Raw genomic sequence first — 115,343 nt, forward strand, 5'->3', positions numbered from 1 at the left:
CCATCGCCATCCAGATCGCCTCGATCTCCTTCATGGTGCCGCTCGGCCTCAACCAGGCGGTCACCGTGCGTGTCGGGCTGGCGCATGGCGCCGGCAATCCGGCAGGCGTTTCGCGCGCTGGCTGGACCGCCTTCGTCATCGGCGTCTCGTCCATGGCGCTGATGGCGCTGGTGATGGTGCTGTGGCCGCATCTGTTGATCGGCGCCTTCATCGACATGACCGATCCGGCCAATGCCAGGGTGATCGCGCTGGCCGTGTCGTTCCTTGCCTTTGCGGCGCTGTTCCAGATCTTCGACGGCGCGCAGGCCGTTGCCGCCGGCATGCTGCGCGGCCTGCACGACACCAAGGTGCCGATGATCTATGCCGCGATCGGCTATTGGGGCATCGGCCTGCCGCTCGGCGTGCTGCTCGCCTTCCATTTCGGCCTGCACGGCGTCGGCATTTGGATCGGCCTGGCGTCAGGTCTGGCCGTGGTGGCGGTGCTGCTGCTCGCGCGCTGGCTGCGGCGGGATCGGATCGCGCCGCCGCTCGTCTTCAGCCATTAAAAGCAAAACGGCCGCCGGGTTCGGCGGCCGTTCTCGTTTGGCGTGGCTGCGCTCAGCTCCCGTCCGACGACATCGCGCCGAGCAGTCTGCGTATATCGCCGAACCTGGCGATCGAGCCGAACACCAGTGCCGCCACCGCGACGAAGAACACCGACACCGAAGCCATGGTCGGTGTGTAGCCGTAGCGCAGCGCGTTGAAGATCTTGATGGGCAGCGTCTCGGTGGTGAAGCCGATCGTCATGTAGGCGACGATGTATTCGTTGAGCGACAAGACGAAGGCGAAGGCGTAGCCCGAGACGAGGTAGGGCAGGATCAACGGCAGCACCACGGTTTTCAGCACTGTGCGGTCATCGGCGCCCATGGTCGCCGCGGCCTCGACCAGCGAGCGGTCGATCGAGGCAAAGCCGAGCGACAGCGTCACCAGCGGCAGCGTCACGAAGAAGATGGCGTGGCTGATTATGGCGGTGAAGAACTGGCCGAACAGCCCGACCGTCGCCCAGAAGGAGAGGAAGCCGAGCGCGGTGATGACCGGCGGCAGGATGAAGGGCGCGAGGCCCAGCACCTGAAAAATGTTCGCCCATGGCGCGATGCGCCGCCACAGGAACCAGGCCAGCGGCAGCGCGACCGCCACGGCAATGGCCGCCGAGCAGACGGCCAGCGTCACCGAATGGATCAGCGCCAGCCGCCATTCCGGATCGGTGAAGATCTGGGCGTACCAGGCGAGCGAGAAACCGACCGGCGGGAAGGAGAGCTCCTGCCGCGAATTCACCGACACGCCGGCGACGACGATCAGCGGCGCCGCCAGGAACAGCGCGACGATGGTGAAATAGACACGGCGCAGCCAGGTCGCGGTCATAGGGCGTTCTCCCTTCGTCCGACGAGCAGTGTCAATCCGACCAGCGCCAGCGAGATCAGCACCAGGAACACCGCCATTGCGGCTGCGAACGGCATGTTGGACTGGTAGATCGCCTGGTCGGTGATCAGCACCGACAGCGTCCAGTGTTGCGGGCGTCCCAGAATCTGCGGTAGCAGATAGGAGCCGAGCGCAAAGACGAAGACCATGATCAGCGTCGCCACGATGGTGTTGCGCAGCGCCGGCGCGACGACGTTGAAGAAGGCCCGGATAGGCGAGGCGCCGAGCGTGCGCGCGGCCTCTAACAGAGTCGGATCGAGGCGGACCAAAGCGGGGTAAAGCACCAGGATCGTATAGGGCAGCGCCTGGTAAACCATGCCGGTCAGCACCGCGCCGAAGGTCGGCAGCAGCGCCACCGGCTTGTCCATCAGCCCGATCGCCACGAACAGATTGGTGATGCCCGCCGTGCGCGAAAACAGCGTCGACCAGGCAAAGCCGATGATGACTTCCGACAGCGACAGCACCGACAGCAGGCCGACCAGCCATAGCGTCTGCACGCGGCGCGGCCGGCGGGTCAGGAGGTAGGTGAAGGGGAAGGCGATGGCCACGCAGCAGACGGCGACCAGCACCGCCAGCATCAGTGAAAAGCCGAGCACGCCGCCGAAGAATACCGACAGGAAGCGGGCGTAATTGTCGAACACGAAATCCGGCGTGTAGAAACCGGACGGATTGCGCTTGAAGAAGCTCACGGCGATCATCGTCGAGAACGGCACGACGAAGAAGACGATCAGCATCAGCGCCGGAAAGAACAGCGGCGTGTAGTCGGCTAGCGACTTCGGAGCCTCGCGTCTCATGCGCCGAGCACCACGCAGCTGCCGGGCGGCAGCGTTACGCCGACCTTGGCGCCGACCGGCACGTCATGCCGTTCGCGCGGCGTGGTCACGGCAATGATGCTGGTGCCGCCGACATCGACGAAGGTCTCGATGGTGCCGCCGAGATCGCGCACGAAACTCACCTCGCCGGTGATGGCCGAGCCGCCGGGGCTGCCGAGATGCACATCCTCGGGGCGGACCGATACAGACGCTTTAGTCTGACCCGCCGGCATGGCAAGACCTGGAATGGCTGTGCCCAGAATGGTGGTGCGCCCGGTGCTGTCGATCTCGGCCGGCAGCAGATTGGTGATGCCGATGAAGTCGGCGACGAAGGCGTCGGCCGGCTTGCGGTAGATCTCGATCGGCGGCGCCGCCTGCAGGATCCTGCCGTGGCCCATGACGACGACCAGGTCGGCCATGGTCATGGCTTCGCGCTGGTCGTGGGTGACGACGATGGTGGTGATGCCCAACCGCTGCTGCAACTGGCGCAGTTCCACCTGCATGGCCTCGCGCAGTTTGGCGTCGAGCGCCGACAGCGGCTCGTCGAGCAGGAACAGCTTTGGTGACAGCGCAAGCGCGCGGGCAATCGCCACGCGCTGGCGCTGGCCGCCCGACAGTTTCGCCACCGGACGGTCGGCAAAGCCGGTCAGATGGATCAGGCCCAGCAACTCGTCGACGCGTTTCTTCTGCTCCTCCTTCGAGGCGCCGCGAATGCGCAGCGCATAGGCGATGTTGTCGCCGACGGAGAGATGCGGAAACAGCGCCAGCGACTGGAACACCATGCCGAGATTGCGCTTGTGCGTCGGCAGCGGGGTGATGTCCTCGCCGTCGAGCACGATGGCGCCGCTGGTCGGCTCCTCCAGCCCGGCGATCATGCGCAGCAGCGTGGTCTTGCCGCAGCCCGACGGGCCGAGCAGGCACACGAACGTGCCATGCGGCACGTTGAGCTGGACATTGTCGACGGCGGCGAAGTTGCCGAATTTTTTGGTGACGGCGTTGATGTCTAGTCCGGACATGCTCATCCCTTGGAGGGTTTGCTAAGGGGCCGCCGGACTATGCCGGCGGCCGCTGTGGTTCAGACGGATCGAACGGCTCAGCCGACGATCAGCTCGGTCCACTTCTGGTTGATCCAGTCGGCCTTCGACGTATAGAGGTCGTAGCGCGGGATGATCGGATCGATATCCGACGACACGGCTGCGAACTCTTCCGGCTTGAGGTCGAGCACCTCTTTCTTCAGCGTCGGCGTGGTTCCGACCTTGCGCGACATCAGGCCCTGCATCGACGGCTGGCTCATATAGTCGATGAAGGCATGCGCCTCGTCGACCTTGGTCGAGGCGCGCGACAGCACCCAATTGCCGGAATCCTGGATGCCGCCTTCCTTCGGGAAGGTCGAGCGGACATGGAAGCCGTCGGCGACCGCGAGGCCGGTGACGTCGTGATAATACTGGCCCATCGGGATCTCGCCCGACTTCAGCGCCTGCTCGAACTGCGCCTCGTCGCGATACCACAGCCGGACATTCGGCTTGAGCTCGGCGAGCTTTTCGAACGCCTTGTTCAGTCCGTCCTCGGTGTCGAGCGCATTGGTGCCGCCCATGAAGGTCTTGGCTGTCACTTCGAGCAGGAACGAGTTCGAGGCAAGTGCCAGAAGGCCAAGCTTGTCCTCATTGGCCTTGTCCCACAGAGTCTCCCATGAGGTCGGCGCATCCTTGTAGACGTCGGTGTTGGAGACCAGCGTGATCCACCAGGCGACGGCGCCGATGCCGGCGACCCGGCCATCCGGATATTTGTTGACGAAGCGCGGCAAGAGGTCGTTGTAGTGCTTGAACTTCGACGTATCGAGCGGCGTCCACAATTCGGTCGACTGGCCCTTCAGCGTCGAGGTCTGCGACATCATCGAAAGGTCGGCCGGGGCTTGGCCGGCCTTGGACGCCTGTTCGAGCTGCACCAGCCAGGCTTCGCCGGTCGGCTCGGCGACCGACTCGACCGCAATGCCGGTCGCCTTGGTAAAGTCGGGGAAGACGTGCTCGTCGAAGGATTTCTTGAAATAGCCGCCATAGACGCCGACCTTCAGCGACTTGTCCTGCGCGCGCAGGATCGACGGCATGGCGAGCACGCCGGCTGTAGCGAGGCCCGCACCAAGCACGCCGCGCCGTGTCAGGGATTTTCCAATCAGTCTGTTCATCTGGTTTCTCCTCAGTTGATGCCGTTCTATTCCGGCAGGTTCCCTTCACGCACTGTCGCCGCCTGGCGTCAGTGGGCCGCCGCTCGTTGTTCGAGCGTACGGGCGTATTGCGTCAGTGGAAAGCACATGACGAAGAAGATCAGCGCCACCAGCCCGTAGACCTTGAACGGTTCGAAGGTGGCGTTGTTGATGGCGTTGGAGGTTCTGACCAGCTCCTCGAAGCCGATGATCGAGGTCAGCGCCGTCGATTTGATCAACTGCACCAGGAAGCCGACGATCGGCGCCCTTGTGATCGAGAACGCCTGCGGCAGGATGATCAGCCTGAGCTCCTGCAGACGGTGCAGCCCAAGGCTGGCGCCAGCGTCCCACTGCCCGCGCGGCAGCGCATCGACGCCGCTGCGCCAGATCTCGGCCAGATAGGCGCTGGCGAAGAAGGTCAGGCCGAGCACCGCTGCCGTCCATGGCTCGATGCGCAGGCCGAGCATCGGCAGGCCGAAGAACATCAGGAACAGCTGCATCAACAGCGGCGTTCCCTGGAACAGGGCGATGTAGCCGGAAGCGATGCGCCGGCTCCATTTATTTTCGGCGATGCGGAAGAACAGCACGATCAGCCCTACCACCGCCCCGCCGACAAAGGCCGCCAGCGACAACAGCACCGTCCAGCGGGCGGCGAGCAGCAGATTGCGAACGATGTCCCAGAAGGTGAATTCGATCATGTGACACCTGCCCCCAATACGCGGCGCCCGCCTGTGACCAGCAGCCGGCGCAAGGCCATGGACAGGACGAGGTAGACCAGGGTCACGACGAAATAGGTTTCGAAGGAGCGGAAGGTGCGGGCTTGCAGCATGTCGGCCTCATAGGTCAGCTCACGCACGGCGATCTGCGACACCACGGCCGATTCCAGCATCATGATGACGATCTGGCTGGTCAGCGCCGGGTAGATCACCTTGAGCGCCTGCGGCAGCACGATCTTGATGAACACCTGGCGCGGTCTCAAGCCCAGTGCAAGCGCTGCTTCCGTTTGTCCGCCGGGCACGGCATCGAGACCGGCGCCGACGATTTCAATGGTGTAGGCTGCCATGTTGAGCGTCATTGCCAGCATGGCGGCCAGGATCGGATCGAGCCTTATGCCGAGGCTGGGCAGGCCGAAGAAGATGAAGAACAGCTGCACCAGGAACGGCGTGTTGCGCATCACCTCGACATAGACCGCGATGGCGCGCTTCACGAATACCGGGCCGTTGCGCCGGCCGGCAGCGCCCAGGATGCTGAGCAGCGTGCCCACGAGCGTGGTCACGACGATCAACAGGATCGTCGTGGCCGCGCCGCGCGCGATGTCGCCCACAGCACCTGGGAGCCAGGCAAAAGCCACGAGAACTCAATCCTTGAGGTTGTCGGGATTGAGCGGCGTCTTCAGCCAGACCTTCGAGCTCTCGTCGAGCTTGCCGTTGGCCAGCATCTTGGCAACCGCATCTTTGACCGCCGTCTTCAGCCGGTCCTCTTTTTTGTTGAGGCCGATATGCGAAGGCGAGGTCAAAAGCTGGAACTTCTGCTCCGGCTTCAGCGCGTCCTGCTTGGCCAGCACCTGGGCGCCGACATCATTGCCGACCACCATCAGCTGGGTCTGGCCGGAGATGAAGGCCTGGATGACGGAATTGTAGTTGTCGAAGCGCTTGATGTCGGCCGATGACGGCGCCGCTTCGGTCAACGACGTATCCTCGAGCGTGCCGCGATTGACGGCGATCGACTTGTCGGCGAGATCTTCCTTGCCTTTGATCGAAAGCGCTGCCGGACCGATGACGGCGATGTAGTAGGGCGCATAGGCGGCGGCGAAATCGATCACCTCCTCGCGCTCCTTGGAATAGCCGACGCTCATCAGGATATCGACGCGCTTGTCGGTGAGATACGGGATGCGGTTCTGGCCGGTGACGCTGACCAGATTGAGCTTCACCTTGAGTGAATCGGCGATCGCCTGCGCGACGTCGACGTCGTAACCCTTGATGCTCATATCGGCGCTGGCCGAGGAGAAGGGCGGAAAGTCGGAGAAGATGCCGACATTGATGGCGCCGGCCTTGGTGATGTCGTCGACGGCGTCGGCATTGGCCTGGGCGGCGAAGCCGAGGCCGGCGAGCATCAGCGCGGCGGCGATGGTTGATTTCATTTGGATTGTCATTGGTATTCCCCTTCTGGAAGCTTGTTTGTTTTGGAAACGGCCGCCGGCTCCAGCGCGGCGGCCGCCTTTGCATGTGAAATCCGTCAGGCCCCCTTGCCGGTGATCGCCGGGCTGAACACCATCAGGCTCAGGATCTCGAACAGGACCTGGGCGCCGACATGGGCGGTGTTGGTGGTCGCGTCATATTGCGGCGCCACCTCGACGACGTCGCCGCCGACGATGTTGAGGCCTTTCAAGCCGCGCAGCAGTTCGAGCACTTCGCGCGTCGTCAGGCCGCCTATTTCCGGCGTGCCGGTACCCGGCGCGAAGGCCGGATCGACACTGTCGACGTCGAAGGAAATGTAGGTCGGGCCGTCGCCGACTATTCTGCGCGCCTTCTCGATGATGGCCGGAATGCCGAGACCCGTCACCTCTTCGGCATGCACGACCGTCATGCCGGATTCATAGGTGAACTCCCACAGATACTCCGCCGAGCCGCGGATGCCGATCTGGATGGTGCGGGTGGGGTCGAGCACGCCGTCCAGCACCGCGTTGCGGAACGGTCCGCCATGATGGAACTTGGTCATGTCGAACAGCCCGCTTGTGTCGCAATGAGCGTCGATGTGGATCATGCCGACCGGCGCCTTCTTGCCGACCGCCTTCAGGATCGGATGGCTGATCGAGTGGTCGCCTCCGACCGAGAGCGGCAGCACGCCGGCATCGACGATCTGGTTGGTGCGGCGCTCGATATCCTCGTGGCTGATCTCCAGCCGGTAACGGCTGCGGAACGGCGTATCGCCGATGTCGGCGACGCGAAGCTCATGCGTCGGCGCGCATTCCAGCACATGATTGTAAGGGCCGATGCGCTCGATGGCGCGCAGCGCCCTGGGTCCAAAGCGCGAGCCGGGCCGGTTGGTGACGCCGAGATCCATCGGCACGCCGATGATCGCCACCTGCAAATCGCCGAAATCCGGATTGTCGGCAGCGATTTCACGGTAGGGCGCGGCGAGGAAGGTGGGGATGCCGGCATAGGGCGCCAGCCTTGTGCCGCTCTTGGAGAAGATCTTGTCGGCGACCTTGCGGAACTTCGGGTCGAACATCTCGCCGCCATGGCTCTCGCCATACTTGCGGCGCAAGGCTTCCAGCTTGCCTCTGTCATAACCCATGTCGGTCTCCTCCTGCGGGCTGATGCATGCGGCCGTGGCGACATCTGCGAACTGACCATCATCCGGCCGGGTCGCTGTCCCGCTGGCTGCCTGTAGATTTCACGTCATTGATGCTGTTGACCTGCCAAAGTGTCCGGCAGCCGCATTGAAAAATCAATTGATATTGTTACGGTGCTGATTGTGAGAAAATCTCACAGAGTATCCGGTTGCTCATGGCCAAGCGTCTGCCCCCCTTGAATCCCTTGCGCGCCTTCGAGGCGACGGCGCGGCATGCCTCGCTGACCAAGGCGGCGAGTGAGCTCAACGTCACCCACGGCGCAATCAGCCACCAGATCAAGGCGCTCGAGCAATCACTCGGCGTAAAACTGTTCGAACGCACCGGACAGCGGGTAAAGCTCACCCCGCACGGCGCCGAATTGCTGCCGGCGGTCTCGACCGCCTTCGACGGCATCGCCGCCGCCACCCAGCGCATGACCAGGCCAGCCAGCGCCGGTACGCTGTCGGTCTCCTGCGTGCCGGCGCTGCTGCTTCTGTGGATGACGCCGCGGCTCGGCAGCTTCATGGCGCAATATCCTGATATCAGGTTGACGCTGATCCCGTCCAACGACCCCAAGGACATCCGCGCCCCACAGGTCGATGTCTGTGTGCTCTATGGCGACGGCAGCTGGACCGATTGCTGGATGCGCAAATGGTCGGGCCTCGAACTGTTCCCGGTGGTCAGCCCGACGCTGATCAACAACCGGCCGCTCCGCATCTGCCGGGATCTTGCTGGCCATGTCATCCTGCATGGCGATGATGGCCGCGAATGGCACACCTGGCTGGCCGCCGCCGATGGGCTCGACCTCGAACGTGGCCGCCGCCACCATCTCGGCGACGCCCGCACCGCGATCGAAGCCGCGGTGCACGGACATGGCGTGGCGCTCGGCGATTCCGTCACCGCCAGCATGCTGCTCGCCAGGGGCCTGCTGGTGGCGCCGTTCAGCCTGTCGGTGCCGGCGGTCGACGATTTCTATGTCGTCTGCCGCAACGAGATGCGTTCAGCGCCGATCGTGCAATTGTTCGTCGACTGGCTGTTCGCCGAAAAGGAACAGGCCGACAGCCGCGCCGACGCGCCGGTGGCCGGCCGCATCGGCAGCCGCCGGAAGCGTCCGGCGCTGCGGGTGGTGGGCGCCAAGAGTTGAGGCTGGACCGGGAGCGACTGCTTTTTGTCGGGCCAGCCCGGAAAGCGGGAAGCGCTTTCAAAAATTCAATGCTAATAAGCTCTTGCCCGGCAATTCCAGGAAAACTGTGCGGCGGTTTCCCGTCCGGAATTGCGTAAGACAGACGTGAGCAGCGAAGGCGACGGCAGGACATGGCAAGAACCGATATAGCGCGGCGCGTCTATAACCACACCTGGAAGCTGGACCCGATCGTCCGCAGCCTGCTCGACACCGATTTCTACAAGCTTCTGATGCTGCAGATGATCTGGGGCATGTACCCCAAGGTCGACGCCACCTTTTCGCTGATCAACCGCACCACCTCGGTGCGCCTGGCCGACAACATCGACGAAGGCGAATTGCGCGACCAGCTCGACCATGCCCGCACGCTGCGCTTCTCCAAAAAGGAGATGATCTGGCTTGGCGGTAACAATTTCTATGGCCGCAAGCAGATCTTCGAGCCGGAATTCCTCGCCTGGCTGGAAGGTTTTCGGCTGCCCGACTACGAGCTCTCCAAGCGCGACGGGCAGTACGAGCTCTCCTTCAGTGGCCCCTGGATGTACACTACGCTGTGGGAAATCCCGGCGCTGGCGATCATCAATGAGCTTCGTTCCCGCGCCGCCATGCGCGCCTTCGGTCCCTTCGCGCTTGACGTGCTCTATGCACGCGCCAAGGGGAAGATGTGGGCCAAGACCGAACGCTTGAAGGCGTTGCCCGGCATCCGCATCTCCGATTTCGGCACCCGCCGCCGCCATTCCTTCCTGTGGCAGCGCTGGTGCGTCGAGGCGCTCAAGGAAGGCATTGGCGAAGCCTTCACCGGCACCTCCAACGTGCTGCTGGCCATGGACAACGACCTCGAAGCGCTCGGCACCAACGCGCATGAATTGCCGATGGTTTTTGCCGCCCTTGCCAAGTCGGAAAAGGAATTGAAGGAATCGCCCTACAAGGTGCTGCAGGACTGGCAGCGCTATTATGGCGGCAACCTGCTGATCGTGCTGCCCGACGCTTTCGGCACCGCATCCTTCCTGCGCGACGCGCCGGACTGGGTCGCCGACTGGACCGGCTTCCGCCCTGACAGTGCGCCGCCGATCGAAGGCGGTGAAAAAATCATCGACTGGTGGCGCGAGAAGGGCAAGGACCCCAGGCAGAAGCTGCTGATCTTCTCCGACGGTCTCGAGGTCGAAACCATCGAGGAGACCTACAGGCACTTCAAGGGCAAGGTGCGCATGTCCTTCGGCTGGGGCACCAACCTCACCAACGATTTCGAAGGCTGCGCGCCGACCGAAACCAACAGCCTGGATGCGATATCGCTGGTCTGCAAGGTAACGGAGGCCAATGGCCGGCCGGCGGTGAAGCTGTCGGACAATCCGGCGAAAGCGACGGGCGACAAGAAGGAGATCGAGCGCTATCTCCGGATTTTTGGGGCGAAGGACCGCGTGGAGCAGCTGGTCAAGGTTTGAGGGTCGGCGGGTGCCTTGCTGGACGAAATGGAAATCGCGATAGCGTGAGTTCCCGCCCACCCCCCTCTGTCCTGCCGGCCATCTCCCCCGCAAGGGGGGAGATTGGCAGCGTCGAGTACCGCGCCTCTTTCTTCACCCTTGAAAGTTGGCGAAAGCCCCGGCGACATCCAATCTCCCCCCTTGCGGGGGAGATGGCCGGCAGGACAGAGGGGGGTGGGAAGGATCGCGTCAGGCTGACATATGTCGCCTGCTCCCCCACCCTCACACTCCTCCCCACCCCTGCCTTCGCCCACGCCTCCGACCGCGGCCACGTCCTCCTCCTCCCGACCGGCTACTACATCGCCGGCGGCGCGCTTGCCGTCGCGGTAAGCTTCCTCGTCCTCGCCCTGATGCCACCCGCAACCCTCGACCGCTTCTGGCGCCGCCGCCTGCCGCTCTTCCCATTCGCCGACACCCCTCGCACAATCATCAGCCTCATCTCCTTTGCCGGCTTCGCAACGCTCAACGCCGCCGGCCTGTTCGGCAGCCGCGACCCGCTCTCCAATCCGCTGCCCCTGATCATCTGGACGCTGCTCTGGGTCGGCCTTGCCATCGCCCAAGGCCTGTTCGGCGATCTCTGGTCGTGGCTGAATCCATGGTATGGCCCGTGGCAGATCGTAAGCCGCCTGTTCAAGCTTCGTGGCGGTGAGGGACAGAAATCGCGTTTGCCTTCATGGCTCGGCCGCTGGCCGGCCGTTATCCTGTTCTTCGCCTTCGCCTGGTTCGAGCTGATCGACCCGGCGCCCGACGATCCGGCGCGGCTGGCCTATGCCGCCGGCCTCTACTGGTTGCTTACCTTCATCGCCATGCTCGCCTTCGGCTACCGCAATTGGAGCCGGCGCGGCGAATTCCTGACGGTGTTCTTCGCCATGGTGGCGCGCTTCGCCATCGTCGAGCGCGATGAACACGGGCGGCTCGCTCTCTGCTGGCCGGGCTCAAAACTGCTCGGCGCGGCATCCCTGCCGGCAAGCGGCGTCGTTTTCCTGCTGCTCAGCCTGTCATCGGTGTCCTTCGACGGCCTGTCGAAAACCTTCTTCTGGCTCGGCCTGTCCGGCATCAACCCGCTGGAATATCCCGGCCGCACCGCGCTCATCGGCATTAGCAGCTTCGGCCTCGTGCTGACCTTCGTCCTGCTGGCGGCGGCATTCCTGCTGGCCGTCATACTCGGCCAGCGCCTCGCCGGCAGCCGACATTCCCTCCGCGAGGCCGCCGGGCTGCTGGTGTGGTCGATCGTACCGATCGCGCTCGCCTATCATGTCGCGCACTATCTGACGGCGCTGCTGGTCGACGGCCAGTATGCGATTGCCGCTTTGTCCGACCCGTTCGCGCTGGGATGGAACCTGTTCGGCGCCGCCGACATGCAGATCGAGGCCGGCATCGTCGCCGGGGCCGACTCCGCCTGGTGGCTGTGGAACCTGCAGGCCGGCATCATCATCGCCGGGCACATGCTGGCGGTGCTCGTTGCCCATGGACTGGCCTGGCGACTGCACCAGATGCCATCGCGCGCCGCCCTCAGCCAGTTGCCGCTCACCATGCTGATGATTGCCTACACGATCTTCGGCCTGTGGTTGCTTGCCACGCCGACGGCCGGATGAGACAAGCTGATCAACATGCCTTTGCGGAAAGCCCGCTTGCAAGCTCTGTGCTTTGGTGATTTAGTTTGTACACATGCAATTTCTGCCCCTCCTGCAAGGGAGTGGCCTTGCCTCGTTACAGACAGTCAAAACTCAAAAACAGGGGAACTGCCGTGACTGACAAGAATGGGTTTTTCGATCTCTCCAAATCCACCCTTAGCCGCCGCACCGCGCTGAAAGGTCTCGCCGCCGGCGCCGGGCTGACGCTCGCGCCCGGCTTCGTCCGCTACAGCCAGGCGCAGAGTTCAGCGCCAATCAAGATCGGCTTCCAGTCGCACCGCACCGGCATCGGCGCCGCCTATGGCCGCTGGTACGAAAAGACCAGTGCCGCCGCGGTCAAGGCGATCAACGATGCCGGCGGCATCAACGGCCGGCCGGTCGAACTGGTGATCGAGGATGACGGCACCGATCCCGGCCGTGGCGCCGAGGTGGTCGGCAAGTTCGCCACCCAGCACAAGACCGACATCGTCTTCGGCACGCTGTTCTCGCATGTGGTGATCGGCTCGGCGCCGGCCGCCGGCGAAAACAAGATCCCTTATTTCGTCGTCAGCGAAGGCCACCACGTCGCTTCGACCAAGCTCAACCGCTACGTCTTCCAGCCCGGCATCACCGATGTGAAGAGCCAGATCCAGTCGATGGCGCCATGGATCGCGGCCAATGCCGGCAAGAAGGTGACGCAGATCTTCCCCGATTTCGCCTTCGGCTACGACCATCGCGACTACCTGCCGCCGGCGCTGAAGGCACAAGGCGCCGAGGTCATCGCCCAGATCGCCATCCCGCCGACAGAGTCGTCTTTCACGAAATACTTCCCGCAGATACCCGCCGAGACCGAAGTCATCTACCACGTGATGGTCGGCCCGGCCGTGCTCACCTTCGTCAAGGAACTCGGCGAGTTCTACGGCTCCAACCGGCCGCAACTGTTCGGCTTTATCGATTCGCTCGAAGCCACCGACATAAATAGCCCCGGCCTCGAATTTTTGGACGGCAGCCATTTCTGGGAAGGTTCGCCGCGCTATGCGCAGGCCAATGACTCGGCCGCGCAGAAAGCCTACCGCGCCGCCGTCGGCATCGACGAAAATGGCGCTGCCGTCGGCGACCCCAAGGACGTCTCCACCGCCGCCCACATGTTCGGCTGCTGGGAGACGCTCTATGTCGTCAAGAAGGCGATGGAAGACGCCGGCTACAAAGGCCCGGAAGACCGCGCCAAGCTGGTCGAGGCGACCGAGGCGCTGACCGAATTCGCCGAAGGGCCGGAGCATCCGCAGGGGCCGAAGACCTTCAAAGGCAAGATCCACCAGTGTTTTGGCATCCAGAACATCTCCAAGGTCGAAGGTGGCAAGCTGAATGTCGTCCACAAGACCAAGATCGAGGACGGGCTTTACGAGGCCGAAGGGGATTATACGACGCAGGCGCTGTGAGGCGCCTTACCCTCCCCCTTGTGGGGAGGGTCGGCACGCAAGCTTCGCACTTTTGCGAAGCTTGCGAGACGGGGTGGGGGTCGCGACGGCCCGTGCCCAACCCCCACCCGACCGCTGCGCGGTCACCCTCCCACAAGGGGAGGGTAAGGGCGCCCTGAATGCATTTCGGACCCCACCTCCTCCTCGCCGCCCTCGAAGGCCTTGTCACCTCCGCCGTGTTGGCGCTGACGGCGCTTGGGCTGTCGCTGGTGTTCGGCGTCATGCGCGTCGTCAACGTCGCCCATGGCGAGTTCTTCATGCTGGGCGCGGTGCTGGCCTGGGCGATCTCGACGGCGATACCCGGCCATCCCACGCTCGGCTTCCTGGCGGCGCTGGTGATTGCGCCGCTGATTGTCGGCGCCATTGCGCTGGTAGCCGAGCGGCTTGTGCTGCGCCGGGTCAATTACAATCCGGAAGCCACCATCGTCGCCACGATCGGCATGCTCTACATCATCCAGCAGCTGGCGTTGAGCTTCTATGGCCCGGAAGCGCGCCCGGTGGAGCCGCCCTTCAGCTACCGCATCCTTTTGCCCTGGTTCGGCTATTCCGGCTACAAGCTGTCGATCATTGCCGCTTCGGCCCTTCTGCTCATCGCCACCTGGCTGGTGCTGACGCGCACCAAGATCGGCCTCATCATGCGCGCCACCCAATATGACAGCGAGACGGCGCAGGCCTTCGGCATTCCGGTCGCCCGCGTCTATGCCGGCGTCTTCGCGCTCGGCGCCATGCTGGCGGCCATCGCCGCCGTGCTGATCGTGCCGATCAGTCAGGCGCACTACCTGATGGGGCAGGACCCGCTGCTGTTGTCCTTCATCGTCGTCATCATCGGCGGCCTCGGCTCGCTGCGCGGCACGGTCGTCGCCGCCGTGCTGATCGGGCTGTCCGACGGCATCATCTCGGTGTTCTTCTCGCCGACTTTGGCCAAGATCATCGCCACGCTGCTGGTGGCCATGGTGCTGGTGTTCAGGCCGCAAGGCCTGTTCGGGCAGGCGCCGCGATGAGCGAAGCTTCGCCGGCAAAAGCCTATGCTCTGCACATCGGCGCCATCGCGCTGCTGTTCGCCCTGAGCTTCGTCCTGCCGGACTATCATCACGGCCTCGTCGCCCGCATCATGGTGCTGGCGGTGTTCGCCATGGGCTACAACATGCTGTTCGGCTATGTCGGCCTGCTCAGCCTCGGCCACGCCATGTTCTTCGCCGCCGGGCTCTATGGCGCTGGTCTCGCGGTCATCCATCTCGGCTGGAGCGTGCCTTTGGCTTTCCTCGCCGGCATCGCCTGCGGCGCGCTGCTGGCACTGGTGATCGGCCTGCTGGCGCTGCGCACCACCGGCGTCGCCTTCATGATCGTCACCATGATGTTCGCGCAGGTGTTTTACCTCGTCATCCTCTATTTCGCCGCCTGGACCGGCGGCGACCAGGGTCTGGTCGTGCCGCAGCCGGCGCGGGTTCTGGCCTTCGGCGCGACATCGCTCGACCTAACCAACCCGACCGTGCGCTACATGAGCGCGCTGGCGCTGTTCTCGGTCGTGCTGCTGATCACCCTCGCCATCGTCCGCTCCCGCTATGGCCGCGTGCTGGTCGCGGTGCGCGAGAACGAGGAGCGCACGAAAATGCTGGGCTACGACACCTTCTCCAACAAGCTCATTGCGGTCGTCGTCTCCGGCACCATCTGCGCCGCCTCGGGTGCGGCCTATGCGCTGCTGTTCGGCTATGTCGGATCGAGCTTTGCCTCGGTGCAGTATTCCATCCTGCCGCTGCTCTGGGTGCTGCTCGGCGGCGCCGCCACGACGCTGGGCGCGCTGCTCGGCACGGTGTTCATGTACTATGTCATCGACACCGCCAGCGGCTACACCTCCGCCTATCTCCTGATCGTCGGTATTGCGCTCATCCTGCTGGTGCTGTTTTTCCCCAAAGGCATTCTGGGCACCATTCGCCAGCGCTGGCTCGGGTGGCTCCCATGATGCCGTTGCTGACCACCAAAGGCCTGGCGCGCAGTTTCGGCGGCCTGCGCGCCGTCGACGGTGTCGATTTTCAGCTGATGCCGGGCGAGATCCGCGCCGTCATCGGCCCCAATGGCGCCGGCAAAACCACCTTCGTCAGCCTGGTCAGCGGCCGCATTCAGCCATCGTCCGGCATGATCGTCTTCGACGGCGCCGACATCACCAGCCACCCGGCCTATCTCAGGGTGCGCCGGGGCATCGCCTACACCTTCCAGATCACCAGCGTCTTCGCCAACCTCTCTGCCTACGATAATGTCGCGTTGCCGGTGCAGCGCACGCTGACCGATGGCCGCTCGAAAGGTGCGGTGCGCACCGGCGTCATGGCCGCGCTGGAACGCACCGGACTTGCCGGCCGCGCCCATATGCCGGCCGGCCAGCTTTCCTACGGCCACCAGCGCCTGCTGGAAGTCGCGATGGGCCTGGCGCTTAAGCCGCGGCTTTTGATCCTCGACGAGCCGACGCAGGGGCTGGCCGACAGCGAGATCGACAATTTCATCGGACTGGTGCGCGAGATTGCCAAGAGCGCCACCGTGCTCCTGATCGAGCACAACATGCCGGTCGTCATGCAGCTGGCCGACCGCATCACGGTCTTCAACGCCGGCAGGATCCTGGCCGAAGGCACGCCCGAACAGGTTCGCGCCAACACACAGGTGCAGGAAGCCTATCTGGGGACGGCGCCATGAGCGAAGCCCCCAAGACTGAGGCCCCCAAGACTGAAGCCCACAAGACTGAAGCGCTGACCATCTCCAGGCTCGATTGCTTCTATGGCGAGGTTCAGGTGCTCTACGAGCTTGATCTCGTGCTCAACAAGGGCGAGGTGCTGTGCCTGTTCGGTCGCAACGGCGCCGGCAAGACGACGGCGCTGAAAGCAATCATGGGGCTGGTTCCGTCGAGCGCCGGCTCGATCCGGCTCGCCGGCAAGGAGTTGACCGGCCTGCCGGCGCATGAGGTGCCCAAGGCCGGCGTCGCCTATGTACCGCAAGATCGGAAGAGCGTCGTGTAGGGAAANGCTCGCCGGCAAGGAGTTGACCGGCCTGCCGGCGCATGAGGTGCCCAAGGCCGGCGTCGCCTATGTACCGCAAGGCAGGCGGCTGTTCGCCGAGATGACGGTGGCGGAAAACATCGAGATCGGTCTGATGGCGCGCGGCAAGGGCAGAGCGACGCGCGAGAGCGTGCTCGATCTCTTCCCGCTGCTGCGCCAGCGGCTGCGCCAGCGCTCCGGCACTTTGTCCGGCGGCGAGCAGCAGATGCTGGCCATGGCCCGTGCGCTTTGCCTTGAGCCGCAGGTGCTGTTGCTAGACGAGCCGACGGAGGGGCTGATGCCGTCGATGATCGCCAAGATCCGCGAGACGGTGGTGAAGCTGCGTGAGCTAGGTGTCTCCACCATTCTGGTCGAACAGCGCGTCGACGCCGTGCTGTCCGTCGCCGACCGCGTCTGCTTCATCGAGAACGGCCGCAACCGCGAGACCGTCGATGTCGAGCAATTGCGCGCCGACCCATCGGCAGTCAGGCGCTATGTCGGCGTCGGCTGATCAGCCGAAAAACAGGAACCCGGCAATCACAAAGATCGGCATCAGCACCAGGCCCGACCACGCCATGTAGCCGAAGAAACCCGGCATTTTCACGCCGCGATGCCGGGCTATGGCGTAGACCATAAAGTTGGGTGCATTGCCGATATAGGTGTTGGCGCCCATGAACACCGCGCCGGCCGAGATCGCGGCCAGCGTCGAGGCCGCCTCCGTCATCAGGTGCCGCGCGTCGCCGCCTGCGAGTTCGAAAAACACCAGATAGGTCGGCGCATTGTCGAGGAAGGACGACAGCCCGCCGGTCAGCCAGAAATAGGCGAGATCATTGGGCTGCCCGGTGGGTGACGTCACCAGCGCGACCAGCGGCGCCAGCGCGCCGTCATGGCCGGCGCGAAGGATGGCAATGACCGGCACGATGCAGATGAAGATGCCAGCAAACAGTTTCGCCACCTCCGCGATCGGGCCCCAGGTGAAGCCGTTGGCCTCGCGATGGCTCTTGAGTGACACGACAAGCGACAGTCCGGCGAGCCCCAGGATGATGGCATCGCGCACCAGGTTCTGCAGTTCGAGGCTGACGCCGAGGATGGAGAAAGTCACGCCCGGCTTCCACGCTGCCGACAGCAGGATGGCGGCGATGACGCCAGCCAGCAGCGGCAGATTGGCCAAGCCGCGAAGGCGCACCTTTGTATCCGGCGTCGGATCCTTGATCTTCGGCGCGCCGCCTTCACGGCGATGCAGCATGATGTCGATGGCCAGGAAGACAAGCAGCACCAGGCCGCCGGTAAACAGCGTCTCGCGCCAGAGGTTCGCCGTCGTCCAGAAGAAGTCGACGCCGCGCAGGAAGCCGACGAACAATGGCGGGTCGCCCAAGGGCGTCAGCGAGCCGCCGATGTTGGACACCAGGAAGATGAAGAAGATGACGACATGGGCGTTGAACTGCCGGTTGTCGTTGGCGCGCAGCATCGGCCGGATCAGGATCATCGAGGCGCCGGTGGTGCCGATCACCGAGGCCAGCATTGCCCCGACGAGCAGCAGCCCGGCATTGACCAGCGGCGTGCCATGGATGTTGCCGGCCACAAGGATGCCGCCCGAAATGGTGTAGAGCGCGAACAGCAGGATAATGAACGACATGTATTCGGTGAGCAGCGTGTGCAGCACGGCTTCGCCGGCTACCGGAACGCCGAATGCAACCATCAGGGGGATGATCGCCAGCGCTGCCCAGCCGGCGGCGATCTTGCCGTAATGATGCTCCCAGACATGGTGGAACAGCAGCGGTCCGGTGGCGATCGAGAGCAGCAGGCCGGCGAAAGGCAGCGCCCACCACAGCGACATGGCAGCATCGGGCAGGCCGCGGGCCTCGGCCGCGAAGGCCATTTGCGGAGACACAGCGGAAGCGAGTACACCTGCCGCGAAAGCCTTCCCCAACTGTGTGCAGCCCCCTCGATGCGTCACGATCCAGTCACTCCGAGATCGGGTCTTCGAGCTTCACCCCGGCATCGCGCATCCTCTTCAGCATCGCCTCGACCGAACCGTTTAGATCGATGCCGCGGCACGCGTCGAGCCGCACCGTCGTCTTGAAGCCTTGCTTGACCGCGTCGAGGGCCGAGAAGGCAACGCAGAAGTCGGTCGCCAGGCCAACCAGGGTCACGGTGCCGATGCCGCGCTCCTTGAGGTAGCCGGCGAGCCCCGTCGGCGTCTTGTGGTCGTTCTCGAAGAAGGCGGAGTAGCTGTCGATATCAGGGCGAAATCCCTTGCGGATCACCAGCTCGGCCTTGGTCCAGGCGAGCCCCGAGTGAAAATCCGAGCCGAGGCTGCCCTGGATGCAATGGTCCGGCCACAGCGTCTGCGGCCCATAGGGCATCTCGATCGCGCTAAAGGGCTGCGCCCTCGGATGGCTGGAGGCAAAGCTCGAATGTCCGGCCGGGTGCCAGTCCTGCGTCAGCACGACATGCTCGGCATGCCGAATCAGATCGTTGACCAGCGGCACGATTTCGTCGCCGCCGGCAACCGCCAGTGCGCCGCCGGGGCAGAAGTCGTTTTGCAGGTCGATGACAACAAGCGCTTCGTCGGCCATGGCGCCTCTCCTCTTCTACGTCTCGAACGGGGGATCGAGTGAAATACGCCGCTGATGCGACCGGATGCTGAAACTTGACCGGATGGGCGCCTGCGTCAACCTCTGCAAGCGTAAGAAATGCTTGGCGGCCGGGTTCCCTTAAACTCCGGCTTTGACAATTTCCGCCAGCTTGATATCATTTGCATACGAATGAATTTGGCCTGATCAAACACTGGCGGGTTCGGGAAGTCCCCACCTTTGAAGGCCCCAATGGGAAGGCCGATTTTTTTGGAAGGCAAAGCGTGATCCGTTACGCGAAACCCACCACGCTCGACGAGGCGCTCGCTCTGCTGGGCGAGGGCGCCTGGCGCGTGCTTGCCGGCGGCACCGATTTCTATCCAGCGCAGGGCGCCAAACCGTTCCGCGAGAATGTTCTCGATATTAACGGCCTGCACTCGCTGCGCGGCATTGCCGAGACCGAAACCCATTGGGTTTTGGGCGCCCGCACCACCTGGACCGACCTTGTCCGCCATCCATTGCCGGCGGCTTTCGATGCGCTGAAGCAGGCCGCGCGCGAAGTGGGCTCCCTGCAGATCCAGAATGTCGCCTCGATCGCCGGCAATCTCTGCAATGCTTCGCCTGCCGCCGATGGCGTTCCGGGACTGCTGGTGCTGGACGCCGAGGTCGAGCTGCGCTCTGCAGCCGCGACGCGTAATCTGCCGCTGCAGGAGTTCATTCTCGGCAACCGCCGCACCGCGCTGCTACCGGGCGAGCTGGTCACCGCCATCCGGGTGCCGAAGCCCAGGGCCGCCGGCACGTCGGCCTTCGTCAAGCTCGGTGCGCGGCGCTACCTCGTCATCTCCATCGCCATGGTGGCGGCGCGCCTCGTTGCCGAGGCTGGCATCGTCATGGAAGCCGCTGTCGCGGTCGGGTCCTGCTCGGCCGTGGCCAAGCGGCTCGCCGCTGTCGAAGCCGTGCTGGTGGGCAAGCCTGTCCGCCCGGCACTCGCCGGTGCGATCTTGGCCGCGCCGATGACCGAGCTCTCGCCGATCGCCGACGTGCGCGGCAGCGCCGAATACCGGCTCGACGCAGCGCGCGAGCTTGTCGCCCGCGCCGTGCTGGGGGCTTGCGGGCTGACGAACGACAACAGCATGGTGGCGGCATGAGCCACTCCGAGATGATTGAAGCCCTGCCCGACCTCGTGCCGGGCCTCGGCATCGAGCGCGCCGAGATCGCCTTCGCCGTCAATGGCGCCGCCGTCTCGGTCAATGTGCCGCCGCTGCGCCGGCTGTCGCAGGTTTTGCGCGACGAATTGCAGCTGATGGGCACCAAGGTTGGCTGCGATGCCGGCGATTGCGGCGCCTGCACGGTGCTGGTCGACGGCGACGCCGTCTGCGCCTGCCTGATGCCGGCGGCCTCCGCAGCCGGGACGTCCGTAACGACCGTCGAAGGCCTCGCCGATCGCCGGCTGTCGGCGCTGCAGGCGTCTTTCCTGGCACATGGCGCCGCGCAATGCGGCATCTGCACGCCGGCGCTGCTGGTCGCGGCAACGGCGCTGCTGGATGGCACGCCGAATCCGACCGAGACGGAGGTGCAGGATGCGCTGGGTGGCATCCTGTGCCGTTGCACCGGCTACAGAAAGATCATCGCGGCAGTGATGGATGCGGGACGGTTCGAGACGTCGACCGACGGCGCTGCCCCTCATCCGCCTGCCGGCACCTTCACCCCGTACAGTGACGGGGAGAAGGGAAGTGCTCCAGCGCCGACGCTCCCCTCTCCCCGTTCTTCACGGGGAGAGGGTAAGGGTGAGGGGCAGCGCCAACGTCATTCGTTGGAATTCAACTTTGAACGTAGAATGCCAACCACAGGGAATGCTGTAGGCGCCTCCCCGGTCCGGCTCGACGGCGTGCCAAAAGTCACCGGCGCTGAAAAATTCGGCGCCGATGCCTTTCCCGCCGATGCGCTGGCCGTGCTGGTGGTCCGCTCGCCGCATTATCATGCCGGCTTCGCCTTCGGCGACCTGGAGGGCTGGGTGAAGTCGCATCCCGGCATCGTCGGCGTCTTCACCGCCGCCGACATTCCGGGAAAAAACTGTTTCGGCGTCATCGGTCCGTTTGCCGACCAGCCGGCGCTGGCCGAAGGCTTTGCGCGGCTGCGCGGCGAGGCAGTGGCGCTGGTCGCCGGCGAGCGCGAGGCCATGCTCGATCTCGACCTCCAGGATTTCCCGGTCCGCTGGACCGAGCTGCCGCATTTTCTGCAGCCCGGCGACGCGCAGGCAGAAGGGGCGGCGCTCATCCACGCGAACCGCCCGGCCAATTTGTTGACCAAGGGCTTTGTAGAGCGCGGCGACCCCGAGGCGGCGCTTGGCGAGGCTGCCTTCACAGTGTCCGGTGCCATCGACACCTCCTATGTCGAGCACGCCTACATCGAGCCGGAAGCCGGCCATGCCTACATGGACGGCGACACGCTGGTCGTCGTCGCCTGCACCCAGGCCCCCTACATGGACCGCGACGAAACGGCGAAGGTGCTCGGTCTTGCCGTCGACAAGGTGCGCATCGTGCCGACCGCGACCGGCGGCGGCTTCGGCTCGAAACTGGACGTTTCACTGCAGCCGCTCATCGGCCTTGTGGCGCTAAAGACCGGCCGGCCGGCAGCACTGGCCTACACCCGCAACGAATCCATGATGTCGACCACCAAGCGACATCCGTCGGAGATGAAGGCGACCATCGGCGTAGATGCCGAGGGCCATGTCACCGGCATGGTCTTCACAGGCGATTTCAACACCGGCGCCTATGCCAGCTGGGGCCCGACCGTCGCCAACCGCGTGCCGGTGCATGCCTCCGGTCCCTATGCGACGCCGAACTACCGCGCCGAAGGCCGCGCCATCCACACCCACGGGCCGATCTCCGGCGCCTTCCGTGGCTTCGGCGTGCCGCAGGCGACGATCATGCAGGAGACGCTTTACGATGAGCTTGCGGGCAAGCTTGGCATGGACCGGCTCGATTTTCGGCTGAAGAACTGCCTTCGGAACGGATCCGAAACGGTTACCGGACAGCGACTGGAGTCGGGCGTCGGCATTTTCGAGTGCCTCGACTCCTTGCGACCGCATTGGGCTCGCGCGAAGGCCGACGCAGATACATTCAACAATGCCAATACGAGCAAAAAGCGCGGCGTCGGCATCGCGTCCTGCTGGTATGGCTGCGGCAACACCTCGCTGCCCAATCCGTCGACCATAAGGGTCGGTATCTCGCCGGAGGGCGAGGTCATCCTGCACCAGGGCGCCGTCGATATCGGCCAGGGCTCCAACACCGTCATCGCCCAGATCTGCGCCGACGCACTCGGCCTGCCGCTGGAAAAATTCAAGCTGAAGAGCGCCGACACTGCGATCAGCCCCGACGCCGGCAAAACATCGGCCTCGCGCCAGACTTTTGTCACCGGCAAGGCGGCCGAAAAAGCCAGCCGCGCCTTGCGCGAAAAAATCCTGCGCTTTGCCAATGTCTCGGAGAATGCGGCCCTGCAATTGGACGGCCCGGCGATCGTCATTCGTGAGGGCGAAGCCACTCGGCGTATCGATCTCGCCGCGCTCGATGTCGATGCGGACGGCTACGTCTTCCGCGCCGAGGAAACCTACGACCCGCCGACGCTGCCGCTCGACGCCAAGGGCCAGGGCAAGCCTTACGCCGTCTATGGCTATGGCGCGCAGATCGCCGAACTGGAGGTCGACCTCAAGCTCGGCACGGTGAAGCTCTTGAAAATCACCGCCGCGCACGATGTAGGCAAGGCGATCAACCCGCTTCTGGTCGAAGGCCAGATCGAGGGCGGCATCGCGCAAGGCATCGGCATGGCGCTGATGGAGGAATACATCCCCGGCCGCACCGAGAATCTGCACGACTATCTCATTCCGACCATCGGCGACGTGCCTGAGATCGAGCACATTCTGATCGAGGTTCCCGATCCCGAGGGGCCGTTCGGCGCCAAGGGCCTGGGCGAGCATGTGCTGATCCCGACCGCACCCGCCATCCTCAACGCCATCCGCCACGCCACCGGCGTTCTCATCACCAAGGTTCCGGCGACGCCGACGCGCATCCGCGCCGCCATCCGCGAAAAAGATGGCATCGACGACAAGGAGGCACGCCGATGAGCGAGCTTGCCGAACGCTTCGAAACCCACGATCCCGGCGAAAAGCTGGTGGCGGAAAAGATCCGCTGCGATGCCTGTCCGGTCATGTGCTACATCGCCGATGGCCGCACCGGCGCCTGCGACCGCTACGGCAATGTCGGTGGCCGCATCGTGCGTATGGACCCGCTGACCATCCTCGACCATGCGGCAGAGAGCGGCGCCGCGGTCGTGCCTTTCACTGCCGAGGGCGAGCAATGGGACGGCGAACTGGTCAACACCGGCCGCCGCTTCGTCACTGCAATCGGCGCCGGCACCACCTATCCCGACTACAAGCCGGCTCCCTTCATCGTCAGCCAGGAGGTCGAGGGGGTCGATCTGGTGACCGTGGTCACCGAAGGCATTTTTTCATACTGCGGCGTCAAGGTGAAGATCGACACCGACCGCCATCTCGGTCCCGAAACGGCAATCGTGCGCGCGCAAGGCGAGCCGATCGGCCACGTCACGACAGGCGAGTATGGCTCGCAGATGCTGTCGCTGGGCGGCGTGCATCATCTGACCGGCGGCTCCAAGGCCGAAGGCCGGGCAACCTGTGACGCGATGCTCAGTCTGTGCAATCGCAAGCCGGTCGAACTGACCATCGATGGCGGCGCCACCATCATCGTCGAAGCCGGCAAACCACCTGTCATCGACGGCAAGCAGGAACACCGTATGCGGGTCGGCTGCGGCTCGGCCACGATCGGCATGTTCGCCACGCAATGGCGCGGCCTAGTCGACGAGGTGGTGGTGGTCGACGACCATATCACCGGCGTTGTCTCCGAGCATCAGGCCGGCAAGGTGCTGGGCTGGCAGGACACCGGCATCAAGATCATCGGCCGCCGCTCGACGCCGGGCCGCTATTTCAAGGTCTCCGAGCCCGGCCTTGGCTGGGGCGGCACCTCGATTTCCGACCCGCTGTCGATCCTCGGCGGATGGAACGCCAAGAAGGGCGCCCGCCCCGGCCTGTCGCTGCTGATGGTGTCGACCACCGGCGAGCAGTTCGCCTATTACGAACTCGACGACGAGTTGAAGCCGGTTGAAAAACCGTTCCCCGAGCGGCTGCAGAAATCGGTCGGCCTGATCGAGGACAATTGCGAGCCGGCGCTCTGCACCGTGCTGTTCATCGGCGGCGCCGGCGGGTCGCTGCGCGCCGGCGTCACCGAAAACCCGGTCAATCTCACCCGCTCGGTGCAGGGCTTGAAGACCTATGTTACCGTTGGCGGCGCGCCGGTCTATGTCTGGCCGGGCGGCGGCATCACGCTGATGGTCGACGTCATGCGCGTGCCGGAAGGCGCGTTCGGTTATGTCCCGACCCCGGCACTGGTGGCGCCGATCGAATTCACGCTGCGTCGCGACGACTATGTCCGGCTGGGCGGCTACGAGGCCGAGATACGAAGCGTCGAGGATATCGTTGCCAAAGGCGGCGAGTATCTCAACCCGCGTCGCGGCTCAGCCGCCGAGGCTCAAAACCCATGGCCGCCGCTCGCGCAATTGCGCCGCGTCGGCTCGAACGGGGCCACCTGATGCAAGGCCCGCAAGTCCACTGGCTGCAGGACGGTAAGCGGCTGCACCTCAACCACGGGCCGATCGACCTGATCGTCGAAGCCTTTGGTGAGGCGGCTGAGTGTCGTGCCGCCTACGATCAGGCGATCGAGCGCTTCCAGACGATCCTGATCGAGTTGGTCGAGGAGCTTCCCGAATTGCGGCTGCCGGCATTTTTCCTGGCGCCGCGCACCTTCGCCGGCCCGACGGCGCGGCGCATGGAAGCAGCCGTCATGCCCTTGGCGGAATGCTTCATCACGCCGATGGCCGCCGTCGCCGGATCGGTAGCCGACGAAATGCTCTCGGCATTGCTTGCCGGTCGCAGACTCGACCGGGCCTATGTCAACAATGGCGGCGACAGCGCCCTCCATATCGGCAAGGGCCAGTCGATGAACCTAGCGATCGCCGGCACCGGCAACGGCATGGCCGACCGCCTCACCATTCGCTCGGCGGACGGCGTGCGCGGCGTCGCCACCAGCGGCTGGCGCGGCCGTTCGTTCTCGCTTGGCATTGCCGACGCCGTCACCGTGCTGGCGCACACCGGCGCCGAGGCCGATGCGGCCGCGACACTCATTGCCAACGCCGTCGACCTGCCCGGCAATCCCGCCATCAAGCGCATTCCCGCGCAGGACTTGGCGCCCGACAGCGATCTCGGCGCGCGGCTGGTGACACAAGCCGTCGGCATGCTCGCGCGTGGCGATGTGGAGCGGGCGCTGGACAATGGCCTTGCCGTCGCCGAAGATTTTCGCCGGCGCGGCCTGATTGCCGCATCGGCGCTGTTTCTAGGTGGGGAAGCGCGCATCAGTGGTTCCATGGCGCTTGCCGCGCCCAACAAAAATCCAGGGAAGGAAGTTGCCCATGCCTGAGTTTCCGATCCGCAAAATCGCGGTTCTGACCGAAGAGATCTTTCACGATGGCGGGCCGGTCGCAGCTGCGCCACGCCGCCGCGCTGCAGCCGTGGCCCTGGTGAAGAACCCGTTCGCCGGCCGCTACGTCGAAGAACTGCAGAGCGCCATGGACGATCTGAAGCCGCTCGGCCTGCTGCTCACCGACAAGCTCATTGCCGCATTGGGCGGCGACATCAAGCAGATCGACGCCTACGGCAAGGGCACCATCGTCGGTTCGTCAGGGGAGCTGGAGCACGGCGCGCTGTGGCATGTGCCGGGCGGTTACGCCATGCGCGAGCGGCTGGGCGACGCCAAGGCGATCGTGCCGTCGGCAACCAAGGTCGGCGCCTTCGGCTCGCGGCTCGACGTGCCGCTCGGCCACACCAACGCCGCCTATGTGCGTAGCCATTTCGACGCCATGGAGGTCGGTCTCAGCGACGGGCCGCGCGCCGACGAAATCCTGTTCTGCCTCGCCATGAGCTGCGGCCCCCGCGTGCACGACCGCATGGGCGGCCTGGCGGTCGGCGACATCAAGGCCTGGGACGGCTTGCGATGAGCGGCGGGGACAATCTTCTCAAGCTCGTCGAGGCCGAAGAGCCCGACGAACATGACTACCGCCTGCAGGAGCAGGTCGGCTTCATCCTGCGCAAGGCGCATCAGCGCCATGTCTCGATCTTTGCCGCCCAGATCAGCGACCTGACGCCGCCGCAATTTGCTGCACTTGCCAAGCTGCACGATGTCGGCGAGACCTCGCAGAACCAGTTGGGCACGCTGATCGCCATGGACGCGGCGACGGTCAAGGGCGTCATCGACCGGCTGAAGGCGCGAGGCCTGGTAGACCTGACCAAGCACGAGGTCGACAAGAGGCGGCTGCTGGTCAGTCTCACGCCCCGGGGACGCGAGGCGATCGAACGGCTGATCCCGTTGGCCCGCGCCATCACCCAGGAAACGCTGGCGCCGCTGACCGCCAAGGAAGCGGCCACCTTTATGCGGCTGCTGGCAAAGTTGGCCTGAGCAATCAGGCGCGCAGCCTCGCGCCTTCGGGATCGAAGAACGGCATCGGCGCCACCACCGCCCGTGTCGGCTTGCCGTCGATGTCGATGCTGAGCTCGGTTCCGATGGCGGTGAACGGCAGCCGCAAATGCGCCGTCGCCAGAACTTTGCCTAAGGAATAGCCGTGATCGCTGTAGGTGACGACGCCGGCATCCTCGCCGTCGGCGAAAACCCTGGCATCCGTCGCGGCCGGCTTGTCACCGTCGAGAATCAGCCCGGTCCAGCGTTCGTGGAGCCCCTTGCCGCGAATTGTGAGCAATGCCTCGCGGCCGATGAACTCGCCCTTGTCGAACTTGATCCAGCGATCGAGCCCGACATGGAAGGGCGTACGGCTCTCGTCCATGTCGATGCCATGCGCCGGATAGGCCTTTTCCAGCCCGAGCGTGAACATGGCCAGCACGCCGTATGGCTTCAGGCCGAAATCGCTACCGGTCCGCATCAGCGCGTCCCAGACGGAAGTGGCCTCGTCCGCCGGCACGAACAGTTCGAAGCCGAGCTCGCCGGTCACCCCGGTGCGTGAGATCAGGACTTTGGTCTCGCCGACGCGCCCTGAAGTGAACGCCCAGCGTTTCAACTCATCGAGATCGGCATCCGAAACCAGTGCTTTCAGCAGCTCGCGGGAACGCGGCCCCTGTATCGTCGGAAAGGCGACGGCCGCCGTGATGTCGGTGACATAGGCCTTTCGCGCTTCAGCATGATGTTGCAGCCAGGGCAGCATCTTCAGCCGGTTGACCGAGCCGGTCACCAGCATGAAATGCTCAGGCGCCAGCCGGAACACGGTGAGGTCGTCCATGATACCGCCATCGTCGCGGCAGACGGTGGAATAGCGCACCTGGCCGGGGCTCATCGCGGCCGCATCGTTGACGATGATGTGGTTGACCAGCGCCTCGGCTTCCGCCCCCTTGATGTCCATCTTGCCCATGGTGCTGAGATCCTGCACGCCGACATTCTTGCGCGTGTTCAGATGCTCGTCGGCGATGCCGGAATAAGTTTTGGCCGAGACGAAGTCGCCGCCGACCCGGCCCATCGTGGCGCCGAGGCCAACGATGCTGGTGTAGAAAGGGGAGCGCCGCTCAACCAAGAAACTTCTCCGTCATCTCATGAAAACGGCAGCGCCTGATGGCGCTGCCGAGGTAGGAGCGGTGAAGGGGTTAACTTCCGTAGACGTCGAACAAGAAGTATTTGTCGTTGATTTCCTTGTACTTGCCGTTGGCACGCAGGGCGTCGATGGCGGCATTGAACTTGTCGGCCAGTTCCTTGTTGCCCTTTTGCAGGGCGATGCCGACGCCGGGTCCATGAATGGCCGGATCGGCGGCCAGCGTGCCGAGCAATTTGCAGCAGGCGCCATCGGGCTTCTTCAGCCATTCGGTCAGGATGATCGAGCCGTCCATCATCGCGTCCAGCCGGCCATTGGCCATGTCGGTGCGGGCGTCGTCGCCGGTCGGATAGGCCTTGACGGTCGAGCCGGAGTATTTCTTCTCGGCGAAATTCTGGTGGATGGTGGCGCTCTGCACGCCCAGCACCTTGCCCTTCAGATCGTCAGGCGACGTGCCTGCAATGGTCGAATCCTTCGGCACGGCGATGGCCGGTGGCGTCTGGTAATATTTGTGGGTGAACTCGACCTTCTCGGCCCGTTCCGGCGTGATGGTGATGTTGATGATGGCGTCGAACTTGCCGGCCTGCAGCGCCGGAATGGAACCATCGAAATCCTGTACGGAGAATTCGCACTCGGCCTTCATCTCGGCACACAGCGCCTTGCCGAGGTCGATGTCGAAGCCGCCCAGCGTGCCGTCCGAATTGGCATAGTTGAAGGGCGGATAGGCGCCCTCGGTCCCGATCCTGAGTTTCTCGGCGGAGGCAGCACCGGTCCCAAGCAGCAGGGCGGCGGAAGCGGCAAGCACGAAACGACCGAAAAGACGCATGTTCCTGATCTCCGTTGACTAAGCAATTCCAGGGAAGGTGTTGGCGGTTTCCCGTCCGGAATTGCGCGAAAACAAGGATAGAAGTCTATGGTCTTTTGCAGGCCCCACGGAGACGGAAACGACATGCTCTGCGGCGATCACGGCGTGGCAAGCCGTCCTTCCCCAGGAATCTTACTGTGATCTAAATTACAGACCGATCATGGACATGGGCGCATGCTCAGCTGGAAGTAGACGGTCGTGGGAGGGACCTGGGGATGGACCAGCAGGAATTCGTGCAGGAAGCCGCGCAGCGGCGCATAGACGACGACATCGCCAAGCGCATCAGGGTTCACCAGGCCAACATCGAGCGGCTCGAAACCGCAAGGGAAAGTGCCGGCAATCTCGAGGCGGCCGTCGCCAACCGGCCGCTGGTGATGCTGGCGCAGGGCGATTCCTGGTTCGACTATCCGCTCACCGGGAACGGATTTCCGTTCGTCGACACCGATGTGATCGCGCAGCTGCGCCGCATCGGCTCGATGCCGCCGACCATCCTCAACCTTGCCCATCATGGCGATGCGGCGACCGACGAGATGTCGCTGCCCAAGCAGCAGCGCATGATCGCCGCCCTGCGCAACAAGGCCAACTGGCTGGACGGCAAGCCCGATGCCATCCTGTTCTCTGCCGGTGGCAACGACATTGCCGGCGACCAGTTCTGCATCTTCCTCGACTTCAATGACGGCCACGCCCCCGGGCTGAACAAGAACCGCTTCACCAAGGCGCTCGGCATGGTCGAGGCCTGCTATCTCGATTTGTTCGCGCTGCGCGACCGCGTCGCGCCAGGCGTGCCGATCTTTGGCCATTGCTATGATTTTCCGATCCCGAACGGAGCGCATCCGTCCTGTGTCGGCCCGTGGCTGAAACCGTCGCTCGATTTCTGCAACTGGACGGTCGCCAAGGGCACGGTCATCGTTCACGACGCGCTGGCGGCGTTCCGCGATGTGGTGAAGCGCCTGGCCGACGATCCCAACAACAATTTCCATCTGGTCGACACGCAGGGAACGTTGAAGGTGGCCGACTGGGCCAACGAACTGCATCCCGATCCCGCCGGCTTCAAGAAGATCGCGCAAAAATTCGCCGATGCGCTGAAGGCCAAGCTGCAGACCTGACGCGGCTCGGGCCTGTCGGCTGTCAGGTTCCGAACAGCTCTTTGGCTTGTTCAACGGTGTAGTAACCAAGCCTGATGTCTTCGGCGACCAGTTTCGGGTCGCGCTCACGCGGATCGCCATAGCCGCCGCCCCCGGGCGTGCCGACCCTCACGCGGTCGCCGGCCTTGAGCGCGATGTCCTGTTCCTTGGACAGATGCGGCGGCACATGTGCCTCGCCGTCGCGGAACACGGTCACCGTGTTCACCGCGCCGTCCTTGCCGCCGAGCGCGCCTTGCGGGCCGAAACGGCCATGGTCCATGACGAAGGACGCGCGCGCCTCTCCTCGCAATATCTCGACCTCATAGGCGAGGCCGAAGCCGCCGCGCTGCTTGCCGGCGCCGCCCGAGCCTTCGCGCAAGGCATAGTGGCGGTAGAGAACCGGAAAGGCCTGCTCCATGATCTCGACCGGCGGCGATTTCGAAATGCCGATGGTCGAGCAGCCATTGGTCAGGCCGTCATGGCCGGAATTGCCGCCATAGCCGCCGCCGGAGATCTGATACATCACATAGTCGCGGCCGCGCGCCGGATCGTTGCCGCCCAGCGCGAAATTGCCGCTGGAGCCGGCGGGCGCGGCCGTCACCTTTTCCGGCAGCGCCTGCACCATCGCCGCGAACACCGCCTCGGCGATGCGCTGCGAGACTTCAGCCGCACAGCCGGAGACGGGACGCGGGTAATTGGCGTCGAGGAACGTGCCTTCCGGCCGCTTGACGATCAGCGGCTCGAAAGCGCCGGCGCTGATCGGCACATCAGGGAAAATATGGCGCATGGCGAGATAGACCGACGACAATGTCGTCGCCAGCACGCTGTTCATCGGCCCGGCACAGGGTTTTGACGAACCTGTGAAATCGAAGGTCAGCGTATCGCCCTTCTTCTCCACCGCGAGCGCGATGGTCAGCGGCTCGTTGACCACGCCGTCCGAGTCGACAAAGGCCTTCGAGCTGTAGGTGCCGTCGGGAATGGCGGAGATGTTGGCGCGCATCTGCTCGGCGGCGCGGCGACGCAGTTCGGCGATCGCCCCGACGACGGTTTCGTCCCCGTAACGATCGAGGATTCCATTGAGCCGGTCCTGACCGATCAACAGTGCCGCGGCTTGCGCCCTTATATCGCCGATGCGCTGGTCGGCGACGCGGATGTTGGAGCAGATGATGGCGTAGATTTCGGTGTCGAGCACGCCCTTCTTGAACAGCTTGACCGGCGGCAGCCGCAGGCCTTCCTGCTCGACGGCTGTGGCGGAGGCGGAGAAGCCGCCCGGCACCGAGCCACCGATATCGGGCCAGTGGCCGGTATTCGATAGCCAGCAAAATATCTTGCCGTCGCGGTAGACTGGCATGGCGAAGCGCACGTCCATGAGATGCGTGCCGCCGAGATAGGGATCGTTGACGATGTAGATGTCGCCCGGCTCAGGCGGCAGGCAACGGCCGTCGGCGATCATCTCGATCACCGTTTTGGTCGAATACTGCATGACGCCGACGAACACCGGCAGGCCCTGGCTGCCTTGTGCGATCAACGAACCATCGACGGCCGAGTAGATGCCGTCGGAGCGGTCATTGGCCTCGGCGATGACAGGCGAGAAGGCAGCGCGGGAGAAAGTGAGATCCATCTCGTCGCAGACCTGCTGCAAGGCTGCCTGCAGGACCGAAAGCGTGATGGCGTCGAGCTTTTGCATCTCAGGCCTCGCCAATGTCGATGATGATGTTGCCGTCGGCGTCCGATCTTGCGCGGTCGCCGGGTTCGAGCACGGTGGTGGCGTCCATCTGTTCGAGGATCGCCGGCCCTTGGATAACGGCATCGAGCGGCAATTTTTCGCGTGCGTATATCGGCGTATCGTGCCAGCGTCCGGCATACCAGACCGGCCTTGTCTCGCGCAGCGCCTCGTCTAGCGTCTTTGTACGTCCGGCCGGGTCGATCAGCCGTGACAGGTCGATTGCCGGCCGCACGCCCGTCACCGACGTGTTGAGGTTGACCAGATTGGCGCGGATCTCCGGCAACTCGACCTTGAAGCGGGCGAAATAGGCTTTTTCGAACAGCGCCTGCAACTCCTGCCTTGTCACCGATGAAGACGGCAGCGCCACGTTGATGATGTGGGTCTGGCCGACGAACTGCATGTCGGCAGAGTGCGTAACGCGGATCGTTTCCGGCTTCACCGCTTCCTTGCCGATCAGTTCCTCGCCTTCCCCGCGGTGACGTTCCAGCACCTCGCGAAGCCGGGCTTCATCAAGCACGGCGACCGGCTGGTTGATGGTGTTGACGAAGTCATGGCGCAGATCGGCCACGACGCAGCCGAGCGCGTTGGTGATGCCCGGACGGGCCGGCACCAGCACGCGGGGCAGGCCGAGTTCGCGCGCCAGCGCGGTTGCATGCAGCGGCCCGGCGCCGCCGAAGGCGAACAGCGCGAAATCACGCGGATCATGGCCGCGCGACACCGAGACCATGCGGATGGCGCCGGCCATTTTCATGTTGCCGAGCCGCAGGATTGCACCCGCCGCCTCGACGCCGGAGAGGCCGGTGGCCTTGCCTATTCTGTCTTCGAAGATGCCGGTGACGCGCTCGACGGTGACCGGATTTTCGACCGCCAGCAGTTTTTTCGGCGCCAGCCGTCCCAGCACCAGATTGGCATCGGTGATGGTCGGCTCCAAGCCGCCGCGGCCGTAGCAGATCGGACCGGGATTGGCGCCGGCACTTTCCGGGCCGATCTGGATCAGGCCGGCCGCATCAACGCGCGCGATCGAGCCGCCGCCGGCGCCGACCGTATGCACCGCCACCATCGGCACATGGATCGGCATCGCATATTCGATCTCGATCTCGTTGGAGACCGCCGGCTCGGCGTTGCGGATCAGCGCCACATCGGTCGAGGTGCCGCCCATGTCGTAGGTGACGAGGTTTTCAAAGCCGGCGCGCTTGCCCGTATAGGCGGCCGCGATGACACCCGAAGCCGGGCCTGACATCACGGTCTTGGCCGACTCGCGCGTGACGAAGCGGGCCGAGATCATGCCGCCATTGCCGTTCATGATCAGGAAGTCGCGGGCATAGCCCTTGGCAGCCAATTCCTTGCGCAGCCGCTCGACATAACGCTCGAGGATCGGCTGCACCGAGGCGTTCACCGCGGCGGTCACGCCGCGCTCGAATTCGCGGGCTTCCGACAGCAGCGCATGGCCAGTCGTGATGTAGCCGTTCGGCCAAAGCTCGGCGGCGATTTCGGCCGCGCGCCGCTCATGCGAAGGGTTGGCGTAGGAATGCAGGAAATGGATGACCAGGGACTCGCAGCCGGCCCCGATCAGCGTCTTCACGGCGTCGCGCATCTCGGCCTCGTCGAGCGGCGTGCGCACCGCGCCCGACGCCTCGACGCGCTCCGACACTTCGAGCCGGAGATCGCGCGGGATGATCGGAACGAAGCTTCCGGTCATGCCGTAGGGCTGCGGCCGTGTGCGGCGGCCAAGCTCGATCACGTCGCGAAAACCGCGCGTGGTGATCATGCCGGTTTTCGCCAGCCTGCGTTCCAGCACCGCATTGGTGGTGGTGGTCGTGCCATGCACGATGAGGTCGATGCCGTCTATGGCAAAGCCTGTGGCGCCCAGCGCTGAAACCACGCCGAACGCCTGGTTGTCGACCGTCGTCGGCGTCTTGGCGATATGCACCTTTCCGCCGTCATTTCCGTCGATCAAAATGAGGTCGGTGAAGGTTCCGCCAACATCGATGCCGGCAACGACGTCGCCTGCGGAATCCGGCTGCTTCACCGAAAAATTCTCTTTCATTGTCGAAATCCGAAATGGCGGAACTACGAATATGCCGCAGTTTGGAAAGCTGTTTTAGCGTGGTATCTTGACACAAATATCGTTTGTATACTAATAAATTTGGGACACAAGAGCTCACTGCTTTGGAGTGTGTGAACGGCTCGCCGGGACCTGAATGGTCTGGGCGCGCAGGAAACGGTTTGGCGCCCGCACAGGCGTGGGCAAGACAGAGTTGGATTGATGAACACCACATCCGCACTCAACACAGCCGGCGCCCGTCCGCTGCAGTTTCCGATTCCGGCCAATGTCTATGCCGAAACCGTCGTCTCGGTGAAGCATTACACCGACCGCCTGTTCTCGTTCCGCATCACCCGTCCGCAGTCGCTGCGCTTCCGCTCCGGCGAGTTCGTCATGATCGGGCTGCCCAATGCCGAAAAGCCGGTGTACCGCGCCTATTCGGTCGCCAGCCCGGCCTGGGACGAAGAGCTGGAATTCTTCTCGATCAAGGTGCCGGATGGTCCGCTGACCTCCGAACTGCAGAAGATCCAGGTCGGCGACACCGTCATCATGCGCCAGAAGTCGACCGGCACGCTGGTTGTCGACGCGCTGACCCCGGCAAAGCGCCTGTTCATGATCTCGACCGGCACCGGCATCGCGCCCTTCGCCAGCCTTCTGCGCGACCCCGATACCTACGAAAAATTCGATCAGGTCATCCTGACCCACACCTGCCGCGACAATGCCGAACTGACCTATGGCCAGGAACTGGTGGCCGCGCTCGAGAACGATCCCCTGATCGGCGAACTGACCGGCGGCCGCGTCACCCTCTACAATTCGACGACCCGCGAAGAATCGGCGCGCATGGGCCGCATCACGGCGCTGATCGGCTCGGGCAAGTTCTACGCCGACCTCGGCATCGAGAAGCTCAATCCGGAGACGGACCGCATCATGATCTGCGGCTCGATGCATATGCTGAAGGACGTCAAGGAAATGGCCGAAGGCCTCGGCTTCCATGAGGGCTCGCTCAGCCATCCCTCGACCTTCGTCGTCGAGCGCGCTTTCGTCGGCTGACATCAGCAGGCGCCTCGGCGCCTGCTTCTCGATTGGAATTTTGACCATGCGGTCAAAATTCAGCTGCTTTCGCCGCCTTTTTCCGCTATGACCGCTTGAAGGACTCGTGAAGCGATGCTTCACGGGCTATCTTCGGTGTGCGTCGCCTAAAGCCGCCGTGCGGTCCGGGAGCAACGACACGCACCACGACGTAAAATCGTCGAGCGAAAGGGCAGGAGATGAGCAGCACAATCCGCGAAGCCGATCTCGGCGCGTCCAAGGTCACGCCGCTGCCGGCACGTGCGGCCGCCAACACGCCCGTGCCGCAAAGCCACGGTATTGCCCGCAACACCGGCATGCGGCTCGATCTCGGCTTCATGGAATCGGTGCGCTCGGTCAACCGCTCGGCGCTGGAACGCAGGGTCGCCAGCCTCACAAAGCGGCGCTCGATCAAGGCTGACAACCAGGCAGCATGGCTGCTGCGCGCGGTCTCCTGCATGGATTTGACGACGCTGAATTCCAACGACACCGAAGAGCGCGTCCGCCGCCTGTGCGCCAAGGCGATCAACCCGTTCCGTCGCGACATCGTCGAGGGGCTTGGCATCGAGGGCGAGAAAATCCGCCCGGCAGCGGTCTGCGTCTATCATCCCTTCGTCGCGACGGCTGTTGATGCCGTGCGCGGCACCGGCATCCATGTCGCCGCCGTCTCCACCGCCTTCCCGCACGGCCTTGCGCCGCTGTCGACGCGCCTGCAGGAGATCGAGGCCTCGGTCCGCGACGGCGCCGACGAGATCGACGTGGTCATCCCGCGCGGCCTGGTCTTCGGCGCCAAATGGCAGGAACTCTACAACGAGATCGTCTCGATGCGCGAAGCTTGTGGTGATGCGCATTTGAAGGTCATTCTCGGCACCGGCGACCTCGCCACGCTGCGCAACGTCATGCTGGCCTCGATGGTGGCGATGATGGCGGGCGCCGATTTCATCAAGACCTCGACCGGCAAGGAAAGCGTCAACGCCACGCTGCCCGTTGGGCTGGCCATGGTGCGCGCCATCAGGGCCTATTTCGAGGAGACCGGCTTTCTCATCGGCTTCAAGCCGGCCGGCGGCATTTCCACCGCCAAGGCGTCGCTCGACTGGCTGGTGCTGATGAAGGAAGAACTCGGACGGCCATGGCTAGAACCGGATCTGTTCCGCTTCGGCGCCTCGAGCCTCTTGACTGACATCGAGCGTCAGCTCGAGCATCACCTGACCGGCCACTACTCGGCCAACCATCGCCACGCAATGGCGTGAGGTGGATGAAGGCCTTGAACGTCGAGTTCCTTCGCGCCCCCCTCTGTCCTGCCGGACATCTCCCCCACTTGGGGGGAGATTGGCTAACGTCGGCGATTTCGCCAATTGTCGACGTTTCAGAGCTGACAGGCGCGAATGCTGATCTCCCTTCTTGTGGGGGAGATGTCCGGCAGGACAGAGGGGGGCGCGACAAAGCGCCTGCCAAAACAAATATCCGGAGCGCGTCATGAACATCCTCGAACGCTACCACGCCATGGAATACGGCCCGGCGCCGGAAGCCCGCACCGAGGCCGATGCCTGGCTCGCCGCGCGCGACTTCGGCAAGGCGCTGTTCATCGACGGCGCCTGGAAGGCAGCAGGCGGCGGCAAGACTTTCGAGACCAGCGAACCCTCCTCCGGCAAGCTGCTGGCCAAGATCTCCGATGCCGGCGCCGCCGATATCGACGCAGCCGTCGCCGCAGCCACCAGGGCCTTACCGAAATGGTCGGCATCCTCGGGCTACCAGCGCGCAAAAGTGCTTTACGCCATTGGCCGCGCGATGCAGCGTCATCAGCGCCTGTTCGCAGTGCTTGAGTCAATCGACAACGGCAAGCCGATCCGCGAAAGCCGCGACATCGACGTGCCGCTGGCCATCCGCCATTTCATCCATCATGCCGGATGGGCGCAGGCGCTGGACAAGGATTTCCCCGGCCACAAGGGTGTCGGTGTCGTCGGCCAGATCATTCCGTGGAATTTCCCGCTGCTGATGCTGGCCTGGAAGATCGCGCCGGCCCTCGCCGCCGGCTGCACGGTGGTGCTGAAGCCGGCCGAATTCACCCCCCTCACGGCCATCCTGTTCGCTGAGATCTGCGAGCGCGCCGGCGTGCCCAAGGGCGTCGTCAACATCGTCCAGGGTGGACCTGAAGCGGGCGTCGCCATCGTCAACCATCCCGGCATCCAGAAGATCGCCTTCACTGGTTCCTCGGAAGTCGGCAAGATCATCAGGAAAGCCACGGCTGGATCGGGCAAGAAACTGTCTCTGGAGCTCGGCGGCAAGTCGGCCTTCATCGTCTTCGAGGACGCCGATCTCGACAGCGCCGTCGAAGGACTGGTCGACGGCATCTGGTTCAACCAGGGCCAGGTCTGCTGCGCCGGGTCACGGCTTCTGGTGCAGGAAGGCATTGCCGATGCGTTGATCGCCAAGGTCAAGGTCAGGATGAGCCGGCTTCGCGTCGGCAGCCCGCTCGACAAGAACACCGATATCGGCCCGCTGGTCGACGCCACACAGCTCGACCGCGTCAAGGGCCTGGTCGCAGAAGGCGCCAGACAGGGCGCCGTCTGCTGGCAGCCCGACGCAGTGCTGCCGTCTTCCGGCTACTACCACCTGCCGACGCTCGCCACCGGTGTTTCGCCGGCAAATATATTGGCGCAGGAAGAGGTGTTCGGTCCGGTTCTGGCCACCATGACCTTCCGCAACACCGAGGAAGCGATCGAGCTTGCCAACAACACGCGCTATGGGCTGGCCGCCTCGGTGTGGAGCGAAAACATCAATCTCGCGCTGCATGTCGCGCCGCAATTGAAGGCCGGCGTCGTCTGGGTCAACGGCACCAACATGTTCGACGCCGCCTGCGGCTTCGGCGGCTATCGCGAAAGCGGCTTTGGCCGCGAGGGCGGGCGCGAGGGCATGTTCGAATATCTCTCGGCAAAACTGCCGCTTGGTCCCGTGATCAAGCCGGCGACCTCTTCGGCGCAGCCCGTCGAGCAATCGGATGGCGGCGCCATCGATCGTACGGCCAAACTGTTCATCGGCGGCAAGCAGGTGCGGCCCGATGGTAATTATTCGCTTTCTGTCGCCACTGCCAGGGGCAAGCTGGCCGGCGAAGTCGGTCTCGGCAGCCGCAAGGACATCCGCGACGCCGTTGCCGCCGCCCGCGCCTGCAAGGCCTGGACGGAAGCGACCGCCTACAACCGTTCCCAGGTGCTCTTTTATCTCGCCGAAAACCTGTCCGGCCGCACCGGCGAATTTACCGCACGCTTGTCCGAACTGACCGGCGCCAACGCCAAGGCCGCGCGGGAGGAAGTGGAACAATCGATCGAGCGCCTGTTCCTCTATGCCGGCCTTGCCGACAAGTATGAGGGCAGGGTGCATCAGCCACCGGCCCGCGCCGTCACGCTCGCTTTGCACGAGCCGGTCGGCGTCCTCGGCATCGTCGCCCCGGACAGCGCGCCGCTGCTCGGCTTGATCTCCCTGATCGCACCTGCGCTTGCCATGGGCAACACGGTGGTGGCCGTGCCGTCGGAAAAATACCCGCTGCTTGCCACCGATCTCTACCAGGTGATCGAATATTCCGACGTTCCGGCAGGCGCCATCAACATCGTCACCGGCCGCACGGCGGAGCTTGCCGGCGTGCTGGCCAAGCATGACGATGTCGACGGGCTCTGGCTGTTTGCCGATGCCGACACTTGCGCCAAGGCGGAGGCCGATTCCATCGGCAATCTCAAGCGCGTCTGGACCGGCAACGGCCGCAGCCTCGACTGGGCGTCCGACGAGGCCGCCGGCGATGCCCTGCTGCGCCGCGCCGTCGAAGTGAAGAACGTCTGGGTGCCATACGGCGACTAATGCCGCCTGAAACGCGCTGTGCTTGAGCGAACCATGGCAACGTGACTCGTTGCCCGGTTGTCATACATGTTGTTGCATCAGAGCAAGCGATGTGCATTACATCGGCCGTCGCGAAGGTGATCGCGTTCGGGCTTGACGCCCGAACGTGTGTTCTTTAACCAGAAAAAACATTTGTTATTTTGGACTGATGGATTGTGCAGGCCGCATAGTCGCGCCTGTCTGGCACAGGACGCCCCGGTCAGCCGGCATTAAATCGGGCCGAGAAGTGGCCAAAGAGGGCGAGGAGAAACGCATGGCGGATCTGGCAGGCAAGGTCGTTGTCGTCACGGCGGCGGCGCAAGGCATCGGCAGGGCGAGCGCATTGGCCTTCGCCAAGGCAGGCGCCGTCGTGCACGCCACCGACATCAACGAGGCGCTGCTGGCCGAACTCGCCAAGACCTCCGGCATCAAGACCCGCAAGCTCGACGTCCTCAACGATGATGCCGTCACGTCGGGCTTCGCCGAAATCGGCCGCGTCGACGTGCTGTTCAACTGCGCCGGCTTCGTTCATTCCGGGTCCATCCTCGAGATGAAGGATGCCGATCTCGACTTCGCCTTCAACCTCAATGTCCGCGCCATGATCCGCACCATTCGGGCGGTACTGCCCGGCATGCTGGAGCGCGGCGATGGCTCGATCATCAACATGTCGTCCGTCGCCGGCGCCGGCAAGGGCGTGCCCAACCGCTTCGCCTATGGCGTCTCCAAGGCGGCCGTGATCGGTCTCACCAAGGCGGTTGCCGCGGACTATGTCGCCAAGGGCATTCGCTGCAACGCCATCTGCCCCGGCACCGTCGAGAGCCCGTCGCTGCAGGACCGCATGCATGCGCAGGGCGATTACGACGCGGCCCGCGCAGCCTTCATTGCCCGCCAGCCGATGGGCCGTCTCGGCACGCCCGAGGAAATCGCCGATCTTGCGGTTTATCTGGCCGGTGCCACGTACACCTCAGGGCAGGCCTATAATATCGACGGCGGCTGGTCGATCTGAGCAATAGCCTTGATCCGCAGGTCCAGGCTCGAACAGTTCTAAAGTCCGGCTTGCCCCAGGTCGGGTCCGATAGCCAGAGTCCGCCCAGTCATCGCTTGGCGGAGCGAGTTTTGAAAACGGCCTTGGGCCACAATTTGGAGAGCAAGATGAAACTGCTGCGCTATGGCGAGATAGGGAGCGAACGCCCCGGCCTGCTCGATGCGGATGGAACGATCCGCGATCTTTCGGGTCATGTCGCCGACATTGCCGGCAAGGCGCTCGATCCGGCGTCGCTCGAGACATTGTCGAAGCTCGATCCGAACTCGCTGCCGGCGGTTTCCGGCAAGCCGCGCCTCGGCGCCTGCGTCGCCGGCACCGGCAAGTTCATCTGCATCGGCCTGAATTATTCCGACCACGCCGCCGAAACCGGCGCCGCCGTGCCGCCGGAGCCGATCATCTTCATGAAGGCGAGCTCGGCCATCGTCGGTCCCGACGATGATGTGCTGATCCCGCGCGGCTCGGAAAAGACCGACTGGGAGGTTGAACTCGCCGTGGTCATCGGCAGAAAAGCCAAATACGTCACCGAAGCCGAGGCGCTGGATTATGTCGCCGGCTATGCCGTTGCCCATGACGTGTCCGAGCGAGCCTTCCAGGCCGAGCGCCAGGGCCAGTGGACCAAGGGCAAGAGCTGCGACACGTTCGGTCCGACCGGGCCGTGGCTTGTCACCAAGGACGAGGTTGCCGATCCGCAGAACCTCAAAATGTGGCTGACGGTCAACGGCAAGACGATGCAGAACGGCTCGACCAGGACCATGGTCTACGGCGTCGCCTATCTCGTTTCCTATCTCAGCCAGTTCATGTCGCTGCATCCTGGCGACATCATCTCCACCGGCACCCCGCCCGGCGTTGGGCTGGGCATGAAGCCGCCCGTGTTCCTGAAGCCCGGCGATGTGGTGGAACTGGGCATCGAGGGGCTAGGCCAGCAGAAGCAGACCTTCAAGGCGGATGCCTAGCCGCCTCTTCCCTTAGAGCGTTTCACCGTTTGCCGGCGAAACGGTCTATCTCTTTGTTTGCCGGGCGGCTGGCGCCTCTTGTCAGCGCCAGCCCAGAGCCGGCGCGACGTGCTTCAGGATCGCCTCGATGACGTGGGCGTTGTACTCGACGCCAAGCTGGTTGGGGACGGTCAGAAGCAGCGTGTCGGCCTCGGCGATCGCTTCGTCCTCTTTCAGCTGATCGATCAGCACATCGGGCTCCGCGGCATAGGAGCGGCCGAAGACGGCAAGCTTCTCAGGCTCGATATAGCCGAAATGATCTTCGCTGCTGCCGCCGCCGAAATAGGCGCGGTCGCGGTCGTTCACCAGCGCAAAGATGCTGCGGCTGACCGACACGCGCGGCTCGCGTGTGTGGCCGGCCGCCTTCCACGCCGCGCGATAGGCGCGGATCTGTTCGGCCTGCTGGATGTGGAGCGGCTGGCCGCCCTCATCGAACTTCAGCGTCGAACTTTGCAGGTTCATGCCGAGCTTGCCCGCCCATTCGGCGGTGGCGTTGGTAGCGGCGCCCCACCAGATCCGGTCGCGCAGGCCGGCCGAGAATGGCTCGAGCCGCAGCATTCCCGGAGGATTGGGGAACATCGGCCGCGGATTGGGTTGCGCGAAACCTTCGCCGCGCAGCACATTCAGGAAAACCTCGGCATGATTGCGCGCCATGTCGGCATCGCTTTTGCCGTCCTGCGGCACGTAGCCGAAGTAGCGCCAGCCGTCGATCACCTGCTCCGGCGAACCGCGGCTGATGCCAAGCTGCAGCCGGCCACCGGCGATCAGGTCGGCAGCACCCGCATCCTCGGCCATATACAGCGGATTCTCATAGCGCATGTCGATGACGGCGGTGCCGATCTCGATGCGGCTGGTGCGGGCGCCGACCGCGGCCAGAAGCGGAAACGGCGAAGCGAGCTGGCGGGCAAAATGATGGACGCGGAAATAGGCGCCGTCCGCGCCCAGCTCCTCGGCGGCGACGGCCAGGTCGATCGACTGCAGCAGCGCGTCGGACGCCGAGCGCGTCTGGGATTGCGACGAGGGCGACCAATGGCCGAAGGAAAGAAAGCCGATCTTCTTCATGCGCGCATCCTGTTCTTTGATTCCAGTTGCCTACTTCGTCGCCCACGCGATCGGGTTCAATCGACACTGACACAACGCAGTGTCAATGCCGCCGGCCCTTGACGGTTTCGCGACGATACCCATCGGTGCGCAAAGGACCAAGGCCATGGTCCCCGGCGATGCCTTGCGCGACCGCGTCAGCATCTGCCGCGGCGCTTTTGGGGCCAAATGAACCAACCAAAGGCGTTGTACCGCAAACTCCATTCGCTTCAGAGCCCGGTTTTGAAATCTTCTCGCTCATTTAATTCTACAAAATCGGTAGGCTTAATGCGGATAGTGCGTTTGCGAGAAGGAGCCTCGGATGTCAAAAAAGCTGGTGGTGGGGTTGTCCGGCAACCTGACCCGTCCGTCCAAGACGAAGGCATTCGTCAGCCACATCGCCGGTGAGGTGGCGAGCCGGGCCGGCTCGGCTTTGAGCGTTTTCGACATCGAGGATCTCGGCCCGTCCTTTGCGCCTGCAAGACAGCTTGGCGATCTCGATCCGGCGGCGCGCGGTATTATCGAGCAGCTGCTCGGCGCCGACGTGCTGGTGGTCGGCTCCCCGACCTTCAAGGGCAGCTACACCGGGCTGTTCAAGCACTTCTTCGACCTGCTCGACCCGTCGTCGCTGCGCGGCAAGCCGATCATCCTGGCGGCAACAGGCGGCGGCGAGCGTCATTCGCTTGTCGTCGAACATCAGTTGCGGCCGTTGTTCGGCTTCTTCGAGGCGCAGACCCTGCCGACCGCGATCTACGCCTCGGACAAGGACTTTGCCGATGGCGTGCTGGTGTCAGAGGCAGTCAAGGCGCGAGCCCGGCAGGCGGTCGCCGAGGCATGCCGGGTGGCCGGCGTGCCCTACAGCGTCGTCCTTGCCGCCTGAAACCACGATCCGCGACGCAATATTCCATCCCGCATAGACCAGAAGGACGCCTGCAATGACTCGAGCCAGCAAGTCCGATAGCAGGCCGCGGCAGATCAAGCTCGGCGCTTTCCTGCCCGGCGGCGGGCAGCATATCGCCGCCTGGCGTCATCCCGATGCGCCGGCCGACGGCGCCACCAATTTCGAGTTCCACAAGCAGCTGGCGCTGACCGCCGAGCGCGGCCTGTTCGACGCCTATTTCCTGGCCGACAATCTGACGGTCGGCCTCGGCGCCCGCGAGGGCGGCAACGCCAAGATCGCCGGCTTCGAGCCGGTGACGCTGTTTGCGGCGCTGGCGCCGCTGACGACGCATCTCGGCTTCATCGCAACGGCGTCCACCACTTATGAGGAGCCTTACACGCTGGCGCGCAAATTCGCTTCGCTCGACCTGTTGTCGAACGGCCGCGCCGGCTGGAACGTGGTGACCTCGGCCGGCGACGAAACGGCACGCAATTTCAACCGCGACGTCCAGCCCAGCCATGCCGAGCGCTATGCCAGGGCGCATGAGCATGTCGAGACGGTCAAGGCGCTGTGGGACAGCTGGGAGGATGACGCCTTCATCCGCGACAAGCAGTCGGGCCGTTTCTACGACAAGGACAGATTGCACGACATCGACCACAAGGGCGAGCATTTCAGCGTCAAGGGTCCGCTCAACGTGCCGCGCCCGGTGCAAGGACATCCGGTTGTCGTACAAGCGGGGCAGTCGGAAGACGGCCGTGGGCTTGCCGCGCACTCGGCCGAGGTCATCTTCACCGCCCATCAGAAGCTTGAGACGGCGCAGGAATTCTATCGCGACATCAAGGCGCGCGTGGCTGAAGTCGGCCGCGATCCCGACCAGGTGCTGATCATGCCGGGCGTCGCGCCCTTCGTCGGCCGCACCGAGGACGAGGCCCGTGCCAAATACCAACAGCTTAACGACCTTATCCTGCCCGAGGACGGTGTTGCGCTGCTCAACGGGCTTGCCGGCCAGACGCTCGACATCAGGGGCTATCCGCTCGACGGCCCGTTGCCGCCGAGCAAGGAAACCGAAGGCATGAAAAGCCGCCAGGCGCTGATCCGGCAGATTGCCGACGAGCACAACTTCACCATACGCCAGCTTTACCAATGGGTAGCGACGGCGCGCGGCCACTACACCATCGTCGGCAGCGTCACGCAGGTCGCCGACCAACTGGAAGAATGGTTTACCAGCGAGGCGGCCGACGGCTTCAACATCCTGCCGCCCTGGCTGCCCGGCGCGCTCGACGATTTCGTCGATCTGGTCATTCCCGAACTGCAGCGGCGCGGCCTGTTCCGCACGGCTTACGAAGGCCGCACGTTGCGCGAGAACCTCGGCCTCAGGCGGCCGGAAAATCCATGGACCGTCGCTCGCTCGACCGTCCTTGCCGCCGAATGATCCGCGTAGCCGAAGGGGTGAAACAATGACATTGCAGCACATCGATCGGCAAATCACGGTTCGCCGCAGTGGTGGCGAAACCGGGCTCGGCACCGACTTCCTGCGCCTCGGCGGCCGGGCTGCTGTTCGCTTCCTGAAGCGCTACGGCGTGCTTGCCGGCTTCCTGGCGCTCTGGCAGGTGGCGAGCAGCGTCGGATGGGTCAACGCGGCGGTGCTGCCGCCGATCGACATGATCGTCGAAGCGCTCTGGAAGGGGCTTGCCGGCGGCAGCCTGCTCGGCGACATCGCCATCAGCCTGCAGCGCGCCGGCATCGCCTTTGCCGCAGCCGTCGCCGTCGCCATTCCGCTCGGCCTGTTCATGGGCCAGGTGCGCCCGGTCGAAACCGCGCTCGATCCGATCCTGCAGGTGTTCCGGCAGACCTCTGCACTGGCGCTCTACCCGGTGTTCATCCTGCTCTTGGGACTTGGCGAGACCTCGAAGATCTTCGTCATCTTCTGGGCGACGCTGTTTCCGCTGCTGCTCAACACCACCAGCGGCGTCAAGGAAGTCGATCCCAAGCTGCTTGAAATGGCGCGCGTCTATGGTGCGAGCCGGCTCACCGTGTTTCGCCGCGTCGTACTGCCGGGCGCCGTGCCGTCGATCTTCGTCGGCTTGCGGCTGAGCGCCACCACGGCGCTGCTGCTGCTGATCGCGTCCGAGATGATCGGTGCCAACAAGGGCATCGGCTTCCAGGTGATGAACGCGCAGTACAATTTCCAGATCCCGCTGATGTTTGCGGCAATCGTCATCCTCGCCGGGCTTGGCCTGATCGCCAACCACGCATTGGTCACCCTGCAGCGGCGGCTCTGTCGCTGGAGCAATCCTGTCAACTGAGCAGTCCGCCCCTCACCGTTTACCTCACAAGGACCCGATCATGAAAATCACCCGCCGTTCGCTGCTTGCCGGCGCGCCGCTTGCCGCCGGCCTCATCGCCGCCGGCCTGCCGCGCCTGGCCTTTGCGCAAGCCGCAGCCGTCAAGTTCCGCTACCTCGCCAGCCGTGGCAGCATCTCCCCGCATGAGCTGGCCGACGAGCTCGGCTACTTCAAAGGGCTCGGCGTCGAGCTGGAGAATGTCGGCTATTCCTCGGGTGGACCGGAATCGCTGTTTGCGCTGTCTTCCGGCAGCGTCGACATCGGCTCGGCCGCCACCGCGGCGGTGATCAACTCGATCTCCGGCGGCAACGACTTCGTCGCGGCGTATCCGAGCAACGGCATCAACAAGGATGTGAAGAGCGTCTTCTACGTGCTGGAAGACAGCCCGATCAAATCGATCGCCGACATTGCCGGCAAGACCATCTCGGTCAACACGCTCGGCGCTCATCTCGACTATACGGTGCGTGAGGCCCTGCACAGCGTCGGCCTGCCGCCGACCGCCGCCAACCTCATTGTCGTGCCCGGCCCGCAGCTTGAGCAGACGCTGCGCTCGCGCCAGGTCGACATTGCCGGCCTCGGCTACTGGCAGGCGACCTTTGCCGGCGCGCTGGTCGCCAACGGCGGCGTGCGCGGCGTGTTCGACGACACCCAGGTGCTCGGCGAACTCGCCGGCGGCTTCGTCGTACTCAGGCGCGACTTCATTGCCGCCAACCCGGATGCGGCGCGCAACTTCGTCGAACAGTCGGCGCGCGCCTCGGACTGGTCGCGCCAGAACCCGGACGAAGCCCGCAAGGTGCTGGCCACTATCCTCGACAAGCGCGGCGAAAACGGCGATCTCGCCCGCTACTGGACCGGCTTTGGTCTGCGCGAAGGTGCGCAGGCGACCGATCGCGACATCGACTTCTGGGTCGCCGTGCTGGAGCGAGACGGCCGTCTGGCCAAGGGCAAGCTGAAAGCCGCCGACATCCTGTACCGGCCCGGCGAAACCAAGATCAACTGAGCTTTGAAATAGCTGAGAGACAAGATGGCCGGTTCCAACCGTGGCGGAGAGGTCTCGATCCGCGACCTGTCCAAATCCTTCAGCCTCGGCGGGCGCCAGCTTGCCGTGCTGCGGACGCTCAACCTCGACATTCGTTCGGGGGAATGCCTGGTCATCGTCGGCGCCAGCGGCTCCGGCAAGACCACGCTGCTGCGTATTCTGGCCGGGCTGGAGGCGGCCGACAGCGGCGGTGTCGCGATCGACGGCCAGCCGGTGCATGGCGTCGGCGCCGAGCGTGCCGTGATCTTCCAGGAACCGCGGCTGCTGCCGTGGCTGAGCGTGCTCGGCAATGTCGCCTTCGGCCTCGAAGTGCGCGGTGTTCCCAAGAGGCAGGCCGAGGAACGCGCCCGCTTCTACGTCGCCCTGGTCGGCCTTGCCGAATTCGCCGATGCTTTTCCGAGCCAGCTTTCCGGCGGCATGGCGCAGCGCGTCGGCATCGCCCGGGCGCTCACCGTGCAGCCCGAGATCCTCCTGCTCGACGAGCCGCTGGGGGCCCTGGACGCCATGACCAAGATAGGCATGCAGGAGGAACTGGCGCGCATCTGGAGCGAGGAGAACGTCACGATGGTGATGGTCACCCACGATCTGGAGGAGGCGATCTATCTTGCCGACCGGGTGCTGATCCTGCCCAAGGAGAAAGGCGGCGCGGCGCGGTTGATCGACATCGACCTGCCACGCCCGCGCGAGCGCAGCGAGAGCCGCTTCGTGCGCTATCGCGAAGAACTGCTGCGCGAATTCGGCCTGCACTGATCGGGGAAGGGGCCAGCCGTGGCTCCCCCGGAAGATTAGCTCTCGCGATTATTGCTTGGTGAACGTGCCCGTATAGGTTCGGTCGGCAAGCCCATAGGTGACGGCCAGCGTTCCGTCCGCCTGAATGACCGCGCTGACGTCCGCGCCATTGGGAAGGCGCCGCAGTTTCAACGTGTTGCCGAAAATCTTGCCTTCGCCGTCGGCCACGCCCGGTTTGTTGTCGGCGACATCGCCCCAGGCATAGGTGGCGGTGACATTGCCGCCGCGCGTAATCGTCAGCACGGCGAGCTTGCCGTCATACATCCCGTCCAGCTGTCCGCCCCATATGCCGGAAAACGCGACATATTTGGCCGGGACGCCTTCGCCGGGCGGCATAACCCGCACGGATGGATCGAGAACCGCCGCACCATCAGGAGCAGAGATCGCGGCAGGGGCCATGGGCTGAGGTGCGGGCGCTGGCGGCCGCGATGATGGTTCAGGCGCCGACTGGCAGGCGACAAGCATGAATGCCGCGAAACCGAGCGTCGGAAAGAGACTGTTTGGTGGAGCCAATCGGGATCGAACCGACGACCTCTTGAATGCCATTCAAGCGCTCTCCCAACTGAGCTATGGCCCCACTCCGGCAGTCAGCCGTCGCCGTTGCCGGCGAGAGGTCCGGCGCGGGTTTCAGGACCGCGCCGTTTAGTGCAGGCGGCTTCTAACCCCGCCTTCCCTGAAGATCAAGCCTTCGAGGCCCGCTTTTTCATCATAGCCCGTGAACGCCGCTAAATGCATGCGTTCGAAGCGTTCCTAGACTTCGTCGTCGTCGTCGCCGACGCCGATCATGTCGGCGACGTCGTCGTCTTCTTCCTCTTCGTCGGCAAGGAAAGTATCGTCCTCATCGTCGCCTAGATCGACATCGTCCTCGTCGTCGCCCAGGTCGGGAAGCTCGTCGCCGGCCTTGACGTCTTCGTCGGCCTCTTCAAGCGAGACGACTTCAACGCCTTCTTCTTCCTCGGCGTCCACTTCCTTCTCGGCCACTTCCTCTTCCTCTTCGAGGGCGGCGATCTTGCCGTCCTCGAAATAGGAACGCGGATACGTCTTGCCCGTATAGGGCGAGACGATAGGGTCCTTGTTCAGGTCGTAGAATTTTCGGCCCGTTTCAGGGTCGACACGCTTTGTGCCAAGTTCGTTTTTTGCCACGTCAAGCCTCGTCAGTAAAAGAGTGGTCCCCTTAACCACAGTTTACCGCGCTGTCAAAGCGAAAAGCCGGCGTCACAAAACCAAGCACTGAAAGGCCTCGCGCCAAGCGACGACCATGGGGATGACCATTCGTGCCCGCCGTGATACGAGACCGCCGCAACAAATGAAAAGCGCCGGTGCGCCGGCATTCCGTCCAGGGAAATTCCATGTCTCACGCCGCCGCTGCCAAGCCGGCCACCGCCCGCAAATCATCCGCCCTTTCCGGCACCGCTCGCGTGCCGGGCGACAAGTCGATTTCGCACCGTTCCATGATGTTCGGCGGCCTTGCCTCCGGCGAAACCCGCGTCACCGGCCTGCTCGAAGGCGAGGATGTGATGCGCACGGCGGCCGCCATGAAGGCGATGGGCGCGCATATCGAGAAGCGCGGCGCCGAGTGGGTGATCCGCGGCACCGGCAATGGCGCGCTGCTGCAGCCGGAAGGCCCGCTCGATTTCGGCAATGCCGGTACCGGCTCCCGCCTCACAATGGGCCTCGTCGGCACTTACGACATGGAAACGACCTTCATCGGCGACGCATCGCTGTCGGGACGGCCGATGGGCCGCGTGCTCGAACCCTTGCGCCAGATGGGCGTGCAGGTGCTGAAGGCGACGCCGGGCGACCGCATGCCGATCACGCTGCATGGGCCGAAACACGCCGCACCCATTACCTACCGCGTGCCGATGGCCTCGGCGCAGGTGAAGTCGGCCGTGCTGCTGGCAGGCCTCAACACGCCCGGCATCACCACCGTGATCGAACCGGTGATGACGCGCGATCATACCGAAAAGATGCTTAGGGGATTTGGCGCCAATCTCTCGGTCGAGACCGACGAGCGCGGCGTGCGCCACATCTTCGTCGAGGGCCAGGGCAAATTGACGGGGCAGACCATCGCCGTGCCCGGCGACCCCTCCTCGGCCGGCTTCCCGCTGGTCGCGGCACTGATCGTGCCGGGTTCGGACATCGTCATCGAGAACGTGCTGATGAACCCCACCCGCACCGGCCTGCTTCTAACGTTGCAGGAAATGGGCGGCCAGATCGACATCTTGAACCCGCGCAATGCCGGCGGCGAGGATGTTGCCGATCTGCGCGTGCGCTACTCCGAGCTCAAGGGCGTCACCGTGCCGCCCGAGCGGGCGCCGTCGATGATCGACGAATATCCGGTGCTGGCGGTTGCCGCGAGCTTCGCCGAGGGCGAGACGTTGATGCAGGGGCTGGAAGAGTTGCGGGTGAAGGAATCCGACCGACTGGCAGCGGTTGCCAATGGGCTGAAGCTCAACGGCGTCGACTGCACCGAAGGCGAAGCTTCGCTCGCGGTGCGCGGAAAGCCCGGCGGCAAGGGGCTGGGCGGCCATCCTAATGGCCAGGACACGACGGTGCAGACGCATCTCGACCATCGTATCGCCATGAGCTTCCTGGTGATGGGACTGGCAACGGAAAAGCCGGTAACCATCGACGACGCCGCCATGATCGCGACGAGTTTCCCGGAGTTCATGGGTCTGATGACGGGGCTCGGTGCGGAGATCGGGTAGGTTGATGCCAAGCGCAAAGCAAGCAGAGATGTCGGCGGGACAGCGCCCCCCTCTGTCCTGCCGGACATCTCCCCCTCAAGGGGGGAGATCGGCCGTCACAGCGGCTTTCGCCAGTTTTCGAAATTGCAGGAAAGAGTGGGGCGCAGAAGCTTCTGATCTCCCCCCTGGAGGGGGAGATGTCCGGCAGGACAGAGGGGGGCGCGAAGGATCGCGGCGTCTGTCTTTTTCATCGAGCCTTTCGATCGTGTTGGCCCGCCAATGACCTTCACCATCGCCATCGACGGTCCCGCCGGCGCCGGCAAAGGCACGCTGGCCCGACGTCTGGCCGACCACTACCGCCTCAACCTGCTCGACACCGGCCTCACCTACCGCGCCGTCGCCTATGCGTTGATCCGGCACGCGCTGCCACTCGACAATGTCTCGGCAGCCGAAACCGCCGCACGCCAGGTCGATCTGGCAAAGCTCGACCGTGCGGTGCTGTCGGCGCATGCGGTTGGCGAGGCGGCCTCGAAGGTCGCGATTTACCCTACCGTCCGGCGCATCCTGGTCGAAAAGCAGCGCGATTTCGCCAGGACACCGCCAGGCGCGGTGCTCGACGGGCGCGACATCGGCACGGTCGTGTGCCCTGACGCCGACATAAAGCTCTATGTGACGGCGAGCGCCGAAGTGCGGGCGCAGCGCCGGCTGGCCGAGATCGAAAGCATCGGCGGCACCGCCGATTTCGCCGAAATCCTTGCCGATATTGTGCGCCGCGACGAGCGCGACATGGGCCGCGCCGACTCGCCGCTGAAGCCGGCGGCGGACGCGCACTTGCTTGATACCTCCGAAATGGCTATAGAGGCCGCGTTTCTAGCGGCCAATGCGATCATCGACGACGCCCTGGCCAAGAGAGACAAAGCCTGATCCAGGGTTTTCCCGCTCCACCGATTGCCGGAAGCGAAGAAAATAGCCATATCGGGCACGAACCAGCCTGCCAGCATTCTTCATGCGCCGGAATTGCCGCTTAGGCGGCCCAGGGCTTTTGTAGCCCGGAACGCCGGCAGGCCAACGCAACGCTAACCCACGGCGCCCGTCCCGCTTCAGATGCGGGGCACTCCAGGAGAAAATATGTCAGCTGCAAATCCCACTCGCGACGATTTCGCGAGCCTGCTCGAAGAATCATTTACCACCGGTCACTCCGGCGAAGGTCAGGTCGTCAAGGGCACGATCCTGGCGATCGAAAAAGACATGGCCATCATCGATGTCGGCCTCAAGGTCGAAGGCCGCGTGCCGCTGAAGGAATTCGGCGTCAAGGGCAAGGACTCGACGCTCAAGGTCGGCGACACGGTCGAGGTCATGGTCGAGCGCATCGAAAACGCGCTGGGCGAAGCCGTCCTGTCGCGCGACAAAGCCCGCCGCGAAGAGAGCTGGGTCAAGCTCGAAGAGAAGTTCACCAAAGGTGAGCGCGTCGAAGGCGTCATCTTCAACCAGGTCAAGGGCGGCTTCACTGTCGACCTCGACGGCGCCGTGGCCTTTCTGCCGCGCAGCCAGGTCGATATCCGCCCGATCCGCGATGTCTCCCCGCTGATGCACAACCCGCAGCCCTTCGAGATCCTCAAGATGGATCGCCGCCGCGGCAACATCGTTGTGTCGCGCCGCACCGTGCTCGAGGAAAGCCGCGCCGAACAGCGTTCGGAAATCGTGCAGAACCTCGAAGAGGGCCAGGTTGTCGAAGGCGTCGTCAAGAACATCACCGATTACGGTGCGTTCGTCGACCTCGGCGGCATCGATGGCCTGCTGCATGTCACCGACATGGCGTGGCGCCGCGTCAACCATCCGACCGAAATCCTCAACATCGGTCAGACGGTCAAGGTGCAGATCATCCGCATCAACCAGGAAACCCACCGCATCTCGCTCGGCATGAAGCAGCTCGAGAGCGATCCGTGGTCCGAGATCGGCACCAAGTTCCCGATCGGCAAGAAGATCAAGGGTACCGTCACCAACATCACCGACTACGGCGCGTTCGTCGAGCTGGAGCCGGGCATCGAAGGCCTCATCCACGTTTCGGAAATGTCGTGGACCAAGAAGAACGTGCACCCCGGCAAGATCCTGTCGACGACGCAGGAAGTCGACGTGGTCGTGCTCGAGGTCGATCCGGCCAAGCGCCGCATCTCGCTCGGCCTCAAGCAGACGCTGGAAAACCCGTGGCAGGCTTTTGCCGCGAGCCATCCGGTCGGCAGCCAGGTCGAGGGCGAGGTCAAGAACAAGACCGAGTTCGGCCTGTTCATCGGCCTTGAAGGCGACGTGGACGGCATGGTGCACCTTTCCGACCTCGACTGGACCCGTCCGGGCGAGCAGGTCATCGAAGAGTACAATCGCGGCGACATGGTCAAGGCGCAGGTGCTCGACGTCGACATCGACAAGGAGCGCATCTCGCTCGGCATCAAGCAGCTGGCCAAGGATACGGTCGGCGAAGCGGCGACTTCAGGCGAACTGCGCAAGAACGCGGTGGTCACCTGCGAAGTCACCGGCATCAAGGATGGCGGTCTGGAAGTGCGGCTGGTCGACAGCGGCATCGAGACCTTCATCAAGCGCAACGACCTCAGCCGTGACCGTGACGAGCAGCGCCCCGAGCGCTTCTCGGTCGGCCAGAAGCTGGACGCCCGCGTCATCGCCTTCGACAAGAAGACCCGCAAGCTGCAGGTCTCGATCAAGGCGCTGGAAATCGCGGAAGAGAAGGAAGCCGTCGCACAGTACGGCTCTACCGACTCCGGCGCTTCGCTGGGCGACATCCTTGGCGCCGCGCTGAAGAAGCAGGGCAGCTAAGCCGCTTCGCGCGCAGCGCGTAAGCCGCTTCGCGCAAGCGTAAACCTCGGCTGCGCCTCACGCGCGGCTTGAACAAGAAGACCCGCGGGCCGCAAGGCTCGCGGGTTTTTTCATGCTCGGCGACGCGGTTGGCACAAGACAAAGACGGCGGAACCCCTTCAATTCCGCATGCGCGGCTGTAGGCTCGGCTGTCGTTGCAGACGTAAACACGGAAGTCCGGCCCTTCGGGCAACGGAGAAGCATGCGCGATGAAGGTCGTCGAACTCTATCGCTATCCGGTCAAGAGCCTGCGCGGCCATGCCGTGCCGAGCGCCGACATCGAGACAATGGGCATGGAAGGCGACCGCCGCTGGATGGTCGTCGACAAGGATGGGCAGTTCCTCACCATTCGCCAGATACCTGATATGACGACGATCGACGTCGAGCATCGCGGAACGGGCATCCTGTTGAAACATGACAGGCATGGCTCGCACTTCGTCGAGGCACCGGCTCCCGGCACCGCGCTCCGGCAAGTCAAGATCTGGAAGGATATGGTTGCCGCGCGGCCGGGCGATCCGGCCGCCGGCGCCTATCTCTCGGCTATTCTTGGCCGGCCTGTCGATCTCGTCTATTTCGACGATCCGCAAAACCGGCCGGTCGATGCGAAATTCGGCCAGCCCGGCGATTTCGTCGGCTTTGCCGACGGTTTTCCGCTGCTGATCGCCACGACAGGCTCGCTGAACCATCTGAACAGCCATCTTGCCAGGCCAATCGAGATGGCGCGGTTCCGGCCAAACATCGTCGTCGACGCAGACGGCGCATGGCTCGAAGACAGCTGGAAGACGATCGGCATCGGCGCTGTCGAGTTGCGCATCGCAAAGCCCTGCTCGCGCTGCGTCATCACCACCCGAGATCCGTTGAGCGGCGAGCAGCCGGACCCGCGCGAGCCGTTGCAGACGCTTGGCAAACTCCACCGCTCCGCCAAGGGCGGCATCATTTTCGGCCAGAATGCCATTCCCAACAACGCCGGCACGATCGCCATCGGCGACGCAGTCGAGGTCGTGGAAGTGGGGTCTCGAACCTGACGTAGTCGCAGGCCTTCTAGTCTAATGCCGTGGAGGCGTCGGCGGTCGCCATGATTGAATGGCCAACCTCCGCTGTAGATCAGGCGAGGTCGGCAAAGGCCGCCATCGGAAGCCAAACCAAATGAGCCGCTCTGCGCGGCGGAACTTCAGGCGCGGCCGTAGAGCGGCACCAGCGTGCCGCTCATTGCCAGATTGGCGGGTGATGCCAGATAGGCGATTGCCTCGGCGGCGGCTTCGAGGCTGACCCATTTGCCGAAATCGGCGTCCGGCATATCGGCGCGGTTGGCCGGCGTATCGAGCGTCGAAGGCGCAACCGCATTGACCAGGATACCCTTGCCTTTCAGCTCTTCGGCCATCGCCACGGTCATCGCTGCCACCGCCGCTTTGCTGGCGCTATAGGCGACCATGCCGGCACCCCGGCGCGGGTCGAGCCCGGCGCGTGCCGTGACATTGACGATGCGGCCCGCTGTGTTCGAGCCCAGCATGGAGCGCACCGCAGCGCGGCAGCACAGAAAGGCGGTGCGGGCGTTGGTGTCCATCATTTCGGCAAAGGATGCGGATTCGATCTTCTCGACCGGGGCTGCGGCAAAGCCGCCGGCCAGATGGATGGAGGCCCACAATTCGGGGACGCTGTCATAGAAGGCATCGACCTTGGCAGGATCGGCGAGATCGACATTGTGCGCCAGCCGGACGCGATCATGGGCCGCGAAGGGGAAATGCGAGGGGGCCGACGCGTGGGCATTCGGCACATGGCAGATCGCGCCGTCCCCCAGCAATTTGCCGACGACCGCGGCACCCAGCGCCCCGGTGCCACCGGTCACCACGATATGCTTGCCCTGAACTGTTTCCGTCATCCTGGACGCTCCTGTCGTTTCTTATGATTATGTCGCTTGTCGTGCCGCGCCGACGCAGAGCGTCGCGCCTTTTGCACGATCACTCAACCGACATCTCGACATGGCAGTTGTTGCGTCTTTGCATCGCTCGAAGTCGCCGACCGCCCCTTCCGACCCCCGCGCATGGACGTACGGCGCGCGACCAGGCGTCAGTCGATGGTGATTTCGATGACGTGCGGCAGTCTGGTTGCGCGTGCGCGTTTGAGCGCATCGGCGAGACCGGCAGTACCGGCAAGCCGCTCGGCTGATATGCCGTAGGCCTCGGCCAGCTTGCAGAAATCCGGCGGCGCCGGGGACACGCCGACCGGCTCGACGCCGACATCGAGCATCGACGTTTCGATCTCGCGATAGCCTCTGTTGTTCCAGACGACGAAGATGACCGGTGCGGGTGCATCGAGCGCCGCGCCCAGCTCCGGCAAGGTGAACTGGAAGCCGCCGTCGCCGGTGAGGCAAACCACCGGCACGCCGGGCATGGCGAGCGCTGCGCCGATCGCCGCCGGCGGCCCGTAGCCGAGCGCGCCGAAACCGGTGGCGGCGTTGAACCAGCCGCCTGGCCGGTCATGGTCGTAATAGAGATTGGCGGCGTAGATCGGCTGCGTGGAATCGCCGACGATGATGGCGCCCGGCAGTGCGTCGCGGATGGTTTCCACCGCACGCACCTGCGCGGCATAGGCCGGGCTGAGCTCGGCAAAGGCCGCCTTTCTCGACGCGGCTGCGCGGCTCTCGCCGTCCTTCGCTGCGGCATGATCAGGGTGGAGCGCGCCTAGCAGTGCACCAAGTGCCTCCGCGCAATCGGCCTGGATGCCGACGCTCACCGGGCGGCGGGCGAGCTGGTCGGCGCCGATATCGATGCGGATCAGATTGGCGGGCAGCACGAAGCCGCCGTCGCTGTAACCGTCATAATCGGTCGGGCCGAATTCGGTGCCGGCGGCGATAACCAGATCGGCGTCTGCCATCAGCGCACGCACCGCCTTCAGGCTGGGGCTGGCCGGCACGCAAAGCGGATGCGCGTGCAGCAGACCGCGCGCATTGGCGGTCTGGACGACAGGCGCGCCGAGCCGCTCGGCCAGGCGCTGCAGTGGCTGTTCAGCGCGCTTGGCACCGCCACCGGCAAGGATCAGCGGCCGGCGCGTGGCTGCGATCAGTCTGGCGGCCTCGGCAATGGCCGCGCCATCCGGCGCGGGCGCCGCCGCATTGGTGAGCGAAGCAGCGATGCCGTCCGCCGGTTTGACCATGACGTCGGTCGGGATTTCGATATGGACGGGGCCCGGCCGCGACGACGAAAACAGCGCGAAGGCCCGCGCCAGAGCGCCCGGCAATTCGCTGGCCTCGGTGACACGCTGCGAAAACAGCGCCACCTTCTCCATCATGCCGCGCTGGTCCGGCAGTTCGTGCAGGAAGCCCAGCCCCTTTCCCAGCGTCGGCATCGCGTTGACGCCCGAAATCACCAGCATCGGCACCGAATCGGCGCGCGCCTGGCCCATTGCGGTGATGGTGTTGGTCAGCCCCGGTCCGGTGATGACAAAGGCAACGCCCGGCCGGCCGCTGGCACGGGCATAGCCGTCGGCCATGAAGCCGGCGCCCTGTTCGTGACGCGGCGTGACATGGCGTATCTTTGAACGCGCCAGCCCGCGGTAAAGCTCGACAGTGTGGACGCCAGGAATGCCGAAAACGGTGTCGACGCCATGCGCTTCGAGCAGCGTGATCAGCGCTTCGCCGATGGTGGTCATGGCTTCTCTCCCTTTTGCGGCGCGAGGCCGAGCTCGGCCTCTATGGCTTTGACGCCGATCGCCGCCAATTCGCCAGGCGAGAACATCTCTGCGGCCAGACAGCCTTCGATCCAGAGCCCGTCGATGATCGCGTTGATGGCAATGGCATGGCGGCGCAGTTCATTTGCGTTTGGCCTGCGCTGCTCGGCGCCGAGCACTTCGGCAACGACTGCTTCCACCTCGTTGCGAAAGCCGAGATAGCCTTCGCGGTGGGCGCGAGCCAGGCTCGGATCCGCGCCGGCGCGGCCGATGAAGGTTGCCCACAGCGAAAACACGCGTGCATCGATGATCGGCGCGTTGAGGTTGGCAGTAACGAAGGCGGCAAGGCGCTGGCGCGGCGAGGCGTTTTCCATGAGCAATGCCGCCTTCGCCTGCTCGATCATGCGGCCCATCAGCGCCGCGTAGGCTTCCTGCAGCAAGTCTTCCTTGCCGGGGAAATAGTGCCGGATCAGCCCGGCGGTGACGCCGGCGCGCAATGCGATGGTGCGCAGGCTGGCGCCCTCCAGCCCATGTTCGGCCACGCTGTCCAGGGTCGCGTCGATCAGATCCTGCCGCCGCCGCTCCTCGCCCTCGCGGCGGAACTTGCGGCGCTCATTCATTGCCGCAGGATGGGCCGCGTCAGGCATGTCGGCCCACCTTCGCAGGCGATGCAGAGCGCATCCGCCTCGAAGATTTGAACCGTGCAGCCGGCGGCTTCCATCGCGGCCTTGGTCTTGGGAAAGCCGGCGACGGCAATGACCTTATGCGGGCTGGTCGGCAGCACGTTCAGGCTGAGGCCGTTCGAAGCGGCAAACTCTTCGGCGTCGCCTTCCACCAGCCGGATGCCGCGCGCCTTCAGCAACTGATAGAACGGCGCCGGCAAAAGCGGTGAATAGACCAGGGCCAGGTCGTCGGCCAGCGGGCTGATCACCGACATCAGATGCAGGCACGCCTCCTCGCCCTGCCACAGCGGCAGATCGAAACCGTAGACGGAAATGGCGAGCGGCGTCAGCAGGTTGGAAACCTGCTGTATGCCTTCCTGGTTGGAGCGCACCCCGCGCCCGATTACCAGCGTGTTTTTATCCAGCCATACGCAATCGCCGCCTTCGACCTGGCCGGGAGCCTCGACGCGGCCGAGGATAGGAATACCTAGGCGTGTGTAGGTTTCCTCATGCAGCGATGGCTCCCGGGCGCGCAATGGCTTGCCCATGGACAGGATCAGCGCGCCGCGGTCGGTCATCAGCGACGGGTCGTGGGTGAATACGGAATCCGACAGCCCATCGGCCTTGTCATCGATCCATTCGATTTCGGCGCCGGACGCCGTCACCAGCTCAGCGAGAGCCGCGTGCTGCGCCGCCGCTTTCGCCGGGTCGAAACCCGGGCCATAGTGCCAGATAACCCGGTCGGCACCGCGCATGGCATTGGCCGCCGACCGCATCAGCACGCGCCGCAACGGCGCCGCCATGGATTGTGATCCGAAAGCGCTCATCAGTGCCCTTTTCAATGCCGTGTTCAAGGTGAAAAAAATGGAAAAAATTTCATCGGAGGCTATTTATACACTTGCACAATAAGGCCGCAAGTGCCGTAATGAGCGGGATTGACGGGCTCGCGCTGTTGGGTCCATGCTGAAGTCTGGAGTGGGCATTACAGCGTATGTTGATTAGCCGGATAGACGTTCGACGATCTGCCGTGGACCCTGTGGCAGAGGTTCCCCGGTGAGCGCGGTGGGAACCGCCGCAGTCCAATCCGGCAAGGCGCAGGACGGCGCCGCCGAAGCCATCCATGTCGAGAACCTGCACAAGAAATTCGGCCATCTGCATGTGCTGAAAGGCGTTTCGCTGTCGGCGCGCGACGGCGAGGTGATCGCCATTATCGGCGGCTCGGGTTCCGGCAAGTCGACGCTGCTGCGCTGCATCAACTGCCTGGAAAACCCGACCAGCGGCATCATCCGCGTCAATGGCGAGGAGATCAAACTCAAGGCCGACAGCCACGGCCACACCGTGCCCGCCGACCGCCGGCAGATCGAACGCATCCGCGCCAAGCTCGGCATGGTGTTCCAGAACTTCAACCTGTGGAGCCACATGACGCTGATCGAGAACGTCATCGAGGTTCCGGTGCATGTTCTGGGCGTCAGGCGCGACGTGGCGATCAGGGAAGCCGAAAAGCTTTTGGCGCGCGTCGGCCTGGCCGAAAAGCGCGACGTCTATCCGGCCTATCTCTCGGGCGGCCAGCAGCAGCGCGCGGCGATCGCCCGCGCCCTGGCCATCAACCCGCGCGTCATGCTGTTCGACGAGCCGACCTCGGCGCTCGACCCGGAGCTGGTCGGCGAGGTGCTGAAGGTGATCGGCGACCTGGCGCGCGAGGGCCGCACCATGGTGCTGGTCACGCATGAAATGAAATTCGCCCGAGAGGTCGCGACCCATGTCGTCTACCTCTGCAACGGGCTGGTCGAGGAAGAGGGGCCGCCGGAGCAGATATTCGGCGCACCGAAATCCGAAAGGCTGAAGCAGTTCATCCGCAACATCGGCTAGGACAAGCCGGGACGGAAGAAAACCGGGAACCAACAACAAACTGGGAGTCGTGACATGAAGACTGTTCTGAAAACATTCGCCGCAGCGCTGCTGCTCGGCGTTGCCGCCATGGGCGTGGCCAAGGCCGATCCGGTCAAGATCGGTGTCGCCGCCGAGCCCTATCCGCCCTTCACCTCGCCGGACGCTTCCGGCAAATGGGTTGGCTGGGAAATCGAGTTCATCGACGCCGTCTGCGCCGAGGAGAAGCTCGACTGCGTCATCACGCCTGTCGCCTGGGACGGCATCATCCCGGCGCTGACGACCAAGAAGATCGACGTCATCGCCAGTTCGATGTCGATCACCGCCGAACGCGAGAAGACCATCGACTTCTCGGATAAGTACTACAACACGCCGACCGCCATCATCGGGCCGAAGGACCAGAAATTCGGCGCCACGCCGGACGATCTCAAGGGCAAAGTGCTCGGCGTGCAGGTGTCGACCACCCATTCGGCCTATGCCAAGAAGCATTTCGGGCCCACGGCCGCCGAGATCAAGGAATACCAGACGCAGGACGAAGCCAACAACGATCTGGCCGCAGGCCGCCTCGACGCCGTCCAGGCGGATTCGATCGCGCTCGACGCATTTCTGAAGTCGGACCAGGGCAAGGCCTGCTGCGATCTGAAGGGCATGGTGGCTCCGGACGATGAAGTGCTCGGACCGGGCGTGGGCGCCGGCGTGCGCAAGGAAGACACCGACCTTAAGGCCAAGATCAACGCCGGCATCAAGGCGATCCGCTCGAACGGCAAATATGACGAGATATCGAAGAAATACTTCGATTTCGACATTTACGGTGGTGGCGGCGCGCAGTCGAACTGACGATCCTCGCATGAGCTGAGGGGCATGGCGCCAACGCCATGCCCCTCCTGCCCGACCTTTCCCAGACATGCTGCCACCGACGCTGCCGTCGGCGGTGGTTGAAGCCAGCAATCCGGGGGCGACGCTGATCGACGCACTTCTTTCGGCCTCGGCGGCCAGCATCATAGAACTTCTCTCGCCCAATCCGCCGGGCTGGGGCGGCACGCTGTTGCTTGGGCTGCTCCATTCGATCGAGATCGCGCTCGGCGCCACGGTCCTTGGTCTCCTGATCGGCACCGGTGGCGCCTTTGGCAAGCTTTACGGCGGGCCGGTCGTACGCGACCTGCTGGCGGTTTACACCACCATCGTGCGCGCCGTGCCCGAACTGGTGCTGATCCTGCTGCTCTATTATGCCGGAACAGACCTGATCAACCAGGCGCTGACCGCAATGGGCTACCAGCGCGTCGACATCAGCGGCCTTGCCGCGGGCATCGCCGTGCTCGGCTTTGTCCAGGGTGCCTATTCGACCGAAGTGATCCGCGGCGCCATCCTGGCCATACCGCAGGGCCAGATCGAAGCCGCCCGTGCCTATGGCATGTCACCCGGGCTCATGCTGCGGCGCATCACCTTGCCGGCGATGCTGCCCTTCGCCATACCCGGGCTCGCCAATCTGTGGCTGATCGCCACCAAGGATACGGCCCTTCTGGCGGTCGTCGGCTTTTACGAGCTGGCGCTGGCGACGCGGCAGGCGGCGGGCGTCACCAAAGCCTATTTCACCTTCTTTTTCGCCGCGGGCGTGCTCTATCTCATCTTGTCGCTGGTCTCCAACCTCCTCATCGGCCGTCTCGAGGCCTGGTCGCGGCGCGGTATGCCGTCGCTCAAGGATGCGCGCTGATGGCCGGAGAAGCGACCATCATCAACGCTGCCGCGCGCACGTCGCTGTGGCTGCAGCCGCATCGCATCGTGCTGATCCTGGTCGCAATCGCGCTGGTTTTCGGTGCCGCCTTTTTCATGCGCTGGGACTGGCTTCCGCAATATTATGAAATGGGACTGATCGGCATCTGGCGCTCGCTGTGGATCCTGGCCGTCACCTGCTTTCTCGGCTTCCTGCTCGCCGTGCCGCTCGGGCTGGCGCAGGCCGCCGGCTCTTTCTGGTTTTCCGCGCCCGCCAGGACATTCTGCACCGTCATCAGGGGCACGCCGCTGCTGATCCAGCTATGGCTGCTCTATTACGGGCTAGGCTCGCTGTTTCCGCAATTTCCCTGGATCCGCGAATCCTGGATGTGGCCGTATCTGAGGCAAGCCTGGCCTTATGGAGTGCTGGCACTGACCTTGTCCTTCGCCGGCTATGAGGGCGAAGTGATGCGCGGCGCCTTTGCCGGCGTGCCGAAGGGGCAGTTAGAGGCGGCCCGCGCTTTCGGCATGAGCCGCTGGAAGATTTTCCGCCGCATCTGGCTGCCGCAGGCCATCTACCGGGCGCTGCCGACGCTGACCGGCGAAACCGTGCTGCAGCTGAAGTCGACGCCGCTGGTGGCGACGATCAGCGTCATCGACATCTTCGCAGTCTCGTCCAAGGTCCGGCAGGACACCTACCTCACCTACGAACCCTTGCTGCTTTTGGCGCTGATCTACATGATCATCACCGGCCTCCTGGTGTTTGCATTCAGCAAGATCGAGGCGCGCATACCGAACAAGGTGGGCTAGGGAATAGTGAGTAGGCAGTAGTGAGTAGTCAGCATATGACCGGGAAACCGCTTGCTTTCGCTACTCCCTACTGACTACTCCCTACTCACTCACCACCAATCGGGTCCGCAACATGCAACTCTCTCTCGATCAGGCAACAGGGCTGTGCCGGATGGCGGCGCTCGGCGCCGGCGCCAATGAGGAGGCGGCGAGGTCGCTCACCGCCTCGATCATTGCCGCCGAGGCGGAAGGGCTTTCGACCGTCGGGCTGACCCATTTCATCGATTACCTCGAAGCGCTGGAAGCCGGCCGCATCGACGGCAATGCCGATCCCGTGATCACCAGGCCGGCGCTCGCCGTCTATCAATCCGATGCGCGTGGCGGCCTCGCCCATACCGGCTTCGACCGCACCATCGATGACCTTGCCAAGGCGGCAAAGCTGTTCGGCGTCGCCATCTTCTCGCAGAAGAACGCTTATACCTGCGGCGCACTAGGCTATTTCACCGGGCGTCTGGCGCAACTGGGATTGGTCTCCTTCGCCGCCACCAACGGGCCGGCGGTGCTGGCAGGCTCGGGCTCGGTCAAGCCGGTCTATTGCACCAACCCGATGTCGTTTGCGGCACCCGCCGCCGATGGCGCGCCGCTGGTCATCGACCAGTCGTCGAGCGCCACGGCGTTCGTCAACATCCGCAAGGCGGCCGAGGACGGCAAGAAGATCCCCGAAGGCTGGGCGCTGGACGCCAGCGGCAACCCGACCACCGATCCGGCCGCGGCCATGAAGGGCGCCATGCTGGCCTTCGGCGGCCAGCGCGGCGCCAACATCGCGCTGATGGTCGAAGTGCTGGCGGCTGGCCTGTCGGGCGCCAACTGGTCGCTCGACGCGCCCTGGTTCTCCGGCGGACCGGACAGCCCGGGAACCGGCCTGTTCGTGCTCGCCGTCGAGCCCAAGCTGCTCGACCCGGATTTCGAGCAACGCATGAAGGACCAGCTCGACCGGCTGCGCCGGCGCTTTGGCGTGCACGTTCCGGGCCGGGCGCGGGCCGAAGCGGCCGAGAAGGCGCAGGCGCGCGGCATCAATGCCCCCAAAGCCGTGGTGCAGCGCATTTCCGAGTTCGCCGAGCGCTATTCGGGCTGAAGCGGTCCTGCGACAACGAATTTTTACGCGACCTGACTGAACCTTTCTACCGATCGCAACGACCAATAGCTGCCGGGTCGGGTTTGCCCGGTCGGTGTCTTCTGTCGGATGCGTTTAGGGCCCGGGCGGGCGTATGCCGTCTCAGGTTATCCGCCCCGTTGCGCTCTGTCTCGACCGTTGCGTCACCCGGAAAACCCCGCTTCGGCGGGGTTTTCTGCGTTCGTGCTCTGTGTGCTAAAACATGTGGCGGAAGTTAACTTTTGTTAACTTGACTTGCCGGAACCATCGGGCGTTTGCAAGGGATCGTCACAAAAACAGGAGCTACGATTTCCGCAACCACCGACGCTTCCCGCGGCAAACTTATCGTTCCGGTGTTTGGCCGCCTGTATTCGTCGCTGCATGATGGCGCCGAAACCCTTCTGCGCGTCGTCGCCGGCGGGTTTCACCATTCACGGCTCGCAGAAGATCGCCAACCCTTTCGGCGCCGCCGAGATGGTCGAAGGCCTCGGCTTCTATCCCGGCGCGTTCTGGTCGTTGCATTGTCCTGCACCGAATTCTTCGGCGGCATTCTGATCGCCATCGGCCTGTTGACTCGGCCCGCCGCCTTTGCCGGCATGATCGTGCTGCTGGTCACCGTCTGGTTCCACTGGATCACTGCCGGCCAGGGCTTTTCCGGCGCTGAAAAGTCGCTTCTATGGGCGGCGATCCTGCTGTTCTTCGTTATCCGCGGCGGCAACCGCCAGTCGGTCGACGCGCGCATCGGCAAGGCGTTCTGAAGGGTCTATAAGAGGGTGGCAGCGACGACGCGTCACCCTTTGCCTTTGGCCCAAAACGGACTATGAAACGGCTTCAGCCAAGCTTTCGAGCGCCGGAGCCAGCCATGACCGAAATCCTGCAGATCCCCAAGCTCGTGGTCGTCTTCGGCGGCTCCGGCTTCGTCGGCCGCCACATCGTGCGGGCGCTGGCCAAGCGCGGCTACCGCATCAGGGTGGCGGTGCGCCGGCCCGATCTGGCGGGACATCTGCAGCCGCTCGGCAATGTCGGCCAGATCCAGCCGGTGCAGGCCAATGTGCGCGTGCGCTGGTCGGTCGACCGCGCCGTGCAGGCCGCCGACCATGTCATCAATCTGGTCGCCATCCCGCATGAAAGCGGCCGGCAGAAATTCAACACCGTGCACGAATTCGGCGCCCGCGCCGTCGCCGAAGCCGCACGCTCGGTCGGCGCAGGGCTCACCCACATCTCGGCGCTGGGCGCCGACCTCAACGCCGAATCCGACTATGCCCGCACCAAGGCGCTCGGCGAAAAGGCCGTCCTGGAGACGATCCCGGACGCCGTCATCTTCCGTCCGTCGATCAATTTCGGACCCGAGGACAGTTTCTTCAACCGCTTCGCCGACATGGCGCGCTATTCGCCGGTGCTGCCGCTGATCGGCGGCGGCCAGACCAAGTTCCAGCCGGTCTATGTCGGCGATGTCGCCGAAGCGGTGGCGCGTTCGGTCGAGGGCAAGATCAAGGGCGGCCAGATCTATGAACTCGGCGGGCCGCAAGTGCTCACCTTTAAGCAGTGCATGGAAGAGCTGCTGACCGTCATCGAGCGCAAGCGGCTCCTGGTACCGGTGCCGTGGTGGATGGCCAATCTGCAGGCCTCGATCCTCGGCCTGCTGCCCAACCCGTTGCTGACCAAGGACCAGGTGCTGCTGCTGCGCCAGCCCAACATCGTGTCGGAGGAGGCCAACAAGGCCAACCGGAACCTTGCCGGCCTCGATATCCAGCCGCAGTCTATCGGCACCATCCTGCCCAGCTATCTCTGGCGCTTCCGCGCCGCAGGCCAGTTCCAGCGCAAGCCCGCCGGCATCGCGTAACAAGGCGTTGCGCCGTTAAACGCGCCGCGTGACCTGCATCGGCAGGCCGCCCTGCGGCTGTGTCGTCAGTTTCTGCACCGGCCACGGCTTGGTCTCGGCGGTCACATCGAAGCGGAAGCGCGACAGCATGATGGCCAGCGCAATGATCGCCTCCTGCATGGCGAAGCTGGCGCCGATGCAGATGCGCGGACCGGCGCCGAACGGCAGATACTGGAAGCGGTCGATCTTCTCGCGGTTTCCCGGATGGAAGCGTTCGGGCATGAAGGCGTCGGGCATGTCCCACAGTTTTCTGTGGCGGTGGACGACCCAAGGCATCACCAGTACGGCCGCGCGCTTGGGGAGCACCAGATCGTTCCAGGTCTCCGTCTCGATCGGCTCGCGGTTGATCGACGGCGCCGGCGGATAAAGCCGCAGCGCCTCCTCGAAGGCGGCGCGGGTGAACGGCATTGCGTCGAGCCATTTCGTTGGGTCGGGTTCGCGCGCCAGCACGGCCTCGATCTCGCGCTCGACCTTTTCACGCTCCCACGGCGCTTCGGCGAGGCAGTAGATCGTCCAGCCCAGTGCCCGCGCGGTGGTCTCGTGGCCGGCGCCGATGAAGGTGATGATGTTGTCCTCGACTTCCGCCCGCGTCAGCCCGTCGGGGCCTTCGGCGCGCAGCAGAAGCGTCAGGAAATCCTGCGGCGCGGTGTCGGGGTCGCGCTTCAGCCGCTCCTCGCGCATCTTGACCGTATCGGTGACGATCTTGCGGAAATACGCCATGGTCTTGCGGCCGCGGATGCGGGTCAGCCGCGGCAGCCATTCGGGCGCGCGCAACAGGTCGAGCGGATCGACGCGGCCCATGGTCTCGAACAGGCGGTCGATCTCCTGCGCGAAACTGCCGGGCTCGCCCGCAATCTCGCCCGAAAACAGCGTCTCGGCCAGGATATCGTAGGTGAGCAGCGTCATGTCATGGGCGACATCGGTCATGCCGCCTTCGTCATAGCGGGCGACGAACTGCATCGTGCGGCGCAGCATCGGCTCGGCGAAGCCGAAGATATGCCGCGGCGTGAACACCGGCGCCATCGCTTTGCGCGAGCGCTTCCACACCTCGCCTTCGGCGGTCAACAGCCCGTCGCGCAAGATCGGTCGCAGGATCATCTGGCGCACCGTCGCCATCTTGTAGTTCTTGGCGTTGTCGATCAGCACGTGGCGGATAAGGCCGGGATCGTTGGCGACGATCAGATGCCCGCCGACGCCATTCGCCGAAATCCAGGGCTCGTTGTAGGTGTGCTCGCCCCACAGTTCGAGCGGATTGCGGTAGACGATCCGCATCATCTCCAGCGTCGAAGGCGGCGTCGTGCGCGGCTTGGGCGCCGGCGGCACGAAGGGGACGGGCTGCGTGTCCATGAGGTGCTCCGCTGATAGCTCAGATGTAGTGGCTGGCAATCCGGGCGTCCATGTGACCGAACGGCAAACTGAAACGCTGCAGCGCCCGGTGTGCCCGACAGACGGTGTGTTCATCGGATCGTGACCGCCGGTGAAACGGTTGCGGCTTGTCCGGTTGGACACTCTGCCATAGGTGACAGTTACCAACAGCTACTGCCAATCGCCCAGGAGAGCCCGCTTGAAGCACAAGCTGAACATCATAATCGGCAGCACGCGGCCGGGCCGCGCCGGGCCGGTCTTCGCCCACTGGCTGGAGGATTTTGCCCGCGAGCACGGCAATTTCGAACCGGTGCTGACCGACATTGCCACGTTCCATCTGCCGGTTCTGGACGAGCCGCATCACCCCAGGCTCGGCAATTACCAGAACGACCACACCAAAGCCTGGTCGAAGGTCATTGATGCCGCCGACGCCTTCGTGTTCGTTGCGCCGGAGTACAATTATTTCGTGGCGCCTGCGATCGTCAACGCCATCGACTACCTTGCGCGCGAATGGAAATACAAGCCAGCCGCCATCTTCAGCTATGGCGGCGTTTCCGGAGGCCTGCGCGCCGCGCAGGCGCTGAAGCCGCTGCTGACCGCGGTGGGCGTCATGCCCATCTCGGAAGGCGTCGCGCTGCCGATGTATCAGAAACTGCTGGAGAGCGACGGCTCCTTCCAGGCTAGTGAGCAGGTAGAGGGTGGGACCAAGACCATGCTGGACGAGCTCTCGCGCTGGAGCGGGGCGCTGAAGCCGATGCGGGCTACGTAACGCAGCCGGCCCCGGCTTGCTCATGCCATAAAGAGGTGGAATGGTCGGCAGGTGACTGAGCCGGGGGCGGTTCGATTTGCGCCTGTTGTTTGCCTTGCTGTTGATGCTTGCGACCACCGCCACAGCGGTGGCGGAGCGGCGCGTGGCGTTGGTCATTGCCGAGGACGACTACCGGCTGGTGCGGAAGCTCTCCAATCCGGTCAATGACGGCGAGGCGATGGAAGCGGCGCTGAAGAAGCTCGGCTTCGAAGTCGTGCTTGAGACCAATCGTGATCTCAGGCGCATGCGCCGGGCTCTCGACGATTTTCGCGAGGACGCCAAGGGCGCCGACGTGGCGCTGGTGTATTTCTCCGGCCATGGCGTCGAAATCTCCGGCGACAACCGTCTTCTGCCGGTCGATGCCGATGCCTCCTCGCTCGACCAGCTGGAGAAGACCAGCCTGCCGCTGGAGGAAGTGCGCGATGCGGTTGCCGCCACGGCGAAGGTCGGGCTGATCGTGCTCGACGCCTGCCGCAGCGATCCGTTCACGGGCGGCAGCGGCGACGGGCGTGGCGCCACATCGCTGATCAAGGACCTGGTGGACAAGATCAAGCCGGGCCTCGGACGAGTCGGCAAGGCGGAAAACATCCTGTTCGCCTTTTCGGCGGCGCCCGGCGAGACGGCTGCCGACGACGGTACCGGTGCGAATTCGCCCTTTACAGCGGCGCTGACCAAATACCTCGGCACCGACGGGCTCGAAATCCGCTCGGTGCTGACGCTGGTGCAGCAGGAGGTCTACGACCTTTCGCGCGGGAAACAGCTGCCCTACGTCGAGAGCGGGCTGCCGAAGCTGTTCTTCGCCTCGGCGGCCAAGGAACAATTGCCGGAGCGCGAGCGGCTGCTGCTTGCCATGGCCGATGTGACGCCGGAAATGCGCGGCGCGGTCGAGCGGGTCGCCAGCGATGCCGACATGCCGCTGGCGCCGCTCTATGGCGCGCTGATCAGTTCCGACACCAGCCATCTCTCCGGCGAAAGCCTGGACGCCAAGCTGCGCGAGGCGGCCGACGCCTTCGTCAAGGTGCGCGGCGAGATGAAGACGCTGGCCGCCGACGACCCGCAGGTGACCGAACTGCGCCGCCAGGCCGAGGAACAGTTGGCGCTCGGCGCTTTCGATGGTGCACGCGTGATCTTCGCCAAGGCCGCCGACGTCGACAATGTCTCGCGCCAGGCGTTGAAGGCCAATTTCGTCAGCCGCACCCTGTCCGAAGCCGCGACGCGATTTCTCTCGGGCGGCGCGGCGCGTGCCACCCTGGACTATGCAACCGCCATCAAGGACTATGAAACGGTGCTGGCGCTCTATGGCGAAGCCGGGCAGACCTCGCTCAGCCTGGAACAGGCCGACCGCCAAAGCCGCACGCTGGAAGAGCTCGGCATCCTCTACACAACGGTCGGCAACACCGACGCCGCCGGCCGCGCCTTTGCGGCGCTGGTCGCCAATCTTGAGCAGCGAGCGCGCCAGGAAACCGATCCGAGCGTCAAGCGCGACCTGGCCATCGGCCATATCAAGTTCGCCAACATCAAGATGGCGCAAGGCGATCTGCCGGCCTCCCTGCAAAACTATGAGGCCGCCAGGGACATGTTGCAGGGCCTGACCACAGACGTGCCGGACAAGAAGGACTGGCTCGGCGATCTCGCCATGGCCAATGACAAGATCGGCAACGTGCTGGCCACGCAGGGCGACGTGGGTGCGGCAGCCCAGGCCTACCAGCAAAGCCTGACCATCAAGCAGCAATTGGCCGATGCCGAGCCGAACAGCGTCTATCTGCTGCGCGACCTGACCATTACCTACGACGAAATCGGCGGTCTTGCCCGCACCGCCGGCCAGCTGGATGGCGCCCAGACTGCATTCGAAGAGAGCCTGAGAATTCGGCTGGCGCTGGCGCAGAACAACCCCGACGACCCCAAGCATCAGCGCGCCGTCTCCGTCAGCTACACAAGGATCGGCGACGTCCTGCGCGAGCGTGGCGACGCTGCGGGCGCGCTCGACGCCTACAACAAGAGCCAAATAATCGCCGAAGCGCTGGTGCGCCGCGACTCAAACGACACCGATTTGAAGCGCGACCTGTCGGTCGGTTACGCCAAGATCGGCAATGCTTACGGCGACCAGAAGGACTGGCCACTCGCGTTGGAGGCCTACCAGCAGGCGCTGGCCACGGCGCGAGACCTTGCCGCCAGCGACCCAGGCAACACCGATTGGCAACGCGACCTGTCGGTCTGCCTGGAAAAAATTGCCGGCGTGTTTGATGCCCAGGGCGATATCGCCGGTGCTTTGCAGAACTACCAGGACAGTCTCGTCATTGCCGACCGGTTGGCAAATCTCGACCCGGGCAATTCCGACTGGCAGCGCGACCTGTCGATCACGTTCGAGGAAATAGGCCTGCTGGAGACCAAGCAGCGCCACTATGAGGGCTCGAAGAAGGCCTTCGAAGCCAGCCTGGCCATCCGCCAGCGGTTGGCCCTGTCCGATCCGGACAATGCGATCTGGCAATTCGATCTGGTACAGGCCTACATCAACTATGCCTATGTGGCGAAGAATCCGAAGGCTGTGTTGTCGCAGGCGCTAGACCTGACGCTGGAGCTTGACCGCACAGGCAAACTGGCGCCGAGAGACAAACCCACGATCAAATATCTGCGCCGTCTTCTGGCCAAATTGAAAGCCGCGAAAAAATAGCCGGCTGCCAGCTCGGGATTCAGCCCTGAAATGCCCGCAAACCTTGGAAAAACCGCCTTTTGTGCCAATATCTAGGACATCAAAGCGGCGTGATTCGAAGCCATTTTTTCGCGCTGAGCATGCGGCATCAATCAGACAGGTTTTCATGAGCGATCAAAGCGACAACGCCAACGGCGCTGAGGCCGAATACGGCGCCGATTCCATCAAGGTTTTGAAGGGGTTGGACGCTGTCCGCAAGCGGCCGGGCATGTATATCGGCGATACCGACGACGGCTCGGGCCTGCATCACATGGTCTATGAGGTGGTCGACAACGCCATCGACGAGGCGCTGGCCGGCCATGCCGATCTCGTCACGGTGACGCTCAATCCCGACGGTTCGGTCACCGTTATCGACAATGGCCGCGGGATTCCGACCGATATTCACACTGGCGAAGGCATTTCGGCGGCCGAAGTGATCATGACGCAGCTGCATGCCGGCGGCAAATTCGACCAGAATTCCTACAAGGTGTCCGGCGGCCTGCACGGCGTCGGCGTCTCGGTGGTCAACGCGTTGTCGGCCTGGCTGAAGCTGAAAATCCGCCGCAACGGCCAGATTTTCGAGATGAGCTTCACGCATGGCAATGCCGATGCGCCGCTCAAGGCCACCGGCAGCTATGAGCAGAACAAGCAGCCCGGCACCTATGAGGGCCGCAGCGGTTCCGAGATCACCTTCTTTCCGTCGTCCGAAACCTTCACCATGGTCGAGTTCGACTTCGGCACGCTGGAGCACCGGCTGCGCGAACTCGCCTTCCTGAATTCCGGCGTACGCATCATCTTGACCGATGCCCGCCATGCCGATCTCGTGCGCCACGAACTGCACTATGATGGCGGCCTGGAAGAGTTCGTCAAATATCTCGACCGGGTCAAGAAACCGCTGATCGACAAGCCGATCGCCATCAAGGCCGAGCGCGACGGCATTACCGTCGAAGTGGCGATGTGGTGGAACGACAGCTACCACGAGAACGTGCTGGCCTTCACCAACAACATCCCGCAGCGCGATGGCGGCACCCATCTGGCCGGCTTCCGCGGCGCGCTGACGCGCCAGATCACCGGCTATGGCGAGTCCTCGGGCCTGACCAAGAAGGAAAAGGTGGCGCTGATCGGCGACGATTGCCGCGAGGGCCTGACGGCGGTGCTGTCGGTCAAGGTTCCCGACCCGAAATTCTCCTCGCAGACCAAGGACAAGCTGGTCTCGTCCGAGGTGCGCCCGGTGGTCGAAGGCCTGGTCAACGAGGCGCTCGGCACCTGGCTGGAAGAACATCCCAGCGAAGGCAAGGTGGTCATCGACAAGGTGATCCAGGCGGCCGCGGCGCGGGAAGCCGCGCGCAAGGCGCGCGACATCACCCGCAAGAGCTCGCTCGGCGTCACCTCGCTGCCCGGCAAGCTCGCCGACTGCCAGGAACGCGACCCGGCGAAATCCGAAATCTTCATCGTCGAGGGTGATTCCGCCGGCGGCTCGGCCAAGGGTGGCCGTTCGCGCCAGAACCAGGCGATCCTGCCGCTGCGCGGCAAGATCCTCAATGTCGAGCGCGCCCGCTTCGACCGCATGCTCGGCTCCGAGATGATCGGCACGCTGATCACCGCGCTCGGCACCTCGATCGGCAAGGACGAGTTCAACGCCGACAAGCTGCGCTACCACAAGATCATCCTGATGACCGACGCCGACGTCGACGGCGCCCATATCAGGACCTTGCTGTTGACCTTCTTCTTCCGGCAGATGCCGGAGTTGATCGAGCGCGGCCATCTCTACATCGCCCAGCCGCCGCTCTACAAAGTGACGCGCGGCAAGAGCTCGCAATACATCAAGGACGAGAGCGCCTTCGAGGAGTTCCTGATCGGCTCCGGGCTGGAAGAGGCGTCGCTGACGCTTGCCTCCGGCGAGGCGCGGGCCGGACAGGATCTGCGCGGCTCGATCGACGATGCACTGGCCGTGCGCCAGCTCATTAACGGGCTGCACACGCGCTACAACAGGGGCGTGGTCGAACAGGCGGCGATCGCCGGCGCGCTCAATGCCGACGTGTTGAACGACCTCGGCCGCGCCAACGCCATGGCCGAGCGCGTGGCCCAGCGCCTCGACATCATTGCCGAAGACACCGAGCGCGGCTGGACCGGCCGGCTGTCGACCTCCAATGAAGGCGTCGGCGGCTACGTGTTCGAACGCACGGTGCGCAGCGTCAAGGAATTCGCGCAGCTCGATGCCGGGCTGATAAATTCAGCCGACGCACGCCAGCTCGACCGCTATGCCCCGCGCCTCATGGAAGTCTATGGCGAGCCGCCGGTGCTGCGTCGCAAGGATGTCTCCGAAACCATTTCGGGGCCGCTGGCGCTGCTCAACGCGGTGTTTGCGACCGGCCGCAAGGGCCTGACCATGCAGCGCTACAAGGGCCTCGGCGAGATGAATGCCGAGCAGCTCTGGGAAACCACGCTCGACCCGAATGTGCGCTCGCTGCTGCAGGTCAAGGTCAATGACGCCACCGATGCGGATTCGCTGTTTTCGCGGCTGATGGGCGACGAGGTCGAACCGCGGCGCGAATTCATCCAGGACAACGCGCTGTCAGTTGCCAATCTGGACATTTGAGGGCTGGGGGCCTTGCCGCCGGAGCTCCACTCCGGGTCAGGCCTTTGGCTCCAGCTTCCGACCAAGGTCCACCGCGTCGCGCAGCACTTGCAGATGCGAGCGCGGCGCGGTGCCCGCCGGCAGGGCGATTTCGACGCCGTTTGCCGTCGATGACCAATAAAGCGTGTGGGTGAAGATACGGCCAAGTGAGCTGCGAAGCTCGATCTGGATGTTCTCCACACCGGGGCCGAAGTTTTCCGTCATCGGACCGGAAATCGGATCGCCTGTCGCCCAGCCATTGCCGCGGTCGTAGACGTTCGTCCAGCGCGTTGCCGCAAACACCGCGCCATGATGCACCGCGCGCTGCGCCTTGCCTGCTTGGCTGTGTCCTTCCTGGTAAAGCACGGTGCCGCCGGCGCGCCCGTCATCGGCAATCGGCGGGCACGCCGAGAACAGGCGCTCAGCAAGGCCACGCCTGAATTCCGCGAGATTGGAGGTCACCAGGAATTCGCTGTGGGAGAGCGGACTGCCAAGCGTGACGAAATCGCTGATCTTCCAGGGCAGCGGGTGGTCGGCGTCCTTGGTCCGAAGCTGCTGGTAGAGCGCCCATTGGCCGCGCCGGAACCCGGCGAGGTCTTCAAGATTGTTTGGCCACGCTGACCCATCAGAGCCGAGCGTTGCCTTGTCGATGGCCTCGACCGCCGCCAGTTTGGCCTTGTCGCGGACCGCTTCCAGCCTTCGCGGCCGGAACTCGGCCCACAGGATCTGCAGCAAATCATAGGCGATGATCGACCCAAGGCTGTGCGAGACCAGCACGATGCGGTCGTAAGCATCGTCCTTCATCAGCGTCTTGAGCAACGTCAGGCCTCTGTCGCGGATCAGCGCACGCTTCTCGATCGTCGCCGCCTCGGCGCGCACATAAGCGGCGACGTCGCCGAAATAGGGCAGGGCGAACTGATCCACCGCCCAGATGACAAAAGAAGCGAGGGTGGTGATCATCAGGCCGGTCGTCAAGGTAACGGCCTGTTGCCAGACCGATGTTGCCAGCACGAGTGCTGCGCCCAGAATGACGATAATGATCAGAAGTGTGGTGACGTAAAGCTTGCGGGCGTCGAGCGGAATGTCGGCGGGCTTGCGCCACAACAGGTTCGTCACCCAGGCGGCCAGCCGGCCGCGCGTCGTGCCTTGCGTGATGTCGGCCCAATAAAGCTCGTAGAAATCGGTACGGCGGCCATCGACGTCGTAGGGCGTGGTGATGCGGCGCAGCTCGTGTGACTTGGTCCGGCTGTCGGGCGTGATCCAGCTCTGGTTGATCGTGGCGCCGGAAACGGCCGGATCGGGAATCTGGGCGTAGGGTGGAGCACGGGTGGGATCGCTGCTCCAGACCGCCTGGACGAATCCCCTCAGCGTACCCATCGGCCGCTGCTCGCCCATGCCGTGCACGATCACCACCGCCTGGCCGGGGTGCGCCTTTTTGTAAGCCAGCGATGCGACAGTCTTGGGCATCAGCGTCTCCGTTGACGACATCCGACGGCGGGATCGCTCATGCTACCCCCGGCTCACCGAGCCAACAATACACGGCAGCCCATGTGGAACTCCGTGAACCAATCCACAGTTTCGCAGTCGTGCCTCGGGCCGCGCGGAAAATAGTTCCGTTCCCGGCAAGCAAATCATTTCATTGCCCTTCGGAACGGAAATCGCTCAGGAACATTGTGACGACATCGATCAATTTCTCGCAGGGAGGCTCTTTATGGGACGCGGTATTTTGCTCTGGTTGCTCGGTATTCCGATCCCGATCATCATTCTCATCATGCTGTTCGTACGGTAGGAGGCGTCGATGCAGTCCACCGTATCGGCTGTCGACGTATCCGCCTCAACGGAATCCTCCGCCCCGGCCGTCAGCTGGGGTCCGATCATCGCCGGCGCCTTCGCGGCCTCGACGCTGACCTTCATCCTCATGCTGCTCGGTTCGGGGCTGGGGCTGACCATGGTCTCGCCGTGGTCCGGCGCCAGTGCCTCGCTGACCACCTTCGCGGTGTCCGGCGCCATCTGGCTCATCATCGTGCAATGGCTGTCCTCCGGGGTCGGTGGCTATCTTGCCGGACGCCTGCGCACCAAATGGGTCGGCATCCACACCGACGAGGTCTATTTCCGTGACACCGCGCACGGCCTCCTCGCCTGGGCGCTGGCGACATTGCTGGTCGTCGGCATTCTCGGGTCGGCGCTGTCGGCAGTGCTTGGTACAGGCGTGCAGGCGGCTTCTACTGTTGCCTCAGGCGCCGCCATGGGTGCTTCGGCCGGCGCGTCCGCCAATGCCGGCAGCGCACCGGCCGACAATGCAACGTCCTATCTTGTGGATACGCTGTTCCGTCCGGCTGATGCCGCCAGGCTCGCGGCGGCCAATCCGGACAGCGATGCGGCTGCGGCCGGGCAGGCTTCGCGCATCCTCGTCGCCAGTGCGGCGGCAGGCGAAATTTCGGCTGACGACAAGACCTATCTGTCGCAGCTGGTCGCCGCCCGCACCGGGCTTTCCGAGGCTGACGCCAAGGCGCGTGTCGACGCCCTGGTGGCCAGGGTCGAGGACGCCAAGGTCAAGGCCAAGCAGGCCGCCGACGCCGCACGGAAAGGCAGCGCCACCTTCGCACTGCTTGGCGCCCTGTCGCTGGTTATCGGCGCCTTCATCGCCAGCGCTGCGGCAGCACTGGGCGGCAGGCAGCGCGACGACGAGGAAGCGGTTTTCCTGACCAGCCGCTGAACCGGTCTTCAACATCAAAAAGCCCGGTCGAACCGGGCTTTTTTGTTTCCGATGATGGACCGACAACCTTCCAGTGGAAGGTTGCGGCGGGGTCAGTGATCCATGGCCTTGACGATTTCCTCGGTCATCTTCTTGGCGTCGCCGAGCAGCATCATGGTGCCGTCCTTGTAGAACAGCGTGTTGTCGATGCCGGCGTAGCCCGAGCCGAGCGAGCGCTTGACGAACAGGCAGGTGCGGGCCTTGTCGACGTCGAGGATCGGCATACCGTAGATCGGCGACGACTTGTCGTCGCGGGCGGACGGATTGGTGACGTCATTGGCGCCGATGACATAGGCGACATCGGCCTGCGCGAACTCGGAGTTGATATCTTCCAGTTCGAACACTTCGTCATAGGGAACATTGGCTTCGGCGAGCAGCACGTTCATGTGGCCCGGCATGCGGCCTGCCACGGGGTGGATGGCGTATTTGACGTCGACGCCATTGGCCTTGAGCTTATCGGCCATTTCGCGCAGCGCGTGCTGGGCCTGGGCGACCGCCATGCCGTAGCCCGGCACGATGATGACCTTCTGTGCGTTCATCATCAGATAGGCGGCGTCGTCGGCCGAGCCCTGCTTGACCGTGCGTTCGATGCCGTCATCGGCAACCGCCGCGGTCTCGCCGCCGAAGCCGCCGAGGATGACCGAGATGAACGACCGGTTCATGCCCTTGCACATGATGTAGGACAGGATGGCGCCGGACGAGCCGACCAGCGCGCCGGTGATGATCAACGCCAGATTGCCAAGCGTGAAGCCGAGTGCCGCGGCGGCCCAGCCGGAATAAGAATTCAGCATCGAGACGACGACCGGCATGTCGGCGCCGCCGATCGGGATGATCAAGAGGACGCCGAGCGCCAGCGACGCCGCGACGATCAGCCAGAACACCAGCTTGGCCTCGGTGGTGACCAGAAGCACGATCAGCACGATCAGCGCGATGCCGAGGACCGCGTTGATGATGTGACGGCCGCCGATCATGATCGGCTTGCCCGACATGCGGCCATCGAGCTTGAGGAAGGCGATGACGGAGCCGGTGAAAGTGATGGCGCCGATGGCAACGCCAAGGCTCATCTCGATCAGCGCCTGGGCGTGGATGTCGCCATTCGTGCCGATGCCGAAACTTTCCGGCGCGTAGATGGCGGCTGCCGCGACCATGACGGCGGCAAGGCCGACCAGCGAGTGGAAGGCGGCGACCAGCTGCGGCATCGACGTCATGGCGATGCGGCGCGCTGTAACGGCGCCGACGCCGCCGCCGATGGCCAGACCAAGCACGATCAGGCCGAAGCGCCCGGCGGACGGAGTCGCCAGCGCCAGCGTGGTGGCGATGGCAATGCCCATGCCGATCATGCCGTAGAGATTGCCTTGGCGGCTGGTGGTCGGATGCGACAGGCCGCGAAGCGCCATGATGAACAGGACGCCAGAGACCAGGTAGAGGAAGGACGCGAAGTTGGCGTTCATGGCGCTCTACCGGTCCTTCTTCTTGTACATGGCCAGCATGCGCTGGGTGACCAGGAAGCCGCCAAAGATGTTGACCGAGACCAGCATCAGCGCGACGAAGCCGAAGCCGGTGGCAATGCCGGAGGCCGAGATGCCGACGGCCAGCAGCGCGCCGACGACGATGACCGAGGAGATGGCGTTGGTGACCGCCATCAGCGGCGTGTGCAGCGCCGGCGTCACCGACCAGACGACGTAGTATCCGACGAAGATCGCAAGTACGAAGATGGCGAAGCGGAAGACGAAGGGATCGATGGCGCCGCCGGACAGTGCGTGCGCGGCATCGCCCGCCGCATCGGCGCCACCGGGCGCGTTGGCCAGGTTCTGCACAGCCAGCCGGACGGCGGCACTTGCCTGGTCGAGCTGATCGAGGGCTTTCTGCAAGGTCTGATCCATCACGCGATCCCCTTCGGCTTGGCGGCGGACTTGCCGGCAGTGGCTTTGTCGGACGCCTTTTTCGGTGCAGCCTTCTTCGGCGTGGCATCAGCCACCATGGTCTCCGCCGGAATGGCCGCCGGTTCGACATGGGGCTGTTCCGCCGCCTTGGCGAAGGCCGGATGCACCACGCGGCCAGCGTCGGTCAGCATCGTCGCCTTGACCAGATCGTCTTCGCGGTTGATGGCGAGCGTCTTGCTGGTCTTGTCGACCAGCGTCTCGAGGAAGGCGAACAGGTTCCTGGCGTAGAGCAGCGAGGCCGATGCGGCGACGCGGCCGGGCACGTTGAGGTGGCCGACGATTTTCACGCCATTGGCCGTGGTCACCACCTGGCCTGCAACTGCGCCTTCGACATTGCCGCCGCGCTCGACGGCGAGGTCGACGATCACCGAGCCCGGCTTCATCGAGGCGACCATCGCCGCCGACACCAGCTTCGGCGCCGGACGGCCGGGGATCAGCGCCGTGGTGATGACGATGTCCTGCTTGGCGATGTGCTCAGCGGTGAGCGCTGCCTGCTTGGCCTGGTACTCCTTCGACATTTCCTTGGCGTAGCCGCCGGCGGTCTCGGCCGCCTTGAACTCCTCGTCCTCGACGGCGAGGAACTTTGCGCCGAGCGACGCCACCTGTTCCTTGGCGGCGGGACGAACGTCGGTGGCGGTGACGACGGCGCCGAGACGGCGCGCCGTGGCGATCGCCTGCAGGCCGGCAACGCCGACGCCCATAATGAAGATCTTCGCTGCCGGCACGGTGCCGGCCGCCGTCATCATCATCGGCAACGCGCGGTCATACTCCGATGCGCCGTCGATCACGGCCTGGTAGCCGGCGAGATTGGCCTGCGACGACAGCACGTCCATCGACTGGGCGCGGGTGATGCGCGGCATGAATTCCATCGAGAAGGCGGTGACCCCAGCCTCGGCAAGCGCCGCGACCGCGGCATCATTGCCGTAGGGATCCATGATGGCGATGACCGCCGCACCCGATTTGTAGCCCTTCAGCTCGGCGTTGGTCGGCCGGCGCACCTTCAGCACCACATCCGCCCGGCTCGCATCCGAAGCCTTGCCGATCGCGGCGCCCGCCTTGGCGAACTCCTCATCGGGAATGCGCGACCTGGTGCCGGCGCCCGTCTCGACGGTGACGTCGAAGCCCAGCGCCGCCAGCCGCTTCACGGTATCGGGCGAGGCCGCGACACGAGGCTCGCTGGCATCGAGCTCGCGAGGGATGAAAACCGTCTGTCCCACCGCATGATCCTTTCGGCTGGAACCTGTTTGCGCAAGAGTGCGGCTTTGCGAAAGAGTGCGGCCGGATGTCCGGCTACGCCCTTGGCAAGGGTCTGAAGAGACTATCGGAGAATGAAGGCGCCGAGGGCGAGGATCAGCACGAACAGGATGGTCGCGGAGAAGAAGCCGCCTGCGAAGAAGCCGAAAGCCATGGCCAGGAGCAGGGCGCCGCAGAACAGCGAGCCGTATTTGGCCAGCGCCAGAAAGCCATGATAGGTGCGGTCATGTTCGGCATAGTCCATCTTCGCGCCCAGTTCGACAGGACCGGTCGGCGTGTGATCAGCCATAGGAATACCCCTTCGAAGACATCTTTGAGGCACATAGCGAAAAGCCAGGCCAAGAGCAATGGCGCTATTGCCGCACGACCAGCGACAACAGCCTCAAAGAATGTTGAAAGCCGGCGGTATGGGCTCTTGTCGCCGGCCTGGCGTCGAACGTTAAGGGTTTGCGCTTCAACCGGCCAGATGCGGAAACAGCCCGAGCAGCCCAATGACGATCAGATAGAGCGCGACGATGTAGTTGAGCAGCCGCGGCATCACCAGGATCAGCACGCCGGCAATCAGCGAGATCAGCGGGGTAAGCGCGAGCTCGGGAATATGCATGTCGGTTCCTTTCTATGGCCGCGTCGGCGTCATCCAGAACGCGGAAGCGGCGGGAAAGCTCCAGAGCTCGCGTGCCAAATTGCGCAGGCTTCAGTGGTGTCAGGCGGCTTCGCGGAAAAACTTGGCGGTGGGCAGGATGGTTAGCGGTGCGAGTTCGCCGCTCTTGGGGCGTTGGAAGAGCATGCGCTGCTCGAACGCCGTGGAGTTGAAGAACGGGAAGCGATCCAGCGTCGCCTGCATGTTTTCGGAGCACTTCGACTGGAACAGATGCACGGGAACGGTGAGACCGGGATAGATGCGGGGGGGCACCGCCTGCTCGGAACGGAAGATGCGATGATAGAAGCCGGCATGCTCTTCCTTGACCGCCGTCAGGCAATATGTCGGTTTGAAGTGGCTGCAAGCTACGACCGCAAGCCTGAGCGTCACGTAGGGCAGCACGCGCAGGCTGGTCGACCACTCGATATCGGCAGCGAAACGGCTTGGATCGACGAACGTCTCGCCAACTGCCAGCCGCCGCGCCAGCGTGTCGCCGAACACGGCCGTGCTGGGGGAAACAGGGTATTTCGCGCAGGCGTAGTGGATTCTGATGGTGCTGACCAGAACACCATCGAAGAACACGCCAAATCGGTAGGAATTGCGCAGATCGTCGAAGTCGTCCTTTACCATACGCGAGGCATCGGGCTTCACCATGCCAGCATGAAGGTAGGATTTGTAGCGAAGTCGATAGATGGCTTCCAAATCCTCGGCACCGTCGCAAAGGCGATACTCGACGTGCTCCAGGACGTCCATGATATGACGAGAAAACACCGAAGGAGACTGAGCGGTGGCCCTAGAAGCCACCAGAGGCATACCTGCTAGCTGAGTTTCCATTGTTACCCTCGTGCCGTCGCAACTAAACCATACCGGACGACCGAATGAACAAGAAGATGAAACTCTAATCGTCTGTGTTTACCGAATATTAACGTTAACAATAGGTTAACGTTTTGGCAATTCACAGCTTTTTTGACGGCTTCCAAGCGCGATTTAAAGGTTGGGCTTCATGTGGTCGCGAGTTTGGCGACGGGCCGCAATTCCGCGGCGAAGGGCCAGGTCACACTGGACATCGTTTCGATGCCGGACGCGCTGAGAGCTGCGCCGAAGAGGAAGCCCTGGACGAGGTCGGGTTTCACCGAATGCACCAGGATCTTCAGCTGTTCGAACGTTTCCACACCTTCGATGGTGACGGTCAGCCCGAGCACGCGGGTCAGGTCCACGATGCCCTTCAACAAGTCGAGCGAACGCTTGTTCTGGGTCACGTCCATCAGGAACGAACGGTCGATCTTGATCTTGTCGAGCGGCAGCTTGTGGAGGTAGCTCAGGCTTGAATAGCCGGTGCCGAAATCGTCGAGCGCGATGCGCACGCCAAGCTGCTTCAGTTCCTCGATATACTGGCGCGTCAGCGATTTGTCGTCGAGCAGCGCGGTTTCGGTGACTTCGATCTCGAGGCGGCCGGCGGCGAGCCCCGAAGTGGCAAGCGCGTCGCGAACCTTCTGGACGACGTCGCGGCTGCGGAAATCCTTGGCCGAAAGGTTGACCGAGACGCTGGTCTGTGCGGGCCATTTGGCGCATTCGGCGCAGGCAGCCGCGAGCACGAAGGTGCTGATCTCGGAAATGATGCCCATTTCTTCGGCCAGCGGAATGAAGACGCTGGGCGAAACCGGCCCGAGGTCGGGATGATCCCAGCGGCACAGCGCCTCGCAGCTGGCGATGCGCATGGTGTTCATCGCCACGATAGGCTGATAGACCACCCGCAGCGCCTTGCCTTCGACCGCCGTGCGCAGGTCGGCCTTCATCATCTGGCGGTTGCGGAACGCCGCATCCATCGCCGCCTCGAACAGTCGCCAGTTGTTCTTGCCGAGTTCCTTGGCCTTGTAGAGCGCCAGATCCGCCTTGACGATCATGGCGTCGACATCGGTGTCCTCGACCCTGGACAGCACGGTGCCCGCGCTTGCCTGGATGCGCAGGCTGTGACCAGCGACATCGACTTCGCCCTGCAGATCGGCAAAGATCTGGTCGAGCAGGCCGGTCAGATGGCTTTCATCCTCGACGCGGTCGAAGAAGATCATGAACTCGTCGCCGCCGAAGCGGCTGACATTGACGCCTTGCCCGGCGACGGCCGCCAGTCGCTCGGCAACGGCATAGATCAGCCCATCGCCGACCGGATGGCCAAGTGTGTCGTTGACGCTCTTGAAATCGTCGAGATCGAGCACCGCCAGGGCGCACAGCCGGTCGCGGCTGCCCGACGCCATGGCCTCGCCGACGAGCTCATGGAAATAGGCGCGGTTCGGCAGGCCGGTGAGGCTGTCATAGCGCGCCATGAAGCGGATCTTTTCTTCGGACTCGACGCGGGCGGTGACGTCCTCGAAGGTGATGACGCCGAGGTCCTGATTGCCCTCGCGGGCCGAGAACTCGTAGTGCTGGCCATTGGAGAAGGAGACCAGCACCTTGCGGTCACGGCCTTCGCGCAACGCGCGCGTCAGCTGCGCTTCGACATAGCGGCAGTCTTTCGGCGCCAGCATGCCGCCCGCAACGCCGCGCAGGAGCAGCGAATGGATCGACCGCCCGAGCAGCTGGTCGGGCGAGCGCAGCGACATCAGATGCGCTGCTTCGGCATTGCCGACCACGACCTTGCCGTCGGGTCCGAGCATGACCAGGCCATGCGACATGGTGTTGAGTGCGCGGTTGAAGCGCTGCGCGATTTGCCTCGCCTGCTTATGCCCGACCACGGCCGAGAACAGCACGTTGCGCACATGGTCGGCACTGCCCTTGATGATGAACATGAACGGGATGATGAGCAGCCCAAGCACGACACTGGGGATGTCAAACCTGAGGATAAGGGCTGCTGCGATCGGCCCGACGAAGGTTACCGCGAAGATCGTGACCATGCGGGGCGAGCCGTAGTTTCGGCCTACGACCGTGACCAGAGAGCCAAGCGTTATGGCGAGCGCTGCGATCTCGGCATATGCATCCGAGTAGACATAGATCGAAATGAAGCAGAACAGGCCCAGCATCAGCCCCTGGATGCTGCCGTTCAGGATATATTCGCGCTCCCATCGTGTCGCATCCAAGGCATCGTGGATGGAACCACCCAGGCGATGGAACCGCCGCAAGCTGAAATACCGCCAAACGCCGATGCCAAGCAGTGCTCCGGCAAGAACCAGGAAGACAGGCTGGCCGTTGCGCCAATAGACCATAAGGCTGGCGGTTGCGTGGCAAAGCGCGCCAATGACCAGCATATGCGCGTTGTCGAACAACGAGCGCACAAACTGGATATAAACATCCACAGGGATGTTATCGGTCTTTGTTCTGCCCATTACTGGCGCCCAACTGAACCACAGCCTTGGCATAGTCCCATTAAAAAACCTTTAGCTCGCGCTGAAGGGCCTGTTTTCCGGCCCTTTTGGCTACTCAGCGGCTTGTAATGCGCTTGGCTGCACCGGCAACTTGAATCGTTCAAGAAGGCGATTTCGTTCATCCGCCGCCTTTTCGGCGCTGGCCTGCCTCACATGGCCGTAGCCGCGAATGAGCGCCGGCACCGAGGCAAGGGCGATGGCGGCCTCGATCCTGCCTGGCGCAAGTGCCTTGGCGACAAGCTCCAGATCGGCCTCATAGCGGGCCAGAAGCTGCCGCTCGATGCGCCGCTCAGCGCTGTAGCCGAACACGTCGAAGGCCGTGCCGCGCAGGCCTTTCAGCGCCGCCAGCAGGCGAAAACCCTTCATCATCCACGGGCCGAAGCTCGATTTCCTCGGCTTGCCGTCATTGCCGCGCCTGCCCATGATCGGCGGCGCCAGATGAAATTCGAGCTTTTCGTAGCTATGGAACTGTTTTGACAGCTCCATAGCGAAGGAGCCGTCAGTGTAGAGCCGCGCCACCTCATATTCGTCCTTGATCGCCATCAGCTTGAACAGATTTTTGGCGGCTGCCTCGGTCACCGCGGTCGAGCCGGGCACGGCCTTTGCCTCGGCGGCACGCAGGACCGCCAGCCGCTCGACATAGCGCCTGCAATAGGCGGCATTCTGATAGGCAGAGAGGAAAGCGACGCGGCGGGCGATGATATCGTCCAGCGTCTCGGCGATCTCAGTGGCCTTGCTCGGTTGCGCGATGAGGCCGCGCACAAACTCCGGCTGATGCGCGGCGCGCCGGCCCCAGCGGAAGGCGGCGATGTTCATCGCCACCGCCTCGCCATTCAATTCAATCGCTCTTTCAACGGCTTGCGCGGACAGCGGCAGCCCGCCATGCTGGAAAGCGAAGCCGAGCATGAACATGTTGGCGCCGAGCGAATTGCCGAACAATTGGGTGGCGGTGCGCGTGGCGTCGAAGAAATGCGTCTTGTCGTCGCCAGCGGCAGCGCGGATCGCCTTCTTCAGGCGCTCGATGGGCAGCGAGAAATCGGCCGAGCGGGCGAATTCGCCAGGCATGATCTCGGCAGTGTTGGCAAGGAAAATGGTATGGCCTTCGCGCACCGCGCCAAGCACCTTCTTGGCGCCGGACACGACAAGGTCGCAGCCGAGTACCAGGTCGGCCTTGCCGGCCGAAACGCGGATCGCGTGGATGTCGTCCGGCGTGCGGGCGATGCGGACATGGGTGAACACCGAACCGCCCTTCTGGGCGAGGCCGGCCATGTCAATCATGCCGCAGCCCTTGTCCTCGAGATGGGCGGCCATACCGAGCACAGCACCTATGGTGACGACGCCGGTGCCGCCGACGCCGTCGATGATCGCCGCCCAACCCTCGCTACGGAGCGGGAATTCGGCTGGCACCGGCACGCCGTCAAGCGGGTCGGAGCGGCCGGCAATGCCTTCGGCCTTCCTGATCTTGGCGCCGTGCACGGTGACGAAGGACGGGCAGAAGCCGTTGACGCAGGAGAAATCCTTGTTGCAGCTCGACTGGTCTATTCTGCGCTTGCGGCCGAACTCGGTCTCGACCGGCTGGATCGAGACGCAGTTCGATTGCACGCCGCAATCGCCGCAGCCCTCGCAGACCAGTTCGTTGATGAAGACCCGCTTGTCGGGATCCGGGAAGGTGCCACGCTTGCGGCGGCGGCGCTTTTCGGCGGCGCAGGTCTGGTCGTAGAGCAGCACCGAGACGCCCTTGACGTCGCGCAGCTCGCGCTGAACGAGGTCGAGGTCGTCGCGGTGGTGGATGGTGGCGCCGAAGGGGAATTCGGCCTTTCCTGCATATTTGTCCGGCTCGTCGGTGACGATGGCGATGCGCTCGACGCCTTCGGCGCGCACCTGCCTGGCGATCATGTCGACAGTCAGGCCGCCCTCATGCGGCTGGCCGCCGGTCATGGCGACGGCGTCGTTGTAGAGGATCTTGTAGGTGATGTTGGCATCGGTCGACAGCGCGAAGCGGATCGCCAGCGTGCCGGAGTGATTGTAGGTCCCGTCGCCGAGATTCTGGAAAATGTGGCCGCGCTTGGAGAATGGCGCCTGGCCGACCCATTGTGCGCCCTCGCCGCCCATGGCGGTGAAGCCGACCGTGTTGCGGTCCATCCACAGCGCCATGAAATGGCAGCCGATACCGGCGGCGGCGATCGAGCCGTCCGGCACCTTGGTCGAGGAATTGTGCGGGCAGCCGGAGCAGAAGAACGGCGTGCGCGAACCGATATCGCTGGTGTCGGCAAGCATCGCCTGGAACTGGCGCAGCTTTGCCACCTTGGCAGTGATCTCTTCCGAAGGGCCGATTGTGCGCAGGATGCGCTCGCCCAGCGCAATGGCGATCTCGTTGGGGTCGAGCGCGCCCTTGGCCGGGAACAGCCAGTCGCCGCGCTCGTCCTTCTTGCCGACGATCATCGGCTGGGTGGCGGTGCCGTAGAGGTTTTCGCGCAGTTGCACCTCGATCAGCGAGCGCTTCTCCTCGACGACGACGATGGTGTCGAGGCCGCGGGCGAATTCGGCGATATGCTGCAGGTCGAGCGGCCAGGGGCAGCCGACCTTGAACAGGCGGATGCCGATGCGGTTGGCGGCGGCCTCGTCGATGCCGATGTCTTCCAGCGCCTGGCGGACATCGAGATAGCTCTTGCCCAGCGTGATGATACCGAGCTTCGGCGCGCGGCCGCCCGAATAGACGATGCGGTTCAGGCCGTTGGCATGGATGAAGGCGGATGCAGCGGCGCGCTTGTATTCATGCAGCCGCTCCTCCTGGCCGAGCATGTCGATCTCATCGCGGATGTTGAGGCCGCCGGGCGGCATATCGAACTCCGGCACGACGATGTTCAGGCGCTCGAGCGCGGCATCGACGGAGGCCGTGGATTCGATGTTGTCCTTGACGCATTTGATAGCCGCCCAGGTGCCGGCGAAGCGCGACATGGCAAAGCCGTAGAGGCCGTAGTCGATGATCTCCTGAACGCCGGCCGGGTTGAGGATCGGCACCATGGTGTCGACGAACAGGAATTCGGTGGCGTGCGCATTGGTCGATGATTCGGCCATATGGTCGTCGCCCATCAGCGCAAGCACGCCGCCATACTTCGACGTTCCCGCGAGGTTGGCGTGGCGGAAAACGTCGCCGGAGCGGTCGACGCCCGGTCCCTTGCCGTACCAGACCGAAAACACCCCGTCATGCTTGCCTTCGCCCATTAATTCCGTCTGCTGAGAGCCCCAGCAGGCGGTGGCGGCAAGCTCCTCGTTGAGGCCGGGCTGGAAGACGATGTCGGCCTGCGCCAGCTGCTTTTTCGCCCGCCACAGCTGCATATCGAGGCCGCCGAGCGGCGAGCCGCGATAACCGGACACGAAGCCGGCCGTGTTGAGGCCGGCCCGGCGGTCGCGCTCGCGTTGCATCAAAAGCATGCGGATGACCGCCTGTGCGCCGGACAGGAAGATGCGCTCCTTACCAAGATCGAACTTGTCGTCGAGCGCGACGTCGTGCAGCGTCATCAGGCATTTCCTCTGCGGAGACAGCACCGGGGGCGCGCAGCCAACGTAGGAGTGAGATGGCGCAGTCTTTCTCCGCTTGCAAGGCAGGTCAAACGAAATCGAAAGTGCCAGGCAAAGCGCAACGAACGATCCGCTGCCGTCGCGTATTCGGCACGAAATCGGTCCGCGGCGGTTGTCCGGCGACCAGAAATTTCCACGCAGTCGCGCCGGGCAAAGACGCGTCAGCCTTTCGAGCAATCCGGCTTCGGCTCACCCGGCAGCTTGCCGTCGGGATGGCCGGCAAGATCGGGATTGGCCGTATAGAGCTGGTCGACCACCAGCGGCCGGTCGGGAAGGATCGACTGGTCCTCGCTCGACATCAGCGTCGTGTCGATCTTCTGCAGGAACGTGCCGTCAGGACCCCTGATGCTGATCGAAATCGCATAGGGCTTGTCCTTGACGATACAGGTCAGCGCCGGGCTTTCCAGGCTGACCTTGTCGAGCTTCGGCCAGACCTTCTGCTCGATCACCAGGGGAGGACCGCCAGCCGGATTCTGGAAGCTGGCGACCGCAACCTGGCCTTTGCCCATCGGCTGCAGGGGCCGCAGCGTCACGACATAGGTCGCCCGGGCGAGGCGGTAATTGAAGACGACGACCTTGCCGGAAACCTCGAACAGCTTGCCGTCGCCGCCGGTGTCGCGGCAGGCGCCAAGCGCAACGGCTGCAATGAGCGCAGCACCGACAAGGATCGGACGAAAAACAACCCTAAGCATTGTTGACCTCATGTGCCGCCGTGCGGCGGCGATAGTGACGGCTTGCTTTCTGGCGGTTGCCGCACACAGCCATATCGCACCAAAGGCGGCTGGAATTGCGGCTCCTGTCGACGAACAGCCAGCTGCAATTGGGACAGATCCTGAGCCTGGCGACCGTGTCGTCGCGCAGCAGCGACAAGGCCGAAACCGCCAGCGCCGCCTCGAACGCGATCGGCGTCGATGGATCGCCGAACGGTCTACCCGGTGCGCCGATTTCGGCAGGGCTCCGATCGAGGCCGTTGGCGCAGGCCTTGAGAAAAGCGGCGAGGTCGCCGGCGGCAAGCGCACCTTTCGACACCGCGCCGCGAAACAGGCGGTCGGTCGTCTCGCGGATCGCCAGCACCACCGGGGCGATCCTGTCCGGCGAGGTCGCCTCCAGCGGTCTGCCGCCAAGCTCGGCACCGCGAAAGCCGGTTGCGGCGTTGGCGAAGCGCGCGATCTCGGCCGGATCGGCAAAACGGTCGAAAGTCTTTTCCGGATCGTTGCGCAACACCACGGTGTTGGCCGTATCGAGCGCAAGAATGCCGCCGGTGAAGCGATGTGGGGTCCAAGATACTGTCATATCAGAAATCTAACCGATAAATCGCGTTTGACAAGTTAGATTTTACGATGCAAACCTTGGCGCGGGCTCCGGCGCAGGATTTTGTTGAGGCAAGTCGTTGCCCCAAAACCGCTTTGCACTTTTGGGCGACATGCCCTGAAAGCTGTCCATGCTCTATTTCTTCCAGCAGGTGCTGAACGGGCTGCATTCCGGCGCGCTCTATGCGCTGCTTGCCTTCGGCTACGTGCTGACCAACGGCATCCTGCACCGGACCAATCTCGCCTATGGCGCGCTGTTCGCCTTTTGCGGCCAGACGATGATCCTGACCGTGGCCTTCGGCTATCAGGTATTGTGGCTGACCTTGCTGGCGGCAGTGGTGCTCGGCGTCGTCACGGCTTTCTTTTATGCCGCGCTGATCGGCCACGTGCTGTCGCGCAGCGTCTTCGAACCGCTGGCCGACCGCACGCCCAATGCCATTGTGGTGACGACGCTCGGCATCCTGCTGGTGCTGTCGGAAGCAAGCCGTATCGCCGCCGACACGCATGATTGGTGGCTGCCGCCGATGCTGGCGCAGCCCATCGTTTTTGCTCAGGATGCCGGCTTCCAGGCGACGCTGACGCTGATCCAGCTCATCGATTGCGCGGTGGTTCTGGCGGCAATCATGCTCGCTGCATGGGCGTTTGCCCGCTCGGGCTTCGGCCGCCGCTGGCGCGCCGTCTCCGACGATCCCAAAGCGGCTGCCATGTGCGGCGTGGACGTGCGTGCAGTGTTCCGGCATGCGGTGCTGTTCGGCGGTTTCTGCGCCGCGCTGGCCGGAATCATGGCCGCCCTTTACTACGGCAATGTCAGCTTCGGCTCCGGCCTTGTCTACGGGCTGAAAATCCTGTTCGTGACGGCGGTGGGCGGCTATCTCTCTCCGCCTCGGGCCGCGCTCGGTGCGGCCGCCTTCGGCATGGCGGAGTCGCTATGGGCCGGCTATTTCCCGGTCGAATGGCGCGATGGCTGGATGTATCTGTTCCTGGTCGCGGCACTTGTGCTGATCGGTCCTGGCCGCGACCAGCAGAAGATCGCCTGATCGCCGCATCCGCTGTCAGACTTTGGTTGCATGACGCAGCAGCCGGTCGGCACTTTATCCCCTGCCTCCCGTCACGACGGCGTTGATCGCGCCATGCCATGTTGACCCGCCGAACCACGCACGGCATACCGTTGGGCCACAGCGGCGCGACGGAAAATACGGGAGCCGGCGCGCCTTCGACCTGAGGGAGGAAATGCATGGCAGGGCTGCTCGCTCTATCGAGAACGATTGACCGTATGAACGAGTTCATCGGCAGGTGGATATCGTGGCTGATCCTGCTGGCAATCCTGGTCAGCGCCGCCAATGCCATCATCCGCAAGGTCTTCGACGTCTCGTCGAATGCCTGGCTGGAACTGCAGTGGTACCTGTTCGGCGCCGCCTTCATGCTGGCCGCCGCCTATACGCTGAAGCAGAATGACCATATCCGCATCGACATCGTCTACGGCATGTGGTCGCGCCGCGTGCAGCACTGGATCGACCTGCTCGGCCATGTCTTCTTCCTGATGCCGTTCGTGACGCTGATGGTGATCTATTTTGTCCCCTACGTGTCGCTGTCGTTCCGCAGCGGCGAAATGTCGAACAATTCCGGCGGCCTGATCATCTGGCCGGCCAAGGCGATCCTGCTCGTCGGCTTCTTCCTGCTGGCGCTGCAAGGCATCTCCGAGATCATCAAGAAGATAGCCATCATGCGCGGCGACATGGACGATCCCAATCCGTTCATCTCGGTGCACGAACAGGCCGAGCTCGAGGCTAAAGCCCTTGCTGAAGAGGCCAAGGCGCTCGCCCAGGAGGCGCGCCCATGATCGAGTTCATCGCCCAGAACATGGCGCCGATCATGTTCGCTTCGCTGATCATCTTCCTGCTGATCGGCTATCCCGTCGCTTTTTCACTCGCCGCAAACGGCCTGATGTTCTTCTTCATCGGTGTCGTGCTGTCGCCCTATTCGGGCGGCTCGATCAACCTGGCGTGGCCGCTGCTGCATGCGCTGCCCGACAATTTCTACGGCAGCCGGGTGATGTCGAACGACACGCTCTTGGCAATCCCGTTCTTCACCTTCATGGGCATCGTGCTGGAACGATCGGGCATGGCCGAGGACCTGCTCGACACGATCGGCCAGCTGTTCGGCCCGGTTCGCGGCGGCCTTGCCTATGCGGTGATTTTCGTCGGCGCGCTGCTTGCCGCTACCACGGGCGTGGTCGCGGCTTCGGTCATCGCCATGGGCCTGATCTCGCTGCCGATCATGCTGCGCTACGGCTATGACCGACGACTGGCGTCGGGCGTCATCGCGGCATCCGGCACACTCGCCCAGATCATCCCGCCGTCGCTGGTGCTGATCGTTCTGGCCGACCAGCTCGGCCGTTCGGTCGGCGACATGTATGCCGGCGCGCTGATCCCCGGCCTGGTGCTGACCGGCCTTTACACGCTCTACATCCTGACCATGTCGATTGTCCGGCCGAACTCGATGCCGGCGTTGCCGCTGGCGGCCCGCACGCTTGGCCACGGCGTGCTGTCGCTGCTCGCGGCACTGCTGGTGGCAGTCGCGGCTTCCTATGCGGCCTATCGCTACCTTGCGCCGGCGCATGGCGACAATGCCGATATCCTTGGCGCCAGCATCGGGGTGATCCTGATCTATATCGTGGCGATCGCCGACAAGGGCCTGAACATCAACATGATGTCCAGGTTGGCGCAGCAGGTGATCATCGTTTTGATCCCGCCTCTGGCGCTGATCTTCCTGGTGCTGGGCACCATCTTCCTCGGCATCGCCACCCCGACGGAGGGCGGCGCCATGGGCGCGGTTGGCGCCCTGGCGATGGCGGCAATGAAGGGGCGGTTGTCGCTGGATGTCATCAAACAGGCGCTCGCGTCGACCACCAGGCTTTCCTCCTTCGTGCTGTTCATCCTGATCGGCGCGCGGGTGTTCTCGCTGACCTTCTACGGCGTCAACGGCCACGTCTGGGTCGAGCATTTGTTGACGTCGCTGCCGGGCGGCGAAGTCGGGTTCCTGATCGGCGTCAACATCCTGGTCTTCGTGCTCGCCTTCTTCCTCGATTTCTTCGAGCTCGCCTTCATCATCGTGCCGCTTTTGGCGCCGGCAGCCGATAAGCTCGGCATCGACCTGATCTGGTTCGGCGTGCTGCTCGGCGTCAACATGCAGACCTCCTTCATGCACCCGCCTTTCGGCTTTGCGCTGTTCTACCTGCGCTCTGTCGCCGCGCGCGTGCCCTATCTCGATCGCCTCACCGGCAAGCAGATCGCGCCGGTGACCACCGGCCAGATCTATTGGGGCGCCGTGCCCTTCGTCTGCATCCAGGTGATCATGATCGGGCTGACCATCGCCTTCCCGCAAATGGTCATGCGCTACAAGGGTGCGGCCGTCGATCCGGGAACGATCGAGATCAACTTGCCTGATATGCCAGGCCTTGCGCCTCTCGGCACACCACCACCAGCCAACGGTGGCCCATCACCCGCGGCGCCACCGTTGAACGATCTCTCGCAGCCGCCGAATTTCGGCGAGACGCCGCCCGCCAAGCCGGCGGCGCCGGCGACCGACCTGTCGCAGCCGCCGAACTTCAACTGATGTGTGAACACTGAGAACCTGAGTGAGGATGTTATGAGAGCCGTGCGCCTGGAAGCCGTGGGCAGCATTGCGCTACGGGAGGTCGACAAGCCTGTTGCGGGACCGCAGGACGTTCTGGTGCGCGTCGAAGCCTGCGGCGTTTGCGGCACCGACCGTCACCTCCTCCACGGCGAATTCCCTTCGAGCCCACCGGTGACGCTTGGTCACGAATTCTGCGGCATCGTCGAGGCTGTCGGTGATGCGGTTTCCGGCATCGCCATCGGTGACCGTGTTACCGGCGATCCCAACATCTTCTGCGGACGCTGCAGTCATTGTCGGGCTGGCCGGGTCAATTTGTGCAGCAATCTCAGGGCCATCGGCATCCATCGCGACGGCGGCTTCGCCGACTACGTCGTGATGCCGCAGAGCCAGGCCTTTCTTCTGCCTGCGAACCTCAAGCCAACGCATGGCGCCTTCTGCGAGCCGCTGGCCTGCTGCCTGCACGCTGTCGACCTCGCCGGAATCAGACCCGGCGCTGCCGTGGTGGTGCTTGGTGGCGGCGTCATCGGCCTGCTTACCGTGCAATTGGCGAGGCTCGCAGGAGCGGCGACCATCATCCTGTCGACGCGGCAGGCCTCCCGCCGTGCGCTCGCCGAAGAGCTCGGTGCAACGACGACGGTCGACCCAAGCGCGGTCGACCCGATCGAGGCGATCGCCGGCCCAGCCGGCCTTGTGCCCGGCGGGGCCGACGTGGTGCTCGAATGCGCCGGTGTCCCCGATACCGTCGAACAATCGATGCGGCTGGCGAAGTCCGGCGGCTCGGTGGTGATCGTCGGCGTGATGCCGCAAGGCGTGAAAGTGCCCTTCGAACCGTTCGACATCCTGTTTCGCGAGCTGAAGGTTCTCGGCTCGTTCATCAATCCCTTCACCCACAGGCGGGCGGCGGACCTTGTCGCGTCCGGCGCAATCGAGATCGACAAGCTCATCTCAAGGCAGGTCGGCCTGGAGGAAGCCGCCTCGGTGATCGCCAATCCGGCAGCGCCGGGCGAGGTCAAGGTGTTGGTTGTGCCGGGCAGGGAATGAAGGGCAGCCTCAATCCTGCGGTGTTGGCGATTGGCGAAACGGCGATGACCGCGCCCCTCTCCCCGTCACTATACGGGGAGAGGATGCCGGCAGGCAGGTGAGGTGCAGCGTCAACGCTTGGAAAGATAAGCTATAATTTCGGGGCGGCTACCAAGCCCAAGGCGATCAATCGCCGAAGGTTGCGCCGCCCCTCATCCACCTGCCGGGACCTTCTCCCAGTATAGTGACGGGGAGAAGGGACAGATCCCAGCCTACAGTTTGCCGTTGCGCTGCTGGACCATCATGAAGGTGTCGTAATTGTACTCGGCCACCTGCGCCCACAGATAGTGCTCCTTGCGGAAGCCCTTGATCGAGTCCCAGATCTTCTTGAACGGTGCGTTGGTGGCTTCCATTTCGGTGTAGACCTCATTGGCCTTCTCGAAACAGGCGGCCATGATGTCCTGGCTGAACGGGCGCAATTTCGCGCCGCCGGCCACCAGCCGCTTCACCGCCGCAGGATTGAGAAAATCGTATTTCTGCAGCATGTTGGCGTCCGCCGCCTGCGCGGCGGTGTGCACAAGCGACTTGTAGGCGGGCGACAGCTCCTCGTACTTGGCCTTGTTGAACAAGAGATGGACGGTCGGGCCGCCTTCCCACCAGCCGGGATAATAGTAGTAGGGCGCGACCTTGTAGAAGCCGAGCTTCTCGTCGTCATAGGGGCCGACCCATTCGGCGGCGTCGATCGTGCCTTTTTCCAGCGCCGGATAGATGTCGCCACCGGCGATCTGCTGCGGCACGACGCCGAGCTTCTGCACCACTTTGCCGGCAAAGCCGCCGATGCGCATCTTGAGGCCGGACAGGTCGGCGACGGTGTTGATCTCCTTGCGGAACCAGCCGCCCATCTGCACGCCGGTGTTGCCGCCGGGCAGGCCGAAAAGACCCTGCGTGGCAAGAAACTCGTTGAACAGGTCGATGCCGCCGCCATGATAGTGCCAGGCGTTCATGCCGCGCGCGTTGAGCGAGAACGGCACCGCCGCACCGAGTGCCCATGTCGGGTCCTTGCCCCAATAATAGTATGACACCGTGTGGCAGGCCTCGACAGTGCCGGCAGTGGTGGCGTCGGCGGCCTGCAGGCCGGGCACGAGTTCGCCGGAGGCGAAGACCTGGACCTGGAAATTGCCGTCCGTCGCCTCAGACAGCATCTTGGAGAAGACTTCCGCGCCGCCATAGATCGTATCGAGTGACTTGGGGAAGGATGACGCCAACCGCCACGTCACTTTCGGATTGGACTGGGCGATTGCCGGTGCGGCTAGCGTCGCGGCAGCCGCCGCAGCGCCCACGCCGGTGACCCCGGCCTTGCGGATGAATGAACGACGATCCATGCAGAACCTCCCTTTTGGACCAACAAACCGACATCAGGGACATCTCCTCGCGCCCGGTATCGATTTGCCGAAACAATACACGGGCAAGGGGTCGAGTCCAGCATGGCAGCGGGATTTGACGGCGGCGCTGGCGACAAATCCGCGGGCCGGCCAGCCAGCCTGCAACTATAGTCTAACGTTCGCCGCGTGGCCCATGCGAGATGGCGAAACTTGCCATGGAAAAGCGCCTTCGGATCGCCTATTTTGCAGGCACAATAGATTATTCGCTTCGCTCCAAATGGAATCCGGACCCAAAATGCACCAGCCGCTCGTCGCCATATCGACCGACGTCCGTCAGTTCGACAACTACACCTGGCATGCCGTCCCGCAGCAATATATCGAGGCAGCACTTTCCGGCGCCGGCGTGTTCCCGCTTTTGGTGCCGTCCTTCGGCGACCGGCTCGATTTCGACGAGCTGTTGTCTTCGGTCGACGGTGTCATGGTCACCGGCTCCAAGTCCAACGTGCATCCATCACTCTATGGCGGCGACGCCAGCGAAGCCAACGGCCCCTATGACCCGGCGCGCGATTCCACCACGCTGCCGCTGATCCGCAAGGCGATCGAGCGCGGCGTGCCGCTGCTTGCCATCTGCCGCGGCATCCAGGAGTTGAACGTGGCGCTGGGCGGCACGCTTGGCACCGAGATCCAGGAGCGCGAAGGTTCGCTGGACCATCGCGCGCCCGTGAGCGACAACCAGGACGAACGTTTCGCCATTCACCAGACCATTTCGATCAAGCCGGGCGGCTGCCTGGCCGGTGTATTCGGCGCCAGCGACATCAAGGTCAACTCGCTGCACCGCCAAGGCATCGACCGGCTCGGCTCGAAGCTGCAGGTCGAGGCGGTTGCCGGCGACGGCACGGTGGAGGCGGTTTCGGTGAAGGACGCCCGCGCCTTCGCCGCCGGCGTGCAATGGCACCCCGAATACTGGGTCAAGTCGGACGGCAACTCGGCCAAGATCTTCCGCGCCTTCGGCGATGCGGTGCGGCTGCATGCGGCGGCGAAGGCCGGTGCACGGGCGGCGGCGGAATAAATCCCGACGATCAATTGCCGGCGGATTGATCCCGTTCGCCGGTTGTCGCCAGCGACAGCAGCGGCGTGGCCGGAGCGTAGGATTCGTAGCCGTCGCCATCCGCAACCGAGAAGGTGACGATCGGGTCGGTGCCGTCGGCGCTGAACGCGATCGTGCCGTCCTCGCCCTCTCGCCAGAATTTTGCCCGCTCGATGCCGGGCAGCAGCCCGCGGCAATTCGGCGCCACGGTCAACAGCGACAGGCCATCGTCAATCGCGGCGCCGCGGCTAACCGCGCAGTCGCCTTCGTCGCCATTGGCGACCAGCCTGAAGGTGGTTGCCGGCCTTGCTTCATTGGCCGAACTTTCACTGCTGCCGCCGTGAAACAGCTGAAAGCCGGCGAAAAGTGCCGCTGCCGCAATCGATGCCGGAAGTTTCGTCATCTTGCACTCCGCGCCCCCCGGCGCAGATGCAGAATGATTCCAAAGCGTTAAGTCAACGTTAACGAGTGTGGCAGAGAGCCGCTCAGCTTCGTGGCTTGACTTGCGCCGTCTCAGGCACCGGGGTCAGTGGCCGGCGCTCGCTGAACCAGGATACCAGATTGTCGACGCACAGATCCGCCATGGCGCGGCGCGTATGGTGCGAGGCCGAGCCGACATGGGGCAAAAGCGAGGTTGGCGCCTCCAGCAAAGCCTTGGGCACATTCGGTTCATCGGCGAAAACATCGAGCCCGGCCGCGGCGATGGTGCCGTTGGCAAGCGCTGCGGCGAGGTCTGCCTCGTCGACCGTGCTGCCACGGCCGATGTTGACGAAAACGCCGTTGGCGCCAAGCGCCGCCAGGATTTCGGCATTGACCGCCTTCTCCGTGGAAGCGCCGCCCGGCACTACGGAAATCAGCGTATCGACCGCTTCGGCAAGGCCCTTCAGCGTCGGGTGGTATTCATAAGCCAGACCTTCGACCTTGCGCCTGTTGTGGTAGGCCACCGGCAGCCCGAACGCTTCCAGCCGGCGCGCAATGGCAAGGCCGATGCGGCCCATGCCGTAAATGCCGACATGCCGACCGCGCAAGGTCAGCCGGCTCAGGGGATAGTTGCCCTTCTTCACCCAACTGCCGTCGCGCAGCCATTTCTCGGCCTTGTAAAGTTCACGCACGGTGTTGAGCAAAAGGCCGATCGTGGTGTCGGCGACCTCCTCGGTCAAAACATCGGGGGTGTTGGTGACCATGATGTTTTTCTTGGCCGCATGGCCGGCATCGACCGAATCATAGCCGACGCCGAAGGAGGCGATGAGTTCGAGGTTGGGCAATGCATCCATCAATGCCGCATTGACGCCGGCGAAGGACGCAATGGCGCGCACGTCATGGCGCATCTCGTCGGTGACCAGGGCGGGATCGGCGCGCTCTATCTTGACCCGCTTGAAGGTGCGGTCGATGCGCTCGACCGCATGGTCGTTGAAATGTCCTGGCACCAGAACGGCGACGGTCTGCAACGCATCAGTCTTGGTCATGCACGCTCCACCGGCTTGCCGGTCGACTGGCGCACATGCAGTTCCGGCTTGATCAGTTCCTGTGACGGCCGTACCGCCTGTCCGTTCAGCTTGTCGAGCAGCGCGCTGGCGGCACGGCGGCCGACCTCTCGCTGGCCATTCCAGACTGTGGTGAGCGCCGGTGTCGCGATTGCCGCCTCCTCGAGATCGTCATAGCCGGTCACCGAGATGTCGGCGCCCGGCACCAGGCCGGCGCGGGCAATGCCGTTCATCAGGCCGATGGCGACCAGATCATTCCAGCAGCAAGCGGCGGTTGGCTTGTCTTTAAGCGCCAGAAACTGTCCAGCCGCCTCGAATCCGCCCTGCTTGGTGCGCGGCCCGGCGATGCGCCAGGACGGCCTGACCTCAAGCCCGGCGGCCTCCATGGCGTTGAGATAGCCCTGGTAGCGGTCGCGCCCGGTCGAGGTCTGGTCGGTGCCGCCGATCATGGCGATGCGCTTGTGCCCGAGCGAGATCAGATGATTGGTGGCAAGTGCCGTGCCATAGGCATCGTCGCCGCGAAACACCGGCACGTCGGCGCCTTCCACGCTGCGTGCGATCAGCACCGCCGGCAGGCCGTTTTCCTCGGCCATGACGATGTCAGAGGCCGGCGTGCCGATGGCCGGGGACATGATGACGCCGTCGGCGCCGAGCTGCAGCAGCGTATCGATGAAGGTGCGTTGCTTTTCCAGCTGGTCGTAGTGATTGGACAGGATGAAGGTCTGCCGGCTGCGGTCGAGTTCGCTCTCGATCGAGCGCAGGATCTCGGCGAAGAACGGGTTCATGATGTCATGCACGACGACGCCGACAATGCCCGAGCGCGAGGTGCGCAGTGAGGCGGCGCGGCGATTGTAGATATAACCGATGGCCCGCGCGTGCTCCTTGATGCGGTCACGCGTGGCGCCTGCGACCAGCGGGCTGTCGCGCAAGGCGAGGGAGACGGTGGCCGTGGAGACGCCAAGCGCATCCGCGATCGTCGAAAGCTTGATCTTTTGTGCCAGCCCTTGGCTCCCCGAGTTTTTTAAATTTTTTAAATGCGGCGTTATGCCATCGGATTCGGAGCAAATCAAAGTTTTTTCGCCATAGCCTCCGCCTCGACATCGACGGTCGTGCGATTGCGCAGCCGCAAACGGTGCTCGCGATGGATGATGTAAAGGCCGCTGGCGACGATGATGGCTGCACCCACCAGCGTCCAGCGGTCGGGGAACTGGTGGAAGATGATCCAGCCGGACAGGATCATCCAGACCATCTGCGAATAGGGGTACGGCGCCAGCGCCGTGGTGGTCGCCAGGCGGTAGGCCTGCACCAGCAGCCAGTGGCCGCCGGCGCCGAACACGCCCAGCATCACCAGTATGAACCAGTGCCAGCCATCCTGCGGCAGCCCATGCGAGAACGGCAGCATCGGCAGAAGCAGCACGGCCGGCGCCAGCGCCGAAAACAGGATCAGGCTTTCCGAGGTTTCGCTGGCTGACATCCGCCGCGTCATGATGACGTAAAAACTGTTCGACAGCATCGAGCCGAGCGCGAAAAGATGGCCGATGCCGAACACGCCGATGCCCGGCCTTGTAATGACGAGCACCCCGACAAAGCCCGACAGGATTGCCAGCCAGCGCCGCCAGCCGGCCCATTCACCAAGCAGCGGTCCGGCAAGGGCGGTGATCACCATCGGCCCGAAGAAGTAGATCGAGGTGGTCTCGGCCAGTTGAAGCGTTTTGAGCGCCATGACGTTGCACATCGTCGAGCCGAACAGCAGACCGCCGCGCAGGATGTGGGCCGGCAAATTGTTGGCGCGGAAGCGCGACGGCTCGCGCCAGCCGCGCAGGAAGACGCCGACAAGCAGGACATGGACGGTGAAGCGGGCCCAGGCGACGATCAGCGCCGAGACGCCGGCCAGCACCAGATATTTGCTCGATGTGTCGAGAAAGGTGAAAAAGACATAGGTCGAAAGCATGAACAGCATCGCCGCGGGCGGCGTTGCGCTTTCGTCTGATTTTGCGGGAACGTTCAATGTCAGGCCGGGCAGGGAGGATCAACGCTTAACCTTTGCGGCAATCGCCTGCGCCCGGCAAGCCAAAAGCGACTGGCACAACAGGAGCCGCGCGCAGGCTCAGCGCGGGCCGATCCTATGCCGGCTAAAGCGCCTCGCCGGATGCCACTTGCGCCTGGAGATGAAGCCACAACGCCTGGGCGACGGGTCCGTGCGGTCGGTCGCGCCGGCGCACCGCCGCCAGGGTCTCCGTCCGGCCGGGCAGATGTGCACCAGCGATCGAGATCAGCCTCCTATCCCGCAGTTCGTCCTCGATCAGCCATGCCGGCAGATGGCCCCAGGCCAATCCGTGAAGGATCAGTTCCTTCTTCATCAGATGATCCGGCACCGAGCACTGATGCGCACCGTCGACGAGGAAATAGCTCTCCGGCGACGGCCGCCGCGCCGTGTCGCGGATCACGCACTGGGTGAAGGGCCGCATCTGCTCCGGCGCAATCTCGCGGCCAGGCGCGAACGGAAGGAACCCAGGCGCCACCACCGGCACGAGGGGCACCGCGCAGAGATGGATCCGCTCGAGATGCGGATCGGAAGGATCCGCGCGATGGAAGATGAGGTCAGCCTCTCCTTCCATCAACCGTTCGAGCGGACCGCCGACCGCCTCGTACTCCAGGTGCAGGCGTGTCCCGGTGCGTTCGGCAAAGAAGCCGCTGAGCATAGGCAGGATTTGCGGTCGCGGGCAGAGATCACCCACGACCACACGCAGGACCGTCTCCTCGCCACTCGCCAACTGGCCCGCATAGGTTCGCAGATGGTCGAGCTCGCGCAATGTCAGCTGCGCTCGCGCGTGAAACTCGCGGCCCGCCTCCGTCAGCCCCACCCGATATCCGCTGCGGTCGAGAAGTGTGAGCCTGAGCAACTGCTCGAGGCGTGCGACAGCGGCGAAGACGGATGGATGCGATCGGTTCAAGGCAAGGGCGGCCGCCTGGAAGCTGCCCTCGCTTGCCACGGCGTCAAAGCACCGTAGGTCGTGGAGTTTCAGACCATTCATTATCGCCAAAACCTACTGAGATTGTCCAATCATAGTAATTTTCCTGGATAATTACGAGGCCTAGGGTGGCTCATTCAAAGGGCGGCGGGAGCATCTAACTCCTTTCGCCAGGGTGAGATGAGGACCAGATGACTGACACGCTTTATTTTACGACGGGCGACGGCTGCCGGATCGCCTATCAGCTGGCGGGGGCCGGCCCTGTGCTTGTGCTCTCGAATTCCATTGCGACGAACCTGCATATGTGGGACCGGCAGCTAGCGGAACTTGCCGGATCTTTCCGGGTGCTGCGCTATGATCTGCGCGGCCACGGCAGTTCCGATGCTCCGGCCGGAGCCTATTCGCTTGATCGGCTGGGCCGCGACGTCCTTGAGCTGCTGGATGCGCTTCAAATCGCCCGCGTGCATTTCTGCGGGCTGTCGCTGGGCGGCTTCGTAGGGCAGTGGCTGGGTATCCATGCCTCGGAGCGCATCGAGCGTCTCATCCTTTCCAACACCTCGCCGCATCTCGGGCCGGCTTCTTACTTTGATGAGCAGATCAGGACTGTCCTTGCAGCGAGCAACATGTCGGCCACCGCGGACATGTTCATGCACAACTGGTTTCCCGCCTCGATGCTTGCCGGCCCAAACGAAACCGTCGACGCGTTCCGCGCGATGGTCCTGGCGACGCCGCCCCAAGGTCTCGCGGGATGCTTCGCCGCCGTACGCGATTGCGATCTGCGCCGGACTGTCTCCCTCATTACCGCGCCCACCCTGGTGATCGGTGGAGAAGACGACAAGGTAACGCTGGCAAGCCACAGCGAGGCGATCGCAGCCAGCATCCCCGGCGCCACGCTTACACTGCTTCCGGGCGTCCATATGCTGAACGTCGAGCGGCCGACTGAATTCATGAGCGCCGTTACACGCTTCCTGCTGAATTAGGCGTGCATGCGGGCGCCCTTGGTGATCTTGTCGACGAGTTTCTTGTCGGCACGCAGCGCGATGCCGACGATCTTGGCGTCCTCAGGCCCGAACTCGGCGAAGACCGCGCGGTTGGCCGCATCGAAGCCGGTGGCAAACATCTCCTCGACATAGGCTGACCCCGTCACGCCCCGCTCCAGCGCCTTCCGGTGGATGGAGTTGAGCGTCGGCCCATCGGCCGAAAGCACGATGACCGGCTGGATCGACAGAGGATTGTAAAGGTTGCCGGCGCGGTCGCGGTAGGGTTCGCCGATAATGGCGGGGAATTGCGCGACGATGCCGCTGGTCAGGAAGGCGGCGACGTTGAGCTTTTGCCAGACGGCGAGATCGTCCCGCAGCACGATTGCAAATTTCGTATCGAACACCAAAATGAGGACTCCGGAGCACGCCCATGAAGGGCAGGGATAGGTGATGACGCACGATCTAGAAGGTGAGGCGACGCAGGGTCTTGAACGTTCGTGCGCGGATGAAGACCGGATCGTCTCGGCGCCTGTTACCGCTGGCATCGAGCGCATCGAGGCGCATTTCCATGGCAACGCCTTCGACCTGCACCGTCATGATACGCTTGCCGTCGGCGTGACGCTTTCCGGTGTGCAGCGCTTCCACTACAGGGGCACTGTCAACCACAGCCTGCCCGGCCAGGTTATCGTGCTGCATCCCGACGAAGTGCACGATGGCGGCGCCGGGACCGAGGATGGTCTGCGCTACCGGATCCTCTATCTGGAGCCGTCACTGCTGCTCGACTGCCTCGACGGCGCGCCGCTGCCTTTCGTCAGGGATGCTGTGGTCAGCGATCCTGCCTTGCGTGGCACGCTGCTTTCGGCCCTGTCGCCGCTCGATGAGGAACTGGACGAGCTGTTCGTCGCCGATTTCGTTGCGGAGCTGGCGCAGCATCTGGGGCGTCATGCGGGACAGAAAGCAAAGCCGATGGGGAGGTCGGCCTCACGTGCGGCAGCGCTGGCGCGCGGCTATCTCGAGGAGAATGCGGAGCGGTCCGTTCGTTCCGATGAGCTGGAAGCCGTCACCGGGCTCGACCGCTATGCGCTGTCACGCCATTTTCGCGCGACCTATTCCACCAGCCCGCATCGGTTCCTGCTGATGCGCCGGCTGCAAAAGGCAAGACGGATGATCGAGGTGGGCGAGCCGCTGGCCGAGATTGCCGTTGGCGCCGGCTTCAGCGACCAGAGCCATTTCAACAGGCATTTCAAGAAAGCATTCGGCCTGACGCCCGGCCGCTGGTCGGCGCTGGTGCGCGGCCCTTCGGTGGCGGCCTAGCTCAAGACACGCGGCCGCCGTGCCGGTCAGTCGTCGATGTCGGCGTCGTCGTCGACGAGCACCAGCTCCTCGTTCGACAAATTGGCCTCGATGCGGGCGAGCAGCTTGAACAGCGTCTTCTGTTCTTTCTTGTCGAGGCCCTTCAAGGCCTGCTTTTCGGTCTTCTTCACCGACTTCTCGATGGCGTGGATGATCTCGCGGCCGGTGTCGGTGAGAAAGATATGCGCCTGGCGTGCATCCGCGGAAGAGGCGCGCTTTTCCAAAAAGCCCTGGGCCTGCAGCCGGTTTATGGTCTTGGTGATGGTCGGCGGGCGCACGCCCAGGCGGCCGGCGAGATTGCCGGGCGTCTGGCCGTCCTCGCGGTCGAGCGTCAGCATGATCTGGTCCTGGCCGGCATAGAAGCCGTGCGCCAGAAGCCGCGCCGCCAGCGCGGTCCTTGCCAGCCTTGCCGCCGAATGCAGCCGGCTCATCGTTGCAGTCTTGTCCGCCTTGGCCATGGTGATCCCTCTTCGGCCGTACCGGTGCGTGCAGCATAGACGCAGCCGGCCGGTTGGCAATCGACGATCAAAAACATTCCGGCTTTCGAAACAGCTTTGCCGGCAAGCATTTGTGGTGCTCGAAATGGTGATGCCAGATGTTTATTTCAGTTAGATGACAAACGAGTTTCCGCCAAGGCGATTGCAACGGTTTGACGCGGCGCGGCTCAGCACAGGTCAATGAAGAGGCGTTTCCGGCGACACGTTGATGGTCGGCATCCCTCGCACTCGGCCTCTCGGTCTACCCACCCGCTTCGTCAACCTGGGTCAAACACCCAAGCGGTTTGCCTCGTGCAAAAGGCCGGCACACATCCTATATGCCAACAATCCCTTCTTGCGGCCCGCAATTCCGTGGCCCAGCCATTTCGAGGCAAGATATGAGCGAAGCACAGACGCAAATCCCCGTGACCGTTCTCACCGGCTATCTCGGCGCCGGCAAGACGACGCTGCTCAACCGCATCCTGTCGGAAAACCATGGCAAGCGTTATGCCGTCATCGTCAATGAATTCGGCGAGATCGGCATCGACAATGATTTGATCGTGGAATCCGACGAGGAAATCTACGAAATGAACAATGGCTGCGTCTGCTGCACGGTGCGCGGCGACCTGATCCGCGTCGTCGAAGGCCTGATGCGCCGTCCCGGCCGCTTCGACGCCATCGTCGTCGAGACCACCGGCCTCGCCGATCCTGTGCCGGTGGCGCAGACCTTCTTCATGGACGACGACGTGCGCTCCAAGACCAAACTCGACGCTGTCGTGGCTCTGGTCGACGCCAAGCACCTGCCGCTCAGGTTGAAGGATTCCAAGGAAGCCGAGGACCAGATCGCCTTCGCCGATGTCGTCGTGCTCAACAAGACCGACCTGGTGACGCCCGAAGAACTGGCCAAGGTCGAGGCCACCATCCGCGCCATCAACCCGGCGGCCAGGATCCACCGCACCACGCGCGCCGGCGTGGCGCTGTCCGAAGTGCTCGACCGCGGCGCCTTCGACCTGTCGCGCGCATTGGAAAACGACCCGCATTTCCTCGAGGCGCACGATCATGATCACGACCATCATGACCATGACAGGCACGATCACCACGACCATGATCACGACCATCATCATCACGATCACGCGCATCCCTCCGACATCCATGACGTGACCGTGCAGTCGGTGTCGCTGCGCGGCGGCGAGATGGACCCGAAGAAATTCTTCCCGTGGATCGAGAAGATCACTCAGATGGAAGGTCCCAACATCCTGCGGCTGAAAGGCATCATCGCGCTCAAGGGCGACGACGAGCGCTATGTCATCCAGGGCGTGCACATGATCATCGAAGGCGACCACCAGCGCGCCTGGAAAGACGGCGAAAAGCATGAGAGCCGGCTGGTGTTCATCGGCCGCGAGCTTGACGCCGAACGGCTGAAGAAGAGCTTTGACGCCTGCCAGGCGGCTTGATTTCCGGACTCTATGGCGCTAGCGCTGCCCGCTCAACCTTCTCCCCTTGTGGGAGTAGGTGGCCTCGCGAAGCGAGGTCGGATGAGGGGTGCTCCAGCTCGGCACCGACGGCGATCCGTTCAACACCCCTCATCCGTCTCGGCGCTGCGCGCCGATCCACCTTCTCCCACAAGGGGAGAAGGTTGACGCCAGGCCTGGCCGCCTCAGTGGCTTCCCGGGAGTGGTGACAGCTTCATTGGAATGGTCCTGATGCCCACAGTTGCTCCCCTCGACCTGGAAGGTCACTGCCTTGCCGCCGTCTTCCTCGACAACGTGCCGCATTTTGCGCTCGCCGATGGGACAGTTCATAGGCTCGACAACGGCCACAAGACAATTCAGGCCAATGACGGCCTGCTCTCCACGTTCCATGACGCCGCCAACGACCGCCTGATCACCGGCGGCGAGGACGGCAAGATTTTTGCCGTTGCCGCCGGCGGCAATGTCAGCGAACTCGCCAGCGCCGGCAAGAAGTGGATCACCAGCGTCGCCGCCGGGCCGCAAGGCGCTATCGCCTATGCCACAGGCAAGACTGCGTTCGTGCGCTTTGCCGACGGCAAGACCAAAGAGTTTGCCCATCCACGTTCGGTCGAGGGGCTGGCCTTCTCCCCCAAGGGCATGCGCTTCGGCGTCGCCCGCTACAATGGCGCGACGCTGCATTTCCCGGCCGCCGAGGGCAGACCGGTGGAGCTGGAATGGGCCGGCGCCCATACCGGCGTGACCTTCTCGCCGGATGGCGCCTTCCTCGTCACCACCATGCAGGAAAACGCGCTGCATGGTTGGAAGCTCGCCGACGGCAAGCACATGCGCATGACCGGCTATCCCGGCAAGGTCAAAAGCCTGTCGTGGAGCGTGAAGGGCAAGTGGCTGGCGAGTTCCGGCGCGCCGGCGGCGATCGTCTGGCCGTTTTCGGGCAAGGACGGCCCGATGGGCAAGGCGCCGCTGGAGCTCGGCACGCGCGGCAACGCCATGGTGACATCGGTTGCCTGCCATCCGAGCCAGGATGTCGTCGCCGTCGGCTATGATGACGGCATGGTCATGGCGGTGCGCTTTACCGATGCCAAAGAGGTGCTGTTGCGCCGCCCAGGCATGGGCGCCATCACCGCGATGATGTGGGACAAGGAAGAGCGCCGGGTCGCCTTCGGCAGTGCCGCCGGCGACTGCGGCGTCATCGATATCTCGGCGTGACCTATTCGGCTCCGCACGACACCTTGCCGGTCAATTCTTTCGGCTTGCCGTCCTGTTCCGTGTCGGCGGCGTTGTCGTAGACGGCAAGCGTGTACCGGCCGTCATAGACGCCCTCGTCACTGGTCTTGGTCAGGATCGTCAGTTCGACAGAGTTGAATTTATCTCCGAGCTGATGCTCGTGGTAGACGTTCAGCCGCAACTCCTTGTCGTCCAGCCAGTACTGGGTGAGGTCGGAATCCTCGAAGACGGTCTTGCGCAGACTGTCGCCTTCCGGCCGGCCAAGTATCTCGAGATCGCCGCGAAAATTGAAGGTCGGGCCGCCCATACCTCTGGTGACCCCGGCGCCGACCTCGAATTGCACCGCTTTGTCATCGACGGAACACCAGACGCCGCCCGATGCGGAAGCCGCAGCGGCCGACAAGAGTAGCGCAATAGCGCAGATGATCGTCCGCATTTTTCTCCCCAAACCACAGACCCGATCGCATTGGCGCCCGACTGCGCCGGAAGGTCAAGTCTGCCGAACTTGCTGCTGACCCAATGCAGCGCACCAACACGGCCAATTGCGGTTGCCGTCGCCAATTGGGTAGTGTGCCGGCCGAGAGGGATTTCATGTACAGCACGAACAGTTCAAAGGCGTCCATTGGCGGTATCAGCCGTGACCGCATCGCTGCATTGCGGACAAGCGAGGCGAACACCTTCCGCAAGGCGCGGCCGAAATCGCAGGCCAAGGTCGGTAACGGCCTGCCAGGCTTCTTCGGCGGTGTGCCGATGCACTGGATGAACGACTGGCCGACGCCATTCCCGATCCTGGTCGAAAGCGCCAAGGGCGCCGCCATCACGGATATCGACGGCAACAGGCTGGACGATTTCTGCCTCGGCGACACCGGTTCGATGTTCGGCCATTCGCCGCCGCCGGTGGCGCGCGCCATCCGCCGCCAGGCCGGGCGCGGCCTGACCTATATGCTGCCTTCGGAGGATGCGCTGGCCATCGGGCCGCTGCTCACACAGCGTTTCGGTCTGCCGTTCTGGCAGATCGCCACCAGCGCCACCGACGCCAACCGCTTCGCGCTGCGTGTTGCCCGCGCTATCACCGGTCGGGAAAAGATCCTGGTCTTCAACGGCTGCTATCACGGCTCGGTCGACGAGACGATGGTCCGGCTGGTCGACGGCAAAGCTGTCAACCGGCCGGGCCTGGCGGGCGAATTCCGCGACCTGACCAGGACGGCGAAGGTCATCGAATTCAACGATGTTGCTGCACTGGAAGCGGCGCTCGCCGACCGCGATGTCGCCTGCGTCATCGCCGAGCCGGTGCTGACAAATTCCTGCATGGTGCTGCCCGATCCGGGTTTTCACGACGCCTTGCGCAAACTGACGCGCGCGGCCGGAACGCTGCTGCTGATCGACGAGACCCACACCATCTCGACCGGCCCAGGGGGCTACACCAGAAAATTCGGGCTGCAGCCCGACCTTTTCGTGCTGGGCAAGCCGATCGCCGGTGGCGTGCCGGCAAGCGTGTGGGGCATGAGCGACGAGGTCGCCTCGCGCTATGCCGACTACAACCGAACCAAGGAGCCGGGCTATTCCGGCATGGGCACGACGCTGTCGGCGAACCCGCTGCAGTTCGCAGCCATGCGCGCAACGCTCGAAGAGGTGATGACGCAGGAGAATTATGCCCGGATGGATCGCCTCGCCCTGCGGCTCGATGCCGGGCTGACCGGCGTCATCGATCGCTACAATCTGCCCTGGCATGTCGCCCGCGTCGGCGCCCGCGTCGAGTTCATCTGCGCCCCTGGCCCGCTCAGGAACGGCGCCGAAGCCGAGACTGCCCATGCGCCGGAGCTTGAGGCGGCTATCCATGTCGCGCTGGTCAACCAGGGCGTGCTGATCGCGCCCTTTCACAACATGATGCTGATCTCACCGGCCACCACCGGCGCCCAGGTCAACCGGCTGATCACCGCCTTCGCCACGGTTGCGGCAAGGCTGACGGCATGAGACAAGCTGCCAAGCCAAACTCGAGTACACTAATCATGACTTCACCTTCGGGCTCGACGCCCGCCGAGGCGCAAGCCTTTCTCGACGCCCATCCCGAAATCGAAGCCTTCGATATCGTCTTGACCGACGCCAACGGGGTCGGCCGCGGCAAGATCGTGCGCCGGCATGAGCTGAAAAGCATCTTCGAGGGCGGCCGCCACATGCCGATCTCGATCCTCGGCCTCGACATCACCGGCGAGGATGTGCACGAAACCGGGCTGATCTGGACGACTGGAGACGGCGATCTCAGGGCATGGCCGATCCCCGGCACGCTGGTGCCGCTTTACGGCACGAACCCGCCGCGCGGCCAGTTGCTGATGGCGATGTACCATCTCGAGGGACAGCCTATGTCGTCGGACCCACGGCTGGCGCTGGCCAGGCAGGTCGACATCTTGGCGGCCAAGGGCCTCTATCCCGCCGGCGCCTTCGAACTCGAATTTTTCCTGCTTGCCAATGAGCGTGACGCCGACGGCAAGGTAAAGCCGGCGGACGCCGTGCTCGACGGCCGCCGCTCGGCCAAGACGGAAGTCTATTCCGTCGACCATCTGCACGGCATGGAGCCGCTGTTTTCCGACATCTATGCCGCGGCCAAGGCGCAAGGCATTCCGGCCGAAACGGTGATTTCCGAATACGCGCCCGGCCAGTACGAGCTGACGCTGAACTATCGCAAGGATGTCATGCGGGCGGCCGACGACCTCGTCATGTTGAAGCGGCTGGTGCGGGCGCAGGCGCGCCGCCATGGTGTCACCGCCTGCTTCATGGCCAAGCCGATCGAAAAATACGCCGGCTCCGGCATGCATTTCCATGTTTCGTTGCAGGACAAGAACGGCCGCAACGTTTTTGCCGAGGCTGGCGGCGAAAGCTGGTCGCTGCCGCTGCTGCAGGGGCTCGGCGGGCTGATCCAGACCATGGCCGAATCGATGCTGGTGTTTGCGCCGCACGCCAATTCCTGGCGGCGCTTCGTCTCGCAGTCCTATGCGCCGGTGGCGCCGACCTGGGGCGTCAACAACCGTTCGGTGGCGCTGCGCATCCCGGCGGGCGACGCCAAGAACCGGCGCATCGAGCACCGGCCGTCGGGTGTCGACGCCAATCCCTACCTGATCGCGGCAACGGTGCTGGCCGGCATCATCAAGGGTCTGGATGAAGGCCTCGACCCCGGCCCCGAAACCACTGGGAATGGCTATGAAGCCGCCATCACGCGCACGACCATGCCGGTCGACTGGCGCGCTGCGATCGAGGCGGCGCGGGCATCGAGCTTCCTGAAAGAAGCGCTTGGCGAGGATCTGCATCGCACCTTCGTGGCGATCAAGCAGTCGGAGTATCTGCGCGTCGCCCGCACCGTCAGCGAGCTAGATTACCACCTCTACCTCCACGAGGTCTGAGAGACCGCCTGGAACTCGGGCAGTCGTCCTGCTAGCCCGACGATCAGGCGGCGATTACTTTTTCGCCGCCTGCATCAAATGAGGTGGCGCTGCAGCCTTCAAGAACATATCATGAACGGATGAGCGCACCCACCGTCCGTGAAAAGCTGGCAATCCTGTCTGACGCCGCCAAATACGATGCTTCTTGCGCCTCGTCCGGCTCGGCGAAGAAGGATTCGCTCCAATCCGGCGGTATCGGCTCCACAGAAGGCATGGGCATCTGCCATTCCTACGCGCCGGATGGCCGCTGCATTTCGCTCCTGAAAATCCTGCTGACCAATTTCTGCATTTACGATTGCAGCTACTGCATCAACCGCTCGTCATCGAATGTGCGCCGCGCCCGCTTCAGCATCGACGAGGTGGTGAAGCTGACCATGGATTTCTACCGGCGCAACTACATCGAGGGCCTCTTCCTGTCCTCAGGAGTCATCCGCTCCCCGGACGAGACCATGGCCGAAATGGTGGAAGTGGCGCGGCGGCTGCGGCTGGACGAAAAATTCTCCGGCTATATTCATCTGAAGACCATTCCGGAAAGCTCGGCCGAACTGGTCGAGCAGGCCGGGCTCTACGCCGATCGGCTGTCTATCAACGTCGAACTGCCGACCGATGAGGGCGTCAAGAAACTGGCGCCGGAGAAGAAGCCGGAAACGATCCGGCTTTCCATGGCGAACCTGCGCCGGAAGATGGAGGAAAAAGCCGAGCCGACGCTGAGGACCAAGAAGCGCGAACGCTTTGCGCCCGGAGGTCAGTCGACGCAGATGATTGTCGGCGCCGACAAAACATCCGACGACGGCATTTTGCACACCAGCGCGCGGCTCTATGGCAGCTATCACCTGCGGCGCGTCTATTATTCCGCCTTCAGCCCAATCCCGGATTCGTCATCGTCGCTGCCGCTGCAAAAACCGCCGCTGATGCGCGAGCACCGGCTCTATCAGGCCGACTGGCTGATGCGTTTCTACGGCTTTTCGCAGCCGGAAATCCTCGCCGGCAGCAGCGACGGCATGCTCGATCTCGCCATTGACCCCAAGCTCGCCTGGGCTTTGCGCAATCGGGCGAGGTTTCCCGTCGACATCAACCGCGCCGACCGCGAAGCGCTGCTGCGGGTTCCGGGTCTGGGCACCAAGGTGGTGGCGAAGATCCTTGAAACCCGCCGCCACCGACGCATGCGGCTGGAAGATGTCGGACGGATCTGCCATTCGATCGCCAAGCTGAGGCCCTTCATCATCGCCGAAGGCTGGTCGCCGGGCGGACTCACCGACAAGACAGGCCTGCGCGACACGATCGTAAAGTCCTGCGAACAACTGTCGCTGTTTTGACCATGCAGCCGGCTCAGCTCGACCTTGCCCGATACACTGTCCGGCTAGCGAGCCAGACCGATTTCGCCGGTTGGCGCGATGCGGCACGGCGTCTGGCGCTGAATGAGGTCCGACCTGAGGATATTAGTTGGGGTGTCGGGTCCGACGCCAATGATCCTCAAGATGCCTTGCCGGCGGTGCCAGAGGGCGCGCAGCTTACCGTCCCGCGCGAGTTCATCGCCCATGCCGAAACCGCCTTCTGCCACTCCGACCCCGGCCGGTTTGCCTTTCTCTACTGGATGCTTTGGCGCCTGCGCACCGAGCCGAAACTGCTGGCGATCGCATCCGATCCCGACACCAGGCGGCTCGAAGCCATGGAAAAGGCGGTGCGGCGCGACAGCCATAAGATGCATGCCTTCGTACGCTTCCGGAAGATCGGCGACGGCGAGAACGAGCGCTACGTCGCCTGGTTCGAGCCGGAGCATTTCATTGTCGAGCGCAACGCGGATTTCTTCGTCCGGCGGTTCACCGGCATGCGCTGGACCATCCTGACGCCCTATGCCTCCGCCGACTGGAACGGCGAAAGGCTGGCGATCGGGCCGGGTGCGGCCAAGGGCGATGCACCCGATCAGGACGACACCGAGGCGTTGTGGCTGACCTATTTCGAAAACATCTTCAACTCGGCGCGGCTCAAGGTGAAGGCGATGCAGAAGGAGATGCCGAAGAAATATTGGCGGAACCTTCCCGAGGCCTCGCTCATTCCAGATCTGATCGCAGGAGCGGACGAGGCCGCCAGGGATATGATTGCCAGACTGCCGACAACGCCGGCGCCGCACCACGCCAAGCTGCAGGCAAGACATTGGCCGAAGCCCGAGCCGGCCGAGGCGCCGGATGAAGACGATGCCAAGACGATTTCCGATTTGCGCGAGGCTGCAAAGGGTTGTCGTCGCTGCCCGCTCTGGCGCGACGCGACACAGACCGTGTTCGGCGAGGGGCCGGATGACGCCAAAGTGGTCTTCGTCGGCGAACAACCTGGCGATCAGGAAGATCTCGCCGGCAAACCTTTTGTCGGGCCAGCGGGCAAAGTGTTCGATGCGATTCTCGATGACGCAGGCGTCGACCGGCAAAAAGTCTACGTCACCAACGCCGTCAAGCACTTCAAGTTCGAGCCGCGCGGCAAGCGCCGCATCCACTCGAAGCCAAATACCGGCGAAGTCCAGGCCTGCCGCTGGTGGATCGGCCGGGAGCTTGAGCTGATCAAGCCGGACCTCGCCGTGGCGCTTGGGGCAACGGCGGCGTTGTCGCTGCTGGGCAAGGCCATTGCCGTGACGAAAATGCGCGGCCAGTTGATCGAACGCGAGGATGGCTTGCGCGTGTTCATCACCATCCACCCCTCCTTTATTCTGCGTATTCATGAGCCCGCGGACAAGGAGGCAGAGCGCGAGCGGTTTCTCAGGGATATGAGAGAGGTGAAGCGGCTGATGGGGTCGTGAGATGAGCGAAAGCCTCAGCGACATCGTCATCCGCGGGCGGAGCAAGGAGTGAAGCGACGCAGCGCAGACCCGAGGATTCATGCCGCGACGTTTGGACGCTGCTACGGTGCAGAATTCTGCTCCGCTGCGCTCGACGGCTAACATCACGGAATGGACCCGGGGCTTCGCGACGGAGCTTCGCTCCTGCTTCGCCCAGGGATGACGAAGCTGAGTGGCTTCAGCCAATCACCTACGGTCGTGAATCCAACGTTGGAAACTTCGGCCGCCACGGCCAGATTAACTGATTAGGATTGCCCTCAGATCGTTCACATTCGTACCCGTCGGCCCCGGCACGAACAGATCGCCGATCGCGTTGAACGCCGTCCAGGCATTGTTGCCGGCCAGCATCGCCTTGGCGTCGATGCCGGCGGCACGCATGCGCGAGACAGTTGAGCCATCGGCAAAGGCGCCGGCATTGTCTTCCGAGCCATCGATGCCGTCGGTATCGGCGGCCAGTGCATGAATACCTTCCGCGCCGCTGATGCCGATGGCAAAGGCGAGCAGGAATTCGGAGTTGCGGCCGCCCTTGCCCCTTTTTCCGTCAACAGGGGCCCGCAAAGTCACGGTCGTCTCGCCGCCGGACAGGATCAGCACCGGCTTTTGGAACGGCCGGTTGCGCGTCGCCACTTCGCGCGCAATGGCTGCATGCACGCCACCGACCTCGCGCGCCTCGCCCTCGATGGAATCGGAGAGGATGACGGCTTCGATGCTTTGCCGTTTTGCCTCAGCGGCTGCCGCTTCCAGCGATACGCCAGCCGAGGCGATCAGGTGCACTTCATTGCGTGAAAAGCGCTGGTCATCCGGATCTGGCGCATCGGCCTCTGGCGAGTTGATGTGCGCCATGACGGCGTCGGGCAGCTTCATGCCATAGGCCGCTATCGAGGCCAGCGCATCGGCGCGGTTGCCGGAGTCGGGCACGGTCGGGCCGGAGGCCACCAGGGCCGGGTTGTCGCCGGGAATGTCAGAGACAACCAGTGATACCAGTTTGGCCGGCCAGGCGGCAGCTGCCAGCCGGCCGCCCTTGATGGTCGAGAGATGCTTGCGGATGGTGTTCATGGCCGCGATCGGCGCGCCGGAGGCGAGCAGCGCCTCGTTGACGGCGATTTCGTCGGCGAGCGTCAGGCCAGCGGCAGGCGACGGCAGCAGCGCCGATCCTCCGCCCGATATCAGCGCCACTACCAGGTCGTCCGCAGTCAGCCCTTGCACCTTTTCGAGCAGGCGCCGCGACGCCTCAAGACCGGCAGCGTCCGGTACCGGATGTGCCGCCTCGATGATTTCGATGCGCTCGCATCTGGCGCCATAGCCGTAGCGGGTGACGACCAGCCCTTCGATTGGGCCATTCCACACCTTCTCGAACGCGGCCGCCATCTGCGCCGAGCCCTTGCCGGCGCCAATGACAATGGTACGGCCCTTGGGCCTGGCCGGCAGATGATCCCTGATGGTCCGTTCAGGATCGGCAGCGGCAACAGCGGCATTGAAGATCGAGATGAGAAAGGGTTTTGGGTCGAGCACGGTTATCCTTGGCCGTAACTGGCGGTTTTCAAACTGAGCAAACGTTGGCGCTGCCCCTCTCCCTTATCCTTTCCCCGTGAAAGACGGGGAGAGCGGGCTTGTCCCTTCTCCCCGTCACTATAGGGGGAGAAGGTGCCGGCAGGCGGATGAGGGGCAGCGGTAGCGTCACGATTTATCTTCCGGCGGCAGCGCCAATTGTGTCCGATCAACGCCGAGATGATCGCACAGTGCATCGACGACGACGCCGTGGTCCTGGCGTTCCGGCAGGCCGGAGACGGCGATGACGCCGATGACGCCGGCACCCTTTACAGTCACCGGAAACCCGCCGCCGGCCAGTACGTAATCAGCAATATCCAGCCCCTCGCCGACCTTGAAGGTGCGGTCCGGTCGCTGCTGTTCCAGCACCAGACGATAGGTGCTCCTGAGGTAGCGCTTGACCACATTGATCTTGCGTCGTGCCCAGTCGGGGTTGGAGGCGTTTGAACCGGGCATCGCGGCATAAAACAGCGGCCGATCCCACAGCCTGATATCGACAATGATGGGCAGCTTTTCGGCCAGCGCCCGCTCGCGGATCGCCGCGCCGACCTTGAAGGCGACGGCCTCGTCGAAGGCCGGGAAGACCAGCGTCTCTTCCTGTTTCTGGATCAGAGCGATGTCGTCCGCGGCGGCCATTTTGTTCTCCGAAATCGTCACAAATCGTGTGTACGACAAGCTCCGCCCGGTCAAGGTCTCGTCGCGGTGGTGGTCTTGCCCCGCCAGGGTCGCCCCCCACTCCATCGAGCTTCTCTCGACACCTCTCCCCCGATCGACAGGGTAGAGGAAGGGCTCCAAGCTGTCCGAACCGGCGCCCGTCCTCCGAAGCAAAGGCTCCCTTCCTCTCCCTCCGGAGGGGGGAGAGGTGGCGCCGCGAAGCGGCGACGGAGTGGGGGAACCACTTGGCAACCAGGCGCAATCATCATCTTGTCCCGCGCGGATGATGGGTCCTACCCCACGATCATATCGATCTTGGCCGGCCGCCCCGCGACATAGACCTCGCGCACGGCACGGTCGTCGCCCAGCGTCTGCAGCAGGAACAGCTCCTCCGCCAGCGTCTCCACAGTCTCCATCCTCAGCCGCATCGCCGGCGTGGCGCGGGCGTCGAGCACGGTGATGTCGGCATCGGTGCCTTCATCCAGCGTGCCGACCTTGTCCGCCATAGACAGCGCCTCGGCATTGCCACGTGTTAATTGCCAGAAGGACTGGAACGGGTTCAGCTTTTCGCCAGTCAGCGCGATCACCTTGTAGCCCTCGTCCATGGTGCGCAGCATCGAATAGTTGGTGCCGCCGCCGACATCGCTGGCCGCGGCGATGCGCAGCGGCTTGTCGCGGCGCCGAAAGCGCTGGTAATCGAACAGGCCGGAGCCGAGGAACAGGTTCGAGGTCGGGCAGAACACCGCCACCGAGCCGCTGTCCGACAGCGCATCGGCCTCGCGTTCCGAGAGATGGATGCAGTGGCCGAACAGGCTCTTTGGCCCCAGCAGGCCATACTGCTCGTAGACATCGGTGTAGTCGCGCGCCTGCGGATAGAGTTTTTGCGTGAAGGCGATTTCGGCGTGGTTTTCCGACAGATGCGTCTGCATGTGTAGATCGGGATGCTCGCGGCAGAGCGTGCCGGCCATCTCCAACTGCTCGGGCGAGGAGGTGATGGCGAAGCGCGGTGTGATCGCATAAAGCTGGCGGCCCTTGCCGTGCCATTCCGCAATCAGTGCCTTGGTATCGTCATAGCCGGATTGCGGCGTGTCGAGCACGCCTGCCGGCGCGTTTCGATCCATCATCACCTTGCCGGCAATGTTGAGCATGCCGCGCGCATGCGATTCGGCAAAGAACGCTTCGGCAGACGCCTTGTGCACCGAGCAGTAGACGGCGACCGTCGTCGTGCCGTGGCGCACCATCTCGTCCAGGAACAGCCGGGCGATGCGGCGGCCATGCTGAGCGTTGGCGAATTTGGTCTCTTCGGGAAAGGTGTAGGTGTTCAGCCAGTCGAGCAGTTCGGCGCCGTAGGAGGCAATGACCTGCATCTGCGGAAAATGCGCATGCGCATCGATGAAGCCGGGCAGCAGCAGATGCGGCCGATGATCGATCTTTTTCGCACCGTCGCCCGCTTGCTTTTCGACTTCCGTGTAGCTGCCTGCGGCAACGATCCGGCCATCGCGGATCAGCAGGCCGCCATCCTCCTCATAGCGCCAGGCGGCATGGTCGTCGATGGCTTCGGGCCAGCGCAAAAAACTCAGGGTGCGGCCGCGCAGAAGTGTGGAGGTCATCCCTATTTCCCTGCGCCTTCGAACCAGGCGACCAGCAGCGCCCGTTCCTTGTCGCTGATCTGGGTGACGTTGGCGGGCGGCATGGCGTGGCTGCGCCCGGCCTGCAAATAGATTTCACGCGCATGCTCGGCAATGCCGGCGTCGGTGTCGAGCATCACGCCCTTCGGCGCATGGTAGATGCCTTCATAGACCGGCTCGGCCGTATGGCACATCGAGCAGCGGCCAAGCACGGTGTCGCGCACCGCCGGGAAATGCGACGAGGCGATATAGACTTCGGCCGCGGCGGATGCCTTGGGCTCGCCGGTCAGTATTTTCGGCGCTGTCGACAGCCACATGATGATGACGAACAGCACCGCAGCCGCCATCCAGGTCCAGTGCGGGTTGCCGGCACGCTTATGCACGGTGTTGAAATAGTGCCGGATCAAGACGCCGATGATGAACACCAGCGAGGCGATGACCCAGTTGAACTCCGTCGCAAACGCCAGCGGATAGTGGTTCGACAGCATCAGGAACAGCACGGGCAGCGTCAGGTAATTGTTGTGCAGCGAGCGCTGCTTGGCGATTTTGCCGTATTTCGGGTCGGGCTTGCGGCCGGCAATCAGGTCGGCGACGACGATCTTCTGGTTTGGAATAATCACCATGAAGACATTGGCCGACATGATCGTGGCGGTGATGGCGCCCAGATGCAGGAAAGCGGCGCGGCCGGTGAACAGATGCGTCAGACCCCAGGCGATGAACACCAGCACGCCATAGAGCACCAGCATCAGTCCGGTGTCACTTTTGCCGAGCGGCGACCGGCAGAGCAGATCGTAGACTACCCAGCCGACGCCGATGGTGGCCATCGACAAAAGGATGCCGACCGGCACCGACATCGGCAGCACATTGGGGTCGATCAGGAACAAATCGGCGCCGGCATAGTAGACCACGCACAGCATGGCGAAGCCGGACAGCCAGGTGGCGTAGGATTCCCACTTGAACCAGGTCAGGTGTTCCGGCATTTCGGCCGGCGCCACCAGATATTTCTGGACGTGGTAGAAGCCGCCGCCATGCACCTGCCATTCCTCGCCGAATGCGCCGGCCGGCATGCCGGGGCGCTGGCGCAGCCCAAGGTCGAGCGCGACGAAATAGAAGGACGAGCCGATCCAGGCGATGCCGGTGACGACGTGCAGCCAGCGCACGGCGAAACTCAGCCAGTCCCAGAAAATCGCGAAATCCATCATGTGAAATCGTCCCTGCCGATCGGCTGACTTTACGGTGTGGGGCGCAAACGAAAAGAGGCGAGGTGTACGATGACTTTCAAAAAAAAATGGAAAATACTAGGCTGACCACGTACGCCGCCAAATAAAGAGCCACGAATGGCCTATCTCGACAACATCGCCGTCTTCGTCCGCGTCGTCGAGCTTGGCAATCTCTCGGCGGCGGGCCGCGACATGCGCATTTCGCCGGCGGTCGCCTCCAACCGCATCAAGGAGCTGGAAAAACACCTCGGCGTGCGGCTGTTCAACCGCACCACACGGCAATTAATGCCGACGGAGCATGGCACGGTGTTCTACTCCGGCGCCAAGCAGGTGCTGGAGGCGATCACCGAGGCGGAAGCCGCGGTCTCGGCTCTTTCCGGCCAGCCGCGCGGCACCATCAAGGTGACCGCACCGCTCGGCCTTGGACGGCGGCTCGTGGCGTCGGGCATTCCGGATTTCCACGACAAATACCCCGATATCGAGGTGCGGCTGAGGCTCTCCGACCACAATATCGACATCATGAAGGAAGGCATCGACGTCGCCTTCAAGCTCGGCATCATCGAGGATTCCAGCCTGCGGATGCGCGGCATCATGGAAT

General features: G+C 63.9%; 102 protein-coding genes and 1 tRNA gene (2 of these 103 running past the window's edge). 55 read left to right on the plus strand and 48 right to left on the minus strand.

Features of this window, described 5'->3' with window-relative positions:
• A protein-coding gene (locus X730_RS148135; protein WP_023826633.1) for an MATE family efflux transporter crosses the window boundary here: on the plus strand, positions 1–545 show its end. The gene continues 859 nt to the left of window position 1, outside the view; 545 of the gene's 1,404 nt are visible here — the last part of the coding sequence; the start codon falls outside the window, past its left edge; the stop codon is at positions 543–545.
• Positions 546–597: 52 nt separating this feature from the next.
• Here the strand turns inward: X730_RS148135 and X730_RS148130 are convergent, their stop codons facing one another.
• The 8 genes from X730_RS148130 to speB all read right to left on the minus strand — a co-directional run bounded on the left by X730_RS148130 (position 598) and on the right by speB (position 7,767).
• Complete coding sequence (locus X730_RS148130; RefSeq protein ID WP_023826634.1) at positions 598–1,401, minus strand: ABC transporter permease; 804 nt, start codon at positions 1,399–1,401, stop codon at positions 598–600.
• Positions 1,398–2,252: an ABC transporter permease gene (locus X730_RS148125; protein ID WP_023695891.1), complete on the minus strand. Its 855-nt coding sequence runs from the start codon at positions 2,250–2,252 to the stop codon at positions 1,398–1,400. The genes X730_RS148130 and X730_RS148125 overlap by 4 nt, the downstream gene beginning before the upstream one ends.
• On the minus strand, positions 2,249–3,286 hold the full coding sequence (locus X730_RS148120) for an ABC transporter ATP-binding protein (RefSeq protein ID WP_023695892.1): 1,038 nt from the start codon (positions 3,284–3,286) through the stop codon (positions 2,249–2,251). The genes X730_RS148125 and X730_RS148120 overlap by 4 nt, the downstream gene beginning before the upstream one ends.
• A 77-nt stretch (positions 3,287–3,363) precedes the next feature.
• Positions 3,364–4,443, minus strand: coding sequence for an extracellular solute-binding protein (locus tag X730_RS148115; RefSeq protein WP_031193903.1), 1,080 nt, complete (start codon positions 4,441–4,443; stop codon positions 3,364–3,366).
• 77 nt (positions 4,444–4,520) lie between these two features.
• Entirely contained in the window at positions 4,521–5,168 is a 648-nt protein-coding gene (locus X730_RS148110; RefSeq protein ID WP_023671276.1) for an amino acid ABC transporter permease, read from the minus strand.
• Complete coding sequence (locus tag X730_RS148105; protein ID WP_023671277.1) at positions 5,165–5,821, minus strand: amino acid ABC transporter permease; 657 nt, start codon at positions 5,819–5,821, stop codon at positions 5,165–5,167. The genes X730_RS148110 and X730_RS148105 overlap by 4 nt, the downstream gene beginning before the upstream one ends.
• A gap of 6 nt (positions 5,822–5,827) precedes the next feature.
• A complete protein-coding gene (locus X730_RS148100; protein ID WP_023826635.1) occupies positions 5,828–6,622 on the minus strand; it encodes a transporter substrate-binding domain-containing protein in 795 nt (264 codons plus the stop codon).
• 83 nt (positions 6,623–6,705) lie between these two features.
• Entirely contained in the window at positions 6,706–7,767 is a 1,062-nt protein-coding gene (gene speB, locus X730_RS148095) for an agmatinase (RefSeq protein ID WP_023700439.1), read from the minus strand.
• A gap of 212 nt (positions 7,768–7,979) precedes the next feature.
• Between speB and gcvA the strand changes: the two genes are divergently transcribed.
• From gcvA to X730_RS148060, 7 genes are all read left to right on the plus strand, one after another.
• Positions 7,980–8,948, plus strand: coding sequence for a transcriptional regulator GcvA (gene gcvA, locus X730_RS148090; RefSeq protein WP_023671280.1), 969 nt, complete (start codon positions 7,980–7,982; stop codon positions 8,946–8,948).
• Positions 8,949–9,118: 170 nt separating this feature from the next.
• Complete coding sequence (pncB, locus tag X730_RS148085) at positions 9,119–10,423, plus strand: nicotinate phosphoribosyltransferase (RefSeq protein ID WP_023826636.1); 1,305 nt, start codon at positions 9,119–9,121, stop codon at positions 10,421–10,423.
• A gap of 191 nt (positions 10,424–10,614) precedes the next feature.
• Positions 10,615–12,057 carry a hypothetical protein gene (locus X730_RS148080; RefSeq protein ID WP_023826637.1) on the plus strand — a complete coding sequence of 481 codons (1,443 nt, stop codon included), beginning with the start codon at positions 10,615–10,617 and terminating at the stop codon, positions 12,055–12,057.
• 152 nt (positions 12,058–12,209) lie between these two features.
• The gene (locus tag X730_RS148075) at positions 12,210–13,514 is read left to right on the plus strand and encodes an ABC transporter substrate-binding protein (RefSeq protein ID WP_023745847.1); all 1,305 of its coding nucleotides are present in this window, start codon (positions 12,210–12,212) and stop codon (positions 13,512–13,514) included.
• A 158-nt stretch (positions 13,515–13,672) separates the two neighbouring features.
• Entirely contained in the window at positions 13,673–14,554 is an 882-nt protein-coding gene (locus tag X730_RS148070) for a branched-chain amino acid ABC transporter permease (protein WP_023745846.1), read from the plus strand.
• Positions 14,551–15,513 carry a branched-chain amino acid ABC transporter permease gene (locus X730_RS148065; protein ID WP_023826638.1) on the plus strand — a complete coding sequence of 321 codons (963 nt, stop codon included), beginning with the start codon at positions 14,551–14,553 and terminating at the stop codon, positions 15,511–15,513. Before X730_RS148070 ends, X730_RS148065 begins: the two co-directional genes overlap by 4 nt.
• Positions 15,510–16,235, plus strand: a complete 726-nt coding sequence (locus X730_RS148060; protein WP_023826639.1) for an ABC transporter ATP-binding protein — start codon at positions 15,510–15,512, stop codon at positions 16,233–16,235. Before X730_RS148065 ends, X730_RS148060 begins: the two co-directional genes overlap by 4 nt.
• A gap of 849 nt (positions 16,236–17,084) precedes the next feature.
• Here the strand turns inward: X730_RS148060 and X730_RS148055 are convergent.
• A complete protein-coding gene (locus X730_RS148055) occupies positions 17,085–18,452 on the minus strand; it encodes a sodium:proton antiporter (protein ID WP_050588125.1) in 1,368 nt (455 codons plus the stop codon).
• Between the two features lie 85 nt (positions 18,453–18,537).
• Positions 18,538–19,152 carry a bifunctional nicotinamidase/pyrazinamidase gene (gene pncA / locus X730_RS148050; RefSeq protein ID WP_023826641.1) on the minus strand — a complete coding sequence of 205 codons (615 nt, stop codon included), beginning with the start codon at positions 19,150–19,152 and terminating at the stop codon, positions 18,538–18,540.
• A gap of 281 nt (positions 19,153–19,433) precedes the next feature.
• On the opposite strand from pncA, the gene X730_RS148045 reads away from it, so the two are divergent.
• From X730_RS148045 to X730_RS148020, 6 genes are read left to right on the plus strand one after another with little or no spacing between them, the layout of a single operon-like run.
• Positions 19,434–20,297, plus strand: coding sequence for a xanthine dehydrogenase family protein subunit M (locus X730_RS148045; protein ID WP_023826642.1), 864 nt, complete (start codon positions 19,434–19,436; stop codon positions 20,295–20,297).
• Positions 20,294–23,272 (plus strand): molybdopterin-dependent oxidoreductase, encoded by a 2,979-nt coding sequence (locus tag X730_RS148040; protein WP_155922461.1) that lies wholly within the window; start codon positions 20,294–20,296, stop codon positions 23,270–23,272. The genes X730_RS148045 and X730_RS148040 overlap by 4 nt, the downstream gene beginning before the upstream one ends.
• Positions 23,269–24,810, plus strand: coding sequence for a hypothetical protein (locus X730_RS148035; RefSeq protein WP_023703689.1), 1,542 nt, complete (start codon positions 23,269–23,271; stop codon positions 24,808–24,810). Before X730_RS148040 ends, X730_RS148035 begins: the two co-directional genes overlap by 4 nt.
• The gene (locus tag X730_RS148030) at positions 24,810–25,694 is read left to right on the plus strand and encodes a thiamine biosynthesis protein ApbE (protein WP_023826644.1); all 885 of its coding nucleotides are present in this window, start codon (positions 24,810–24,812) and stop codon (positions 25,692–25,694) included. The genes X730_RS148035 and X730_RS148030 overlap by 1 nt, the downstream gene beginning before the upstream one ends.
• Positions 25,687–26,271, plus strand: coding sequence for an amino acid synthesis family protein (locus tag X730_RS148025; RefSeq protein WP_023806235.1), 585 nt, complete (start codon positions 25,687–25,689; stop codon positions 26,269–26,271). The genes X730_RS148030 and X730_RS148025 overlap by 8 nt, the downstream gene beginning before the upstream one ends.
• Positions 26,268–26,729 carry a MarR family transcriptional regulator gene (locus X730_RS148020; protein WP_023700432.1) on the plus strand — a complete coding sequence of 154 codons (462 nt, stop codon included), beginning with the start codon at positions 26,268–26,270 and terminating at the stop codon, positions 26,727–26,729. The genes X730_RS148025 and X730_RS148020 overlap by 4 nt, the downstream gene beginning before the upstream one ends.
• A 4-nt stretch (positions 26,730–26,733) precedes the next feature.
• On the opposite strand, the gene X730_RS148015 is transcribed toward X730_RS148020, so the two are convergent.
• Entirely contained in the window at positions 26,734–27,849 is a 1,116-nt protein-coding gene (locus X730_RS148015) for an aminomethyltransferase family protein (protein ID WP_023826645.1), read from the minus strand.
• A gap of 70 nt (positions 27,850–27,919) precedes the next feature.
• A complete protein-coding gene (locus X730_RS148010; RefSeq protein WP_023700430.1) occupies positions 27,920–28,690 on the minus strand; it encodes an ABC transporter substrate-binding protein in 771 nt (256 codons plus the stop codon).
• 254 nt (positions 28,691–28,944) lie between these two features.
• Between X730_RS148010 and X730_RS148005 the strand changes: the two genes are divergently transcribed.
• The gene (locus tag X730_RS148005; RefSeq protein WP_023689203.1) at positions 28,945–29,835 is read left to right on the plus strand and encodes an SGNH/GDSL hydrolase family protein; all 891 of its coding nucleotides are present in this window, start codon (positions 28,945–28,947) and stop codon (positions 29,833–29,835) included.
• Positions 29,836–29,857: 22 nt separating this feature from the next.
• On the opposite strand, the gene X730_RS148000 is transcribed toward X730_RS148005, so the two are convergent.
• Positions 29,858–31,540: a hydantoinase B/oxoprolinase family protein gene (locus X730_RS148000; protein WP_023826646.1), complete on the minus strand. Its 1,683-nt coding sequence runs from the start codon at positions 31,538–31,540 to the stop codon at positions 29,858–29,860.
• 1 nt (position 31,541) lies between these two features.
• Entirely contained in the window at positions 31,542–33,626 is a 2,085-nt protein-coding gene (locus X730_RS147995; RefSeq protein ID WP_023700428.1) for a hydantoinase/oxoprolinase family protein, read from the minus strand.
• A gap of 219 nt (positions 33,627–33,845) precedes the next feature.
• Between X730_RS147995 and X730_RS147990 the strand changes: the two genes are divergently transcribed.
• From X730_RS147990 to X730_RS147970, 5 genes are all read left to right on the plus strand, one after another.
• Positions 33,846–34,673 (plus strand): ferredoxin--NADP reductase, encoded by an 828-nt coding sequence (locus tag X730_RS147990; protein ID WP_023700427.1) that lies wholly within the window; start codon positions 33,846–33,848, stop codon positions 34,671–34,673.
• 218 nt (positions 34,674–34,891) lie between these two features.
• Complete coding sequence (deoC, locus tag X730_RS147985) at positions 34,892–35,941, plus strand: deoxyribose-phosphate aldolase (RefSeq protein ID WP_023703681.1); 1,050 nt, start codon at positions 34,892–34,894, stop codon at positions 35,939–35,941.
• Positions 35,942–36,167: 226 nt separating this feature from the next.
• A complete protein-coding gene (locus X730_RS147980; protein WP_023826647.1) occupies positions 36,168–38,540 on the plus strand; it encodes an aldehyde dehydrogenase family protein in 2,373 nt (790 codons plus the stop codon).
• Between the two features lie 292 nt (positions 38,541–38,832).
• Complete coding sequence (locus tag X730_RS147975) at positions 38,833–39,564, plus strand: SDR family oxidoreductase (RefSeq protein WP_023689209.1); 732 nt, start codon at positions 38,833–38,835, stop codon at positions 39,562–39,564.
• A 146-nt stretch (positions 39,565–39,710) separates the two neighbouring features.
• Positions 39,711–40,556: a fumarylacetoacetate hydrolase family protein gene (locus X730_RS147970; protein ID WP_023742297.1), complete on the plus strand. Its 846-nt coding sequence runs from the start codon at positions 39,711–39,713 to the stop codon at positions 40,554–40,556.
• Positions 40,557–40,637: 81 nt separating this feature from the next.
• Here X730_RS147970 and X730_RS147965 read toward each other — a convergent pair whose 3' ends face one another.
• On the minus strand, positions 40,638–41,657 hold the full coding sequence (locus X730_RS147965; RefSeq protein ID WP_023826648.1) for an LLM class flavin-dependent oxidoreductase: 1,020 nt from the start codon (positions 41,655–41,657) through the stop codon (positions 40,638–40,640).
• A gap of 82 nt (positions 41,658–41,739) precedes the next feature.
• On the minus strand, positions 41,740–41,937 hold the full coding sequence (locus X730_RS1000000167555; RefSeq protein WP_155922462.1) for a hypothetical protein: 198 nt from the start codon (positions 41,935–41,937) through the stop codon (positions 41,740–41,742).
• Between the two features lie 60 nt (positions 41,938–41,997).
• Here X730_RS1000000167555 and msuE point away from each other — a divergent pair, with 60 nt between their 5' ends.
• The 5 genes from msuE to X730_RS147940 are packed head-to-tail and all read left to right on the plus strand — an operon-like array spanning position 41,998 to position 46,689.
• Positions 41,998–42,555 (plus strand): FMN reductase, encoded by a 558-nt coding sequence (msuE, locus tag X730_RS147960; RefSeq protein WP_023683545.1) that lies wholly within the window; start codon positions 41,998–42,000, stop codon positions 42,553–42,555.
• A 55-nt stretch (positions 42,556–42,610) separates the two neighbouring features.
• The gene (locus X730_RS147955) at positions 42,611–43,987 is read left to right on the plus strand and encodes an LLM class flavin-dependent oxidoreductase (protein WP_023703676.1); all 1,377 of its coding nucleotides are present in this window, start codon (positions 42,611–42,613) and stop codon (positions 43,985–43,987) included.
• A 25-nt stretch (positions 43,988–44,012) separates the two neighbouring features.
• Complete coding sequence (locus tag X730_RS147950; RefSeq protein ID WP_023826649.1) at positions 44,013–44,861, plus strand: ABC transporter permease; 849 nt, start codon at positions 44,013–44,015, stop codon at positions 44,859–44,861.
• Between the two features lie 40 nt (positions 44,862–44,901).
• Positions 44,902–45,900, plus strand: a complete 999-nt coding sequence (locus X730_RS147945; RefSeq protein ID WP_023671310.1) for an ABC transporter substrate-binding protein — start codon at positions 44,902–44,904, stop codon at positions 45,898–45,900.
• A 24-nt stretch (positions 45,901–45,924) separates the two neighbouring features.
• Positions 45,925–46,689: an ABC transporter ATP-binding protein gene (locus X730_RS147940; RefSeq protein WP_023671311.1), complete on the plus strand. Its 765-nt coding sequence runs from the start codon at positions 45,925–45,927 to the stop codon at positions 46,687–46,689.
• A gap of 48 nt (positions 46,690–46,737) precedes the next feature.
• Here X730_RS147940 and X730_RS0133940 read toward each other — a convergent pair whose 3' ends face one another.
• From X730_RS0133940 to X730_RS147930, 3 genes are all read right to left on the minus strand, one after another.
• Entirely contained in the window at positions 46,738–47,127 is a 390-nt protein-coding gene (locus tag X730_RS0133940) for a hypothetical protein (RefSeq protein ID WP_023683541.1), read from the minus strand.
• 102 nt (positions 47,128–47,229) lie between these two features.
• Positions 47,230–47,305: transfer RNA gene (locus X730_RS147935), tRNA-Ala, on the minus strand.
• A gap of 173 nt (positions 47,306–47,478) precedes the next feature.
• Positions 47,479–47,871 carry a TIGR02300 family protein gene (locus X730_RS147930; protein WP_023683538.1) on the minus strand — a complete coding sequence of 131 codons (393 nt, stop codon included), beginning with the start codon at positions 47,869–47,871 and terminating at the stop codon, positions 47,479–47,481.
• Positions 47,872–48,077: 206 nt separating this feature from the next.
• Here X730_RS147930 and aroA point away from each other — a divergent pair, with 206 nt between their 5' ends.
• The 4 genes from aroA (at position 48,078) to X730_RS147910 (ending at position 53,305) form a co-directional block, all read left to right on the plus strand.
• On the plus strand, positions 48,078–49,436 hold the full coding sequence (aroA, locus tag X730_RS147925; protein ID WP_023826650.1) for a 3-phosphoshikimate 1-carboxyvinyltransferase: 1,359 nt from the start codon (positions 48,078–48,080) through the stop codon (positions 49,434–49,436).
• Between the two features lie 258 nt (positions 49,437–49,694).
• Positions 49,695–50,339: a (d)CMP kinase gene (gene cmk, locus X730_RS147920; protein ID WP_023826651.1), complete on the plus strand. Its 645-nt coding sequence runs from the start codon at positions 49,695–49,697 to the stop codon at positions 50,337–50,339.
• Between the two features lie 204 nt (positions 50,340–50,543).
• A complete protein-coding gene (gene rpsA, locus X730_RS147915) occupies positions 50,544–52,241 on the plus strand; it encodes a 30S ribosomal protein S1 (protein ID WP_023671316.1) in 1,698 nt (565 codons plus the stop codon).
• A gap of 248 nt (positions 52,242–52,489) precedes the next feature.
• Positions 52,490–53,305: an MOSC N-terminal beta barrel domain-containing protein gene (locus X730_RS147910; protein WP_023826652.1), complete on the plus strand. Its 816-nt coding sequence runs from the start codon at positions 52,490–52,492 to the stop codon at positions 53,303–53,305.
• Between the two features lie 146 nt (positions 53,306–53,451).
• Here the strand turns inward: X730_RS147910 and X730_RS147905 are convergent, their stop codons facing one another.
• The 4 genes from X730_RS147905 to X730_RS147890 form a co-directional block, all read right to left on the minus strand.
• The gene (locus X730_RS147905; RefSeq protein ID WP_023714555.1) at positions 53,452–54,159 is read right to left on the minus strand and encodes an SDR family NAD(P)-dependent oxidoreductase; all 708 of its coding nucleotides are present in this window, start codon (positions 54,157–54,159) and stop codon (positions 53,452–53,454) included.
• A gap of 188 nt (positions 54,160–54,347) precedes the next feature.
• A complete protein-coding gene (locus tag X730_RS147900; RefSeq protein WP_023826653.1) occupies positions 54,348–55,928 on the minus strand; it encodes a 5-guanidino-2-oxopentanoate decarboxylase in 1,581 nt (526 codons plus the stop codon).
• Positions 55,925–56,593 carry a TetR family transcriptional regulator C-terminal domain-containing protein gene (locus tag X730_RS147895; RefSeq protein WP_023755778.1) on the minus strand — a complete coding sequence of 223 codons (669 nt, stop codon included), beginning with the start codon at positions 56,591–56,593 and terminating at the stop codon, positions 55,925–55,927. Before X730_RS147895 ends, X730_RS147900 begins: the two co-directional genes overlap by 4 nt.
• The gene (locus X730_RS147890) at positions 56,563–57,435 is read right to left on the minus strand and encodes a dimethylarginine dimethylaminohydrolase family protein (protein WP_023826654.1); all 873 of its coding nucleotides are present in this window, start codon (positions 57,433–57,435) and stop codon (positions 56,563–56,565) included. The genes X730_RS147895 and X730_RS147890 overlap by 31 nt, the downstream gene beginning before the upstream one ends.
• On the opposite strand from X730_RS147890, the gene X730_RS1000000168185 reads away from it, so the two are divergent.
• The 8 genes from X730_RS1000000168185 (at position 57,362) to X730_RS147860 (ending at position 63,990) form a co-directional block, all read left to right on the plus strand.
• Entirely contained in the window at positions 57,362–57,517 is a 156-nt protein-coding gene (locus X730_RS1000000168185) for a hypothetical protein (RefSeq protein ID WP_196813600.1), read from the plus strand. The two genes, X730_RS147890 and X730_RS1000000168185, sit on opposite strands and share 74 nt — an antisense overlap.
• 144 nt (positions 57,518–57,661) lie before the next feature.
• Positions 57,662–58,477 carry an ABC transporter ATP-binding protein gene (locus X730_RS147885; protein ID WP_023826655.1) on the plus strand — a complete coding sequence of 272 codons (816 nt, stop codon included), beginning with the start codon at positions 57,662–57,664 and terminating at the stop codon, positions 58,475–58,477.
• A gap of 54 nt (positions 58,478–58,531) precedes the next feature.
• Positions 58,532–59,332 carry a transporter substrate-binding domain-containing protein gene (locus X730_RS147880; protein WP_023671323.1) on the plus strand — a complete coding sequence of 267 codons (801 nt, stop codon included), beginning with the start codon at positions 58,532–58,534 and terminating at the stop codon, positions 59,330–59,332.
• Between the two features lie 208 nt (positions 59,333–59,540).
• Positions 59,541–60,206, plus strand: coding sequence for an ABC transporter permease (locus tag X730_RS147875; protein WP_032891566.1), 666 nt, complete (start codon positions 59,541–59,543; stop codon positions 60,204–60,206).
• Positions 60,206–61,015 (plus strand): ABC transporter permease, encoded by an 810-nt coding sequence (locus tag X730_RS147870; protein ID WP_023703668.1) that lies wholly within the window; start codon positions 60,206–60,208, stop codon positions 61,013–61,015. The genes X730_RS147875 and X730_RS147870 overlap by 1 nt, the downstream gene beginning before the upstream one ends.
• A 112-nt stretch (positions 61,016–61,127) precedes the next feature.
• A complete protein-coding gene (locus X730_RS147865) occupies positions 61,128–62,129 on the plus strand; it encodes an Ldh family oxidoreductase (RefSeq protein ID WP_023689222.1) in 1,002 nt (333 codons plus the stop codon).
• 371 nt (positions 62,130–62,500) lie between these two features.
• The gene (locus X730_RS01000000164530) at positions 62,501–62,905 is read left to right on the plus strand and encodes a DoxX family protein (RefSeq protein ID WP_280815678.1); all 405 of its coding nucleotides are present in this window, start codon (positions 62,501–62,503) and stop codon (positions 62,903–62,905) included.
• A gap of 104 nt (positions 62,906–63,009) precedes the next feature.
• Positions 63,010–63,990, plus strand: coding sequence for a complex I NDUFA9 subunit family protein (locus tag X730_RS147860; protein ID WP_023826656.1), 981 nt, complete (start codon positions 63,010–63,012; stop codon positions 63,988–63,990).
• Positions 63,991–64,005: 15 nt separating this feature from the next.
• On the opposite strand, the gene X730_RS147855 is transcribed toward X730_RS147860, so the two are convergent.
• Complete coding sequence (locus tag X730_RS147855; RefSeq protein ID WP_023736883.1) at positions 64,006–65,376, minus strand: cytochrome P450; 1,371 nt, start codon at positions 65,374–65,376, stop codon at positions 64,006–64,008.
• 217 nt (positions 65,377–65,593) lie between these two features.
• Between X730_RS147855 and X730_RS147850 the strand changes: the two genes are divergently transcribed.
• The 3 genes from X730_RS147850 to gyrB all read left to right on the plus strand — a co-directional run bounded on the left by X730_RS147850 (position 65,594) and on the right by gyrB (position 71,490).
• Entirely contained in the window at positions 65,594–66,163 is a 570-nt protein-coding gene (locus tag X730_RS147850; RefSeq protein WP_023826657.1) for an NADPH-dependent FMN reductase, read from the plus strand.
• 76 nt (positions 66,164–66,239) lie between these two features.
• Positions 66,240–68,873, plus strand: coding sequence for a caspase family protein (locus X730_RS147845; RefSeq protein ID WP_023826658.1), 2,634 nt, complete (start codon positions 66,240–66,242; stop codon positions 68,871–68,873).
• Positions 68,874–69,018: 145 nt separating this feature from the next.
• Complete coding sequence (gyrB, locus tag X730_RS147840) at positions 69,019–71,490, plus strand: DNA topoisomerase (ATP-hydrolyzing) subunit B (protein WP_023725945.1); 2,472 nt, start codon at positions 69,019–69,021, stop codon at positions 71,488–71,490.
• 36 nt (positions 71,491–71,526) lie between these two features.
• On the opposite strand, the gene X730_RS147835 is transcribed toward gyrB, so the two are convergent.
• Entirely contained in the window at positions 71,527–72,975 is a 1,449-nt protein-coding gene (locus X730_RS147835; protein WP_031197080.1) for a hypothetical protein, read from the minus strand.
• A gap of 331 nt (positions 72,976–73,306) precedes the next feature.
• Between X730_RS147835 and X730_RS147830 the strand changes: the two genes are divergently transcribed.
• Complete coding sequence (locus tag X730_RS147830) at positions 73,307–74,224, plus strand: membrane protein (RefSeq protein WP_023826660.1); 918 nt, start codon at positions 73,307–73,309, stop codon at positions 74,222–74,224.
• 92 nt (positions 74,225–74,316) lie between these two features.
• Here X730_RS147830 and X730_RS147825 read toward each other — a convergent pair whose 3' ends face one another.
• The 10 genes from X730_RS147825 to X730_RS147785 all read right to left on the minus strand — a co-directional run bounded on the left by X730_RS147825 (position 74,317) and on the right by X730_RS147785 (position 86,331).
• The gene (locus X730_RS147825) at positions 74,317–75,714 is read right to left on the minus strand and encodes an NAD(P)(+) transhydrogenase (Re/Si-specific) subunit beta (RefSeq protein ID WP_023671337.1); all 1,398 of its coding nucleotides are present in this window, start codon (positions 75,712–75,714) and stop codon (positions 74,317–74,319) included.
• A gap of 6 nt (positions 75,715–75,720) precedes the next feature.
• Positions 75,721–76,149: a proton-translocating transhydrogenase family protein gene (locus X730_RS147820; RefSeq protein WP_023671338.1), complete on the minus strand. Its 429-nt coding sequence runs from the start codon at positions 76,147–76,149 to the stop codon at positions 75,721–75,723.
• On the minus strand, positions 76,146–77,423 hold the full coding sequence (locus X730_RS147815) for a Re/Si-specific NAD(P)(+) transhydrogenase subunit alpha (RefSeq protein ID WP_023739660.1): 1,278 nt from the start codon (positions 77,421–77,423) through the stop codon (positions 76,146–76,148). The genes X730_RS147820 and X730_RS147815 overlap by 4 nt, the downstream gene beginning before the upstream one ends.
• 101 nt (positions 77,424–77,524) lie before the next feature.
• Positions 77,525–77,749 carry an aa3-type cytochrome c oxidase subunit IV gene (locus X730_RS147810; protein ID WP_023671340.1) on the minus strand — a complete coding sequence of 75 codons (225 nt, stop codon included), beginning with the start codon at positions 77,747–77,749 and terminating at the stop codon, positions 77,525–77,527.
• A gap of 165 nt (positions 77,750–77,914) precedes the next feature.
• Positions 77,915–78,064 carry a DUF3096 domain-containing protein gene (locus X730_RS1000000166295; RefSeq protein ID WP_023671341.1) on the minus strand — a complete coding sequence of 50 codons (150 nt, stop codon included), beginning with the start codon at positions 78,062–78,064 and terminating at the stop codon, positions 77,915–77,917.
• Positions 78,065–78,163: 99 nt separating this feature from the next.
• Positions 78,164–78,934 carry a hypothetical protein gene (locus tag X730_RS147805; protein ID WP_023683521.1) on the minus strand — a complete coding sequence of 257 codons (771 nt, stop codon included), beginning with the start codon at positions 78,932–78,934 and terminating at the stop codon, positions 78,164–78,166.
• Between the two features lie 167 nt (positions 78,935–79,101).
• Entirely contained in the window at positions 79,102–81,417 is a 2,316-nt protein-coding gene (locus tag X730_RS147800; protein WP_023739659.1) for an EAL domain-containing protein, read from the minus strand.
• A gap of 90 nt (positions 81,418–81,507) precedes the next feature.
• Positions 81,508–84,978 (minus strand): indolepyruvate ferredoxin oxidoreductase family protein, encoded by a 3,471-nt coding sequence (locus X730_RS147795; RefSeq protein ID WP_023826661.1) that lies wholly within the window; start codon positions 84,976–84,978, stop codon positions 81,508–81,510.
• 221 nt (positions 84,979–85,199) lie between these two features.
• Positions 85,200–85,730, minus strand: coding sequence for a hypothetical protein (locus X730_RS147790; RefSeq protein ID WP_023826662.1), 531 nt, complete (start codon positions 85,728–85,730; stop codon positions 85,200–85,202).
• On the minus strand, positions 85,723–86,331 hold the full coding sequence (locus X730_RS147785) for a CGNR zinc finger domain-containing protein (RefSeq protein WP_023746551.1): 609 nt from the start codon (positions 86,329–86,331) through the stop codon (positions 85,723–85,725). The genes X730_RS147790 and X730_RS147785 overlap by 8 nt, the downstream gene beginning before the upstream one ends.
• Positions 86,332–86,479: 148 nt before the next feature.
• Here X730_RS147785 and X730_RS147780 point away from each other — a divergent pair, with 148 nt between their 5' ends.
• From X730_RS147780 to X730_RS147765, 4 genes are all read left to right on the plus strand, one after another.
• A complete protein-coding gene (locus tag X730_RS147780) occupies positions 86,480–87,385 on the plus strand; it encodes a branched-chain amino acid ABC transporter permease (protein WP_023746552.1) in 906 nt (301 codons plus the stop codon).
• Positions 87,386–87,582: 197 nt separating this feature from the next.
• Complete coding sequence (locus X730_RS147775; RefSeq protein ID WP_023683517.1) at positions 87,583–88,188, plus strand: TRAP transporter small permease subunit; 606 nt, start codon at positions 87,583–87,585, stop codon at positions 88,186–88,188.
• Entirely contained in the window at positions 88,185–89,963 is a 1,779-nt protein-coding gene (locus tag X730_RS147770; protein WP_023750422.1) for a TRAP transporter large permease subunit, read from the plus strand. Before X730_RS147775 ends, X730_RS147770 begins: the two co-directional genes overlap by 4 nt.
• 33 nt (positions 89,964–89,996) lie before the next feature.
• Complete coding sequence (locus tag X730_RS147765) at positions 89,997–91,025, plus strand: zinc-dependent alcohol dehydrogenase family protein (protein ID WP_023689236.1); 1,029 nt, start codon at positions 89,997–89,999, stop codon at positions 91,023–91,025.
• 251 nt (positions 91,026–91,276) lie between these two features.
• On the opposite strand, the gene X730_RS147760 is transcribed toward X730_RS147765, so the two are convergent.
• Positions 91,277–92,386, minus strand: coding sequence for a TRAP transporter substrate-binding protein (locus tag X730_RS147760; RefSeq protein ID WP_023671351.1), 1,110 nt, complete (start codon positions 92,384–92,386; stop codon positions 91,277–91,279).
• Positions 92,387–92,681: 295 nt separating this feature from the next.
• On the opposite strand from X730_RS147760, the gene X730_RS147755 reads away from it, so the two are divergent.
• Positions 92,682–93,455 carry a gamma-glutamyl-gamma-aminobutyrate hydrolase family protein gene (locus tag X730_RS147755; RefSeq protein ID WP_023826663.1) on the plus strand — a complete coding sequence of 258 codons (774 nt, stop codon included), beginning with the start codon at positions 92,682–92,684 and terminating at the stop codon, positions 93,453–93,455.
• 10 nt (positions 93,456–93,465) lie between these two features.
• On the opposite strand, the gene X730_RS147750 is transcribed toward X730_RS147755, so the two are convergent.
• The 5 genes from X730_RS147750 to X730_RS147730 form a co-directional block, all read right to left on the minus strand.
• Complete coding sequence (locus X730_RS147750; RefSeq protein WP_023671353.1) at positions 93,466–93,876, minus strand: hypothetical protein; 411 nt, start codon at positions 93,874–93,876, stop codon at positions 93,466–93,468.
• Positions 93,877–93,958: 82 nt separating this feature from the next.
• Positions 93,959–94,939: a 2-hydroxyacid dehydrogenase gene (locus X730_RS147745; RefSeq protein ID WP_023826664.1), complete on the minus strand. Its 981-nt coding sequence runs from the start codon at positions 94,937–94,939 to the stop codon at positions 93,959–93,961.
• A complete protein-coding gene (locus tag X730_RS147740) occupies positions 94,936–95,958 on the minus strand; it encodes a LacI family DNA-binding transcriptional regulator (RefSeq protein ID WP_023671355.1) in 1,023 nt (340 codons plus the stop codon). The genes X730_RS147745 and X730_RS147740 overlap by 4 nt, the downstream gene beginning before the upstream one ends.
• A 65-nt stretch (positions 95,959–96,023) precedes the next feature.
• Positions 96,024–96,908, minus strand: a complete 885-nt coding sequence (locus X730_RS147735) for a DMT family transporter (protein WP_032910109.1) — start codon at positions 96,906–96,908, stop codon at positions 96,024–96,026.
• Positions 96,909–97,089: 181 nt separating this feature from the next.
• The gene (locus tag X730_RS147730) at positions 97,090–97,992 is read right to left on the minus strand and encodes a LysR family transcriptional regulator (RefSeq protein WP_023826666.1); all 903 of its coding nucleotides are present in this window, start codon (positions 97,990–97,992) and stop codon (positions 97,090–97,092) included.
• Positions 97,993–98,120: 128 nt separating this feature from the next.
• Here X730_RS147730 and X730_RS147725 point away from each other — a divergent pair, with 128 nt between their 5' ends.
• The gene (locus X730_RS147725) at positions 98,121–98,909 is read left to right on the plus strand and encodes an alpha/beta fold hydrolase (protein ID WP_023683512.1); all 789 of its coding nucleotides are present in this window, start codon (positions 98,121–98,123) and stop codon (positions 98,907–98,909) included.
• Here the strand turns inward: X730_RS147725 and X730_RS147720 are convergent.
• The gene (locus tag X730_RS147720; protein WP_023683511.1) at positions 98,906–99,313 is read right to left on the minus strand and encodes a DUF2000 family protein; all 408 of its coding nucleotides are present in this window, start codon (positions 99,311–99,313) and stop codon (positions 98,906–98,908) included. The genes X730_RS147725 and X730_RS147720 overlap by 4 nt on opposite strands.
• 46 nt (positions 99,314–99,359) lie before the next feature.
• Between X730_RS147720 and X730_RS147715 the strand changes: the two genes are divergently transcribed.
• Positions 99,360–100,223, plus strand: a complete 864-nt coding sequence (locus X730_RS147715) for an AraC family transcriptional regulator (protein WP_023826667.1) — start codon at positions 99,360–99,362, stop codon at positions 100,221–100,223.
• A 26-nt stretch (positions 100,224–100,249) separates the two neighbouring features.
• Here the strand turns inward: X730_RS147715 and X730_RS147710 are convergent, their stop codons facing one another.
• Positions 100,250–100,720, minus strand: a complete 471-nt coding sequence (locus X730_RS147710) for a MarR family winged helix-turn-helix transcriptional regulator (RefSeq protein WP_023694717.1) — start codon at positions 100,718–100,720, stop codon at positions 100,250–100,252.
• A 416-nt stretch (positions 100,721–101,136) separates the two neighbouring features.
• On the opposite strand from X730_RS147710, the gene X730_RS147705 reads away from it, so the two are divergent.
• Both X730_RS147705 and X730_RS147700 read left to right on the plus strand, forming a co-directional pair.
• Entirely contained in the window at positions 101,137–102,192 is a 1,056-nt protein-coding gene (locus X730_RS147705; protein ID WP_023755789.1) for a GTP-binding protein, read from the plus strand.
• Between the two features lie 249 nt (positions 102,193–102,441).
• Positions 102,442–103,416: a WD40 repeat domain-containing protein gene (locus X730_RS147700; RefSeq protein ID WP_023711331.1), complete on the plus strand. Its 975-nt coding sequence runs from the start codon at positions 102,442–102,444 to the stop codon at positions 103,414–103,416.
• 1 nt (position 103,417) lies between these two features.
• Here the strand turns inward: X730_RS147700 and X730_RS147695 are convergent, their stop codons facing one another.
• Positions 103,418–103,870: a hypothetical protein gene (locus X730_RS147695; RefSeq protein WP_023683507.1), complete on the minus strand. Its 453-nt coding sequence runs from the start codon at positions 103,868–103,870 to the stop codon at positions 103,418–103,420.
• 155 nt (positions 103,871–104,025) lie between these two features.
• On the opposite strand from X730_RS147695, the gene X730_RS147690 reads away from it, so the two are divergent.
• From X730_RS147690 to X730_RS147675, 4 genes are all read left to right on the plus strand, one after another.
• A complete protein-coding gene (locus X730_RS147690; protein ID WP_023711330.1) occupies positions 104,026–105,408 on the plus strand; it encodes an aspartate aminotransferase family protein in 1,383 nt (460 codons plus the stop codon).
• 35 nt (positions 105,409–105,443) lie between these two features.
• Positions 105,444–106,829 carry a glutamine synthetase family protein gene (locus X730_RS147685; RefSeq protein ID WP_023695949.1) on the plus strand — a complete coding sequence of 462 codons (1,386 nt, stop codon included), beginning with the start codon at positions 105,444–105,446 and terminating at the stop codon, positions 106,827–106,829.
• A 119-nt stretch (positions 106,830–106,948) separates the two neighbouring features.
• On the plus strand, positions 106,949–108,184 hold the full coding sequence (locus tag X730_RS147680) for a putative DNA modification/repair radical SAM protein (RefSeq protein ID WP_023694722.1): 1,236 nt from the start codon (positions 106,949–106,951) through the stop codon (positions 108,182–108,184).
• A 2-nt stretch (positions 108,185–108,186) separates the two neighbouring features.
• Positions 108,187–109,656: a UdgX family uracil-DNA binding protein gene (locus tag X730_RS147675; protein WP_023826668.1), complete on the plus strand. Its 1,470-nt coding sequence runs from the start codon at positions 108,187–108,189 to the stop codon at positions 109,654–109,656.
• A gap of 276 nt (positions 109,657–109,932) precedes the next feature.
• Here X730_RS147675 and X730_RS147670 read toward each other — a convergent pair whose 3' ends face one another.
• The 4 genes from X730_RS147670 to X730_RS147655 form a co-directional block, all read right to left on the minus strand.
• A complete protein-coding gene (locus tag X730_RS147670; protein ID WP_023826669.1) occupies positions 109,933–111,213 on the minus strand; it encodes a glycerate kinase in 1,281 nt (426 codons plus the stop codon).
• 159 nt (positions 111,214–111,372) lie between these two features.
• Positions 111,373–111,879: a heme-degrading domain-containing protein gene (locus X730_RS147665; RefSeq protein WP_023695952.1), complete on the minus strand. Its 507-nt coding sequence runs from the start codon at positions 111,877–111,879 to the stop codon at positions 111,373–111,375.
• A 311-nt stretch (positions 111,880–112,190) separates the two neighbouring features.
• Complete coding sequence (gene guaD / locus X730_RS147660; protein WP_023695953.1) at positions 112,191–113,507, minus strand: guanine deaminase; 1,317 nt, start codon at positions 113,505–113,507, stop codon at positions 112,191–112,193.
• Between the two features lie 2 nt (positions 113,508–113,509).
• Positions 113,510–114,727 carry a urate hydroxylase PuuD gene (locus X730_RS147655; RefSeq protein WP_023695954.1) on the minus strand — a complete coding sequence of 406 codons (1,218 nt, stop codon included), beginning with the start codon at positions 114,725–114,727 and terminating at the stop codon, positions 113,510–113,512.
• A gap of 135 nt (positions 114,728–114,862) precedes the next feature.
• On the opposite strand from X730_RS147655, the gene X730_RS147650 reads away from it, so the two are divergent.
• Positions 114,863–115,343, plus strand: partial view of a LysR family transcriptional regulator gene (locus X730_RS147650; RefSeq protein WP_023671373.1) — the 5' portion only. The gene runs 440 nt beyond the window's last position; only the first 481 of its 921 coding nucleotides appear in the window; the start codon lies at positions 114,863–114,865; the stop codon falls past the right edge of the window.

This window comes from Mesorhizobium sp. L103C131B0 (genome assembly GCF_000502275.1).
Classification (GTDB): Bacteria; Pseudomonadota; Alphaproteobacteria; order Rhizobiales; family Rhizobiaceae; genus Mesorhizobium.

Excerpts from the sequence above, each read along its gene's own strand:
- X730_RS148130 (WP_023826634.1), bottom strand. The coding sequence starts at position 1,401 with ATGACCGCGACCTGGCTGCGCCGTGTCTATTTCACCATCGTCGCGCTG.
- X730_RS148125 (WP_023695891.1), bottom strand. The coding sequence starts at position 2,252 with ATGAGACGCGAGGCTCCGAAGTCGCTAGCCGACTACACGCCGCTGTTC.
- X730_RS148120 (WP_023695892.1), bottom strand. The coding sequence starts at position 3,286 with ATGTCCGGACTAGACATCAACGCCGTCACCAAAAAATTCGGCAACTTC.
- X730_RS148110 (WP_023671276.1), bottom strand. The coding sequence starts at position 5,168 with ATGATCGAATTCACCTTCTGGGACATCGTTCGCAATCTGCTGCTCGCC.
- X730_RS148100 (WP_023826635.1), bottom strand. The coding sequence starts at position 6,622 with ATGACAATCCAAATGAAATCAACCATCGCCGCCGCGCTGATGCTCGCC.
- speB (WP_023700439.1), bottom strand. The coding sequence starts at position 7,767 with ATGGGTTATGACAGAGGCAAGCTGGAAGCCTTGCGCCGCAAGTATGGC.
- gcvA (WP_023671280.1), top strand. The coding sequence starts at position 7,980 with ATGGCCAAGCGTCTGCCCCCCTTGAATCCCTTGCGCGCCTTCGAGGCG.
- pncB (WP_023826636.1), top strand. The coding sequence starts at position 9,119 with ATGGCAAGAACCGATATAGCGCGGCGCGTCTATAACCACACCTGGAAG.
- X730_RS148080 (WP_023826637.1), top strand. The coding sequence starts at position 10,615 with ATGGCCGGCAGGACAGAGGGGGGTGGGAAGGATCGCGTCAGGCTGACA.
- X730_RS148070 (WP_023745846.1), top strand. The coding sequence starts at position 13,673 with ATGCATTTCGGACCCCACCTCCTCCTCGCCGCCCTCGAAGGCCTTGTC.
- X730_RS148065 (WP_023826638.1), top strand. The coding sequence starts at position 14,551 with ATGAGCGAAGCTTCGCCGGCAAAAGCCTATGCTCTGCACATCGGCGCC.
- X730_RS148060 (WP_023826639.1), top strand. The coding sequence starts at position 15,510 with ATGATGCCGTTGCTGACCACCAAAGGCCTGGCGCGCAGTTTCGGCGGC.
- X730_RS148055 (WP_050588125.1), bottom strand. The coding sequence starts at position 18,452 with ATGGCCTTCGCGGCCGAGGCCCGCGGCCTGCCCGATGCTGCCATGTCG.
- pncA (WP_023826641.1), bottom strand. The coding sequence starts at position 19,152 with ATGGCCGACGAAGCGCTTGTTGTCATCGACCTGCAAAACGACTTCTGC.
- X730_RS148040 (WP_155922461.1), top strand. The coding sequence starts at position 20,294 with ATGAGCCACTCCGAGATGATTGAAGCCCTGCCCGACCTCGTGCCGGGC.
- X730_RS148035 (WP_023703689.1), top strand. The coding sequence starts at position 23,269 with ATGAGCGAGCTTGCCGAACGCTTCGAAACCCACGATCCCGGCGAAAAG.
- X730_RS148030 (WP_023826644.1), top strand. The coding sequence starts at position 24,810 with ATGCAAGGCCCGCAAGTCCACTGGCTGCAGGACGGTAAGCGGCTGCAC.
- X730_RS148025 (WP_023806235.1), top strand. The coding sequence starts at position 25,687 with ATGCCTGAGTTTCCGATCCGCAAAATCGCGGTTCTGACCGAAGAGATC.
- X730_RS148020 (WP_023700432.1), top strand. The coding sequence starts at position 26,268 with ATGAGCGGCGGGGACAATCTTCTCAAGCTCGTCGAGGCCGAAGAGCCC.
- X730_RS148010 (WP_023700430.1), bottom strand. The coding sequence starts at position 28,690 with ATGCGTCTTTTCGGTCGTTTCGTGCTTGCCGCTTCCGCCGCCCTGCTG.
- X730_RS148005 (WP_023689203.1), top strand. The coding sequence starts at position 28,945 with ATGGACCAGCAGGAATTCGTGCAGGAAGCCGCGCAGCGGCGCATAGAC.
- X730_RS148000 (WP_023826646.1), bottom strand. The coding sequence starts at position 31,540 with ATGCAAAAGCTCGACGCCATCACGCTTTCGGTCCTGCAGGCAGCCTTG.
- X730_RS147995 (WP_023700428.1), bottom strand. The coding sequence starts at position 33,626 with ATGAAAGAGAATTTTTCGGTGAAGCAGCCGGATTCCGCAGGCGACGTC.
- X730_RS147990 (WP_023700427.1), top strand. The coding sequence starts at position 33,846 with ATGAACACCACATCCGCACTCAACACAGCCGGCGCCCGTCCGCTGCAG.
- deoC (WP_023703681.1), top strand. The coding sequence starts at position 34,892 with ATGAGCAGCACAATCCGCGAAGCCGATCTCGGCGCGTCCAAGGTCACG.
- X730_RS147980 (WP_023826647.1), top strand. The coding sequence starts at position 36,168 with ATGAACATCCTCGAACGCTACCACGCCATGGAATACGGCCCGGCGCCG.
- X730_RS147975 (WP_023689209.1), top strand. The coding sequence starts at position 38,833 with ATGGCGGATCTGGCAGGCAAGGTCGTTGTCGTCACGGCGGCGGCGCAA.
- X730_RS147970 (WP_023742297.1), top strand. The coding sequence starts at position 39,711 with ATGAAACTGCTGCGCTATGGCGAGATAGGGAGCGAACGCCCCGGCCTG.
- X730_RS147965 (WP_023826648.1), bottom strand. The coding sequence starts at position 41,657 with ATGAAGAAGATCGGCTTTCTTTCCTTCGGCCATTGGTCGCCCTCGTCG.
- X730_RS1000000167555 (WP_155922462.1), bottom strand. The coding sequence starts at position 41,937 with ATGAGCGAGAAGATTTCAAAACCGGGCTCTGAAGCGAATGGAGTTTGC.
- msuE (WP_023683545.1), top strand. The coding sequence starts at position 41,998 with ATGTCAAAAAAGCTGGTGGTGGGGTTGTCCGGCAACCTGACCCGTCCG.
- X730_RS147955 (WP_023703676.1), top strand. The coding sequence starts at position 42,611 with ATGACTCGAGCCAGCAAGTCCGATAGCAGGCCGCGGCAGATCAAGCTC.
- X730_RS147950 (WP_023826649.1), top strand. The coding sequence starts at position 44,013 with ATGACATTGCAGCACATCGATCGGCAAATCACGGTTCGCCGCAGTGGT.
- X730_RS147945 (WP_023671310.1), top strand. The coding sequence starts at position 44,902 with ATGAAAATCACCCGCCGTTCGCTGCTTGCCGGCGCGCCGCTTGCCGCC.
- X730_RS147940 (WP_023671311.1), top strand. The coding sequence starts at position 45,925 with ATGGCCGGTTCCAACCGTGGCGGAGAGGTCTCGATCCGCGACCTGTCC.
- X730_RS0133940 (WP_023683541.1), bottom strand. The coding sequence starts at position 47,127 with ATGGCCCCTGCCGCGATCTCTGCTCCTGATGGTGCGGCGGTTCTCGAT.
- aroA (WP_023826650.1), top strand. The coding sequence starts at position 48,078 with ATGTCTCACGCCGCCGCTGCCAAGCCGGCCACCGCCCGCAAATCATCC.
- cmk (WP_023826651.1), top strand. The coding sequence starts at position 49,695 with ATGACCTTCACCATCGCCATCGACGGTCCCGCCGGCGCCGGCAAAGGC.
- rpsA (WP_023671316.1), top strand. The coding sequence starts at position 50,544 with ATGTCAGCTGCAAATCCCACTCGCGACGATTTCGCGAGCCTGCTCGAA.
- X730_RS147910 (WP_023826652.1), top strand. The coding sequence starts at position 52,490 with ATGAAGGTCGTCGAACTCTATCGCTATCCGGTCAAGAGCCTGCGCGGC.
- X730_RS147905 (WP_023714555.1), bottom strand. The coding sequence starts at position 54,159 with ATGACGGAAACAGTTCAGGGCAAGCATATCGTGGTGACCGGTGGCACC.
- X730_RS147900 (WP_023826653.1), bottom strand. The coding sequence starts at position 55,928 with ATGACCACCATCGGCGAAGCGCTGATCACGCTGCTCGAAGCGCATGGC.
- X730_RS147895 (WP_023755778.1), bottom strand. The coding sequence starts at position 56,593 with ATGCCTGACGCGGCCCATCCTGCGGCAATGAATGAGCGCCGCAAGTTC.
- X730_RS1000000168185 (WP_196813600.1), top strand. The coding sequence starts at position 57,362 with ATGGCATTGGCCGCCGACCGCATCAGCACGCGCCGCAACGGCGCCGCC.
- X730_RS147890 (WP_023826654.1), bottom strand. The coding sequence starts at position 57,435 with ATGAGCGCTTTCGGATCACAATCCATGGCGGCGCCGTTGCGGCGCGTG.
- X730_RS147880 (WP_023671323.1), top strand. The coding sequence starts at position 58,532 with ATGAAGACTGTTCTGAAAACATTCGCCGCAGCGCTGCTGCTCGGCGTT.
- X730_RS147870 (WP_023703668.1), top strand. The coding sequence starts at position 60,206 with ATGGCCGGAGAAGCGACCATCATCAACGCTGCCGCGCGCACGTCGCTG.
- X730_RS147865 (WP_023689222.1), top strand. The coding sequence starts at position 61,128 with ATGCAACTCTCTCTCGATCAGGCAACAGGGCTGTGCCGGATGGCGGCG.
- X730_RS147860 (WP_023826656.1), top strand. The coding sequence starts at position 63,010 with ATGACCGAAATCCTGCAGATCCCCAAGCTCGTGGTCGTCTTCGGCGGC.
- X730_RS147855 (WP_023736883.1), bottom strand. The coding sequence starts at position 65,376 with ATGGACACGCAGCCCGTCCCCTTCGTGCCGCCGGCGCCCAAGCCGCGC.
- gyrB (WP_023725945.1), top strand. The coding sequence starts at position 69,019 with ATGAGCGATCAAAGCGACAACGCCAACGGCGCTGAGGCCGAATACGGC.
- X730_RS147835 (WP_031197080.1), bottom strand. The coding sequence starts at position 72,975 with ATGCCCAAGACTGTCGCATCGCTGGCTTACAAAAAGGCGCACCCCGGC.
- X730_RS147830 (WP_023826660.1), top strand. The coding sequence starts at position 73,307 with ATGCAGTCCACCGTATCGGCTGTCGACGTATCCGCCTCAACGGAATCC.
- X730_RS147825 (WP_023671337.1), bottom strand. The coding sequence starts at position 75,714 with ATGAACGCCAACTTCGCGTCCTTCCTCTACCTGGTCTCTGGCGTCCTG.
- X730_RS147810 (WP_023671340.1), bottom strand. The coding sequence starts at position 77,749 with ATGGCTGATCACACGCCGACCGGTCCTGTCGAACTGGGCGCGAAGATG.
- X730_RS1000000166295 (WP_023671341.1), bottom strand. The coding sequence starts at position 78,064 with ATGCATATTCCCGAGCTCGCGCTTACCCCGCTGATCTCGCTGATTGCC.
- X730_RS147805 (WP_023683521.1), bottom strand. The coding sequence starts at position 78,934 with ATGGAAACTCAGCTAGCAGGTATGCCTCTGGTGGCTTCTAGGGCCACC.
- X730_RS147800 (WP_023739659.1), bottom strand. The coding sequence starts at position 81,417 with ATGGGCAGAACAAAGACCGATAACATCCCTGTGGATGTTTATATCCAG.
- X730_RS147795 (WP_023826661.1), bottom strand. The coding sequence starts at position 84,978 with ATGACGCTGCACGACGTCGCGCTCGACGACAAGTTCGATCTTGGTAAG.
- X730_RS147790 (WP_023826662.1), bottom strand. The coding sequence starts at position 85,730 with ATGCTTAGGGTTGTTTTTCGTCCGATCCTTGTCGGTGCTGCGCTCATT.
- X730_RS147785 (WP_023746551.1), bottom strand. The coding sequence starts at position 86,331 with ATGACAGTATCTTGGACCCCACATCGCTTCACCGGCGGCATTCTTGCG.
- X730_RS147780 (WP_023746552.1), top strand. The coding sequence starts at position 86,480 with ATGCTCTATTTCTTCCAGCAGGTGCTGAACGGGCTGCATTCCGGCGCG.
- X730_RS147775 (WP_023683517.1), top strand. The coding sequence starts at position 87,583 with ATGGCAGGGCTGCTCGCTCTATCGAGAACGATTGACCGTATGAACGAG.
- X730_RS147770 (WP_023750422.1), top strand. The coding sequence starts at position 88,185 with ATGATCGAGTTCATCGCCCAGAACATGGCGCCGATCATGTTCGCTTCG.
- X730_RS147765 (WP_023689236.1), top strand. The coding sequence starts at position 89,997 with ATGAGAGCCGTGCGCCTGGAAGCCGTGGGCAGCATTGCGCTACGGGAG.
- X730_RS147760 (WP_023671351.1), bottom strand. The coding sequence starts at position 92,386 with ATGGATCGTCGTTCATTCATCCGCAAGGCCGGGGTCACCGGCGTGGGC.
- X730_RS147755 (WP_023826663.1), top strand. The coding sequence starts at position 92,682 with ATGCACCAGCCGCTCGTCGCCATATCGACCGACGTCCGTCAGTTCGAC.
- X730_RS147750 (WP_023671353.1), bottom strand. The coding sequence starts at position 93,876 with ATGACGAAACTTCCGGCATCGATTGCGGCAGCGGCACTTTTCGCCGGC.
- X730_RS147745 (WP_023826664.1), bottom strand. The coding sequence starts at position 94,939 with ATGACCAAGACTGATGCGTTGCAGACCGTCGCCGTTCTGGTGCCAGGA.
- X730_RS147735 (WP_032910109.1), bottom strand. The coding sequence starts at position 96,908 with ATGCTTTCGACCTATGTCTTTTTCACCTTTCTCGACACATCGAGCAAA.
- X730_RS147730 (WP_023826666.1), bottom strand. The coding sequence starts at position 97,992 with ATGAATGGTCTGAAACTCCACGACCTACGGTGCTTTGACGCCGTGGCA.
- X730_RS147725 (WP_023683512.1), top strand. The coding sequence starts at position 98,121 with ATGACTGACACGCTTTATTTTACGACGGGCGACGGCTGCCGGATCGCC.
- X730_RS147715 (WP_023826667.1), top strand. The coding sequence starts at position 99,360 with ATGACGCACGATCTAGAAGGTGAGGCGACGCAGGGTCTTGAACGTTCG.
- X730_RS147710 (WP_023694717.1), bottom strand. The coding sequence starts at position 100,720 with ATGGCCAAGGCGGACAAGACTGCAACGATGAGCCGGCTGCATTCGGCG.
- X730_RS147705 (WP_023755789.1), top strand. The coding sequence starts at position 101,137 with ATGAGCGAAGCACAGACGCAAATCCCCGTGACCGTTCTCACCGGCTAT.
- X730_RS147700 (WP_023711331.1), top strand. The coding sequence starts at position 102,442 with ATGCCCACAGTTGCTCCCCTCGACCTGGAAGGTCACTGCCTTGCCGCC.
- X730_RS147695 (WP_023683507.1), bottom strand. The coding sequence starts at position 103,870 with ATGCGGACGATCATCTGCGCTATTGCGCTACTCTTGTCGGCCGCTGCG.
- X730_RS147690 (WP_023711330.1), top strand. The coding sequence starts at position 104,026 with ATGTACAGCACGAACAGTTCAAAGGCGTCCATTGGCGGTATCAGCCGT.
- X730_RS147685 (WP_023695949.1), top strand. The coding sequence starts at position 105,444 with ATGACTTCACCTTCGGGCTCGACGCCCGCCGAGGCGCAAGCCTTTCTC.
- X730_RS147680 (WP_023694722.1), top strand. The coding sequence starts at position 106,949 with ATGAGCGCACCCACCGTCCGTGAAAAGCTGGCAATCCTGTCTGACGCC.
- X730_RS147675 (WP_023826668.1), top strand. The coding sequence starts at position 108,187 with ATGCAGCCGGCTCAGCTCGACCTTGCCCGATACACTGTCCGGCTAGCG.
- X730_RS147665 (WP_023695952.1), bottom strand. The coding sequence starts at position 111,879 with ATGGCCGCCGCGGACGACATCGCTCTGATCCAGAAACAGGAAGAGACG.
- guaD (WP_023695953.1), bottom strand. The coding sequence starts at position 113,507 with ATGACCTCCACACTTCTGCGCGGCCGCACCCTGAGTTTTTTGCGCTGG.
- X730_RS147655 (WP_023695954.1), bottom strand. The coding sequence starts at position 114,727 with ATGATGGATTTCGCGATTTTCTGGGACTGGCTGAGTTTCGCCGTGCGC.